At 64.8% G+C, this 85,031-nt stretch carries 74 protein-coding genes, 2 tRNA genes and 1 riboswitch (1 of these 77 only partly in view); of the genes, 26 read left to right on the top strand and 50 right to left on the bottom strand.

Annotated elements, in window-relative coordinates; genetic code table 11:
• The 3 genes from urtE to N5C28_RS14870 all read left to right on the top strand — a co-directional run.
• Nucleotides 1-684 (top strand): urea ABC transporter ATP-binding subunit UrtE (gene urtE, locus N5C28_RS14880; protein ID WP_279823425.1); only part of this gene is annotated, 684 nt, incomplete at its 5' end.
• Nucleotides 685-947: 263 nt separating this feature from the next.
• Nucleotides 948-1,709 (top strand): SDR family NAD(P)-dependent oxidoreductase, encoded by a 762-nt coding sequence (locus tag N5C28_RS14875; RefSeq protein ID WP_279823424.1) that lies wholly within the window; start codon nucleotides 948-950, stop codon nucleotides 1,707-1,709.
• A 59-nt stretch (nucleotides 1,710-1,768) separates the two neighbouring features.
• Complete coding sequence (locus N5C28_RS14870; RefSeq protein ID WP_279823423.1) at nucleotides 1,769-2,269, top strand: GNAT family N-acetyltransferase; 501 nt, start codon at nucleotides 1,769-1,771, stop codon at nucleotides 2,267-2,269.
• 51 nt (nucleotides 2,270-2,320) lie between these two features.
• Here N5C28_RS14870 and N5C28_RS14865 read toward each other — a convergent pair whose 3' ends face one another.
• From N5C28_RS14865 to N5C28_RS14845, 5 genes are all read right to left on the bottom strand, one after another.
• On the bottom strand, nucleotides 2,321-2,767 hold the full coding sequence (locus tag N5C28_RS14865; RefSeq protein ID WP_279823422.1) for a hemerythrin domain-containing protein: 447 nt from the start codon (nucleotides 2,765-2,767) through the stop codon (nucleotides 2,321-2,323).
• 109 nt (nucleotides 2,768-2,876) lie between these two features.
• A complete protein-coding gene (locus N5C28_RS14860) occupies nucleotides 2,877-3,143 on the bottom strand; it encodes a DksA/TraR family C4-type zinc finger protein (RefSeq protein ID WP_279823420.1) in 267 nt (88 codons plus the stop codon).
• A gap of 82 nt (nucleotides 3,144-3,225) precedes the next feature.
• On the bottom strand, nucleotides 3,226-4,089 hold the full coding sequence (locus N5C28_RS14855; RefSeq protein ID WP_279823438.1) for an oxaloacetate decarboxylase: 864 nt from the start codon (nucleotides 4,087-4,089) through the stop codon (nucleotides 3,226-3,228).
• Between the two features lie 168 nt (nucleotides 4,090-4,257).
• Nucleotides 4,258-5,016 (bottom strand): ABC transporter substrate-binding protein, encoded by a 759-nt coding sequence (locus tag N5C28_RS14850; protein ID WP_279823419.1) that lies wholly within the window; start codon nucleotides 5,014-5,016, stop codon nucleotides 4,258-4,260.
• Between the two features lie 64 nt (nucleotides 5,017-5,080).
• Complete coding sequence (locus N5C28_RS14845; RefSeq protein WP_279823417.1) at nucleotides 5,081-5,986, bottom strand: substrate-binding domain-containing protein; 906 nt, start codon at nucleotides 5,984-5,986, stop codon at nucleotides 5,081-5,083.
• A 288-nt stretch (nucleotides 5,987-6,274) separates the two neighbouring features.
• Between N5C28_RS14845 and N5C28_RS14840 the strand changes: the two genes are divergently transcribed.
• The 4 genes from N5C28_RS14840 to N5C28_RS14825 all read left to right on the top strand — a co-directional run bounded on the left by N5C28_RS14840 (nucleotide 6,275) and on the right by N5C28_RS14825 (nucleotide 9,967).
• Nucleotides 6,275-7,003: a VC0807 family protein gene (locus N5C28_RS14840; RefSeq protein ID WP_279823416.1), complete on the top strand. Its 729-nt coding sequence runs from the start codon at nucleotides 6,275-6,277 to the stop codon at nucleotides 7,001-7,003.
• Nucleotides 7,004-7,029: 26 nt separating this feature from the next.
• Complete coding sequence (locus N5C28_RS14835) at nucleotides 7,030-7,467, top strand: DedA family protein (RefSeq protein WP_279823415.1); 438 nt, start codon at nucleotides 7,030-7,032, stop codon at nucleotides 7,465-7,467.
• Between the two features lie 195 nt (nucleotides 7,468-7,662).
• Nucleotides 7,663-8,613 (top strand): YbhN family protein, encoded by a 951-nt coding sequence (locus N5C28_RS14830; protein ID WP_279823414.1) that lies wholly within the window; start codon nucleotides 7,663-7,665, stop codon nucleotides 8,611-8,613.
• 88 nt (nucleotides 8,614-8,701) lie between these two features.
• Entirely contained in the window at nucleotides 8,702-9,967 is a 1,266-nt protein-coding gene (locus tag N5C28_RS14825; RefSeq protein WP_279823411.1) for an Hsp70 family protein, read from the top strand.
• A gap of 64 nt (nucleotides 9,968-10,031) precedes the next feature.
• On the opposite strand, the gene N5C28_RS14820 is transcribed toward N5C28_RS14825, so the two are convergent.
• Complete coding sequence (locus N5C28_RS14820) at nucleotides 10,032-12,353, bottom strand: YgiQ family radical SAM protein (protein ID WP_279823410.1); 2,322 nt, start codon at nucleotides 12,351-12,353, stop codon at nucleotides 10,032-10,034.
• Nucleotides 12,354-12,699: 346 nt separating this feature from the next.
• Here N5C28_RS14820 and N5C28_RS14815 point away from each other — a divergent pair, with 346 nt between their 5' ends.
• Together N5C28_RS14815 and N5C28_RS14810 are read left to right on the top strand one after the other, a co-directional pair.
• Nucleotides 12,700-14,580: a diguanylate cyclase gene (locus N5C28_RS14815; RefSeq protein WP_279823436.1), complete on the top strand. Its 1,881-nt coding sequence runs from the start codon at nucleotides 12,700-12,702 to the stop codon at nucleotides 14,578-14,580.
• Between the two features lie 124 nt (nucleotides 14,581-14,704).
• Entirely contained in the window at nucleotides 14,705-16,615 is a 1,911-nt protein-coding gene (locus N5C28_RS14810; RefSeq protein WP_279823409.1) for a sensor domain-containing diguanylate cyclase, read from the top strand.
• A 7-nt stretch (nucleotides 16,616-16,622) separates the two neighbouring features.
• On the opposite strand, the gene alr is transcribed toward N5C28_RS14810, so the two are convergent.
• The 8 genes from alr to rnr all read right to left on the bottom strand — a co-directional run bounded on the left by alr (nucleotide 16,623) and on the right by rnr (nucleotide 24,990).
• Nucleotides 16,623-17,702 (bottom strand): alanine racemase, encoded by a 1,080-nt coding sequence (gene alr, locus N5C28_RS14805; RefSeq protein WP_279823408.1) that lies wholly within the window; start codon nucleotides 17,700-17,702, stop codon nucleotides 16,623-16,625.
• Between the two features lie 118 nt (nucleotides 17,703-17,820).
• Complete coding sequence (gene dnaB, locus N5C28_RS14800) at nucleotides 17,821-19,215, bottom strand: replicative DNA helicase (RefSeq protein WP_279823407.1); 1,395 nt, start codon at nucleotides 19,213-19,215, stop codon at nucleotides 17,821-17,823.
• Nucleotides 19,216-19,388: 173 nt separating this feature from the next.
• Nucleotides 19,389-19,835 carry a 50S ribosomal protein L9 gene (gene rplI / locus N5C28_RS14795; RefSeq protein ID WP_279823406.1) on the bottom strand — a complete coding sequence of 149 codons (447 nt, stop codon included), beginning with the start codon at nucleotides 19,833-19,835 and terminating at the stop codon, nucleotides 19,389-19,391.
• 21 nt (nucleotides 19,836-19,856) lie between these two features.
• Nucleotides 19,857-20,750, bottom strand: coding sequence for a hypothetical protein (locus tag N5C28_RS14790; protein ID WP_279823405.1), 894 nt, complete (start codon nucleotides 20,748-20,750; stop codon nucleotides 19,857-19,859).
• Between the two features lie 36 nt (nucleotides 20,751-20,786).
• Complete coding sequence (gene rpsR / locus N5C28_RS14785; RefSeq protein ID WP_003246847.1) at nucleotides 20,787-21,017, bottom strand: 30S ribosomal protein S18; 231 nt, start codon at nucleotides 21,015-21,017, stop codon at nucleotides 20,787-20,789.
• A gap of 28 nt (nucleotides 21,018-21,045) precedes the next feature.
• A complete protein-coding gene (gene rpsF, locus N5C28_RS14780; RefSeq protein WP_279823404.1) occupies nucleotides 21,046-21,468 on the bottom strand; it encodes a 30S ribosomal protein S6 in 423 nt (140 codons plus the stop codon).
• A gap of 229 nt (nucleotides 21,469-21,697) precedes the next feature.
• A complete protein-coding gene (gene rlmB, locus N5C28_RS14775) occupies nucleotides 21,698-22,450 on the bottom strand; it encodes a 23S rRNA (guanosine(2251)-2'-O)-methyltransferase RlmB (protein WP_279823403.1) in 753 nt (250 codons plus the stop codon).
• Nucleotides 22,447-24,990 carry a ribonuclease R gene (rnr, locus tag N5C28_RS14770; RefSeq protein WP_279823402.1) on the bottom strand — a complete coding sequence of 848 codons (2,544 nt, stop codon included), beginning with the start codon at nucleotides 24,988-24,990 and terminating at the stop codon, nucleotides 22,447-22,449. Before rnr ends, rlmB begins: the two co-directional genes overlap by 4 nt.
• A gap of 202 nt (nucleotides 24,991-25,192) precedes the next feature.
• Here rnr and N5C28_RS14765 point away from each other — a divergent pair.
• Both N5C28_RS14765 and N5C28_RS14760 read left to right on the top strand, forming a co-directional pair.
• Nucleotides 25,193-25,279: transfer RNA gene (locus N5C28_RS14765), tRNA-Leu, on the top strand.
• Nucleotides 25,280-25,361: 82 nt separating this feature from the next.
• Nucleotides 25,362-25,448: transfer RNA gene (locus N5C28_RS14760), tRNA-Leu, on the top strand.
• A gap of 97 nt (nucleotides 25,449-25,545) precedes the next feature.
• On the opposite strand, the gene N5C28_RS14755 is transcribed toward N5C28_RS14760, so the two are convergent.
• The 13 genes from N5C28_RS14755 to N5C28_RS14695 form a co-directional block, all read right to left on the bottom strand.
• Nucleotides 25,546-27,480 (bottom strand): methyl-accepting chemotaxis protein, encoded by a 1,935-nt coding sequence (locus N5C28_RS14755; RefSeq protein ID WP_279823400.1) that lies wholly within the window; start codon nucleotides 27,478-27,480, stop codon nucleotides 25,546-25,548.
• A gap of 137 nt (nucleotides 27,481-27,617) precedes the next feature.
• Entirely contained in the window at nucleotides 27,618-28,913 is a 1,296-nt protein-coding gene (locus N5C28_RS14750) for an adenylosuccinate synthase (RefSeq protein WP_279823398.1), read from the bottom strand.
• A gap of 55 nt (nucleotides 28,914-28,968) precedes the next feature.
• Entirely contained in the window at nucleotides 28,969-30,156 is a 1,188-nt protein-coding gene (locus N5C28_RS14745; protein WP_279823396.1) for an ATP phosphoribosyltransferase regulatory subunit, read from the bottom strand.
• A 37-nt stretch (nucleotides 30,157-30,193) separates the two neighbouring features.
• A complete protein-coding gene (locus tag N5C28_RS14740; protein ID WP_279823394.1) occupies nucleotides 30,194-30,379 on the bottom strand; it encodes a DUF2065 domain-containing protein in 186 nt (61 codons plus the stop codon).
• Between the two features lie 107 nt (nucleotides 30,380-30,486).
• Nucleotides 30,487-31,353 (bottom strand): protease modulator HflC, encoded by an 867-nt coding sequence (gene hflC, locus N5C28_RS14735; RefSeq protein WP_279823393.1) that lies wholly within the window; start codon nucleotides 31,351-31,353, stop codon nucleotides 30,487-30,489.
• A complete protein-coding gene (gene hflK, locus N5C28_RS14730; RefSeq protein ID WP_279823391.1) occupies nucleotides 31,353-32,528 on the bottom strand; it encodes an FtsH protease activity modulator HflK in 1,176 nt (391 codons plus the stop codon). The genes hflC and hflK overlap by 1 nt, the downstream gene beginning before the upstream one ends.
• A gap of 97 nt (nucleotides 32,529-32,625) precedes the next feature.
• A complete protein-coding gene (gene hflX / locus N5C28_RS14725; protein ID WP_279823388.1) occupies nucleotides 32,626-33,927 on the bottom strand; it encodes a ribosome rescue GTPase HflX in 1,302 nt (433 codons plus the stop codon).
• Nucleotides 33,928-33,941: 14 nt separating this feature from the next.
• Nucleotides 33,942-34,202 (bottom strand): RNA chaperone Hfq, encoded by a 261-nt coding sequence (gene hfq, locus N5C28_RS14720; RefSeq protein ID WP_279823385.1) that lies wholly within the window; start codon nucleotides 34,200-34,202, stop codon nucleotides 33,942-33,944.
• Nucleotides 34,203-34,304: 102 nt separating this feature from the next.
• Nucleotides 34,305-35,279 carry a tRNA (adenosine(37)-N6)-dimethylallyltransferase MiaA gene (gene miaA, locus N5C28_RS14715; protein ID WP_279823383.1) on the bottom strand — a complete coding sequence of 325 codons (975 nt, stop codon included), beginning with the start codon at nucleotides 35,277-35,279 and terminating at the stop codon, nucleotides 34,305-34,307.
• Between the two features lie 35 nt (nucleotides 35,280-35,314).
• Nucleotides 35,315-37,204, bottom strand: coding sequence for a DNA mismatch repair endonuclease MutL (gene mutL, locus N5C28_RS14710; RefSeq protein ID WP_279823382.1), 1,890 nt, complete (start codon nucleotides 37,202-37,204; stop codon nucleotides 35,315-35,317).
• Entirely contained in the window at nucleotides 37,201-38,619 is a 1,419-nt protein-coding gene (locus N5C28_RS14705; RefSeq protein WP_279823380.1) for an N-acetylmuramoyl-L-alanine amidase, read from the bottom strand. Before N5C28_RS14705 ends, mutL begins: the two co-directional genes overlap by 4 nt.
• Nucleotides 38,620-38,730: 111 nt before the next feature.
• A complete protein-coding gene (gene tsaE / locus N5C28_RS14700; RefSeq protein ID WP_279823379.1) occupies nucleotides 38,731-39,195 on the bottom strand; it encodes a tRNA (adenosine(37)-N6)-threonylcarbamoyltransferase complex ATPase subunit type 1 TsaE in 465 nt (154 codons plus the stop codon).
• Nucleotides 39,192-40,682: an NAD(P)H-hydrate dehydratase gene (locus tag N5C28_RS14695; protein ID WP_279823377.1), complete on the bottom strand. Its 1,491-nt coding sequence runs from the start codon at nucleotides 40,680-40,682 to the stop codon at nucleotides 39,192-39,194. The genes tsaE and N5C28_RS14695 overlap by 4 nt, the downstream gene beginning before the upstream one ends.
• Before the next feature lie 60 nt (nucleotides 40,683-40,742).
• On the opposite strand from N5C28_RS14695, the gene queG reads away from it, so the two are divergent.
• Nucleotides 40,743-41,813 carry a tRNA epoxyqueuosine(34) reductase QueG gene (queG, locus tag N5C28_RS14690; RefSeq protein WP_279823375.1) on the top strand — a complete coding sequence of 357 codons (1,071 nt, stop codon included), beginning with the start codon at nucleotides 40,743-40,745 and terminating at the stop codon, nucleotides 41,811-41,813.
• Nucleotides 41,814-41,859: 46 nt separating this feature from the next.
• Here queG and orn read toward each other — a convergent pair whose 3' ends face one another.
• Complete coding sequence (gene orn, locus N5C28_RS14685; protein ID WP_279823373.1) at nucleotides 41,860-42,402, bottom strand: oligoribonuclease; 543 nt, start codon at nucleotides 42,400-42,402, stop codon at nucleotides 41,860-41,862.
• Between the two features lie 41 nt (nucleotides 42,403-42,443).
• Entirely contained in the window at nucleotides 42,444-43,208 is a 765-nt protein-coding gene (locus N5C28_RS14680; RefSeq protein WP_279823372.1) for a class I SAM-dependent methyltransferase, read from the bottom strand.
• Between the two features lie 134 nt (nucleotides 43,209-43,342).
• Here N5C28_RS14680 and rsgA point away from each other — a divergent pair, with 134 nt between their 5' ends.
• Nucleotides 43,343-44,374 (top strand): small ribosomal subunit biogenesis GTPase RsgA, encoded by a 1,032-nt coding sequence (gene rsgA / locus N5C28_RS14675; protein WP_279823371.1) that lies wholly within the window; start codon nucleotides 43,343-43,345, stop codon nucleotides 44,372-44,374.
• Between the two features lie 50 nt (nucleotides 44,375-44,424).
• On the opposite strand, the gene motB is transcribed toward rsgA, so the two are convergent.
• Both motB and motA read right to left on the bottom strand, forming a co-directional pair.
• Nucleotides 44,425-45,423, bottom strand: a complete 999-nt coding sequence (gene motB / locus N5C28_RS14670; protein ID WP_279823370.1) for a flagellar motor protein MotB — start codon at nucleotides 45,421-45,423, stop codon at nucleotides 44,425-44,427.
• A gap of 10 nt (nucleotides 45,424-45,433) precedes the next feature.
• On the bottom strand, nucleotides 45,434-46,285 hold the full coding sequence (gene motA, locus N5C28_RS14665; RefSeq protein WP_279823369.1) for a flagellar motor stator protein MotA: 852 nt from the start codon (nucleotides 46,283-46,285) through the stop codon (nucleotides 45,434-45,436).
• 118 nt (nucleotides 46,286-46,403) lie between these two features.
• Between motA and N5C28_RS14660 the strand changes: the two genes are divergently transcribed.
• The 5 genes from N5C28_RS14660 (at nucleotide 46,404) to N5C28_RS14640 (ending at nucleotide 53,871) form a co-directional block, all read left to right on the top strand.
• Nucleotides 46,404-47,924, top strand: coding sequence for an HDOD domain-containing protein (locus tag N5C28_RS14660; RefSeq protein WP_279823367.1), 1,521 nt, complete (start codon nucleotides 46,404-46,406; stop codon nucleotides 47,922-47,924).
• Nucleotides 47,925-48,005: 81 nt separating this feature from the next.
• Nucleotides 48,006-48,821 carry a rhodanese-like domain-containing protein gene (locus N5C28_RS14655; RefSeq protein WP_279823366.1) on the top strand — a complete coding sequence of 272 codons (816 nt, stop codon included), beginning with the start codon at nucleotides 48,006-48,008 and terminating at the stop codon, nucleotides 48,819-48,821.
• 29 nt (nucleotides 48,822-48,850) lie between these two features.
• Nucleotides 48,851-49,723 carry an archaetidylserine decarboxylase gene (asd, locus tag N5C28_RS14650; RefSeq protein ID WP_279823435.1) on the top strand — a complete coding sequence of 291 codons (873 nt, stop codon included), beginning with the start codon at nucleotides 48,851-48,853 and terminating at the stop codon, nucleotides 49,721-49,723.
• Nucleotides 49,724-49,929: 206 nt separating this feature from the next.
• A complete protein-coding gene (locus N5C28_RS14645) occupies nucleotides 49,930-51,738 on the top strand; it encodes a molecular chaperone (RefSeq protein WP_279823365.1) in 1,809 nt (602 codons plus the stop codon).
• A 63-nt stretch (nucleotides 51,739-51,801) separates the two neighbouring features.
• Complete coding sequence (locus tag N5C28_RS14640) at nucleotides 51,802-53,871, top strand: EAL domain-containing protein (protein WP_279823364.1); 2,070 nt, start codon at nucleotides 51,802-51,804, stop codon at nucleotides 53,869-53,871.
• A 57-nt stretch (nucleotides 53,872-53,928) separates the two neighbouring features.
• On the opposite strand, the gene serB is transcribed toward N5C28_RS14640, so the two are convergent.
• Complete coding sequence (gene serB / locus N5C28_RS14635) at nucleotides 53,929-55,143, bottom strand: phosphoserine phosphatase SerB (RefSeq protein ID WP_279823362.1); 1,215 nt, start codon at nucleotides 55,141-55,143, stop codon at nucleotides 53,929-53,931.
• A gap of 178 nt (nucleotides 55,144-55,321) precedes the next feature.
• Between serB and N5C28_RS14630 the strand changes: the two genes are divergently transcribed.
• Nucleotides 55,322-56,875 carry an AhpA/YtjB family protein gene (locus N5C28_RS14630; protein WP_279823360.1) on the top strand — a complete coding sequence of 518 codons (1,554 nt, stop codon included), beginning with the start codon at nucleotides 55,322-55,324 and terminating at the stop codon, nucleotides 56,873-56,875.
• Nucleotides 56,876-56,935: 60 nt separating this feature from the next.
• Here the strand turns inward: N5C28_RS14630 and N5C28_RS14625 are convergent, their stop codons facing one another.
• The 10 genes from N5C28_RS14625 to thiC form a co-directional block, all read right to left on the bottom strand.
• Nucleotides 56,936-57,643, bottom strand: a complete 708-nt coding sequence (locus tag N5C28_RS14625) for an ABC-type transport auxiliary lipoprotein family protein (protein ID WP_279823359.1) — start codon at nucleotides 57,641-57,643, stop codon at nucleotides 56,936-56,938.
• 148 nt (nucleotides 57,644-57,791) lie between these two features.
• Nucleotides 57,792-60,050 (bottom strand): DNA topoisomerase IV subunit A, encoded by a 2,259-nt coding sequence (gene parC, locus N5C28_RS14620; protein WP_279823358.1) that lies wholly within the window; start codon nucleotides 60,048-60,050, stop codon nucleotides 57,792-57,794.
• Between the two features lie 7 nt (nucleotides 60,051-60,057).
• On the bottom strand, nucleotides 60,058-60,582 hold the full coding sequence (locus N5C28_RS14615) for a TIGR02281 family clan AA aspartic protease (protein WP_279823357.1): 525 nt from the start codon (nucleotides 60,580-60,582) through the stop codon (nucleotides 60,058-60,060).
• A complete protein-coding gene (locus N5C28_RS14610) occupies nucleotides 60,579-61,562 on the bottom strand; it encodes an esterase-like activity of phytase family protein (protein ID WP_279823355.1) in 984 nt (327 codons plus the stop codon). The genes N5C28_RS14615 and N5C28_RS14610 overlap by 4 nt, the downstream gene beginning before the upstream one ends.
• On the bottom strand, nucleotides 61,562-63,460 hold the full coding sequence (gene parE / locus N5C28_RS14605; protein WP_279823354.1) for a DNA topoisomerase IV subunit B: 1,899 nt from the start codon (nucleotides 63,458-63,460) through the stop codon (nucleotides 61,562-61,564). Before parE ends, N5C28_RS14610 begins: the two co-directional genes overlap by 1 nt.
• 14 nt (nucleotides 63,461-63,474) lie before the next feature.
• The gene (locus N5C28_RS14600; RefSeq protein WP_279823353.1) at nucleotides 63,475-64,086 is read right to left on the bottom strand and encodes a YqiA/YcfP family alpha/beta fold hydrolase; all 612 of its coding nucleotides are present in this window, start codon (nucleotides 64,084-64,086) and stop codon (nucleotides 63,475-63,477) included.
• 47 nt (nucleotides 64,087-64,133) lie between these two features.
• Nucleotides 64,134-64,949: a 3',5'-cyclic-AMP phosphodiesterase gene (gene cpdA / locus N5C28_RS14595; RefSeq protein WP_279823352.1), complete on the bottom strand. Its 816-nt coding sequence runs from the start codon at nucleotides 64,947-64,949 to the stop codon at nucleotides 64,134-64,136.
• Between the two features lie 121 nt (nucleotides 64,950-65,070).
• Nucleotides 65,071-65,523, bottom strand: a complete 453-nt coding sequence (locus N5C28_RS14590) for a DUF1249 domain-containing protein (protein WP_279823351.1) — start codon at nucleotides 65,521-65,523, stop codon at nucleotides 65,071-65,073.
• Nucleotides 65,514-66,131 carry an NUDIX domain-containing protein gene (locus N5C28_RS14585; RefSeq protein WP_279823349.1) on the bottom strand — a complete coding sequence of 206 codons (618 nt, stop codon included), beginning with the start codon at nucleotides 66,129-66,131 and terminating at the stop codon, nucleotides 65,514-65,516. Before N5C28_RS14585 ends, N5C28_RS14590 begins: the two co-directional genes overlap by 10 nt.
• A 237-nt stretch (nucleotides 66,132-66,368) precedes the next feature.
• Nucleotides 66,369-68,252, bottom strand: coding sequence for a phosphomethylpyrimidine synthase ThiC (gene thiC, locus N5C28_RS14580; protein ID WP_279823348.1), 1,884 nt, complete (start codon nucleotides 68,250-68,252; stop codon nucleotides 66,369-66,371).
• Between the two features lie 104 nt (nucleotides 68,253-68,356).
• Nucleotides 68,357-68,463: riboswitch (TPP riboswitch) on the bottom strand.
• A 219-nt stretch (nucleotides 68,464-68,682) separates the two neighbouring features.
• Between thiC and N5C28_RS14575 the strand changes: the two genes are divergently transcribed.
• The gene (locus N5C28_RS14575) at nucleotides 68,683-70,125 is read left to right on the top strand and encodes a TolC family outer membrane protein (RefSeq protein ID WP_279823347.1); all 1,443 of its coding nucleotides are present in this window, start codon (nucleotides 68,683-68,685) and stop codon (nucleotides 70,123-70,125) included.
• A 54-nt stretch (nucleotides 70,126-70,179) separates the two neighbouring features.
• On the opposite strand, the gene waaA is transcribed toward N5C28_RS14575, so the two are convergent.
• Nucleotides 70,180-71,466, bottom strand: a complete 1,287-nt coding sequence (gene waaA, locus N5C28_RS14570) for a lipid IV(A) 3-deoxy-D-manno-octulosonic acid transferase (protein WP_279823345.1) — start codon at nucleotides 71,464-71,466, stop codon at nucleotides 70,180-70,182.
• 33 nt (nucleotides 71,467-71,499) lie between these two features.
• Nucleotides 71,500-72,384, bottom strand: a complete 885-nt coding sequence (locus N5C28_RS14565; RefSeq protein WP_279823343.1) for a LysR family transcriptional regulator — start codon at nucleotides 72,382-72,384, stop codon at nucleotides 71,500-71,502.
• Between the two features lie 85 nt (nucleotides 72,385-72,469).
• Between N5C28_RS14565 and N5C28_RS14560 the strand changes: the two genes are divergently transcribed.
• From N5C28_RS14560 to N5C28_RS14545, 4 genes are all read left to right on the top strand, one after another.
• Nucleotides 72,470-72,802, top strand: a complete 333-nt coding sequence (locus tag N5C28_RS14560; protein ID WP_279823342.1) for an SMR family transporter — start codon at nucleotides 72,470-72,472, stop codon at nucleotides 72,800-72,802.
• Between the two features lie 70 nt (nucleotides 72,803-72,872).
• Nucleotides 72,873-74,045 (top strand): FAD-dependent oxidoreductase, encoded by a 1,173-nt coding sequence (locus tag N5C28_RS14555; RefSeq protein WP_279823340.1) that lies wholly within the window; start codon nucleotides 72,873-72,875, stop codon nucleotides 74,043-74,045.
• Nucleotides 74,042-74,854: an aldo/keto reductase gene (locus N5C28_RS14550; protein ID WP_279823433.1), complete on the top strand. Its 813-nt coding sequence runs from the start codon at nucleotides 74,042-74,044 to the stop codon at nucleotides 74,852-74,854. The genes N5C28_RS14555 and N5C28_RS14550 overlap by 4 nt, the downstream gene beginning before the upstream one ends.
• Nucleotides 74,855-74,932: 78 nt before the next feature.
• Nucleotides 74,933-75,889 (top strand): metal ABC transporter ATPase, encoded by a 957-nt coding sequence (locus tag N5C28_RS14545; RefSeq protein WP_279823338.1) that lies wholly within the window; start codon nucleotides 74,933-74,935, stop codon nucleotides 75,887-75,889.
• A gap of 15 nt (nucleotides 75,890-75,904) precedes the next feature.
• Here N5C28_RS14545 and N5C28_RS14540 read toward each other — a convergent pair whose 3' ends face one another.
• The 4 genes from N5C28_RS14540 to msbA all read right to left on the bottom strand — a co-directional run bounded on the left by N5C28_RS14540 (nucleotide 75,905) and on the right by msbA (nucleotide 81,837).
• Nucleotides 75,905-77,113, bottom strand: a complete 1,209-nt coding sequence (locus N5C28_RS14540; RefSeq protein WP_279823336.1) for an acyl-CoA dehydrogenase family protein — start codon at nucleotides 77,111-77,113, stop codon at nucleotides 75,905-75,907.
• Nucleotides 77,114-77,168: 55 nt separating this feature from the next.
• Nucleotides 77,169-78,455: an acyl-CoA dehydrogenase family protein gene (locus N5C28_RS14535; RefSeq protein ID WP_279823335.1), complete on the bottom strand. Its 1,287-nt coding sequence runs from the start codon at nucleotides 78,453-78,455 to the stop codon at nucleotides 77,169-77,171.
• Between the two features lie 116 nt (nucleotides 78,456-78,571).
• Complete coding sequence (hldE, locus tag N5C28_RS14530) at nucleotides 78,572-79,993, bottom strand: bifunctional D-glycero-beta-D-manno-heptose-7-phosphate kinase/D-glycero-beta-D-manno-heptose 1-phosphate adenylyltransferase HldE (RefSeq protein WP_279823333.1); 1,422 nt, start codon at nucleotides 79,991-79,993, stop codon at nucleotides 78,572-78,574.
• Nucleotides 79,994-80,034: 41 nt separating this feature from the next.
• Nucleotides 80,035-81,837 (bottom strand): lipid A export permease/ATP-binding protein MsbA, encoded by a 1,803-nt coding sequence (msbA, locus tag N5C28_RS14525; RefSeq protein ID WP_279823332.1) that lies wholly within the window; start codon nucleotides 81,835-81,837, stop codon nucleotides 80,035-80,037.
• A gap of 109 nt (nucleotides 81,838-81,946) precedes the next feature.
• Between msbA and N5C28_RS14520 the strand changes: the two genes are divergently transcribed.
• Both N5C28_RS14520 and N5C28_RS14515 read left to right on the top strand, forming a co-directional pair.
• Nucleotides 81,947-82,636, top strand: coding sequence for a lipopolysaccharide kinase InaA family protein (locus N5C28_RS14520; protein WP_279823331.1), 690 nt, complete (start codon nucleotides 81,947-81,949; stop codon nucleotides 82,634-82,636).
• The gene (locus N5C28_RS14515; protein WP_279823329.1) at nucleotides 82,633-83,610 is read left to right on the top strand and encodes a glycosyltransferase; all 978 of its coding nucleotides are present in this window, start codon (nucleotides 82,633-82,635) and stop codon (nucleotides 83,608-83,610) included. The genes N5C28_RS14520 and N5C28_RS14515 overlap by 4 nt, the downstream gene beginning before the upstream one ends.
• On the opposite strand, the gene N5C28_RS14510 is transcribed toward N5C28_RS14515, so the two are convergent.
• Together N5C28_RS14510 and N5C28_RS14505 are read right to left on the bottom strand one after the other, a co-directional pair.
• Nucleotides 83,569-84,735 carry an O-antigen ligase family protein gene (locus N5C28_RS14510; RefSeq protein ID WP_279823328.1) on the bottom strand — a complete coding sequence of 389 codons (1,167 nt, stop codon included), beginning with the start codon at nucleotides 84,733-84,735 and terminating at the stop codon, nucleotides 83,569-83,571. The genes N5C28_RS14515 and N5C28_RS14510 overlap by 42 nt on opposite strands.
• Nucleotides 84,728-85,031, bottom strand: the 3' end of a protein-coding gene (locus N5C28_RS14505) for a glycosyltransferase (RefSeq protein ID WP_279823326.1). The gene runs 839 nt beyond the window's last position; the window shows 304 of its 1,143 coding nt (coding positions 840-1,143); its start codon lies beyond the right edge, outside the window; the stop codon is at nucleotides 84,728-84,730. The genes N5C28_RS14510 and N5C28_RS14505 overlap by 8 nt, the downstream gene beginning before the upstream one ends.

Below are 85,031 nucleotides of genomic sequence, written 5' to 3'. Positions count from 1 at the left end.
CAGCTGCACCAGTACTACGGCGGCAGCCACATCCTGCGAGGGCTGTCGTTCGACGTGAAGGTCGGTGAAGTCACCTGCCTGCTCGGCCGCAACGGCGTCGGCAAGACCACCCTGCTCAAGTGCCTGATGGGCCTGATCCCATCCAAGGAAGGCGCCGTGCAGTGGGAAGGCCAGGCCATCACCGGCTACAAGCCGCACCAGCGGGTGCACGCCGGCATCGCCTACGTGCCCCAGGGCCGGGAGATCTTCGGCCGCCTGACGGTGGAGGAAAACCTGCTGATGGGCCTGTCGCGCTTCCCCGGCTCCCAGGCCAAGGAGGTCCCGCCCTTCATCTACGAGCTGTTCCCGGTCCTGCAGGAAATGAAACAGCGCCGGGGCGGCGACCTCTCCGGCGGCCAGCAGCAACAGCTGGCCATCGGCCGCGCCCTGGCCAGCCAGCCGCGCCTGCTGATCCTCGACGAACCCACCGAAGGCATCCAGCCGTCGGTGATCAAAGAGATCGGCGTGGTCATCAAGAAACTCGCCGCCCGCGGCGACATGGCCATCCTGCTGGTGGAGCAGTTCTACGACTTCGCCGCCGAGCTGGCCGACCAGTACCTGGTGATGAGCCGTGGCGAAATCATCCAGCAGGGCCGCGGCGAGACCATGGAAGCCGACGGCGTGCGCGGGCTGGTGGCGATCTGAGCCACCCTTGAACACTGCCACCAGGCGAGCGGGGCCGCGCTAGCGGCCCGGAAAAGGTCGTCACTGTATCTACGCGCCTCCGGCAAGGGCGGTTATCCTTGGCGCTCGTCATCGGCCCTCGAGCGCCTCGGGACAACCCGCCGGCCAGCCCTGACGATGATCCGCGTCGACGAGCCTACCTCGGCACTCGATCGGGAGCCGGCTCTGCGTGGTACGCCACGTCGGCTCAGCGATTCTCACTGACGACAGACAAGAGGCAGAACATGACCAAGGTAGTTTTCATCACCGGTGCCACCTCCGGTTTCGGCCGCGCCACCGCTCGCCGCTTCGCCGAAGCCGGCTGGGGCCTGGTCCTCAGCGGCCGTCGCCTGGAACGCCTGGAAGCACTCAAGGCCGAGCTCGATGGCAAGGTCCCGGTGTACATCGCCACCCTCGACGTGCGTGACGCCACCGCCGTGCAGGCCCTGGTCGATGGCCTGCCGGCGCCGTTCGACAAGATCCACGCGCTGATCAACAACGCCGGCCTGGCCCTGGCCCCGGAGGCGGCGCAGAAGGTGGCCCTGCAGGATTGGCACACCATGATCGACACCAACATCACCGGCCTGGTCAACGTCACCCACGCCGTGCTGCCCAAGCTGCTGGAAACCGGCAAGGGCGCCAGCATCATCAACATCGGCTCGGTGGCCGGCGAATGGCCCTACCCGGGCGGCCACGTGTACGGCGCCAGCAAGGCGTTCGTCAAACAGTTCAGCTTCAACCTGCGCTGCGACCTGGTGTCCACCGGCGTGCGCGTCACCGACATCGCCCCGGGCATGGCCGAGACCGAGTTCACCCTGGTCCGCACCAAGGGCAACCAGGCTGCCTCCGACGCGCTGTACAGCACCACCACGCCGCTGAGCGCCGAGGACATCGCCGAGCAGATTTTCTACGTCGCCACCCTGCCGGACCACATCAACATCAACCGCCTGGAAATCATGCCGAGCCGCCAGGCCTGGGGCCCCTTCGCCGTAGACCGCGACAAGTAAGCCCTACCGGGCCGTGCCCCTGGGCCGGCCCACTCAATCACCCCACCGACAGCCGAACCATGACCTACGCCATCGCCGACGCCACCCCTGCCGACCTGCCCGGCATCCTCGCCATCTACAACGATGCCGTGCTCAACACCACGGCGATCTGGAACGAAACCGAGGTCGACCTGGCCAACCGCCAGGGCTGGCTGAACGACCGCGAGGCCGCCGGCTTTCCGGTGCTGGTGGCGCGTACGCCGGAGGGTGAGGTGCTGGGGTATGCCAGCTACGGGACCTGGCGCAGCATCGAAGGCTTCCGCCACACCGTGGAGCATTCGGTGTACGTGCGCAGCGACCAGCGCGGCCAGGGCCTCGGCCCGGCGTTGATGCAGGCGCTCGTGGCACGCGCCAGGCACGCGGGCCTGCACGTGATGGTGGCGGCCATCGAGGCGGAAAACCAGGCGTCGATTCGGCTGCATGAACGCCTGGGCTTCGTCACCACCGGGCAGATGCCGCAGGTCGGGCGCAAGTTCGGCCGCTGGCTCGACCTGACCTTCATGCAGCTGATCCTGGAATGATCCGCCGAGCCCGACCCGTCGGGCTCAGCGCACAGCGATAAGGGCGCCGTCTCAGGCGGCTTCGCCCTTCTGCTCGTCGAAGGTACTGAGGTAATCCCGGGACAGCGCCTTTTTCTGCGTCTCGCTCAGCAGCTTGCCCGCCATCTGGAAGAATTTCTGCTCTTCCTCCTCCAGGTGATGGTGCACCTTCTCCGACAACGCCTTGGCCTGGGCCAGCCAGCTGGGGCTGCTGGGGTCGGTGTCTTCCAGGTCTTCGATCATCTCGTCCATTTCGTGGTGCTCGGCGATGGCATGGCGCGACAGGTCGACGCCGGCATCCTGCTGCATCAGCGGAATGTAGAAATGCCGTTCCTCGGCCACCGAATGCGCCGCCAGCTCCTGTTTGAGTTCGGCGAACAGTTGCTTGCGCTCGGGGGTATCGCCGTGGGTGGCGACGAGTTGCTCGGACAGTTCGCGCTGGCGGTCATGGCTGAGTCGCAGGGCTTCGAAAATCGTCATGGGCAGGGTCCTTTTGCGGCAATGGCTTGCAAGAGGTCTGACCCCAGCGAAGCGCTGGAGTGCCATCAGCGAAGGAAGCATGCGCCGGAAGACGCAGCGAAACGGGTGCTCAGCGCAGTTGGCTGTCCTTGCTGCCGCGGCGGTTGTAGCCGCTGAACTTCGCCTGCTCCTTGTCGTGCTCCGACTGGCAGGCCACGCACAGACGCACCCCGGGAATGGCCTTGCGCCGTGCCTCGGGAATGGGTGCATCGCATTCTTCGCAATGGTGCAGGCTGTCACCGCTCGGCAGCTGGCGACGAGCACGCTGGACGGCGTCCTCGATGCTGCTGTCGATCTGGTCCTGCACGGCTCCGTCACTTGCCCAACCACCTGCCATGACGCCCTCCTGTCCGGTCGTTGCCTACCAGATATGAGCGCCTCGGCGGTTTTTTACAAGTGCAGGTGATCGGTGGTGCGGGCTATTCCTTGACGTCCATGAATTCTTCGGCCCACACCAGGTACTCCTCGGGCAGGGTGTACTTGTGGGCCAGTTCGGAGGCGCTCAGGTCGCTGGCGTCCACGCCACGCTGCTCGCGCAGGCAGTCGTAGGTCGCCTTGATCGCGGCGAAGTAGGCGGCATGGCCATTGACCACGATGCGCACGCCGAGCTTGGCCAGGCGGGCGTTGTCACGCAGTTTCGGGTTGCCGTAGGTCACCAGCATCAGCGGTACGCTCAGGTGGCTGGCGATCTGCTCCAGGTGCTCGAAGTCCTCGATGCCGACCATGCAGATGCCGTCGGCGCCTGCGGCCTGGTAGGCCTTGGTACGGCGAATCACTTCGTCGACGTTGAGCACGCCGGCGTTGGTGCGGGCGATGATGGCCAGGTCCGGGTCGACACGCGCCTCCAGGGCCGCGCGGATCTTGCCCACGCCTTCGCTCACGGAAATCAGGTCGGTGGACTTGCGGCCGAATTGCGCCGGCAGCAGCGTGTCTTCGATGGTCAGCGCGGCGATGCCCGCACGCTCCAGTTCGACCACGGTGCGCATCACGTTCAGGGCGTTGCCGTAGCCGTGGTCGGCGTCGGCGATCACCGGCAGGCGGCTGACACGGCCGATGCGGGTGGCCTGCTCGACGAACTCGCTGAGGGTGATCAGGGCGAAGTCCGGCGCGGCCAGGACCTGCAGGGAGGCGACGGAACCGCCGAGGATGCCGACCTCGAAACCCAGGTCGGCCGAGATGCGCGCGGACATCGGGTCGAACACCGAGGCCGTGTGGTAGCAGTTGTCGGAGGCGAGCAGGGCGCGAAACGCACTGCGCAACTCATGGTGGGAAGCTCGTTGCATGATCGGCATAAAGGGTTTTCCAGAACATCAGATAAATCGATAGTGGCCGGCTCTATAACCCTGGAGGAGCGGGAACACGGCGGCGCGATACGGGAATGGACGCGCCCCGGCGTGTTGCGGACACCTGGGCCCGGGATAGCCAATCGTTCAGCAAATTTCCCGCCAACTCTAGGGAATGGCCGTGGCAGGCCCTGCCTGCGGCAGCCAATGGCGAATTATCGCCTCATAACTGCCGTCCTGGCGCATTTCCGCCAACGTTTGTCGCCAGGTCTCCACCACCGAGGGGTCGGTCTGCTGGGAAAAGGCGATGTAATACGCGGTCTGCATGAACGGCAGGTGCGCCCTCACCTGCTCCCGGCTCAGGTCGTCGGTGGCCAGCACCGCATCGAGCGTCATGTCGTCGGTGGCGATCAGTTGCACGCGCCCGCGCTTGAGCATGGTGACCATGTGCCGGGCGGTCGGCACCCCGTACAGGTTGTCGAACCCCTGCGTCTTCAGCACTTCGTAGCTGTACCACTGCTTGGGCAGCGCCAGCGGCCCGCTGGCGGCGGCCTGCTGCAGGGTATCGATCTGCACGTTGCGCGCTTTCAGCGAGTAGAACCGGGCAGAGCCTTCGAGAATCGGCCCGACCCACTGGAAGCGGTCTTCGCGCTCCGGCGTGCGGACCGTGGAAAAGATGGCGGTGTCGGCGTCGCGCTGGGCCAAGTGATAGGCACGGGTCCAGGGCAGGATGCGAATCTGCGCGTCGTGCCCCGTCCGGTCGATCAGCATGCGCACGATGTCGATGGACATGCCGTGCAGTTCATCGTCCCGGGTAAACGCCATCGGCGGCGCCTCTTCGGTGAACAGTTGCAGCTGGGCCACGGCCTGCGGGGCCAGCAGCACCATCAACAGCATGATCCACGGATTTTGTCGCAACACGCCCATCAGGCACTCACTCTTGTCATTCGTCGGCCCTGGCATGGGACTGTGCAGGACATGGCGCAACTGTTCAAGGCCTCAGGGGCAATGCCAGCAACGCCTTGATGTCGGAACGCTCCAGGTTGTCCCGGGTGACCAGCACCGCCTGCAGCTCCACCTGTCGCCGCTGCGGTTCGATTCGCTTGCCAGCCAGTGCCCGCAGGGCCAGGCGAACGCTCTGGTAGCCCATGGCGTACGCCTGCTGGATCATCAGCGCACTGATATGGCCGGCCTTGAGCGCGTCGAACAGTTGCTGGCTGGTGTCGAAGCCCACGTGCGTCAGCTCGTGGGTCGCGTTCAGGCGCAGCAGCGCCGCATAGGTGGCACGGGTCGCGACGCCATTGGAGGTGAACAGGCCGTCCAGCGTCGGCAACTGCTGGCGCAACGCGTTGAAGGTGGCTTCGGGGTCCTCGCCCAGGGCCTGGTCGAACACCACGCTCAAGCCTGCTGCCCTGGCCGCCTGGAGAAAGCCGCGCTGCCGCTCGCTGGTCGAGGCGATCGCCGGGCTCACACGGATGACGCCGACCCGCCCCTGGCCGCCCAGCACCTGGGCCAGATAGCGCCCGGCCTCCTGCCCGGCCAGGTAATTGTCGGTGGCGACCACGGCCTGGACGTCGATGCCGCCGACATCGCGGTCGATGTAGAAGGTCTGCACGCCTTCGGCCTTGAGCGTCCCTACGCGGTCGCCAATCTCCGGGCCGCTGGGGGCGATGATCAGCGCCTTGCAGCCGTGCTCCATGACCTTTTCGATCAGTTGCAGCTGCGTTTCCACCTGGCCTTCCCGACTGGGGCCGCGCACATAGAGGTCGACATCGGTTTCCCGGGCCGCCTCACGCGCGCCCGCCTCCACCTGGAGCCAGAACGGATGGCCACTGGCGGGCACCAGGCCGATACAGGCCGCCACGGCGGCACCGGGCAACAGGGCGCATCCGAGCACAAGCCCGGCTCCCCAACGAAACAGCACGTATGGCGACATCACAACACCCCTGCGGCCGGCAGACCGCTACAACTGTGCAATATCATTTTAGCATCAGATGATTGGCGATCCCGACCGGAAAGGACGACGAACAAGCCAATTTACCGCCGACCCCGACGCCAGAGCGGCCTGCGCGCCCTGTCCAGCGCGTGCGGCGGCACAACTTTGTCACAGTCCAACCGACGGTCGGACTAGCCGCCGGGCCTCAGGCAGGCGATCATCGGCACTCTTCCCTGCGTACTGAATGACATGACCGACACCACGCACAACACCGTTGCCACGCACAAGCCGCGCCCGATGATCGATCTGCTGATCAGCATCCTGATTCCATCGCTGATCCTGATGAAGCTCAGCGGCGAGGCCAACCTGGGGGCTGACGGTGCCCTGCTGCTGGCCCTGGCGTTCCCCCTGGGCTGGGGTGCGTTCGAGCTGATCAAGTACCGCAAATTCAACTTCATCGCCCTGCTCGGCCTGGTGAGCGTGATCCTCACCGGCGGCATCGGTCTGCTGCACCTGGACAACCAGTGGCTGGCCATCAAGGAAGCCGCGATCCCCGGCCTGATCGGCATCGCCGTGCTGGTCTCGACCCGCACCCGCTACCCGCTGATCCGCACCCTGCTGTTCAACAAGTCGGTGCTCAACGTCGACAAGATCCACGAGCGTCTGGAAGAAGGCGGCAACACCCGGCATTTCGAAACGCGCCTGATGAAGGCCACCTACTGGCTCAGCGGCACCTTCTTCTTTTCCTCGGTGATGAACTACGTGCTGGCCAAGTGGATCGTCACCAGCCCCGCCGGGAGTGAAGCCTTCAACGCCGAACTGGGCCAGATGACCCTGCTCAGCTACCCGATGATCGCCATCCCTTCGATGATCATGCTGATGGCGATCTTCTACTACCTGTGGCGCACCATTCATGGTCTGACCGGTCTGAAGCTGGAAGAGATCATGGCCAACGCCGAACAGGAACAGAAACCCTGAGCACCGCCACGGGCTGAGGCCCCGGCATGCTGAGTCTGTCCGCCTACCTGGGGTTGTTCCTGTCGGCCTTCGGTGCCGCCACCCTGCTGCCCCTGCAATCCGAAGCCCTGCTGGTGCTGCTGATGCTCAACGGCCAGCACGCGCTGTGGGCACTTCTGCTCGTGGCCAGTGTCGGTAACATCATGGGCTCGGTGGTCAACTGGCTGCTCGGCCGCTACCTGGAGCGTTACCGCGACGCCCGCTGGTTCCCGGCCAGCGAGCATCGCCTGCAGCAGGCGCAACGGGGTTATGCCCGCTACGGGCGCTGGTCGCTGCTGCTCAGTTGGCTGCCGGTGGTGGGCGATCCGCTGACGCTGGTGGCGGGCGTGATGCGTGAACCACTGTGGCGTTTCCTGATCCTCGTCACCCTGGCAAAGAGCGGACGCTATATAGTGCTCGCCTTCATCACCCTGCACTGGCCGTGATTGCGACATACTCGGTAACGCCGCCAGCGATGCAGAAGGTTGAGCACAACGCTGGCCTCCGGGATACTTCGCAGCCGGCGATGCGGCAAAACGCCGTATCACCGTGCAGAATCACCCGTTCGGCATTGCCAGGCATGCGCGCTCAACAGGCCTAGAGAGGATTTACCGTTGTCAGGAGCAGGAGCCAAACCCGTCATGAAACGCAGCGACCTGATCTGGACACTGATCGGTCTGTGCGCCGTGGTGCTGTCGTGCTTCCTGCTCTACCACGAGTTACGCAACATCTCCCTCGACGAAATCGCCGACAGCCTGCGGGCGATTTCCACGCACAACTGGCTGATGGCTGCCCTGGCCACCTTCGGCGCCTACTGCGCCCTGGCCTGGTACGACCGCATCGCCATCGCCCACCTTGGCAAGAAGATTCCCTGGCGTTTCATCACCCTGTGCTCCTTCACCACCTACGCCCTGGCCCACAACATCGGCGCCTCGGTGTTCTCCGGCGCGGTGGTGCGCTACCGGGCCTACCGCACCAAGGGCCTGACGCCCCATGAGATCGGCATTCTCATCGTCTTCTGCTCGTTCACCTTCGCCCTCGGCACCATCCTGGCCGGCGGTTGCGTCCTGGTGCTGCAGCCCGACCTGATCCACCGAGTCATGGATGTCACACCGCTGCTGTCCACCCTCATCGGCTCGGCCCTGTTGCTGCTGGTCGGCCTCTACGTGCTGGGCTCGTGGCGCCACTTCAAGCCTTGGACCTGGGGCAAACTGCACGTCGAATACCCGCGCCTTGGCATCGTCGGCCGGCAGTTGCTGGCCGGCCCGCTGGAGCTGGCGTGCGCCGCAGCGATCATCTACTTCGCCCTGCCGAGCGAGAGCAACCCGGGCTACCTGGTGGTGCTGGGTGTGTTCCTGGCGTCGTTCTCCCTGGCCCTGCTGTCCCATGCCCCCGGCGGGCTGGGCGTACTGGAAGTGACCTTCCTGGCCGCGCTGCCGGAAATCCCCGCCTCAGACGTGCTGGCCGCCCTGATCGTCTTCCGTGGCTTCTACCTGCTGCTGCCGTTCGCCCTGTCGCTGCTGGTGGTGATCGGCTTCGAATGGAGCCAGTGGAAGCTCAAGCGCGAAGAAAGCAGCCCGCCACTGCCCTGACAGTGCCCCGGCGGCAGACCGCCGGGAGCAGCATTCTTGTTCGCACTCGCATAGAATGCGCGGCCGTTTTTCAGGAACAGCGCGCAGCATGCCTTTCTCCACTCCCGCCCGCGCCTGCGGCATCGACTTCGGCACCTCCAACTCGACCGTCGGCTGGCTGCGTCCCAGCAGCGACACCCTGATCGAACTGGAGGACGGCAAGATCACCCTGCCGTCGGTGGTGTTCTTCAACCTGGAAGAGCGCCGCCCGGTCTACGGCCGCCTGGCCCTGCACGAATACCTCGAAGGCTACGAAGGGCGCCTGATGCGCTCGCTCAAGAGCCTGCTCGGTTCCAAGCTGCTGAAAAGCGAAACCACCGTGCTCGGCAGCGCGCTGCCCTTCAAGGACCTGCTCGGCTTCTTCATCGGCGAGCTGAAAAAGCGCGCCGAAGCCGCCGCAGAGCGCAGCTTCGACGAAGTGGTGCTGGGCCGCCCGGTGTTCTTCGTCGACGACGACCCGGTGGCGGACCAGGAAGCCGAGAACACCCTGGTCGCGGTGGCCCACAAGCTGGGCTTCAAGGACGTGTCGTTCCAGTACGAACCGATCGCCGCCGCCTTCGACTACGAGTCGGGCATCGAGCGCGAGGAACTGGTGCTGATCGTCGACATCGGTGGCGGTACGTCCGACTTCTCGCTGGTCCGCCTGTCGCCGGAGCGCCGCACCGTGGCCGACCGCCACAGCGATATCCTCGCCACCGGTGGCGTGCACATCGGCGGCACCGACTTCGACAAGCAGCTCAGCCTGCACGGTGTGATGCCGCTGTTCGGCTACGGCAGCCGGATGAAGAGCGACGCGCTGATGCCGACCAGCTACCACCTGAACCTGGCGACCTGGCACACCATCAACGCGGTGTATGCGCAGAAGTCCCAGCTGGCGCTGCAGAACATGCGCTACGACATCGTCGACCCGACTGGCATCGATCGCCTGTTCAAGCTGATCGAACAGCGAGCCGGGCACTGGCTGGCGATGCAGGTGGAAGAAAGCAAGATCGACCTGACCGAGCAGGACAGCCGCCCCATTGATCTCGCGCGCGTCGAGCCCGGCCTGGTCGCCGAGCTGACCCGCGAGCTGTTCGACAGCGCCATCGATCCGCTGCTGACGCGCATTCGCGCCAGCGTCAGTCAGTTGCTGAGTGAGGCGGGCGTCGGCGTGGAACAGGTCGACACGGTGTTCTTCACCGGCGGCTCCAGCAGCATCCCGGCCCTGCGCCAAAGCGTGGCGGCCATGCTGCCGAACGCGCGCCACGTGGAAGGCAACAACTTCGGCAGCATTGGCAGCGGCCTGGCGATCGAAGCGAAGAAACGCTACGGCTGATCAGTCGCCTGCCCGATAAAAGAACGCCCCTCTGCAGAGAGGGGCGTTGCTGTCAGCGACCGGCTTAGCGCGGCGCCACTGGACGCTTGGCCGGCTTCTTGCCTTTGCCCTTGCCACCGGCACCCGCCCGCTCCTTCGCTGCCTGCTGGTTGCGCGCCTGGGCAGCGGCCTTGGCCTGCTCGCGCTTGTCCCAGGGGTTGCCACCGTCACTGCCCCGCGGCGGCAGGCCAGTGTGCTGGGTCAGAATCCGCGTCGAGCCATTGCCCGCGTCCTTGCCGAGCTTTTTGCTGCCGGCCGGCGTCGAGTTCTTGCGACGCGCGCTCTGGTAGCTGTCGGTCTGCGGCTGGTGGGTCGGGATCAACTGATGCTTGCCGTTGCCGATCAGGTCGGCACGCCCCATGCGCTCCAGGGCCTCGCGCAGCATCGGCCAGCCCTTCGGGTCGTGGTAGCGCAGGAAGGCCTTGTGCAGTCGGCGCTGCTGGTCGCTCTTGACGATCTGCACGCTGTCGCTCTTGTAGGTGACCTTGCGCAAAGGGTTCTTGCCCGAGTGGTACATGGCGGTGGCGGTGGCCATCGGCGAGGGGTAGAACGCCTGCACCTGGTCCGCGCGGAAACCGTTGCGCTTGAGCCACAGGGCGAGGTTCATCATGTCTTCGTCGGTGGTGCCCGGGTGCGCCGCGATGAAGTACGGGATCAGGTACTGCTCCTTGCCCGCTTCCTTCGAGAACTTCTCGAACATCTGCTTGAAGCGGTCGTAGCTGCCAATCCCCGGCTTCATCATCTTGTCCAGCGGCCCGCGCTCGGTGTGCTCCGGCGCGATCTTCAGGTAGCCACCGACGTGGTGGGTCACCAGCTCGCGAACATACTCCGGCGACTCCACGGCCAGGTCGTAGCGCAGGCCCGAGGCGATCAGGATCTTCTTCACCCCCGGCAGCGCCCGCGCCTTGCGGTACAGCTCGATCAGCGAGCTGTGGTCGGTGTTGAGGTTTTCGCAGATGCCCGGGAACACGCACGACGGCTTGCGGCAGTGCTTCTCGATTTCCGGGTCCTTGCAGGCAATGCGGTACATGTTGGCGGTCGGCCCGCCGAGGTCGGAGACCACGCCGGTGAAGCCCGGCACTTTGTCACGCATCTCCTCGATCTCGCGGATGATCGAGTCGTGGGAACGGTTCTGGATGATCCGGCCCTCGTGCTCGGTGATCGAGCAGAAGGTGCAGCCGCCGAAGCAGCCGCGCATGATGTTCACCGAGAAGCGGATCATCTCGTAGGCCGGAATCTTCTCCTTGCCATAGGCCGGATGTGGCACGCGGGCATAGGGCATGCCGAACACGTAGTCCATTTCCTCGGTGGTCATCGGGATGGGTGGTGGGTTGAACCACACGTCCACGTCGCCATGTTTCTGCACCAGGGCGCGGGCGTTGCCCGGGTTGGTCTCCAGGTGCAGCACGCGGTTGGCGTGGGCATAGAGCACCGGGTCGTTGCGCACTTTCTCGAAGGACGGCAGGCGGATCACCGTCTTGTCACGCTCCAGGCGCGGGTGCGACAGCAGTTGCACGACCTTGGCCTCGTTCGGGTCTTCGGCCGCGGCCGCGCCCTTTTCCTGCTCGATGGCGCAGGCGGCAGTGTCCTGGGTGTTCACGTAGGGGTTGATGATCTTGTCCACCCGACCCGGACGGTCGATGCGCGTGGAGTCGAGTTCGAACCAGCCCTGGGGCGTGTCACGGCGAATGAACGCGGTGCCCCGAATGTCCGAGATGTCCTCGATCTTCTGGCCGTAGGCCAGGCGCTGGGCGATCTCGACCACGGCACGCTCGGCGTTGCCGTACAGCAGGATGTCGGCACAGGCGTCGATCAGGATCGAATGACGCACCTTGTCCTGCCAGTAATCGTAGTGGGCGATGCGGCGCAGCGAGGCCTCGATGCCGCCGAGGACGATCGGTACGTGCTTGTAGGCTTCCTTGCAGCGCTGGCTGTAGACCAGGCTGGCGCGGTCCGGACGCTTGCCCGCCAGGCCACCCGGGGTGTAGGCGTCATCCGAGCGGATTTTCTTGTCCGCAGTGTAGCGGTTGATCATCGAGTCCATGTTGCCGGCGGCGACGCCGAAGAACAGGTTCGGCTCGCCCAGCTTCATGAAATCGTCTTTGGACTGCCAGTTCGGCTGGGCAATGATGCCCACGCGGAAACCCTGGGCTTCCAGCAGGCGGCCGATGATCGCCATGCCGAACGACGGATGGTCGACGTAGGCATCGCCGGTCACGATGATGATGTCGCAGGAATCCCAGCCGAGCTGATCCATCTCTTCCCGGCTCATCGGCAGGAAAGGGGCTGGACCGAAGCACTCGGCCCAGTATTTTGGATAGTCGAACAACGGCTTGGCTGCTTGCATGACGGGTGACCGGATCAGGAATTTCAACGGGCGCGGAATATAGCACAAAAATTAACCAAATCCGACGATAACGCTGGGTTTAACGGGGATCGCACCCAGTGCCCCGAAACACGTCTCCCTGGCCGCCCACACTGTTTTCTCAAGGGGCTCGGAACCGCGCCCGACAAACAACCCCACGATGCCGCCGATTCGGCAGCGCGCCCTAGAGCGCCGGCGCCCTGGAAGACTTGACGGGGCAGCGATCAGCGTCTGTGATCTGTCACTGACTTGTGCCTATACTCGCGAAAAAACGTCTCTCGACAGCAGGAAGTCCGTGGTGCCGCGCTTAACTTCTTACATCACGCTGTTGTTGAGCCTGTGCACGGGCCTGGCCTTCGCTGCTCCGGTGACGTTGACCCCGACCAGCAGCGGCCTGTCGATCAACCAGCAGATCGAACTGCTGGAAGACGTCGGCGGCCGCCTCAGCATCGCAGACATGGCCGACCCGGCCGTCCAGGAACGTTTCCAGCCCGCCAACGGCCGAGCCAGTGTCGGCCAGAGCCGCAACCCCTGGTGGGTCAAGATCGAGCTGCAGCCCGGCGAAGACAGCCTGCGGCACTGGTGGCTCGAAGTCGGCGCGGTCACGCTGCTCGACCTGCAAGTGTTTCTTCCGGATGCCCAGAACGGCTGGCAGACGCGCCAGGCCGGCGAAGTGGTGGGGTTCTCCGAAGGACGCGACCACCCCTACCGGCGCGCCGTGTTCCAGCTTCCCGCCCTGGACCAGCCCCTGACCCTCTACCTGCGCACCTATGACCCCGCCGGCAATTCCTTCCCCCTGCGGCTCTGGCAACGCGAAGACATCGACATGCTGGCCACCCAGGAAAACCTGGGTCTGGGGCTGATCTACGGGGTGATCCTCGCCCTGCTGCTGTACAACCTGTTCATCCTGTTCAGCCTTCGCGACAGCGCCTACTTCTGGTATGTGCTGACCACCGCCTTCGCCCTGGTGTTCATCATGAGCATGACCGGGCATGGCTTCCAATACCTCTGGCCCGGCGGCGCCGTGCCGTTCTGGCTGGATCGCATCACCCTGCCGTCGCTCTGGGGATTGTGCGCCTCGCGCTTCACCCAGACCCTGCTGCAGACCCGCCGCCATGTTCGCTGGGCGCACCACCTGCTAACCATGGCCTGCGTGGTGTACCTGATCGCCATCGCCCTGGATGCCTTCGGGCAGCGCCACCTGGCCGCCTGGACCATCGCCGCGCTGTCGCTGACCAGTATTCCCGCCGCCCTGGGCAGTGCCCTGATCCGCTGGCGCCAGGGGTTCTTCCCCGCGCTGCTGTACCTCTGCGGCTACGGCCTGGTGCTCGGCAGCATCGGCGTGCTGCTGCTGCGCACCACCGGCGCCCTGCAGCCTTCGGCGCTGAACGCGTACGTATTCCCCATCGCCGTGGCTGCCGAATCGATCCTGTTTTCCTTCGCCCTGGCCTACCGCATCCAGACGCTCAAACAGGAGAAATCCGCCGCGCTGGAACAGGTGGACCGCGAGAAAACCGCGCGCCTGGCCCAGGCCCAGGCCAACGCCCTGGAACTGCAGCAATCGGTCACCCTGCGCACCGCCGAGCTGGCAGCGACCAACGAGCGCCTGCGCCAGCGCGAACGAGAGCTGGAACACGCCGCCTTTCACGACCCGCTGACCGACCTGCCCAACCGCCGCTACCTGATCGAGCGCTGCGAGGCGGCCCTGGCGGATGCCAAACGGCATGGGCAGTCCATTGCCCTGCTGCTGATCGACCTCGATCACTTCAAACCGATCAATGACCGCTATGGCCATCAGGCCGGCGACCAGATGCTGCAGACCCTGGCCCAGCGCCTGCGCCACCAGGTGCGCGCCGGCGATACCGTGGCACGCCTGGGAGGTGACGAGTTCGCCGTACTGATCGGCGGCCCGGATGCCGAGCCCCATGCCCGGGAGATCGCCGGCCGGCTGCTCGCGGAGCTGGCGCAACCGGTGTGCTACGGCGCCGAACGCCTGACCGTCACCATCAGCATCGGCGTAGCACTCTATCCCCAGCACGCGGCCACCTTCAGCACCCTGTACAAGGCGGCCGACGAGATGCTCTACAAGGTCAAGGCGCGCGGCCGCTCAGGCTCGGCGATCTGCGGCGAGGACGGCGGGCTGAGCAGCGCCAAGCGCCTCGATCTGGACGTCCTGAACGTGCCCAGCGGGCTCCTTTCCCAGGACTAGCCCCTTCACGGCTGGCGCCCCGGCCAGCCGCCCTCCTCCCTGTGCGACACCGATCCGCTCGCCGGTAGTTGGTTATTTGCACGAAAGTGCACAATACTTCCCCCTCTGCCTCGAGTCTTACAGGATGTATGCGGTGCAGCGTCTCGTTCCGTCCCTCTTTCTGCTGCTGAGCCTGCTGTGCCTCACCGGCCAGTCCCACGCCCTCGTCCTGACCGCCGACAGTAGCGGCCAGGTGCTGAACGCTGACATCGAACTGCTGGAAGACACCGGTGGTCAGCTGAACATCGCCGACCTGAACGCCCCGGACGTGCAGGCGCGCTTCCAGCCCGCGGCCGGGCGTACCAGCGTCGGCCAGAGCCCGAACCCCTGGTGGATCAAGGTCACGTTGCAGCGCAGCGCCGACGCCCCGCCGGAATGGTGGCTTGAAGTGGGCTCGGTCACCCTGCTCGACCTGCAGGTCTTCCTCCCCGCTGAACAGGGCCAGTGGCTGGCCCGCCAGGCCGGTGAACGCGTGCCCTATGCCGAGGGGCGCGACCACGACTACCGACGCGCCGTGTTTCGCCTGCCCGAACTGGGCGAGCAGCCCCTGACCGTCTACCTGCGCACCTTCGACCCGGCCGGAAACTCCTTCCCCCTGCGCGCCTGGCAGCTGCATGACCTGGAGCACCAGGCCAAACACGAGCACCTGATCCTGGGCATGATCTACGGGATGATCCTCGCCCTGCTGCTGTACAACCTGTTCATTCTGATCGCCCTGCGGCAACCGGCGTACTTCTGGTACGTGCTGACCATGGCGGCTTCCCTGGTGTTCATCGCCAGCATGAGCGGACACGGCGCCCAGTACCTGTGGCCGGGCAGCCCGGTGCCGGTCTGGCTGGACCGCATCAGCCTGCCGATCCTCGTCAGCCTGGGTATGTTGCGGTTCGCTCAGGAACTGCTCTACACCCGCCACAGCCTGCGCATCCCCCACCAGATCCTCAACGGCTGCTGTGCGCTGTACCTGGTCGCGCTGGCCATGAACCTGGCCGGCTACCGCAGCGCCAGTGGCATGGTGATCGGCCTGATTCCCATCGTCACGGTGCCCACCCTGCTGCTCTGCGCCATCATCCGCTGGCGCCAGGGTTTCACCCCGGCGCTGTTCTACCTGCTGGGCTACGGCACCGTGCTGCTGAGCTTCGTGGTGCTGTTGCTGCGCGCCGCCGGCGTGATTCAGCCGGGCGAGTCCACCGCCTACCTGTTCCCCCTGGCCATTGCCGCCGAGGCCATCCTCTTCTCGTTCGCCCTGGCCTACCGCATCCAGATGCTCAAGCAGGAAAAATCCGCCGCCATGGAGCAGGCCGACCGCGAGAAGAGTGCGCGCCTGAGCCAGATGCAGGCCAGTGCCGATGAACTGCAGAACGCCGTGGCACAGCGGACCGCCGAGCTGGCCAGTGCCAATGCCCGCCTGTCCCTGCGCGAGCAGGCGCTCGAGCACGCGGCCTTTCACGACCCGCTGACGGAGCTGCCGAACCGGCGCTACCTGATCGAACGGTGCGAATCGGCCCTGGCCAACGCCGAGCGGCACGCCCAGTCCGTGGCCTTGCTGCTGATCGATCTGGACCATTTCAAACCGATCAACGACCGCTATGGCCATGACGCCGGCGACCTGATGCTGCAGGTGATCGCCAAGCGCCTGCGCGAGCATGTGCGCGGCGGCGACGCCGTTGCCCGCCTGGGCGGTGACGAATTCGCGGTGCTGATCTGCGGTGACGACGCGGAATCCCACGCCCGGGAAATCGCCGCCCGCCTGCTGCAGGCCCTGTCGCAGCCCGTGCTCTACGGGGCCGAGCGCCTGACCGTGACCATCAGCATCGGCGCCGCGCTCTACCCCGAGCACGCCCGGCACTTCAACAGCCTCTACAAGGCGGCCGACGAAGCCCTGTACAAGGTCAAGGCCCGTGGTCGATCGGGCTCGGCGGTGTGCGGCGAAGACGGCGAGCTGAGCACCAGCGAACGCCTGCGCCTGGACGTGATCAAGGTGAACAGCGGCCTCTGACAGGACGTCAGCCGTTGTAGTAGCGCCGGGGTACGCGGGCGGTGACCTGGGTCAGCAGCTCGTAGCCGATGGTGCCGGCCGCCTGGGCCACTTCGTCCACCGGCAATTGCTCGCCCCACAGTTCCACCGCATCCCCCACCCGGGCGTCGGGCAGGTCGGTGAGATCGACCGCCAGCATGTCCATCGACACCCGGCCAACCAGGGGCACGCGCTGACCGTTGATCACCACCGGCGTGCCGGAGGGCGCGTGCCGGGGATAACCGTCGGCGTAACCGCAGCTCACGGTGCCAATACGCGCATCGCGCTCGGCGACCCAGGTGGCGCCATAGCCCACGCTCTCGCCGGCAGCCACATCGCGAATCGCGATCAGCGCGGCGTTCAGGCGCATCACCGGCTTCAGGCCCAGGTCAGCGGCACTGCGGTCGGCGAAAGGGCTGGCGCCATAGAGCATGATGCCCGGCCGAACCCAATCCATATGGGCGGCGGGAATCATCAGAATCGCCGCCGAATTGGCCAGCGTGCGCTGGTCGAAATCCAGGTCGAGCAGATCGAGAAAGCCCTCCAGCTGCGCCTCGGTCAGGCTGTGGCCCTGCTCGTCGGCACAGGCGAAGTGGCTGATCAGGTTGAGCTCGGCCACCTGCTGCGCGCCCGCCAACCGGGCATGCCAGTCACGCAATGACGCGGCCTCGAACCCCAGGCGGTGCATGCCGCTGTCGAACTTGAGCCAGACATTCAACGGCTGCGCCAACGCGGCCGACACCAGTTGCTGCGCCTGCTGTTCGCCCTGGACCACGACATCCAGCTTCATCTGCGCCGCCAACGGGTACTCGGCGGCCTCGAAACACCCTACCAGCAACAGGATTCTCGCGTCGGCGTGCAGCGCCCGCACCGCGGCGGCTTCCTCCAGGCTGGCGACCGCGAAGCCGTCGGCCTCGTCATGCAGCGCCGTCACCACTTCCCGCACGCCATGGCCATAGGCATTGGCCTTGACCACGGCGAAGGCCTGGCGGCCCGGCGCACAGCGCTTGGCCAGCGCATAGTTGTCGCGGATGGCGGTGAGATCGATGGTGGCGACGAGCGGGCGCATGACAGAACGTCCTGAAACGAAACGGGCGCCCAGTGTACCCACTGGACGCCCGTTTTCATTGATCTGAGCCAGGCAATCCTGCCTGAAAAGACGCCGCGCGCATCAGCCTGTCGCGGGGTTACTCGTCTTCGAACTGGTAGCTGCCCGGCGCCAGGTTCTCGAAGCGCGAGTATTTGCCGAGGAAGGCCAGGCGCGCGGTACCCAGCGGACCGTTACGCTGCTTGCCGATAATGATCTCGGCCACGCCCTTGTACTCGGTCTCGGGGTGATACACCTCGTCGCGGTACACGAACATGATGATGTCGGCGTCCTGCTCGATCGCTCCGGATTCACGCAAGTCGGAGTTGATCGGGCGTTTGTTGGGGCGCTGCTCCAGGCCCCGGTTGAGCTGGGACAGGGCAATGACCGGGCAGTTGAATTCCTTGGCCAGGGCCTTGAGCGAGCGCGAGATTTCGGAAATCTCGTTGACCCGGTTGTCACCGCTGGACCCCGGGATCTGCATGAGCTGCAGGTAGTCGACCATGATCAGGCCGATTTCGCCGTGCTCGCGGGCCAGGCGTCGCGTACGCGCGCGCATTTCCGACGGCGAGATACCGGCGGTGTCGTCGATGAACAGCTTGCGGTCATTGAGCAGGTTGACCGCCGAGGTCAGTCGCGGCCAATCGTCGTCGTCCAGGCGACCGGAACGCACCTTGGTCTGGTCGATGCGGCCCAGCGAGGCGAGCATACGAATCACGATGGATTCCGAGGGCATCTCCAGCGAGTAGACCAGGATCGACTTGTCGCTGCGCATCAGGGCGTTTTCCACCAGGTTCATGGCGAACGTGGTCTTACCCATGGAAGGACGGCCGGCGACGATGATCATGTCCGCCGGCTGCAGGCCGCTGGTCAGGTCATCCAGGTCGGAGAAGCCGGTGGACAGACCGGTGATGGCATCCCCCGCGTTGAACAGCGAGTCGATGCGGTCGATGGCCTTGACCAGGATGTCGTTGATCCCCACCGGGCCACCGGTCTTCGGCCGCGCTTCGGCGATCTGGAAGATCAGCCGCTCGGCCTCATCGAGGATTTCTTCGCCGGTACGGCCCTGGGGGGCGTAGGCGCTGTCGGCGATCTCGGTGCTGATGCCGATCAGCTGGCGCAGGGTGGCGCGCTCACGAATGATCTGCGCATAGGCCTTGATGTTGGCCACCGAGGGCGTGTTCTTGGCCAGCTCGCCGAGGTACGCCATGCCGCCCACCTGGGACAGCAGGCCTTCCTTGTCCAACTGCTCGGACAGGGTCACCACGTCGAACGGGTGGTTGCGCTCGGCCAGTTTGAAAATGGCGCGGAAAATCAGGCGGTGGTCATGCCGGTAGAAGTCCCCATCGGACACCTGATCCAGCACGCGCTCCCAGGCATTGTTGTCGAGCATCAAGCCCCCCAGCACCGCCTGCTCGGCCTCGATCGAGTGCGGCGGCACCTTCAGGGCGGAGGTTTGCAGGTCGTACTGCTCTGGAATGCTGATGTCGTTCATAAGGCTCTGGGTAAAAATCGGGGGCATTGAAAAACAAAGGGCACGGCATCGCTTGCGCAATGCCGTGCCCGATTGTCAGCAGCCTAGCACCTAAGTGCAAGCGTGCTGGTCGGATCGCTCAGGGTCTGTTCATGATCTCGCGAGGCAGAGCCCAGCCGATCATGGACGGGCTCTTAGGCAGCGACCACAACCACCTTGACGGTAGCTTCAACGTCGGTGTGCAGGTGCAGTGCGACGTCGTATTCGCCAACCTGGCGAATGGTGCCGTTCGGCAGACGAACTTCAGCCTTGGCCACTTCAACGCCGGAGGCGGTCAGGGCGTCAGCGATGTCGTGGGTACCGATCGAACCGAACAGTTTGCCTTCATCGCCCGCGGTAGCGGTGATGGTGACTTCCAGTTCAGCCAGCTGAGCAGCGCGGGATTCGGCCGAAGCCTTCTTCTCGGCAGCCAGTTTTTCCAGCTCGGCGCGACGTGCTTCGAACGCAGCGATGTTCGCAGCGGTAGCAGCAGTGGCCTTGCCTTGCGGCAGCAGGAAGTTACGGCCGTAACCAGCCTTGACGTTCACTTTGTCGCCCAGGTTGCCCAGATTGGCGATTTTTTCCAGCAGGATGACTTCCATTTGGGTCTTACCTCTTAACTTTTAACCTTCACCGTTCGCGGGACCCGAGCCGTTCTTGCGCTCGAAGCGACCACGAAAATCAAACAGACTGTCGACCATGGCCAAGACCACCAGTAACGGATAAGTCAGCTGCATGAATATCAGCAGCGTGATGTACATCCCGACCAGCCAAAACTTCGCCAGCCTTCCTTGCGCCACCAGCCCGTGCAACAGGGCGATCGCAGCAAACACCAGCGGCACGCTGCACAGCGGGGTCAGCATCGCCATCTGCGGCCCGAGGTTGGGCCCCAACAGCATGCCGACCAGCAGCAACATCGCCAGCGACGGAGGCAGTCGCAGCGCACGAAACTCGTGCCCGAAACCACCCGGGTTGTACAACGCGGCCTGCCAATAACGCCCAAGAATCAGGCTGAGCAAGCTGACGGTCTGCAACAAAGCTGCCAGCAATCCGGTCAGCACCGGTGCAATCAGGCTCTCCATGCGCGCTCGCTCGTCCACCGACATCTGCTGGTGAACCCCATCGAACATCTGTGGCAGGAGCTTGCTCAGCTCACTGGCCATCGCTTCGATGGGTTCGCGGAAAACCGCCCCAAGGATCAAGCCATACACCAGGCCCAGTGCCACGCTGCAAAGCAGCACACGGTTCCAGGACATGCTGGCGCGCAACAACAACGCCAGCCCCAGCGCCCCCAGCAACACCAGCAAGGTGCGCGGTTCGCCGAAATACCACCAGGCAATTGCCGGCAGCAGAGCCCATGCGAGGATGCCCAGGGCATCGCTCATCCCGCGCCGCAGAAGCACCAGGCTTCCCGCGGCAGCACTCAACCAGAACAACAGCGGCAACGCCGCAGAACCCACCACCACGAGGGTGGCCTGCATACGGCCGCGCATAATGAATTCAGCTAAGGCGCGCATGCGTTTTATCCCTTACTACTTGTCGAGCGTCCGATCTCAGCGGCCGTGGCTGTCGGTGTAGGGCAGCAGGGCCAGGAAGCGGGCGCGCTTGATAGCGGTAGCCAGCTGACGCTGATAACGAGCCTTGGTACCGGTGATACGGCTAGGAACGATTTTGCCGGTTTCCGAGATGTAGGCTTTCAGGGTGTTGAGATCTTTGAAATCGATCTCTTTCACGTCTTCAGCGGTGAAACGGCAGAATTTACGACGACGGAAGAAACGTGCCATGTGATTGGCTCCTCAATAGATCCGTGGATTACTCGTCAGCGTTGTCGCTGTCGTTGCTGTCGCTGTCATCGCCATCGTTGGATTCGGCGTTTTCAGGACGGTCACGACGCTCACGGCGCTCACTGCGGTTTTCTTCGGCCTTGAGCATCTCGGACTGGCCAGTGACGGCTTCGTCGCGACGGATGACCAGGTTACGGATCACGGCATCGTTGTAACGGAAGTTGTCTTCCAGCTCAGCCAGGGCTTTGCCGGTGCACTCAACGTTGAGCATCACGTAGTGAGCTTTGTGGACGTTGTTGATGGCGTAAGCCAGCTGACGACGGCCCCAATCTTCCAGGCGGTGGATTTTGCCGCCGTCTTCTTCGATCAGCTTGGTGTAACGCTCAACCATGCCGCCGACTTGCTCGCTCTGGTCCGGGTGAACCAGAAAGATGATTTCGTAATGACGCATAAATGCTCCTTACGGGTTGTAGCCTGCCACGAAATGCGGTCAGGCAAGGAGTGAATGACACTGTTGGTCTTGCCGAAGAGAAGGCGCACATACGCCTGCCGTTGCGGCAAGGGGCGACATTCTAGAGAAGCCCCCCGGCGCACGCAAGGTGAACTGGTGATTATTTGAGCAGCCGCCCGGCCATCCTGTGAGGTAGGTGGCCGACGGCGCTACGACGAGCACTGATGGCTCAGGGCTTTTTCTTGGCGCCGCGCTGACGCAGGGCTTCGAACAGGCAGACGCCAGTGGCGACCGACACGTTGAGGCTGCTGACGCTACCGGCCATCGGCAGTTTGACCAGGTAATCGCAGTGCTCGCGGGTGAGGCGGCGCATGCCTTTGCCTTCGGCCCCCATGACCAGCACGGTCGGCCCGGTCAGGTCGTGGTCGTACAGCTCCTGCTCGGCTTCGCCCGCCGTCCCGACGACCCACAGGCCACGCTGTTGCAGCTTTTCCAGGCTGCGGGCCAGGTTGGTGACCGCCACCAGCGGAATGACTTCGGCCGCGCCACAGGCCACCTTGCGCACGGTGGCGTTGAGGGTGGCCGACTTGTCCTTGGTCACGATCACCGCCAGCGCACCGGCCGCATCGGCCGTACGCAGGCAGGCGCCGAGGTTGTGCGGGTCGGTCACGCCATCGAGCACCAGCAACAGGGGCGGTGTTTCCGCCCGGTCGAGCAGTTCTTCGAGCATGGCTTCACCCCAGACCTGGCTGGGGCTGACATCCGCGACCACGCCCTGGTGAACGCCTTCGACCCAGGCGTCCATTTCGCGACGCTCGCACTGGCCAATAGCGACCCGGGCCTGAGTCGCCAGCTCGATCAGCGGCTGCACGCGAGGATCGCTGCGCCCCTCTGCCAGCCACACCTGCTTAACGCGCTTGGGGTGGTGGCGCAACATGGCTTCCACAGCGTGCACGCCGAAGATCTTTTCCAGCTGACTCATGACTTCGCCTTAGGCTTGCGAGGGGCTCCGGCGCCCGCCTTGGGCGGGCCCTTGCGGTGCTTGCCGGACGACGCCGGCTTCGCCGCACCGGACTTGTCGGAACGCCCCTTGCCGGGCGCCTTGCCCGACTTGGATTTGGACTCGGCCATCAGCGCCTGTTTGATTTCGCGGCTTTTCTGCACATTGCTGTTGCCGGCCGGCGCACGATCGGCCTTGCCACCGCGCCCACCTTTACCGCCATCATCCGCACCGCGACGCTTGCGCGTACCCGCTGGATCGACTGCGTCCTGGGCGATCTCGAAGTCGATCTTGCGCTCGTCCAGGTCGACCCGCATGACCTTGACCGCCACGCTGTCGCCCAGGCGGAAGTTGCGCCCACTGCGCTCCCCGGCCAGGCGATGGTGAACCGGGTCGAAGTGGTAGTAGTCCGCCGGCAGCGCGGTGACGTGCACAAGCCCCTCGACATAGATGTCGGTGAGCTCGACGAACAGGCCGAACCCCGTGACCGCAGTGATCACACCCGGGAAGGTCTCGCCAACGCGGTCCTTCATGAACTCGCACTTGAGCCAGTTCACCACGTCACGGGTGGCCTCGTCGGCACGTCGCTCGGACATCGAGCACTGCTCGCCGAGCTGCTCCAGGGCCGCTTCGTCGTACGGATAGATACGCGCCTTCGGCACGCTCATGGCACCGGCACGCTTGACGTGCGGGGTGTCGAGCTTGGAACGGATGACGCTGCGAATGGCGCGATGGATCAGCAGGTCCGGGTAACGACGAATCGGCGACGTGAAGTGCGCGTACGCGTCGTAGTTGAGACCGAAGTGCCCCTGGTTGTCCGCGCTGTAGACCGCCTGGCTCAGCGAACGCAGCATCACGGTCTGGATCAGGTGGTAGTCCGGGCGTTCACGCACGGCCTCCAGCAGCGCCTGGTAATCCTTGGGCGACGGACCGTCCTTGGACTTGCCGCGGTGCAGCGACAGGCCCAGCTCGGTCAGGAACGCCTTGAGCTTCTCCAGGCGCTCCGGCGGCGGACCATCGTGCACGCGGTACAGCGCCGGGATTTCATGCTTCTGCATGAACGCCGCGGTGGCCACGTTGGCCGCCAGCATGCACTCCTCGATCAGCTTGTGCGCATCGTTGCGCTGGGTCGGGCGGATCTCCGCGATCTTGCGCCCGGCGCCGAAGATGATGCGGGTTTCCTGAGTCTCGAAGTCGATGGCGCCGCGCTCATGACGGGCAGCCAGCAGCACCTGGTACAGCGAATACAGCTGATTGAGGTGCGGCAGCAGCTCCTTGTACTCGCTGCGCAGGGCCTTGCCCTCGGTGCTCTTGGGCTGTTCCAGGATGCTGCTTACCTTGTTGTAGGTCAGGCGCGCATGGGAGTGGATCACCGCCTCGTAGAACTGGTAGTCGGTCATCTTGCCGGTCTTGGAGATGCTGATCTCGCAGACCATGGCCAGGCGATCGACGTGCGGATTGAGCGAGCACAGGCCGTTGGACAGCTCTTCCGGCAGCATCGGGATGACGCGCTCCGGGAAGTACACCGAGTTGCCGCGCACCTGGGCTTCGGCATCCAGCGCCGAGTCGACCTTGACGTAGTGCGACACGTCGGCGATGGCGACGTAGAGCTTCCAGCCACCGGAGAACAGGCGCCAGTTGCTGCCATTCTTCTCGCAATAGACCGCATCGTCGAAGTCGCGGGCGTCTTCACCGTCGATGGTCACGAACGGCAGGTGGCGCAGGTCGATGCGCTTCTCCTTGTCCTTTTCCTCGACTTCCGGCTTGAGCTTGCGGGCTTCCTTGATCACGGCCTCTGGCCAGACGTGAGGAATATCGTAGCTGCGTAGCGCCACGTCGATTTCCATGCCCGGGGCCATGTAGTTACCGACCACTTCGATCACATCGCCCTGGGGCTGGAAGCGTGGCGTCGGCCAGTGGGTGATCTTCACCTCGACGAACTGCCCCTGCTTGGCACCGGCGTTACGACCGGGCGTGACCAGGACTTCCTGCTGGATCTTCGGGTTGTCGGCAACCACGAAACCGATGCCGCTCTCTTCGTAATAGCGGCCGACGATGGTCTCGTGGGCACGGGAGATGACTTCGACGATGGCGCCTTCGCGACGACCACGACGGTCCAGGCCGGACACCCGAGCCAGGGCACGGTCGCCATCGAACACCAGGCGCATCTGCGCCGGGCTGAGGAACAGGTCGTCGCTGCCGTCGTCCGGCACCAGGAAGCCGAAGCCGTCACGGTGGCCGCTGATGCGCCCGAGGATCAGGTCCAGCTTGTCCACCGGTGCGTAGGTGCCGCGGCGGGTGTAGATCAGTTGACCGTCACGTTCCATGGCGCGCAGACGGCGGCGCAGGGCCTCGACTTCTTCGTCCGTGTCGAGACCGAATTCTTCCAGCAGCTGTTCACGGTTCGCCGGCGAGCCACGCTCGGCGAGGTGCTGCAGGATCAGCTCACGGCTGGGAATGGGGTTGTCGTATTTTTCCGCTTCACGAGCGGCCTCAGGATCGAGGGATTGCCAATCGGCCATTAGAGAGTGTTCGCCTTTTCTATATAGAGTCGGTTTGCCATATGCCTATTGAAGCGCGAAAAAGCCCTCTGGGTCAGCTTTCCTGCCACAATAATTTTTCGCCGCCAGGGGTTTACAAGGCAAAAGAGCGACCGTATAGTTCGCGCCCACAGCGTCGAGCAGACGTTGTAACACGGAACAGATGAGCAATCATCGTTTCAGTGCCCAGGTGGCGGAATTGGTAGACGCGCTGGTTTCAGGTATCAGTGATCGCAAGATCGTGGAAGTTCGAGTCTTCTCCTGGGCACCAAATTCGTGAAGTAGCTTGATAACCTACTTTGCAGATAACGGACGTAATGATCCGTGCCGGTAACGGCGAACATTACTGCAGTGCCCAGGTGGCGGAATTGGTAGACGCGCTGGTTTCAGGTATCAGTGATCGCAAGATCGTGGAAGTTCGAGTCTTCTCCTGGGCACCAAATTCAAAAAAACCGAGCCAAGTGCTCGGTTTTTTATTGCCTGCGATTCAGGCTGCCCGCCTGGCGAGGGCCGAACATCCGGCCCTCGTACTCCCCACTAGACCCGAAACTGACCGAGACTGGCCTTCAGCTGCATGGCCAGGTCATCCAGCACCCGACCGCTCTGCGCGGTAGCCGCCACCGCCTCCGCAGCACGCCGTGCCTCGTCATGGATCACTTCGACGCGACCACGCACCGCATCGGCGCCTTGCGCCTGATGGACCGCCACCTGGGTCGCCGAATGGATGGCGCCGTGAACCTCATCCACCGCGTGCTGGATCGATTGCTGCACCTGCGCACTCTCGCGCAGGGCAGCCAGGCCCTGATCCGCCTGCTGACCGGCCTGGGCAATGGCACCCACCGCTTCGCGCGCGCCCTGTTGCAGGGCACCGATGTGCGACTGGATGTCCCCGGTCGACTGCTGGGTCTTGCTGGCCAGCGCACGCACCTCATCCGCCACCACGGCGAAGCCCCGCCCGCTTTCTCCCGCACGGGCCGCTTCGATGGCGGCATTGAGGGCCAGCAGGTTGGTCTGCTCGGCAATCGACTGGATCACCGTCAGCACCACCTCGATCTGTTCGCTCTGCTTGGCCAGCCGCTCGATGACGGCAGCGCCGGTATCGACCCGTTGCACCAACTCTTCGATCGAACCGCCGACACGGGCCGCGATCGCCGCGTTGTCCTGGGTCGCCTGACGAATGGACGCCACCCGCTGCAGCGCATCCTGCATGGAACGGCTCTCGGATTGCGCCTCGTCCACCATGTGCGCCAGCGCCTGCAGACTGCCCGCCACCTCGTCACGCTGACGCTCGGCCGACGCCTCCGCCGACGCGCTGCGTGACGCCAGGTTGCCGATCTCCTGACCGGTGCGTACGGCAATATCCCCCGCCTGGCGCACGATGGGCTGAAGCTTGGCCACGAAACGGTTGACCGCCGCCGCCATGTCGCCGATTTCATCCTGACTGCCCAGCTCGACACGCCGGGTCAGGTCACCCTCACCGGCCGCCCAGTCGTTGAGCACCGCGATCAGCGTGTGCAACTTGCTGACGACCCGACGCCCGAGGACCACCGCCAGCACCAGCAAAATACCCAGCCCGATCAGCGCCAGGCCGAGGCTGATGTTCCAGCGCAACTCGTCGGCCGCCCGCTCGATCGCCTGGCGGCTGTTCTCGGTCATGCCGGCGGCCGTTTGCCGTGCGCTGTCCAGCCGCGCAGCCAGGGTCGCCCCACTGTCCGTAGCGGCACGACTGAGGCCCTCGGACACCAACTGGCCGCTGCTGCCGATCAGGGATGCGAAACGCTGGTCCAGGGCCGCCAGCTCATTGCCCACTTCAGCCGTCGACACCCCCAGCAACACCTTGCCGATTTCCGCCCCCATGGGATTGATCGACGCCTCGGTGATGTACACACCGGGATCATTGGCGGCGGCATTCAGCAGCTTGCCCAGGGCACCACGGCCCTCGCCTTTCTCCAGCAGGGCCTTGACCCGCGGGTCCTGACGGTTGACGTGGCGAGTCAGGCGCTCACCCTGGGCATCCAGGTAGACGGCGAACAGCACCCCGGGATTGCGGTGCGCCATGCGCGCCAGCTCGGTCAGGGCCGGCACGTCGTTATCCCAGATGGCCTTGGGCGCCACCGCCCCCAGCAGTTGGGCCAGATCATCAGCCGACTGTTTGAGATTGCGTTCCAGGACCTCGCGCAGCTGCCCCTGCTCCGCACTCAGGCGCTCGTTCAGCCCCTGGGTCAGGCTCGTCTGCATGCTGGCCGAAAGACCGTTCAGCCCACCCTGAACCTCACGCCCGGCCTCTTCGAGGTCGACCGACAGGCGCTGCGTGTCGTCACCCAACCGCTGCGTCAGGTCGTCGACCAGCGCCGTCACGGTCGTCCGGGTCAGCACCACCGCAACCAGCACCTGCACCAGCAGGGCGATACCCAACGCAATGAACACGGGGCGCAGCAAGCGACTGCGCAACAACGAAACGATGGCGGACACAGACCTGACTCCTCAACAGCCGTACGCACTGTAACGGCGAACTCCGGGATTTATTGAGCCCAAGCAAGCGTCATGCCCATGCCCCAGAAACGACAAAGGGCCGCACGAGGCGACCCTTTGTTGACAGCGCTTGCCGATCAGGCGAACGGATGACGCAGCACGATGGTTTCGTTGCGGTCCGGACCGGTGGAGATGATGTCGATCGGCGCGCCGACCAGCTCTTCCACACGCTTGATGTACGCACGGGCGGCTGCCGGCAGCTCGTCCAGGCTCTTGGCGCCCAGGGTGGATTCGCTCCAGCCCGGCATTTCCTCATAGACCGGCTGCAGGCCGATGTAGCTGTCTGCATCGGTCGGCGCATCGACCAGGACGTCACCGTTCTGGTCCTTGTAACCGACACAGATCTGGATGGTTTCCAGGCCGTCCAGCACGTCCAGTTTGGTCAGGCACAGGCCGGAAATGCTGTTGATCTCGATGGCGCGACGCAGGATCACAGCATCGAACCAGCCGCAACGGCGCGCACGGCCGGTGGTGGAACCGAACTCATGACCACGCTTGGCCAGGAACGCACCGGTTTCGTCGAACAGCTCGGTCGGGAACGGGCCCGAACCCACGCGGGTGGTGTAGGCCTTGGTGATACCCAGGATGTAGTCCAGGTACATCGGACCGAAACCAGAACCGGTGGCGATACCGCCAGCAGTGGTGTTGGAGCTGGTGACATAGGGGTAGGTGCCGTGGTCGATGTCCAGCAGCGAGCCTTGTGCGCCCTCGAACATGATGTCCTTGGCTTCGCGGCGCATGTCATGCAGCACGGCGGTGACGTCGGTCATCATCGGCTTCAGCAGCTCGGCGTATTCCATGCACTCATCCAGGGTCTTCTGGAAGTCGATGGCCGGCTCTTTGTAATAGTTCTGCAGCACGAAGTTGTGGTAGTCCAGCAGCTCACCGAGCTTGGCCGCGAAACGCTCGCGATGGAACAGGTCGCCAATGCGCAGGCCGCGACGTGCCACCTTGTCTTCGTAGGCCGGGCCGATGCCGCGGCCGGTGGTGCCGATCTTGGCGTCGCCACGGGCCTTTTCACGGGCTTGGTCCAGGGCGACGTGGTACGGCAGGATCAGCGGGCAGGACGGGCTGATACGCAGGCGCTCGCGCACCGGCACGCCTTTCTCTTCCAGCTTGGTGATCTCGCGCATCAGCGCATCGGGAGCGACCACCACGCCGTTGCCGATCAGGCACTGCACGTTTTCGCGCAGGATGCCCGAAGGAATCAGGTGCAGAACGGTCTTTTCACCATTGATCACCAGGGTGTGGCCCGCATTGTGGCCGCCCTGGTAACGCACAACGGCTGCAGCCTGTTCGGTCAGCAGGTCGACGATCTTGCCTTTGCCCTCATCACCCCACTGGGTGCCCAGGACGACGACATTCTTACCCATAACACTTGTCCTCATTCGCGCAAGCTTGATGCCGGCCGCAGCCGACGGAAACAATTCAGGGCGCCAGCGGCGCTACCTGCCAACGACCGTCGCGCAACAGCAACTGACGATCACAGCCAGCCTCATGCGCATCAGTCAGAACCTGCCCGGGCAACGCCTGCACCACCCGCGCGCCTTCGCCGCGCAGCTGACGCACCGCCTGCCACAGGTACACATCATGGTTATCCGGCGCCCAGATGCCCGCCGGCACTTCGCCGAGCTGCATCTGACCCAGGGTGACCAGGGTCTTGAGGTCCGTGGAGAACCCGGTGGCCGGACGCGCACGGCCGAAATCGGCACCGATGTCATCGTAGCGGCCGCCCTGGGCGATCGACTGACCAACGCCCGGCACGAATGCCGCAAACACCACGCCGGTGTGGTAGTGGTAGCCGCGCAGCTCACCCAGGTCGAAATACAGCGGCAACTCGGGGTAACGCAGGCTCAGGGCATCGGCGATGGCCACCAGGTCATCCAGGGCCGCATGCACGTCATCCGGCGCCTCGACCAGGCACGCCTGCGCCAGGTCCAGCACTTCGCGGCTGCCACACAGCTCGCCGAGAGCACGCAGCATCTTGCCCAGGGATTCCGGCAACCCTTCGGTCAGGGCGTCGATCTCGTCCATGGCCTTGCGCTGCAGGGCATCGAACAGCTGCTGCTCGGTCTCGCCGGACAGCCCGGCCGCACGGGCCAGGCCGCGGTAGATTCCTACGTGCCCGAGGTCCATGTGGACATCCGGCACCTCGGCCAGTTCGAGGGTGTCGACCAGCAGGCTGATGACTTCCACGTCGCTGGCAGGGCTGGCATCGCCATACAGCTCGGCGCCCAGTTGAATCGGGCTGCGCGACGTGGTCAGCGCACGCGGCTGTGCATGCAGCACGCTGCCGGCGTAGCACAGGCGGCTCGGACCCTCACGGCGCAGGGTATGCGCATCGATACGCGCGACCTGCGGGGTGATGTCGGCACGGAAACCCATCTGCCGACCGGACAGCGGGTCGGTCACCTTGAACGTACGCAGGTCGAGGTCCTGGCCGGCGCCGGTCAGCAGCGATTCCAGGTATTCGATATGCGGCGTCACCACGAATTCATAGCCCCAGCGCTGGAACAGATCCAGCACCTGGCGACGCGCGACTTCGATGCGCGCCGCTTCTGGCGGCAGTACTTCTTCGATGCCATCTGGCAGCAGCCAGCGGTCTACCGTTGCCATTTCGCCATTCCCCTCTTGATCCGGGCGGCACAAGCCTTCAGTGAAGCAGATAAAGGAGAGCCGTTCCCAGCAGCATGCTGGCCAGCCCCATAAGACGCAGTCGTTGATCCGACAGCCGTATCAGTTGCGCGATCGTTCCACGCCATTGACGCGGATAGAGGAAGGGCAGGATGCCTTCCAGCACCAGCACGAGACACAACGCAATGCCGAATTCCTGCCACATGATTCCCACAGACGCAAAAAAGCCGGGATTTTCCCGGCTGCCGCATCATACCACGTTTTCTACAGCGGTCACCCCGACGGACCGATAGTCCGCCGGGGCGAGGCTTTTTACTTGGACTTTTCCAGGTAGCGGAAGAAGTCGCTGCTCGGGTCCAGCACCAGCACGTCGCGCTTGTCGGCGAAGCTCTCGCGGTAGGCGCGCAAGCTGCGGTAGAACGCATAGAACTCCTGGTCCTGACCGTAAGCCTTGGCGTAGATCGCCGCGGCTTCCGCATCCCCGTCACCGCGCAGCTCTTCAGCCTGGCGGTAGGCTTCTGCCAGCAGCACGCGGCGCTGACGATCGGCATCCGCACGAATACCTTCAGCCAGCTCCTTACCCTTGGCACGGTGCTCGCGAGCCTCACGCTCACGCTCGGAGCTCATGCGGTCGAACACGCTGCGGTTCACTTCCTTCGGCAGGTCGATGGCCTTGACGCGAACGTCGATGACCTCGATCCCCAGCTCGCGCTGGGCCGCACGGTTCAGCGAAGCCGTCACGTCTGCCATCAGCGCATCGCGCTCACCGGACACCGATTCGTGCAGGGTGCGCTTACCGAACTGGTCACGCAGCGATGCTTCCAGACGACGCGCCAGACGCTCGTCGGCGATCTGCTTCATGCCCGAGGTCGCGGTGTAGTAACGCTCGGCATCGAGCACGCGCCATTTGGCGAACGCATCGACCATCAGCGCTTTCTTTTCCAGGGTCAGGAAACGCGAACTGGTGGAATCCAGGGTCAGCAGACGCGCGTCGAACTTGCGCACCTGGTTGACGTACGGAATCTTCACATGCAGGCCAGGCTGTACATCCGGCTGAACGATACGACCGAATTGCAGCAGCACCGCACGCTCGGTCTGAGCCACGATGTAGAAGCTGTTCCATGCGACCAGTGCCAGGACGACACCCGCAATCAGGACAACCAGCGATTTATTGCTCATCAGCGGCTCTCCCGTGTACGCAGCTCCGGCTGCCGCATGTCGTTGCTGATACGCGCGCCGAGATCACCGGCGGCACTGTTCGAAACACTGCCCGGTACGGAAGACGAGCCACGGCCGCTCTCGATCATCTTGTCCAGCGGCAGGTACAGCAGGTTGTTCTGCCCCTTGTCGCCAGTGACCAGTACCTTGCTGGTGTTGCTCATCAGTTCCTGCATGGTGTCGAGGTACAGACGCTCACGCGTCACTTCAGGCGCCTTGCGGTACTCGGCAACCAGCGCCGTGAAGCGATCCGCCTCACCCTGGGCGCGCGAGACGACTTCGTCTCGGTAACCGCTGGCGTCTTCGATCAGGCGCTGAGCCTGACCACGGGCTTCTGGTACTACGCCGTTGGCGTAGGTTTCAGCCTGGTTCTTCTCACGCTGCTCGTCTTCACGGGCGCGGATCACGTCATCGAACGCCTCCTGAACCTCACGCGGCGCCGCGGCGCTCTGCAGGTTCACCTGGGTCACGACGATGCCGGTGCGGTAGGTGTCGAGGAAACGCTGCAGGCGGTCCTTGACCTCGCTGGCCATCTGCTCACGACCCTCGGTCAGCACCTGGTCCATCTCGGTGGAACCGACCACGTGACGAACGGCACTGTCGGTGGCGTGCTGCAGGCTGGTTTCAGGCTGATCGACGTTCAGCACGAAGTCCTGCAGGTTGCTGATCTTGTACTGAACGGTCAGCGGCACTTCGATGATGTTCTCGTCTTCGGTCAACATCTGCCCCTGCTTGCTGTAGGCACGCTCGCGGGTGACGTTTTCCTGGTACTTGCGATCGATCGGCGGGAAATAGATGTTCAGGCCCGGACCGACGGTTTCATAGTACTTGCCGAAACGCAGGACAACGGCCTGCTCCTGCTCATCGACTACATAAATCGCGCTGTACAGCCAGACGGCAGCGAGCACGGCCAGACCAGCGAACAGCAGGCCGAAGCCGCCACCCTTGCTGAAACCACCGTCGTCACTGCCACGTTTCTTGTTGCCGCCAAAAAGCCCGTTCAGGCTCTCCTGCAGCTTGCGGAAGGCCTCATCGAGATCCGGTGGCCCTTTGCGGTCACCACCGCCACCACCACCCTTGCGTCCACCCCAAGGATCCTGATTATTCGAGTTGCCACCCGGCTCATTCCAAGCCATAGCGCTCTCCATACTGATAAAGCAAAGACGCGCCCACGGCACGCCCACCAATGCTACCGAATGCCCGCTACCAGCGGCAAAATCACTGCTGCAGGCTTTATTGCAAAGTGTGTTGTTCGAGGAACTCTAGCGGAATAAGACCTTCGCGACTCACCAATCGGTTCAACTCGACGCGCGGCAAGCGCACCGACAACAGGCTGCTGCCATCTTCGGCATGCCCTTCGCTCTGCACCGCCCCCAACGAGAAGAACTGCGCACGCAAACGACCGAGACGCTGTGGCAGCTGCAGAGTACCGACAAACAGGTCATCCCCCAACAGCTCCGCCACCGCCTGTTCGAGCAGCTCCAGCCCCCTTCCATCGCGCGCCGACAGCCAGACACGCTGCGGCTTGCCGTCGGCGTCCCGCTGAATCTGCGGATCGACACCTTCCAGGAGGTCCAGTTTGTTATACACCTCGAGGATCGGCAATTCCTGCGCACCGATCTCGTCGAGCACCGCCAGCACCTGCTCGATCTGCGCCATGCGCTCGGGCTCATGGGCGTCGATCACGTGCAGCAGCAGGTCGGAGTTGCTCGACTCTTCCAGGGTTGCCCGGAAGGCCTCGACCAGCTTGTGCGGCAGGTGGCGTATGAAACCCACGGTGTCGGCCAGCACGATCGGCCCCAGGTCATCCAGCTCGAGGCGCCGGAGCGTAGGGTCGAGGGTGGCGAACAACTGGTCGGCCGCGTAGACCTCGGAGGTGGTCAGGGCATTGAACAGGGTGGACTTCCCAGCATTGGTGTAACCCACCAGGGATACCGATGGAATATCCGCACGCTTGCGGCCACGCCGCGCCTGCTCGCGCTGGCTGCGCACCTTGTCGAGCTTCTGTTTGATCTGGCGAATGCGTACACGCAGCAGGCGCCGGTCGGTTTCCAGCTGGGTTTCACCCGGTCCGCGCAGGCCGATACCGCCCTTTTGCCGTTCGAGGTGAGTCCAGCCGCGCACCAGGCGCGTGCTCATGTGTTCCAGCTGGGCGAGCTCGACCTGCAACTTGCCCTCGTGGGTACGGGCACGCTGCGCGAAAATATCGAGAATCAGGCCCGTACGATCAAGAACGCGGCACTCGAACACGCGCTCGAGGTTACGCTCCTGGCTCGGGGTGAGGATGTGGTTGAAGATGACCAGGTCGGCTTCATGAAACTTGACCTGGTCACGCAACTCTTCAACCTTGCCGCTGCCAATCAGGTACTTGGCAGTCAGCCGGTTGGCGGGAACGCTGAGGAAGGCAACAGTATCAGCCCCTGCCGAATGGGCCAGTTCCTGAAACTCTTGCGGATCTTCGCGCGCCTCGGAGTCTTGGCCTTCCAGATGAACCAGGATGGCCCGTTCACCCCCTTCATGGCGCTCGAAGAACAATGCAGCCCCCTAAATCAGGCGTTACCCGGTTCGGCGTCGGCCTGCTCGGACTCGCCAGCGCTCGGCAGACGAACCGGACGGCTCGGTACAACGGTAGAAATGGCGTGCTTGTAGACCATCTGGCTGACAGTGTTCTTCAGCAAAATCACGAACTGGTCGAAAGATTCGATCTGGCCCTGCAGCTTGATGCCGTTGACCAGATAGATGGAAACCGGGACGCGTTCCTTACGCAGGGTATTGAGGTAAGGGTCTTGTAGCGAATGCCCTTTTGACATGTGCCGCACTCCTTTAAGGATCAATAATTCAGTATTTTTAGTAAACCAACGAACGGCTTTAAGACGTCTTACCCCCAAGGATAGACGGCCAACGGCAAGGTCTCAGTTCAATATGGAGACCGATGCCAGGTATTTCAAGGCGCGTGGCAGATTGTCGCAGGAAAGGCTATCGAACCACTGGAGATCGGACCAACTTCGCAACCAGGTGAACTGACGCTTGGCCAGCTGGCGGGTGGCGATGATGCCGCGCTCGCGCATCGCTTGCGCGTCGAGGTTGCCCTCGAGGTAATCCCACACTTGCCGATAACCCACCGCACGTATAGACGGCAATCCCACGTGCAAGTCACTTCTCTGTCGCAGGCGTTCGACCTCTTCGACAAAGCCCTGTTCCAACATCATCGCAAATCGTTGCGCAATCCGTTCGTGCAACACCTGACGCTGCGCCGGCGCAATCGCCAACTGAGCGACAGTATAGGGGAATTGCCCGGTGCCAGGCGTGCCGCCGTCAGAATTTTGTGCAGCCTGACGCAGACGGTGTGCGGTCATCGTCAAACCACTGACGTGATAAACCTCCAGGGCCCGCGTCAGCCGCTGCGGATCGTTGGGATGAATGCGCGCGGCAGACTCCGGATCGATCGCGGCCAGCTCCCGGTGCAGCGCCTCCCACCCTTCGCGAGCGGCACGCGCCTCGATATCGACACGGACCTGCGGGTCCGCACTCGGCATGTCGGCCAGGCCTTCGAGCAGCGCCTTGAAATAAAGCATCGTGCCGCCCACCAACAGTGGGATACGGCCACGGGCAGTGATCTCGGCCATATGCGCCAGTGCATCCGCGCGGAATTCGGCGGCGGAATAGCTCTGCGCCGGGTCGCGGATATCGATCAGCGCATGGGGATAGGCCGCCAACGTCGCCTTGTCCGGCTTGGCCGTGCCGATGTCCATGTCCCGGTAGATCAGCGCCGAGTCGACGCTGATCAGCTCGCAGGGCAACACCCGCGCCAGCTCCAGGGCCAGGTCGGTTTTCCCGGCAGCAGTCGGGCCCATCAGGAAAATCGCCGGGGGCAGGCGCTCAGGCATCGTTACATCGTCTCTATTATCGGGCGGACCGCTGCTCAGCGGCCGCGCAGGAACAGCTTGTCCAGGTCATCCATACCCAGTTGCGTCCAGGTAGGACGCCCATGGTTGCACTGGCCGCTGCGCTCGGTGTGCTCCATGTCGCGCAGCAGGCCGTTCATCTCCGGCAGGGTCAGGCGCCGGTTGGCCCGCACCGCACCGTGGCAGGCCATGGTGCCGAGCAGCTCGTTGAGGTGGGCCTGGATACGGTCACTGGTGCCGTACTCCAGCAGGTCCGCCAGGACATCGCGCACCAGTTGCGTGGCCTCGGCCTGCTTGAGCAACGCCGGGATCTGTCGGATGGCCAGGCTTTCCGGGCCCAGGCGCTGCAACTCGAAGCCCAGGCGCTGGAACCAGGTGCCGTGCTCTTCGGCGCAATCGGCTTCACGCTGGCTGACGGCGATGGATTCCGGCACCAGCAGTGGCTGGCTGCGCAGGCCTTCGTTGGCCATGGCGATCTTCAGGCGCTCGTAGGTGATGCGTTCATGGGCGGCGTGCATGTCCACCAACACCAGGCCCTGAACGTTCTCGGCCAGGATGTACACGCCCTTCAACTGAGCGATCGCATACCCCAGCGGCGGCACATCACCTTGCGCCTCGGGCAGGCTCGGCGCCACCGCACCGGCGGCAGCCGTCGGCAGCGGGGCGAAGAACTCGCGATAGGCGCCCTGGGCTTCCGCGCTGGGCAACATGCTCTCGGAGCGCGACTGCCCCTGGTAGCCCGCCCCTGGGGAGCGCCATACCGACTCGTTTGGCGAGCGTTCGAGCACACTGGCCGACAGGCCGATCTCGCCCTGCGGACCGAATTCACCGGCGGCCGGACCGGTCGGCCGAACCATGGCGCCGACGGCAGCCGACGCCGCCAACTGGTCCTCCGGCCTCACTTCCCCGAGGGAACGGTGCAAGGTGCCATAGAGGAAGTCATGCACCATGCGCCCGTCACGGAAGCGCACTTCGTGTTTGGTCGGGTGCACGTTGACGTCGACCACCGACGGGTCGATCTCGAAAAACAGCACGAAGGTCGGATGGCGGCCATTGAACAGCACGTCGCGGTACGCCTGGCGCACCGCGTGGGCGACCAGCTTGTCGCGCACCATGCGGCCGTTGACGTAGAAATACTGCAGGTCGGCCTGGCTGCGCGAGAATGTCGGCAAACCGACCCAGCCCCACAGGTGCAACCCGTTGCGCTCGATCTCGATCGGCAGCGCCTGCTCGAGAAACGCCGGGCCGCAGACGGAGGCGACACGACGCGCACGGCTGGCGGCATCCGGCGCTTCGTGCAGCGACAGGATGGTCTTGCCGTTGTGGCGCAGGTGGAAGGCCACGTCGAAACGCGCCAGCGCCAGGCGCTTGATGACTTCCTGTAGGTGGTCGAATTCGGTTTTCTCGGTCTTGAGAAACTTGCGCCGGGCCGGGGTGTTGAAGAACAGGTCCCGCACTTCCACCGAGGTGCCGACCGGGTGCGCCGCCGGCTGGACCCGGGGCTGCATGTCCCGCCCTTCGGTCTCGACCTGCCAGGCCTGCTCGGCATCGGCCGTGCGCGAGGTCAAGGTCAAGCGTGCCACCGAGCTGATCGATGCCAGGGCTTCACCGCGGAAACCCAGGCTCATGACCTGTTCCAGGTCTTCCAGCTCGCGAATCTTGCTCGTGGCATGCCGCGCCAGGGCCAGGGGCAGGTCATCCGGCGGAATGCCGCTGCCGTCATCCCGTACGCGCAGCAGCTTGATGCCACCCTGCTCGACGTCGACATCGATGCGCTTGGCGCCGGAGTCGAGGCTGTTCTCCAGCAGTTCCTTGATCACCGAGGCAGGACGTTCGACCACCTCACCGGCGGCAATCTGGTTCGCCAGCCGCGGGCTGAGCAGCTGGATGCGCGCCGCGCCACTCATGGCTGAGCCGCCAGCGAGGTCGCAGGAACCTTGAGGGTCTGGCCGACCTTGATCACGTCGGAGCGTAGGGAGTTGGCACTGCGCAGGGACGCCAGGCTGACCTGGTAGCGCTGCGCGATCAGCGCCAGGCTTTCCCCGGACGTAACCACGTGCTCACGAGGCCCCTGGGGCAGCTTGCCGCTGTCACGCAGCCAGGCAATGTAGGTGCCCGGCGGTGGGTTCTGCTGGAAGAACTGCTTCACGCCGGTCACGATGGCGCGCGACAGCGCCTGCTGATGAGAGGACGTGTGCAACTTGCGCGCTTCGTTCGGATTGGAGATAAACCCGGTTTCCACGAGGATCGACGGAATATCCGGCGACTTCAGCACCATGAAGCCCGCCTGCTCGACGCGGCGCTTGTGCAGCGGGGTGATGCTGCCCATGTTGCTCAGCACCTTCTGCCCCACGTTCAGGCTGGAAGACAGCGAGGCCGTCATCGACAGGTCCAGCAGCACGCCCGCCAGCATCCGGTCCTTGTCGTCCAGGCTCACATTGCCCGCACCGCCAATCAGGTCCGACTGGTTTTCCGCATCCGCCAGCCAACGCGCCGTTTCCGACGTGGCCCCGCGGTCCGACAAGGCATAGACCGAGGCACCGAAGGCCGCCGCCCGCGGCGCAGCGTCGGCGTGAATGGAGACGAACAGGTCCGCGCCCTTCTTGCGGGCGATCTCGGTGCGTTTGCGCAGCGGAATGAAATAGTCGCCCGTGCGCACCAGTTCGCCACGGAAGCCCTTCTCGGCATTGATCTGCCGCTGCAGCTCCTTGGAAATGGCCAGGGTCACGTTCTTTTCGAACTGCCCTTTGACAGGTGACAGCGCACCCGGGTCTTCCCCACCGTGGCCGGCGTCGATGGCGATCACGATGTCGCGCTTGCCGTTGGGCACCGGCGTCAGCTTGGGAGGCGCCTGGGTCGGGGTCACCGGCACGGGAGGCGAACTGGTCGCCGGCGAGGTTGGCAGGCTGGGGGCGGTGTCGGCGCCCTGGTCGAACAGGTCGACCACCAGGCGATGGCCATACTGCTGGTTGGGGGCCAGCGTGAAGCTCTTCGGCGTCACGGTGGCCGAGAGGTCGATGACCACCCGCAGCTCCTCCGGGGTGCGCTGCGCGGAGCGAACGCCAGTGATCGGCGTATTGCTGAGGGCCAGCTTGTCCAGCGAGGTGGTCAGCTTGGCACCCGAGACATCGATGACGATCCGGTTGGGGGCGCTGAGCGTGAACACGTTGTGCTGCACCGGACCGGACAGGTCGAAGACCAGGCGCGTGTTGTCCGGTGCCCGCCACAGCCGCACGCTACGTACATCCGAAGCAGCAAATACTTCGGCGGCGAAGACCGCCATGATCACGCCTGCTGCGATGAAACGTGCGCCTATGCGCATAGCCAACCCCATTGTTCTGATCATGCTCCGATGGCCGGCAGGCCGTGAAAAACTGCTGCGGATGACGCTACGGCGCAGCCGTTCGGCAATCGCCACGAACGGTCGCCGCGCTCAAGCCGTGGCCAGAGAAGCCGCCCATGCCTGGCCGCGAGCAGTGTGCGCCTGAATATGCAGCAAACGCCCGGCTTTATGCGGGCTAATGGTAATGTCCATGTCCGCCTTTGGCAAAACACCGGCGCCACGCTGCGGCCACTCGACCAGGCACAGGGCATCGCCTTCGAAGTAGTCACGGATGCCGAGAAATTCCAGTTCCTCGGGATCGACCAGGCGGTACAGATCGAAATGGTAGGCGCGTACCGTGCCGATTTCGTAGGGTTCGACCAGGGTGAAGGTCGGGCTTTTCACCGCGCCGGAGTGCCCCAGGCCACGAATGATCCCGCGCGACAGGGTGGTTTTCCCGGCCCCGAGATCGCCGTGCAGGTAGATGACCCCGCGACCGGCAGTGACCTGGGCAATCTGCGCCCCCAGCACCAGCATGGCGTCTTCGTCGGCGGCAAAACGTTCTACTTCAGTCACTCGACCTGCTCCTGCAATACCTGACGGATAGACGCGCACAAGTCGCTGGCGGCCACCCCACACCCCAATTCGGCCTGCCGCTCGCCTGCCACGGCATGCACCCAGACACCCAGGCAGGCCGCCGCACGGGCGGACAGTCCCTGGGCACGCAACGCACCGATCAGCCCCGCCAGGACATCCCCCAGCCCCGCGCCGGCCATCGCCGGATGCCCGCGGTCACACAGCCACAGCGAACCCTCCGGGTCGGCCACCAGCGTGCCCGCGCCCTTCAGCACGCACACCGCCTGGTAGCGCCGGGCCAGCGCCCGTGCGGCCGCCGGGCGATCGGCCTGGACCTCGGCCGTGGACATCCCCAGCAAGCGCGCGGCCTCACCGGGATGCGGCGTGAGTACCGTCCCGGCCGGCACGCTGACGGCCTGGTCTGCCAGCAGATTCAACGCATCGGCATCCCAGACCTGAGCCGCCGTGCTGGACAGCGCGGCCGACCACAGGCTGCGCCCCCAGGCGGCCTGCCCCAGCCCTGGCCCCACCACCCAGACCGATGCCGCCTTGCCCAGGTGCAGCAACTGATTGGCGGAAGCCACCGCTACGCTCATCACTTCCGGCAACCGCGCCTGGGCCGCGGCCAGGTTTTCGCCTCGAGTAGCCAGGGATACCAGGCCAGCCCCGCTGCGCAAGGCGCTCTGGGCGGACAGCAAGGTCGCGCCGCCAAATCCATGATCACCGCCCACCACCAGCACATGCCCCAGCTGACCCTTGTGCACGGAAAACGGTCGTAACGGCAGACGGGGCACGCTGTCGCTCGACAGACGCTGTGCCGTCCAGGCCTGCTCGGCCACCGGTCCCGGCTCCGCCTGGAGGTCGTCGAACGCCAGTGCGCCGACCCATTCAGGCGCCACGCCGGTGAACAACCCGATCTTGAGGCCGATCAGCGTCACCGTCTGCTGCGCCCGCACAGCCACACCCAGGACCTGCCCAGTGTCGCTGCACAGCCCCGACGGGATATCCACCGCCAGAACCGGCAGACCGCTGGCGTTCACACTGCGGATCGCCTGGGCATACGGCTCACGCACCATGCCTCGGATGCCAGTACCCAACAGGGCATCCAGCACGACTCCATCCAGCGCCGCACACTCGCTCCAGGGCCGTATCGGCACGCCAGCTGCCACGGCTTCGTCATACGCCCGCCGGGCATCGCCGCTCGGAGCAGCACTGTCGCCCACGGCCAGCACCTGAACCTGCCAGCCTGCTTTCAGGGCCAGCGCAGCCACCAGGTAACCATCACCGGCGTTGTTGCCACGCCCGGCCAGTACCGTGAGCCGCTCCACGTCGGGCCAGCGACGGCGCAGCACGCGCCAGATGGCATGGGCGGCACGGGTCATCAGCTCGAATCCCGGCGTACCCCTCGCGATCAGGCGGGCGTCCAGCGCACGCACCTGGTCGGCGCTGTAGAGGGCAAGGGGAAGATTGTCAGGCGAATGCGGCATGCGTGGGCTCCGATGTCTGGCAGAATTATACGCACCTGAGCCCCGGTTAACCGTTTCCGTATGAGCAGCACCTCCCTCGACCTCGACGCCCTCGCCCAGTCCATCAAGGACTGGGGCCGTGAGCTGGGCTTCCAGCAGGTCGGCATCACCGGCGTGGTCCTGGGCGAGCACGAAGCGCACCTGCAGCGCTGGCTGGATGCCGGCTATCAGGGGGAAATGGACTACATGGCGGCCCACGGCAGCAAGCGCTCCCACCCTGACGAACTGGTACCGGGCACCCTGAGCGTGGTGTCGCTGCGCATGGATTACCTGCCGGGCGACACCCAGATGGCGCAACGCCTGGGCGAGCCGGAAAAGGCCTATGTGTCGCGCTACGCCTTGGGCCGCGACTACCACAAGCTGATCCGCAAGCGCCTGCAGCAACTGGCCGAGCGCATCCAGCAGCAGATCGGCCCTTTCGGCTACCGGGCCTTCGTCGACAGCGCGCCGGTGCTGGAAAAGGCCATCGCCGAACAGGCCGGCCTGGGCTGGATCGGCAAGAACACCCTGGTGCTGAACCGCAAGGCAGGCAGCTATTTCTTCCTCGGTGAGCTGTTCGTCGACCTGGCCCTGCCGGTGGACCCCGCCCACGGCACCGAACACTGCGGCCGCTGCACGGCGTGCATGGACATCTGCCCCACCGCCGCCTTCGTCGGCCCCTATGTGCTCGATGCGCGGCGCTGCATTTCCTACCTGACCATCGAGCTCAAGGGCTCGATCCCCGAAGACCTGCGCGCGCCCATCGGCAACCGGGTGTTCGGCTGTGACGACTGCCAGATGGTCTGCCCGTGGAACCGCTTCGCCCGCCCCACCGAACAGAGCGACTTCCAGCCCCGTCACCAGTTGGACAATGCCGAACTGGCCACGCTGTTCGGCTGGAGCGAAGACGAATTCCTCAGCCGCACCGAGGGTTCGCCACTGCGGCGCGCCGGTTACGAACGCTGGCTGCGCAACCTGGCGGTCGGCCTGGGCAATGCGCCGTCGAGCATTCCGGTACTGGAAGCCCTGCGGGCGCGGCGGGACCACCCGTCCGACCTGGTGCGCGAGCACGTCGAATGGGCGCTGGCCCAGCACGAAAAGCGTCGGGGATGAACAGCAGACGACACAGGGGCGAGCGCCCCTGTGTCCTTGAAACACCTCAGACCTTGAGGAAGTGCTCGCGGTAGTACGCCAGCTCGGCGATGGATTCGCGGATGTCGTCCAGCGCCTGGTGCGTGCCCTGCTTCTGGAACCCATCCTTGACCTGGGGCGCCCACAGGCCGGCGAGGATCTTCAGGGTCGAGACGTCCAGGTAGCGGTAGTGGAAGTATGCTTCCAGGGTCGGCATGTAGCGATAGAGGAAGCGGCGGTCCTGGCCGATGCTGTTGCCGCAGATCGGCGACTTGCCCTTCGGCACCCACTGTTCCAGGAAGGCAATGGTCTGCGCCTCGGCAGCGGCCTGGTCGATGGTGCTTTCGCGCACGCGCTGGGTCAGCCCGCTCTCGCCATGGGTGCGTGTGTTCCACTCGTCCATGCCCGCGAGCAGTTCATCGCTCTGGTGAACCGCGATCACCGGGCCTTCGGCCAGGATGTTCAGGTCACTATCGGTGACGATGGTGGCCATCTCGATGATGACGTCTTTCTCGGGGTCCAGACCGGTCATTTCCAGGTCGATCCAGATCAGGTTCTGTGGGTTCTGCATGCTGCACTCCTAAGCGTGAACCGCCAGTTTAGCGAAATAAATCACTCCGGGATGCGCCAGAGCAGCAAGCGCGAGCGCCGCCAGTCGTCCAGCGCCACCACCTCATCGGGCGGTACGTCGGGCACCTCGAAGGTATTGCTGATCAGCCAGCCACCCGGCGGCAGTTGCGTGCGCGCCTTGTCCCAGATGCCCGCCATCGGCGCAGGCGAAAGAAAGGCATAGGCCACATCGAACGCTGAAAGGTCGCTGCGCCAGAGGTTCTGGTAGCGGATCCGGCAATTGCGCCGCGACAGACTGCGCAGCCAGGCCAGGGCGAACGGCAGCGGTGCGGTTTCCACGCCGACGAACTGCGACTCGGGGAATCGCCGTGACAGCCACAGCAGGGTGCCCGCCGGCCCGCAGCCCAGGTCGATAAAGCGGAACGGCACGGGACGCCGCTCCAGCAACACGGCCAGCTCGCGCCGGCCCCGCGCACCGGTGAGGTACAGCGGCACGCGCTCGCCGATGCTGTTCCAGTTGAGCAGCAGCACCAGCACGAAGCCCACCAGGAACACCCAGGACGGCAGGGCCGCACCATTGGCCAGCAGCAGGGCCGGCACGAACGCCAGGTTCAGCCAGTACCACCAGCGCGACAACCCGAGCCAGGAACCGATACCGGCGGCCAATGCCCCCTGCAGCAGCCCGGCCGCCAGCCAGCTCAGGCGCCAGCTGGACAGCTGCGCCATGACCACCACGAACAGCCCGATCGCCAGCGTCGCGAGGGCCTGCGCCAGCAGTGCCCCCACTACCGGGTATCGTTCGAACACGCGTACCTGCGTCACCCCTTTCGCCCCTCGCTTCGCTGAAGATTTCGCGCAGTGTAGCGGCTGGCGCAGGCGGCAGATGTTGCGCGTGCTAGACTCGCGACCGATTTACACCGCAACCGGACAGCAGAACCCCCATGGCCAAACGCCAACTCAGTCGCCGCCAAAGCTGGCGCATCGAAAAGATCCAGGGCGAACGTGCCGCCCGGGCCGCCAAACGCGAGTCCCAGGCCGTGCAGACGCTCGAGGGTGGCGACCTGGGTCCGGAACAGATCGGCCTGGTCATCGCCCACTTTGGCGTTCAGGTCGAGGTCGAGGCCCAGGAAGGCGACGAGGCCGGCCAGGTATTCCGCTGTCACCTGCGCGCCAACCTGCCGACCATGGTCACCGGTGACCGGGTGGTGTGGCGTGCCGGCAACCAGGGCATCGGCGTGATCGTCGCGCAACTGCCGCGCAGCACTGAACTCTGCCGCCCCGACACCCGCGGCCAATTGAAGCCGGTGGCGGCCAACGTCGATCTGATCGTCATTGTCTTCGCCCCCCTGCCGGAGCCGCATGCCAACCTGATCGACCGCTACCTGGTGGCCGCCGAGCACGCGGGCATCCGCCCGTTACTGCTGCTCAACAAGGCCGACCTGATCGACGCGCAGAACGAAGGGCCGCTCAATGCCCTGCTCGGCGTCTACCGCCAGCTCGGCTACCCGCTGCTGGAGGTCTCGGCTCACGAGGGCGACGGCATGGAGCAGCTCAAGCAGCGCCTGGACGGTCACGTCAGCGTGTTCGTCGGCCAGTCGGGTGTGGGCAAGTCATCGCTGGTCAACAGCCTGCTCCCGGGCGTCGACACGCGGGTCGGGGCGCTGTCCGAACTGACCGGCAAGGGCACCCACACCACCACCACCGCGCGCCTGTTCCACTTCCCCGGCGGTGGTGAGCTGATCGACTCCCCCGGTATCCGTGAATTCGGCCTGGTGCACGTCAGCCGCGATGACGTCGAAGCCGGTTTCATCGAATTCAACGAACTACTCGGCCAATGCCGCTTCCGCGACTGCAAGCACGACCGCGAACCCGGCTGCGCGCTGCTCAAGGCCCTGGAAGACGGGCGTATCCAGCCACAACGCATGGCCAGCTACCGCCACATCCTCGCCAGCCTGCCGGAAGACGACTACTGAAACGACAAGGCCGCGACTGATCGCGGCCTTGTTCTGTTCTGGCTTGGGGGCTATTCCCGGGGCTGGTCGAACTGCAGCACCCCTTCCTCGAAGATGTTCAGTCGCTCACGCACCTGATCCGCCGGCAGCGGCGAATCGCCTCCCGACGAGCCCCCGGGCGCCGCCGGCTCTGCCGGTGCATCCGTTGATTCACCGCCGCCCTGCTCGCCCTCGATGGCACGCTGGGCCTTTCTGGTCAGCACGGTGATGTCGATGCGCCGGTTGACCGGGTTGAGCGGGTCGTTGCGGTCGAACAATGCCGACGAGGCGTAGCCGACCACGCGAGCCACTTGGTCCTCTTCATAGCCTCCAGCGACCAGCACGCGGCGCGCCGCGTTGGCGCGGTTGGCCGACAGTTCCCAGTTGCCGAAGTCGCCCGTGCCGGCGAACGGCTTGGCGTCGGTATGGCCGCTGATGCTGATCTTGTTGGGCACGGCCTTGATGGTGTCCACCATGGCCAGCAGGATGTCCTCGAAATACGGCTGCAGGCGGGCGCTGCCGAGGTCGAACATCGGGCGGTTCTCGGCGTCCATGATCTGGATGCGCAGGCCGTCCTGGGTGATCTCGAACAGGATCTGGTCCTTGAAGCGCTGCAGCTGCGGGTCTTCCTCGACCTTGTTCTGCAACTCCTGCAGCAGCAGCTCGAGGCGCTCGCGCTCCAGCTCCTCGGCCATTTCCTCGACCTTGTCCGCCTCGATGTTTTCCTCTTTCTCGCTGACCGACGGATCCTGCGCTTCCGGATTGAGCGTGCGCTCCGGCGACGGCGTAGGCGAGCCGCCCAGGTCGATCACATAGGGACTGGCACTCTCGGAAAAACCGATCGGGTCCTTGAAGTAGCCGGAAATCAGCTTTTTCTGCTCGGGCGTGGCCGAGGACATCAGCCACATCACCAGAAAGAAGGCCATCATCGCGGTGGCGAAGTCGGCGAAGGCGATTTTCCAGGCACCCCCGTGGTGGCCACCTGCAACCTTCTTGACCCGCTTGACGATGATCGGCTGGTTATTCTCCATGATTCAGACGTCAGCTCCCGCGCATCGCCTGTTCAAGCTCGATGAAGCTCGGGCGGTGTGCCGGGTACAGCACCTTGCGGGCGAACTCCACCGCCAGGGACGGCGGCATGCCGGAGGCGGAGGCCACCAGGCCGGCCTTGATGGCTTCGTAGACGTTCAGCTCTTCCTTGGCGTCGTGCTCCAGCGCACCGGACAGCGGGCCGAAGAAACCATAGGACGCGAGAATCCCGAGGAAGGTACCCACCAGGGCGGTACCGACCTTTTCACCGATTTCGGCGTTGTCCGCCTCGGCGAGAATCGACATGGTGATCACGATCCCCAGTACCGCCGCCACGATCCCCATCGCGGGCATGCCGTCAGCCACCTTCGCCACGGCATGGGCCGGGTGCTCCAGCTCTTCCTTGAGGCTGGCCAGTTCCATGTCGAACAGGCCTTCGAGCTCGTGGGGCGCCATGTTGCCCGAGGACATGATGCGCAGGTAATCGCAGATGAACGCGGTCATGCGCTCATCCTTGAGGATCGCCGGGTACTTGCTGAAGATCGGGCTGGCGGCCGGGTCTTCGAGGTCCGCCTCGATGGCCATCATCCCTTCACGCCGGCTCTTGTTGAGAATCTCGTAGAGCAGGCGCAGCACTTCCAGGTAATAGGTGTGGGTGAAACGCGAACTGAACATCTTCAAGGATTTCTTGAAGACCTGCATGAACATGCTGCCCGGGTTGGCCTGCAGAAAGGCACCCAGCGCCGCGCCGCCGATGATCATGACCTCGAACGGGTGAACCAGCGCCATGAACTGGCCGCCAGACAGAATGAACCCGCCGAGCACGCTGGCGAATACAACAATGATGCCGATGATTTTTGCCATAAAAGGAAACTTGCCAGAGCCAGTAGTAAGGGTTTTGCAAAACAACCCTTCTATTTATCGGAAGTTGTGCGCGAGACTATAGCCAGTTAAGGCTAAAAGCCAGCTTGGCTCAACACACATGCCCACAACAGTATCGTCGACACCCCGCAGCATAGACGCCTGGCTCAAGTTCCTGGACAGCCAGCTATTGCCGGTTCCCGCCGACAGCCACCTGCGGGTGCGCCGAGCGCTGGGCGACGATCGCCGTTCGTTACGTGACATTGCCGAGCTGATGCAGGACTGCCCGGCCCTGGCGCTGAGCGTGATGCGCGAGGCCAACCGCAAGGGCAACGAGCTCACCGAGCCGGCGGAAAGTCTCGAGAACGCCCTCACCCGGCTCGGCCTGAAACGAGCCGAGGCACTGCTGGAGCGCCAGCCCGCCTTGCCCCTGGAAGAGATCCCGCTGCCGCTGCGGCAGATCCAGTTGATCAGCCAGCACGCGACCCAACAGGCCAACGGCCTGTTCGCCGGGCGCCTGGCGCGCCTGTGGCAGGAAATCCACTGGAGCAGCCTGCTGTTCCTCGCGCCGCTCTGGTCGCTGCTGGCCGCGCGCCCGGAGCTGTTCGCCATCTGGGAACAACGGGTGCTGGTCAAGGGTGAGCCGACGCTGAAGGTCGAGCGCGAGGTGCTCGGGGTGCCCCTGCTGAAGCTGTGCCTGGCGCTGGCCGAGCGCTGGCGCCTGCCGGAATGGATCACTCAAGGCTACCGGCTGCTGGCCCACGACCGCCGTCTGCTGATCAAGGCGCTGCACATTGCCCACCTCAACGATCACCCGTTGCAGCAGCAACAAAGCCTGGATGCCGATCCCAACCTGCGGCGCTGGCTGACCCAACCCGCCAACAGCATTCTCCTGGCCAATTGCCTGGCGCTGTCGGCCCATCAGTCCTGGGACGGTCCCCATAGCCTGCGCTGGCAACGCCTCACCGGCCTTTACCTGCAAATGCCCCTGGCGGACCTGCAGCAGCAGATTCACCAGCACGCCGCCCAGAGCGCCCGCCTGCAGCCCACCCTGGGCCTCTGGCACCCGGCCGAAGCCCTGCTCTGGCCCTGGGATGCGAGCCACCTGCAACAGGTACAACCCGTTCCGGAGAAGAGCGTCGAAGTCGATGAATGGCGGCAGGCCTGCGGGCAGTTGCTGGCCCAGCCCAGTGCGTTCAGCAACGTGGTGCAGCTCAGCAGTTGCGCCCTCCAGGCCATCCAGGCCTGCGGCATGCAACGGGTACTGGTGCTGCTGGCCGATCGCAACCACACCCGCCTGCTGGTCCAGCAGCATGCCGGCCTTGATCCCGCGCCGACCGGGCTGACCCTCGACCCGCAGAACAGCCAGGTACTGCGCCGCCTGCTGCAGGCGTCTGCGCAGTTGAAGCTGACTCCGGCCAACATCGCCCAGTTCTCCGCCATGTTGCCGGGCTCGCTGAAAGCCCTGTTTCCCACCGAGCACCTGCTGATCCGCTCCGTGGCGGCCAACGGCCGGGTGGTGATGATAGTACTGGCCGACCAGGCCGGCGTCCCGATTGGCGACGCCAGCCTGCAGGCATTCGGCAAAACCGCCCAATGCATCGAGCGCGCCCTGGGCACCTTCGCCAACCGCGGGCGCTGAAACGCCCCGCCACGATCCGGCATCAACAGCCTTCGGCCTTTCCGCTACACTTGGCCCTTTTTCACGGGCGTGAGATCGCGCATGACTGCTTTCACCGACTTGCCTCTGGTCATCGAGCCGGCCGACCTGGCCGCGCACCTGAACGCACCGCAGCTGATCCTGGTGGACCTGACCAGCACCGCCCGCTACGCGGCCGGGCACATTCCCGGTGCGCGCTTCGTCGACCCCAAGCGCACGCAACTGGGCCAGCCGCCCGCTCCCGGCCTGCTGCCGGAAAAGGCGCAGCTGGAACAACTGTTCGCCGAGCTCGGCCACCGCGACGATGCGGTCTACGTGGTGTATGACGATGAGGGCGGCGGCTGGGCCGGACGCTTCATCTGGCTGCTGGATGTGATCGGTCACCACCGTTATCACTACCTCGATGGCGGCCTGCATGCCTGGCTCGCGGAAGAACGCGAGCTGAGCACCGAACAACCCGCCGCCGTCGGTGGCACCGTCGCACTGACGCTGCATGAAGCCCCTACCGCCACCCGTGAGTACCTGACGAGCCGCCTGGGCGCCGCCGACCTGGCGATCTGGGACGCCCGCGGCCCTACCGAGTACAGTGGCGAGAAAGCCCTGGCCGCCAAGGCCGGCCACATCCCGGCCGCGATCAACTTCGAATGGACCGCCGGCATGGACCAGGCGCGCCAGCTGCGGATTCGCCGTGACATGCCGACCATCCTCCAGGACCTCGGCATCACCCCGGACAAAGAAGTGATTACCCACTGCCAGACCCACCACCGGTCCGGCTTCACCTACCTGGTCGCCAAGGCGCTCGGTTACCCTCGCGTCAAGGCCTATGCAGGCTCCTGGGGCGAATGGGGCAACCACCCCGACACACCGGTCGATCGCTGATCGACCCGCGCCCTGCCGACAACCAAGGAATACCGATGAAAGACCGCTTGTTTATCCTCAGCCAGTACCTGCTGCCTCACCACCTGCTGTCGCGCCTGATCGGCTTCGCGGCCGAATGCCGGGTCACCTGGTTCAAGAACCGGCTGATCGCCCTGTTCGCCGGGCACTACAAGGTGGAAATGAAAGAGGCGCAGATCGAAGACCTGACCGCCTTCGAAAACTTCAACGCCTTCTTCACCCGTGCGCTGAAACCCGATGCTCGCCCGCTCGATGCCACGCCGGATGCCATCCTCTGCCCGGCCGACGGCACCGTGAGCCAGCTCGGCAAGATCGAACACGGCCGCATCTTCCAGGCCAAGGGCCACAGCTACAGCGTGGTGGAACTGCTGGGGGGTGATACCGCGGTCGCCGCTCCCTTCATGGGCGGCGAGTTCGCCACCGTCTACCTGTCCCCGCGCGACTACCACCGCGTGCACATGCCGCTGGCCGGCACCCTGCGCGAAATGGTCTATGTGCCGGGCCGCCTGTTCTCGGTCAACCAGCTCACTGCGGAAAACGTGCCGGAGCTGTTCGCCCGCAACGAACGCGTGGTCTGCCTGTTCGACACCGAGCGCGGTCCGATGGCTGTGGTCCTGGTCGGCGCGATGATCGTGGCGTCCGTGGAAACCGTCTGGGCCGGTCTGGTAACCCCGCCTCGACGCACTTTGAAAACTATTCGTTACGACGAGGCCGCACGTACGCCGATCCACCTGGAGAAAGGTGCCGAGCTGGGCCGCTTCAAGCTGGGTTCCACCGCCATCGTGCTGTTCGGACCGGAGCAGGTCACCTGGGCCGAAAACCTCGGCGCCTGCAGCGGCGTGCGCATGGGCCAGCGCCTGGGCAGCGCCCACGCCGCTCAATAAAAGCGCCACGACCGGAGCGGGATCACCTCGCTCCGGTTGAACGGACAGTTCCCCCTATCGGTCAGATATTCAGTGAACGGTGTGCCTCGACCCCATGGCAAACCCATCCTAGAGAGGGCTGCGGCCCTGGTCAGATGCTGCTAGAGTTCGAGGCACTATGACTAGAATGAATTGCCTGACCGTTGGCGTTGGAGTATCCGAGTTAGATGGATAAACAGAGTTCTCACCTGCTACTCCGCGTTCCGGCTCCCAGTAAGCAGAGCCTGTCATTCTGCGATGCCACCCCGCGCGACCTGAAGCGCTGGATCAGTGCCCTGCCGAAAGCCAACATCGGCGAAACAGCCCGTCAGCTGTACCAGGCTCTGGTCGAGCTCAACCAGCTGGTGACCCCATCGGAAAACCGCCTGCAGATGCTCGAGCTGCTGCGGCCTGAGGTGTACTTCGTCTGCAAGCACCTGGAACGCCACTTCCTCAATCAGGCCATCGTGCTCGACGAGCGCCCGCGCAAGGTCGCCAACCTGTGCCAGGCCCTGCAGAACCACCTGGCTGTCGGCTACAAACTCATCATCGCCCGTCTCTCCGCCCAGGAAAGTCGCGAGCGCAACCAACTGCTGGCCGTGGCCCTGCAACGCGCCACCCACAGCCTGTGCAGCCCACTGATTCGCGCCAGCCAGCTCTATTGCCCCGTGCCGGAAGGCTTGTGGCTGGAGCTGCACCAGATCTACCAGATCGCTCGCAAGCGCGCGCTGCACAAGGTGATCATCCGCGATCCGCTGGCCCGTCACACCGACGGCCTGAGCACCGAACAAAGTTACCTGGTGGCCCTGCTACTGGGCTGCGCACGCTGCAACCAGATGCGCCAGAACAGCATCGCGCGCCTGGCCGAGGTACTGGAACCCTGGAGCGCGCTGATCAACCTGCAGGCCGGCGACGCGGCCAACAGCCTGTTCGCCGTGGCCCCGCAGCTGGACGGCCCGCCCCGCTACACCTCGCTGTTCCAGGAAAGCGAGCTGCACCACACCCTCGGCATCGACCCGCAACCGCTGGTCGACGCGATCAAGGAACACCTGCTGCTGCCGGCGGAAAGCCAGGCGCAGTCGCGCCTGTTCGTGCCGGATGGTTTCAGCCTGGATATGCTGCAGCACCTCGGCGCAGCCTGGGGCGACATCTCCGAGCGCACCTTCCAGCGCACCCAGGGCCAGGGCAACCTGACCCTGTGCATCGGCATGACCGCCCTGCATTTCTTCCTGGCCAACAAGCGCCCCTTCAACGAAGTGCTCAAGCTGCCCGTGGAAATCGGCGCCGCCGTGTTCAAGCCGGATACCGGTGCCCCGGACATCTGGTCGAACGCCTTCGATGCCCAGAAGGCCAACAACTGGGAAAATGGCATGCCGTTCGAGGAAATCGAATACAGCAAGCCGGTCGTGGAAGCAGACGGTCTGCAGACTGCCGCGCCCGGTGAAAGCTACCCGACCTTCTCCCTGCCGATCGTCAACCACAGCCCGGGCGGCTACTGCCTGTCCTGGCCGAAGGAAGTCCCCAGCCAGCTGCAGGCCGGCGAATTGCTGGGCATCCAGGACAGCCCGGAACAGGGCTGGAGCGTCGCGGTGGTCCGCTGGATCCGTCAGGTCCGGGGTGGCGGCACCCAGATGGGTATCGAGCTGATCGCCCCCCATGCCCAATCCTGCGGCCTGCAACTGGTGCGCAAGGCCGAGCAGAGCAGCCAGTTCCTGCGTGCCTTGCTGCTGCCGGAAATCAGCGCCATTTCCCGCCCGGCCAGTCTGATCACCCCGCGCCTGCCGTTCCAGGAAGGCAACAAGGTGATGATCAACATCAATGGCACGGAGCGCCGTGCGGTACTCAGTCGCCGGCAGACCAGCACCGGCAGTTTCAGCCAGTTCGAGTACCGCAGCGTGGAGCAGAAACCGGCCGATCACGGGACACCTGTCACAGCCCCGGGAACCCGCGCGCCAAGTGGGGAGGAAGACTTTGACTCACTCTGGAAGTCTCTGTAGATTGCCGACACATCTCCTTTTGTCGCCTTTTCGCGCCCGTTCGGCGCCGATCTGACTTCCGCCATGGCCATCGAAAAAAAAACCATCCGGCTCCTGATTCTCGAAGACTCGCAGAACGAGGCTGAACGCCTCGTCAGCCTGTTCCGTAACGCCGGTAACGCGACCCGGGTGCATCGCCTGACCTCCAGCGATGACCTGAGCGAAGCCCTGCAGCAGAGCTGGGACCTGTTGATCGCCGCACCGAGCAGCGAGCAACTGGACCCGAGCGAAGCCGTCGGCGCGATTCGCCGCCAGGCCAAGGACATCCCCGTCATTCAACTGCTCGCCGACAACGAGTCCGAGAGCATCACCGAAGCCCTGATGCTGGGCGCCAAGGACGCGCTGCCACAAGGCGACGACGAGCGCCTGGTGCTGGTGGCCAAGCGCGAACTGGCCAACCTCGAAGAGCGCCGTGCGCGCCGGGCCGCCGAAGTGGCGCTGCGCGAGGCGGAAAAACGCTGCCAGCTGCTGCTCGATAGCTCGGTGGATGCGATCACCTACGTGCATGACGGCATGCACATCTATGCCAACCGCGCTTACCTCGAACTGTTCGACTACGAAGACGCCGACGAGCTGGAAGGCATGCCGATGATCGACCTGATCGCTGGCGCCGACCAGGGCAACTTCAAGGACTTCCTGAAGAACTACCAGAGCGCCGAAGGCCATGCCGAGCTGGCCTGCACCGGGGTCAAGGCCGATGGCCAGACCTTCCAGGCACGCATGAACTTCTCCCCGGCGACCTACGATGGCGAACCCTGCATCCAGGTGGTCATCCGCGCGGAAACCGGCAACGCCGAACTGGAAGAAAAGCTGCGCGAAATCAGCAGCCAGGACCTGGTCACCGGCCTGTACAACCGCAATTACTTCCTCGAGCTGATGGACGCCGCCGCCGAGCGCGCGGTCAACGCCGGGCAACCCGCCAGCGTGGCCTACATCCGCATCGACCGTTACGCCCCGCTGCTGGCGGAAGTCGGCCTGGCCGGCATCGACCTGCTGCTGACCGACCTGGCCAATTTGCTGCGCGCGCATTTCGCTGGCGAAGCCCAACTGGCACGCTTCGGCGATGACGTGTTCACCGTCCTGCAGCCCGGCCAGACGCCGGAGCAGGCCACTGCGCACCTGAGCAGCCTGCTGAAGAAGATCGAAGGCCACCTGTTCGACGTCAGCGGCCGCACCGCCCAGACCACCCTGTCCATCGGCATCGCCGGCCTCAACGAGACCACGCCGAAAGCCCAGGAAGTGGTCGACCGCGCCCACCGCTGCGCGGACGAACTGAGCGACGGCAACGCCTTGAAGGTATTCAACCCGGCAGACGAGCTGGCCGCCGCCGCCAACCGCGGCAACGTCATCGCCATGGTTCAGCAGGCCCTGGAGAACAACAGCTTCCGCCTGCTGTTCCAGCCGATCATCAGCCTGCGTGGCGACAGCCACGAGCACTACGAAGTGCTGCTGCGCCTGCTCAGCCCGCAAGGCGAGGAAGTGCCGCCCCTGGAATTCCTCAACGCCGCGAAGGAAGCCGGACTGGGCGAGAAGATCGACCGCTGGGTGATCCTCAACTCGGTCAAGCTGCTCGCCGACCACCGCAGCAAGGGCCACAACACCCGCCTGTTCGTGCACCTGTCGAGCGCCAGCCTGCAGGACCAGACGCTGCTGCCGTGGCTCAGCGTTGCCCTGAAAGCGGCCCGCCTGCCATCGGACTCCCTGGTGTTCCAGTTCAGCGAACCCGATGCCATCGCCTACCTGAAACAGGCCAAAGCCCTGACCCAGGGCCTGAACGAACTGCACTGCAAGGTTGCCCTGAGCCAGTTCGGCTGCGCGCTGAACCCGTTCAACACCCTCAAGCACTTGCACATCGACTTCGTGAAGGTCGACGGCTCGTTCTCCCAGGACCTGAGTAAGGCAGAGAACCAGGAAGCCCTGAAAACCCTGCTGGCCAGCCTGCACGCCCAGGCCAAGCTGACCATCGTGCCATTCGTCGAGAGCGCCAGCGTACTGGCGACCCTCTGGCAGGCCGGCGTCAACTACATCCAGGGTTACTACCTGCAGGGCCCGAGCCAGTCGATGAACTACGACTTCTCGGCCGGCGACGAGTAACGATCGTTTCCCCCACAAAAAAGCCGCCCGAGGGCGGCTTTTTTGTGGGCACTGGTTTTACTCCACACCGTCGCGGTCGCGGTAGCCGAGCAGGTAGAGGATGCCGTCCAGGCCCAGGGTCGAGATGGCCTGCTTGGCCGACTGCTTGACCAGCGGTTTGGCGCGGAACGCCACGCCCAGGCCGGCGATGGCCAGCATGGGCAGGTCGTTGGCACCGTCGCCCACGGCAATCGTCTGCTCCAGGCGCAGCCCTTCCTTATGTGCCAGTTCGCGCAGCAGGTCCGCCTTGCGCTGGGCGTCGACGATGGGCTCGACCGCCACACCGGTCACCAGGCCATCGACGATCTGCAGTTCGTTGGCGAACACGTAGTCGATGCCCAGCTTGGCCTGCAACTGCTTGGCGAAGTAGGTGAAGCCACCCGAAAGGATCGCCGTCTTGTAGCCCAGGCGGCGCAGCTCGGTGAACAGGGTTTCCGCCCCCTCGGTCAGGCGCAGCGATGCACCGATGTCGGCCAGCACCGTTTCCGGCAGTCCCTTGAGCAGCGCCAGGCGCTCCTTGAAGCTGGCGGCGAAATCCAGCTCGCCGCGCATCGCGCGCTCGGTGATTTCCGAAACCTGCTCACCGACGCCGGCGGCCTTGGCCAGCTCGTCGATCACCTCGGCCTCGATCAGGGTCGAGTCCATGTCGAACACCGCCAGGCGGCGGTTGCGACGGAACAGCGAATCCCGCTGGAAGGCGATGTCGACGTTCAGCTCCTGGGCCACGCTGAGGAACTCGGCACGCAGCGCCACCGGATCGGCCGGCTCGCCACGCACGGAGAACTCGATGCAGCCCTTGCCCTGCTCGGCCGGCATGTCCAGCGGCATGCGCCCCGACAGGCGGTCGATGTGGTCGATGTTGAGGGCGTACTTGGCGGTGATCGCGCTGACGCGCTGCAGCTGCTCGGCGGTGACCTTGCGGGTCAGCAGGGTAACGATGTGGCGGGCCTTGCCCTGCCCGGCCACCCAATGCTGGTAGTCCGCCTCGGACACCGGGGTGAAACGCACCTGCTGGTCGAGTTTGTAGGCGGTGAACAGCACATCCTTGAGCACAGACGACGCCTGCTCGGTGTGCGGGATCTCGACCAGGATGCCGAAGGACAGCGTGTCATGGATGACGGCCTGGCCGATGTCGAGGATGTTCACCCCGCCCTGGGCCAGGACACCGGTGATGGCGGCCGTCAGCCCGGGACGGTCTTCGCCGGTGATGTTGATCAGGACGATTTCGCGCAAGGCGTACGCTCCAAGGCTCGATGGGTTGTCTGGCACTCCGCCGCCCAGGGCGGCAGGGCCGGAGAAAAGGCGCACATTCTAACCACTTTCGCGGCCATGCGGGCACGCGCGGCGCTTTGCCCTGTGCGGGGTGCTCGCTATACTGCGCGGCAACTCCAGTCGACGAGAGCCGAGCTCTGTGAACCGGCCCGCCCCCGTAAAACCCGATAATTTCTTCCTGCTGCTGTTCAACGCACTGCGCCAGCGTCGCGTGCCGCTGGCCTTGCGCATCGCCAGCCACAGCCTGCTTCTCGTTGCCATGGCCCTGGTGATCTACGCCTGGGTGATCGGCATGCAGTTCAAGCACGCCATGCAGCAGCAGGCCGAAGCCCTGGGCAGCAGCCTGATCACCCAGACCGCCTCCTCCGCCACCGAGCTGCTGGTGTCCAACGACATCCTCAGCCTCAACGTGCTGCTGAACAACCTGGTGAAGAACCCGCTGGTGGCCCATGCGGCGATCTACAGCGTGGACAACCGCATCCTCGCCGAGGCCGGCTCGCGCCCCAGCAAAAGCATGCTGGGCGAGACCGAAGGGCTGTATTCCACGCCTATCACCTTCCAGGAAGTCATCGCCGGCCAGCTGCGCATCAGCCTGGACATGCGCCAGTTCCAGCAACCGATGACCATCAGCCTGCAGAGCATGGGCATTCTCAGCCTGATCCTGCTGGCCCTGGCTCTGTCGCTCAGCCTGCGCCTGGGCCGGCATATTTCCACGCCTTTGTTGCAATTGCGTGTCTGGCTGCGCGATCCGGATGATCCGGCCCCCGGTGCCGGCCGGCAGGACGAGATCGGCGACCTCGCCCGCCAGCTGCAGGCGCGCCTGGTGCCCGAAAAGCCGGAGCCTGAACCGGAGCCGGATGACCTGTACGACGACCTGCACGAAGACGAGCACGACGATACGCCGGAAAACGCCGCCTACCGCGACGAGGCCGATGACGAGCCGTCGTTCGAGGTCCGCGACCTGCATGACGACCGTTTCGACGACCTGCAGGACGACACGCCCGAGCCGGCCTACCGCGCCACCACGGACGAGCACGACCCGTTCGCCGACCTGCGCGACATCGGCGACGAGGACGAACAACCGGTCACCGCACCAACACCAGCGGCAACCCGTGAACCGCAGCAGAGCGCAGTACTGGCCATCCAGCTTGGTGCCCAGGAGCAACTGCGCCGCCTGCCGCGGGCGCGCCTGCTCGACCTGCTGCAGCGCTACCGCGACTGCCTGAACCAGGCCGCGTCGCTCTACCAGGCCGAGCTGCACACCTTGAGCGACGGCAGCAGCCTGATGCTGTTCCACCGCCAGGAGATCGGCGAGGACTACCTGACCCACGCCATCTGCTGCGGCGAACTGATGCGCGCCCTCGGCCATGCCCTGCAGATCGAAGTCGCCGACAGCGGCATCACCCTGCAGCTGCAACTGGGCCTGACCGAAGGCGAGGAGCTCGACGAGCTGAGCCAGGGCGACCTGCTGCTCAGCGAAACGGCGCAGGATGCCCTGGCCCTGTCGCAGCACAGCCGCAACCTGCTGTTGCTGGAGCGCCGTGTCGGCGACGACGCCCTGGTGCGCCAACGCGCCCGGATTCGCGCCATCGCCAGCCCGGAAGGTGCCTGCTGCGTCGAACGCCTGCTCGAGCCCTACCCGTCGCTGCTGGAGCGTCAGCTAGCGCGCATGCACGAAAGCCGTCCACACTGAACGCGTTTGCAACAGACATGAAAAAGCCCGCATCAAGCGGGCTTTTTCATGTCTGGGTGCTTAGAAGCGGAACACTTCAGCGTCGATCCGCAGCGGCTCCGCCACCGGAATCTTCGGCCCTTCCGGCTTCGCGGCCGGTACCACCGGCGCTTTCTTCGGCGGCTGCTCGGCGACAGCCGGAGCCGGCTTGCCGTGGACTTTCACCGCTTCCGCCAACTCGCCCACCAGTTTCTGCATGACCACGCTCTGCGCCCGCACCTGATCGGCGATCGGGCCCTGGTGCGGCTCTTCCAGGCGAACCAGCTCGCCGTCGAGCAGCTCACCGTCCTTGCCCAGCAGGCGCCACTGCGCTTCCAGCACGGCCGGGCGCTGCGGGCCCGAGTCCAGACGGGTAATGGTCAACAAGACCTGAACCTGCGGGGTGAAGCCCGGCGTAGCCGGTGCCAGCACCAGGCGCTGGCTGTTCAGGCGCGCGGACAACTGGCGCAGCAGCTGCTGATCGATATCAGTGGCCAGGCTGCCAGCCCAACGGGCATCGGTCGCCGCAGTCAGGCTGCCATCAGCCTGGCGCTGCAGCAGCGCCTCACGTTGCAGGTAGTCGGCAATCGATACCGGCCCCAGCAGAACGGCCGGGCCGTCCTTCTCCGTCTCAGTCGCGACAGTCCCGCTGTCCAGCTGATACAGGGGTACGGGCTGGTACCGCGTACAGCCGGCGAGGCCGAGCACGCCAGTCAGCATCAGTACCAGGGGAAGACGAACTGCAGTCATCATTCTCATCCAACCGGTGCGAAAAAAACCGGCAATAAAAACAGGGAAAGCCCGCACATCGGCAAAACCGATGAACGGGCAGTCGCGTATCATCCTTCAAAGTGCAGCCTGACTCCAGCGTTGCGCGACGGAAAAAGCGCTCCAGGCCTTATGCCATCACCTCTACAACGAGGCTGTCAACGCGCTGGAAGCCGCGCGGCAGTTTGTTGCCACGGCGCCCGCGCTCACCCTTGTAGTGCTCCAGATCGTCCGCCCGCAGCGACAGGGTACGCTTGCCAGCCTGCAAGACCAGCGTTGCGCCCACAGGCAGCACCGCCAGGTCGGTCAGGTATTCCTCTCGACTGGCAACCCGCTCGCCCGGGATGCCAATGATCTTGTTGCCCTTACCTTTACCCAATTGCGGCAGATCGGCAACCTTGAACAGCAGCAGGCGACCTTCGGTCGTCACCGCGGCCAGCCAGTCTTCCTCACGATTGGCCAGCGGCTTGGGTGTGACCACCCGTGCGCCGGACGGCAAGCTGAGCAGCGCCTTGCCCGCCTTGTTCTTGGCCTGCAGGTCCTCGCCCTTGACCACGAAGCCATACCCGGCATCGGAGGCGATCACGTAGAGCGCGTCATCGTCCGGCAGCATCACGCACTCGAAGGTCGCGCCCGGCGGTGGCGTCAGACGGCCGGTCAGCGGCTCGCCCTGACCCCGTGCCGATGGCAACGAGTGAGCGGCGAGCGAGTAGCTGCGCCCGGTGGAGTCGATGAACACCGCGTACTGGTTCGAACGGCCCGGGGCCGCCGCCTTGAAGCCGTCGCCGGCCTTGTAGGAAAGCCCGGTGGCGTCGATATCGTGGCCCTTGGCGCAGCGCACCCAGCCCTTCTCCGAAATCACCACGGTGACCGGCTCGGTCGGCATCAGCTCGGTTTCCGACAGCGCCTTGGCCTCGGCCCGGGCGACGATAGGCGAACGGCGGTCATCGCCGTACTTCTCGGCGTCTTCGAGGATTTCCTTGCGCACCAGCTTCTTCAGCTTGGCTTCGCTGCCGAGCAGGGCCAGCAGCTTGTCGCGCTCTTTGAGCAACTCGTCCTGCTCGCCGCGGATCTTCATTTCTTCCAGGCGGGCCAGTTGGCGCAGGCGGGTGTCGAGGATGTAGTCGGCCTGGATCTCGGTCAGCTGGAAGCGTTCGATCAGGCGCGCCTTGGGGTGATCCTCAGTGCGGATGATGTGGATGACTTCATCCAGGTTGAGGAAGGCGACCAGCAAACCTTCCAACAGGTGCAGGCGCTTCTCCACCTTGTCCAGGCGGAACTGCAGGCGGCGGCGCACGGTGAGCAGACGGTATTCCAGCCACTCGCGCAGCATCTGGCGCAGGTTCTTCACCTGCGGCCGGCCGTCCAGGCCGATCACGTTGGTGTTGACCCGGTAGCTGGACTCCAGGTCGGTGGTGGCGAACAGGTGGGTCATCAGCTCATCGGCATCGACCCGGTTGGAGCGCGGGATGATCACGATGCGGCAGGGGTTTTCGTGGTCCGACTCGTCGCGCAGGTCGGCGACCATCGGCAGCTTCTTGGCCTGCATCTGCCCGGCGATCTGCTCCAGCACCTTGGCCCCGGAGACCTGGTGCGGCAGCGCGGTGACGACGATGTCGCCGTCTTCGACGCGGTACACCGCGCGCATGCGCACGGAGCCACGGCCGGTTTCGTAGATTTTCAGCAGGTCGGCACGCGGGGTGATGACCTCCGCCTCGGTCGGATAATCCGGGCCGAGAACGTGTTCGCAGAGCTGCTCGACCGTGGCATCCGGCTGATCGATCAGGCGCACGCAGGCCGCGGCGACTTCGCGCAGGTTGTGCGGCGGCACGTCGGTGGCCATGCCCACGGCGATGCCGGTGGTGCCGTTGAGCAGCAGGTTGGGCAGGCGCGCCGGCAGCGTCGCCGGCTCGTTCAGGGTGCCGTCGAAGTTCGGCACCCAGTCCACGGTGCCCTGGCCCAGCTCGGTGAGCAGCACTTCCGAGTAGCGCGACAGGCGCGCCTCGGTGTAGCGCATGGCGGCGAAGGATTTCGGATCATCCGGCGCACCCCAGTTGCCCTGACCGTCGACCAGGGTGTAGCGGTAGCTGAACGGCTGGGCCATCAGAACCATGGCCTCGTAGCACGCCGAGTCGCCATGGGGGTGGAACTTGCCGAGCACGTCACCCACGGTACGGGCGGACTTCTTGTGCTTGGAATCCGCGTCCAGGCCCAGTTCGCTCATGGCGTAGATGATGCGGCGCTGCACCGGCTTGAGACCGTCGCCGATATGCGGCAAGGCACGGTCCATGATCACGTACATGGAGTAGTTCAGGTACGCCTGCTCGGTAAAGTCGGCAAGGGAACGACGTTCGACGCCGTCCAGGCTCAAATCGAGGGATTCGCTCATGCGGGCCTCATTGCAAGGTTGATTGGCGCAGCAACAGGGTGCCGTCGCGCTGGGTAAATTCGAGTTGTTTCAGGGCACTCATGCCCAGCAGCACTTCATCGCCGTCCATGCCGGGGGCGATCAGGGCTGCCACGTCGTGCAGGACGATATCGCCGAATTGCAGCGTATCGAGCCGGGTCCGGTGTGCGGTGGCGCGGCCATTGGCGGTGCTGATGACCATCGGCGCGCCGGCTTGCAGGCTTAGCCGCGACGCCACGGCGGTGGGCACCGCCACCTGGGTGGCGCCGGTATCCAGCAGGAAGGTCACCGGTGCGCCATTGATCTGCCCGTCGACCAGGTAGTGGCCCTGGCGGCTGCTGGCCAGGCGCACTTCCACATACCCACTGCCGTGCACCGACACCGGCTCACGGTTGGGATTGCGCTGCCCTTCCTCCCAGTCACCGAAGAAGCGGGTCGCCAGCAGCAGCCCCGCCCCCCAGGCCAGCACCAGCATCACGCGACCGGCACGCCGGCCGGGCGTCTGTTGGGTCACTTGGTGCTACCCCAGCCGCCCTTGGGCGCGGCAAAGCGCCAGACCAGCGGGCGCGACTCGCCATCGGCACGGGTCAGGGAGCCATTATCCAGGCCGATCCAGGCCCCTTCGGCGTCGATCCACAGGGCTTCGGCCACGCCGTAGGACACCGGGTAGCGGCGTTCGTCGGTCAGCGCCTCGGCGGCGAACGACCAGCAGCGCTCGGCTTCGCCATTGCTCAGGGTGCGCCGGCAGATCTGGTGCGCCTGGCGCTCCAGGGTGAAGAGTTTTTCGTTGTGGTAGGCCAGCCCGGAGAAGTCGCGCGGCTCAGGCCTGCTGGCCAGTGCTGCCGGCCCCGGCTCGCTGCCGCCTTCGCTGAACAGCACGCAGCCACCGGTGCAACGCCAGGACGAACGCTGCTTGTGCAGCACCACCAGGCCACGGCGCGTACGTTCGGCCGCCAGCCACAGGCGCTCGCCCGCCGGGTCGACCGCGACGCCTTCGAACAGGGAATTGAAGTGCAGCAACATGCCGCTGGCCCGGGCCTGGCGCACCATGCTTTCCGGCAGCGCCAGCCACTGGGCCTCGGCCGCCGGCGGCACCATCAGCACTGAGGCGTGGGCCTCGCTGACCAGGTAACGGTTACCCAGCGCATCGCAGGACAGCCCTTCGAAATCCAGGTGGCCACCGCGCACCAGGCCGGCCAGCCAATTGCGCGTGCGCAGCCCCCAGGGCAGCGGCACGTCTGGCGCAGGTGGCGCCACGAAGGTCTCGGCGACGGCCTGCCAGTTGCTCTCGCCCGGCTCCAGACGATACAGGCGGTCGTCCTCACGGTCCGACACCGCCCATAGCGCATCACCGCACCAGGCCAGCCCGGAGAGGTTGCCATTGGCCATGCCGTCCACCGGGTGCTCGCTGACCAGGGTCAGTTCTTCCGGTACCGGCAGAGTGGCGAACGCCGGGGTGACAACCAGCAGCAACGCGGCCCACAGATGCCGCATCAGACCAGCACCTCGGCCAGATCACCCTTGGATTCCAGCCAGGACTTGCGGTCGCTGGCGCGCTTCTTGGCCAGCAGCATGTCCATGACTTCCTGGGTGCCCGGGTAGTCTTCCAGGGTCAGTTGCACCAGGCGCCGGGTGTTCGGGTCCATGGTGGTTTCACGCAGTTGCGGCGGGTTCATCTCACCCAGCCCCTTGAAGCGGGTGACCTGCGGCTTGCCGCGGCGCTTCTCGGCCACCAGGCGGTCGAGGATGCCATCACGCTCGGCATCGTCCAGGGCATAGAAGATGTCCTTGCCCAGGTCGATGCGGTACAGCGGCGGCATGGCCACGAAGATATGCCCGGCATCCACCAGCGGGCGGAAGTGACGGACGAACAGCGCGCACAGCAGCGTGGCGATGTGCAGGCCATCGGAGTCGGCGTCCGCGAGGATGCAGATCTTGCCGTAGCGCAGCTGGCTCAGGTCGTTGGAGCCAGGATCGATGCCGATGGCCACGGCGATGTCATGCACTTCCTGCGAAGCCAGGACTTCACCACCGTCGACTTCCCAGGTGTTCAGGATCTTGCCGCGCAGCGGCATGATCGCCTGGAATTCCTTGTCCCGGGCCTGCTTGGCGCTGCCGCCCGCGGAATCCCCTTCCACTAGGAACAGCTCGGAACGCATCGGGTCCTGACCCGCGCAGTCGGCCAGTTTGCCCGGCAGGGCCGGGCCCTGGGTGATTTTCTTGCGCTCGACCTTCTTGCCTGCCTTGAGGCGGCGGTTGGCGTTGCTGATGGCCAGCTCCGCCAGCTGCTGCCCGACATCCGGGTGGGCGTTGAGCCACAGGCTGAAAGCGTCCTTCACCACGCCCGAGACGAATGCCGAGGCCTCGCGGGACGACAGGCGTTCCTTGGTCTGGCCGGAGAACTGGGCGTCCTGCATCTTCATCGACAGGACGAAGGCGATGCGCTCCCAGATGTCTTCCGGGGCCAGCTTCACGCCGCGGGGCAGCAGGTTGCGGAACTCGCAGAACTCGCGCATCGCGTCCAACAGGCCCTGGCGCAGGCCGTTGACGTGGGTACCGCCCTGGGCAGTGGGAATCAGGTTGACGTAGCTTTCCTGCACCGCGTCGCCGCCCTCCGGCAGCCACAGCAGCGCCCAGTCGACCGCTTCCTTGTTGCCGCTGAGGCTGCCGCAGAACGGCTCCTCGGGCAGGCGCTGGTATTCGCTCACGGCGTCGACCAGGTAGGAGCGCAGGCCATCCTCGTAATGCCATTCGACCTTCTCGCCGGTGGCCCGGTCCTCGAAGGTGACGCTCAGGCCCGGGCACAGCACGGCCTTGGCCTTGAGCACGTGCTTGAGGCGGCTGACGGAGAACTTGTGCGAATCGAAGTACTTGGCGTCCGGCCAGAAATGCACGCTGGTACCGGTGTTGCGCTTGCCGACGCTGCCGATCACTTCCAAGTCGCTGGCCTTGAAACCGTCGGCGAAGGTCATGCGGTACTCGTTGCCGTCGCGCTTGACCCGCACTTCGACCTGGGTCGACAGGGCGTTCACTACCGAGATCCCCACGCCGTGCAGGCCGCCGGAGAACTGGTAGTTCTTGTTGGAGAACTTGCCGCCGGCGTGCAGCTTGGTGAGGATCAGCTCGACACCGGGCACGCCCTCTTCGGGGTGGATGTCCACCGGCATGCCACGGCCGTCGTCCAGCACCTCCAGAGAGTTGTCCTCATGGAGGATCACCTGGATCGATTTGGCGTGCCCGGCCAGCGCTTCGTCGACGCTGTTGTCGATGACTTCCTGGGCCAGGTGGTTGGGCCGGCTGGTGTCGGTGTACATGCCCGGGCGCTTGCGCACCGGGTCCAGGCCGGAGAGGACTTCGATGGCGTCTGCGTTATAGGCGTTCTGCTGGGCCATGGGGTCTCGTGTCGTCAGGTCAATTCAGAAAAGTCGGTATCCTGCCACAGCGGGCGGGCGATACCGGCGAAAGCGAAAAGCATGGGCAGCCGTTCGGCGAACCCTTTGAAACCATGGTCGCCACCGGCCTGGATATGCAGCGCGCACGCCCGGTAATACTGCTCGGCGTGGCGATAATCGAGGGTTTCATCGGCGGTCTGCAACCACACCTGATAGCGCGCAGGCTGCTGCGGTTCCGGGACGTAGAGCTCGGCCAGGGCGGCCACGTGGTCCGTGGTCAGCTCCCAGGTCTCGTCGCTGTAATAGTTCTTTTGCGGCCCCAGGTACCCGTCGAAGCGCTCGTGCGGGCGTACCGCAGGGTTTATCAGCAGGGCCTTCAGGCCATGCCGCTCCGCCAGGTGGGTGGCATAGTAGCCGCCCAGGGAGCTGCCGACCAGCACGGGCTGGCCGAGCTCGGCGATCAATGTTTCGAGTTGTGCGATGGCCTGCCGGGGATGGTGGTGCAGCGCCGGTACGCGCAGGTTCCCGGCCAGGCCGAGGTGCGTCATGGCGCGCAGCAGCTGACTGGCTTTCAGGGAAGCCGGAGAGCTGTTGAGGCCGTGGATATAAAGAATGCTGGGAGTCATGGGGCAGGAGGCTACTAGCTGCCAGTAGTCTGCTGCAAGCAGCGCACTCAGTAGCCTTTGACGCTGTAGTCCACGTCGAAGGTGATGCCGGTGACCCGCGACACGCCGGTCTCCAGACGACCGTCGGCGTGCAGGCGCAACCAGCGGTAACCCGGCGCGGTGGTGTCCACCTGGAACTCCTCGCTACCCGGCGCGAACTGCACGCAGGTCGAGGGCGATGCCAGCAGGCGAACGCCTTTGCGCACCTGGTCGAATTCCTGGTGGATGTGTCCCCAGAGCACGGCCCGGACCTGGCTGAAGCGCTCGATGACGGCGAACAGGGCATCGGGGTTGCGCACGCCGATGGGGTCCATCCAGCGGCAACCGATCGGCACCGGGTGGTGGTGCAGGCAGATCAGGTGATGGCGTTCCGGGGCTTCGCTCAGGGCGCGCTCCAGCAGGGCCAGTTGCTGCTCGCTGATATAGCCGGGTACCGCGCCGGGGATCGACGAGTCGAGCAGGATGATGCGCCAGTTGCCGATGTCGGTCACCGGCTCCAGCAGGTCACTGCCCACGCAGGCGGCGCGCATGGCCGGCAGTTCGTCGTGATTGCCGGGAAACCAGCGGGAAACCGCAGGGATCGCTGCGGTCATCTCGCGAAAGCGCGTGTAGGACGCCTCGCTGCCATCCTGGGACAGGTCGCCCGAGGCGAGCACCAGGTCGATGGCCGGTTGCTCGTCCAGCACCCGTTCGATGACCCGCTGCAGGCTGTCGCAGGTCTCCATGCCCAGCAGCTTTCCGGTCGCGTCGGCAAATAGATGACTGTCGGACAGCTGCACCAGCAGGACCGATGATTCATCAATTGGGGGGCGCGCGCTCGGCAAGGCCGTCTCCTCGGGCGGAATGAGGTGAATTATGGTGGGTAGGTGAACTCACGGTAAACCCGAGAATCGGGCATACATCACAGAAATTTCAGCGACAATCGCTCTCGCTGACGGAAAAAGCTCAGCGAACCCGTTCCAGTTCGTGGCCGCAGGCCAGGCAATGGCTCAGCCATTCGCCGAGAAACAGGTTGAGCTGGGTCTTCTCGTCGGGCTGGTGCATCGCTTCATTGGGATAGGGATAAATGCTGCGAAAGCGCCGGGCGCTCTGGGCGCCGACCACTTCGGCCATGCGCGCGTCGTGGTAGACCCGCACTTCCAGCTTCGGCACCGGCAGCCACGGCAGGCTGTCTTCCTGGCGCACCTGGATGGTCGAGGTGTAGGGACAGGTTTCCAGCACTTCCAGCGCCAGCACCCCGAGCAGCCGCTCGCCCTGGCTCAGCGCCACGCGCCGCGCACTGGTCACGTCGCGCATGCCGGGCAGCAGGCGCATCAGGCGCGCGTAGTTGGCCTCGCACGCCGCCTGCAGCTCGACCAGGTCGACCCGGTAGCGCTCGCGCACCAGGCTCACGACCACATCCCCCGGACCTCGGCGCGGTTCAGCGCCAGCCACTGCAGGGCGATGATGCTCGCCGCGTTGTTGATACGCCCGTCGCGCACCGCGGCCAGGGCATCCTCCAGCGGCCAGACATGCACGCGAATGTCCTCGCCTTCCTCGGGCAGGCCATGCACGCCACCCGCGCCTGCGCTGCTGCAGCGGCCGACATACAGGTACACCTGTTCGTCGCTGCCGCCCGGCGACGGGAAGTACCGGGTGATCGGCCACAGCGCGCGGAACACCAGACCGGCCTCTTCCATCGCCTCGCGGTGCGCCACTTCCTCGGGCTGTTCGTCGGTATCGATGAGGCCGGCAACCAGCTCCAGCAGCCAAGGGTTGGCGCTTTTGCCCATGGCGCCCACACGGAATTGCTCGATCAGCACCACCTCGTCGCGCTGCGGGTCGTAGGGCAACACGCAGACGGCGTCATGGCGCACAAACAGTTCGCGGGTGATCGGCTTGCCCATCTCGCCGGAAAACAACTGGTGGCGCAGGTGCAGGCGATCGAGGCGGTAGAAGCCACGAAAACAGGCTTCCCGCTCGATCACCTCGACGGCATCCGCGTCAGGCTTGAAGGTGTCGCTCATTGTGTTCCCCCACTGCCGGCACGCTGAATGCGGGCCTAACCACATCCTAGCGTGCTTGCAGCGGGGAAACAGCCCCCGATCAGCGTCCCGACTCGATCCGGGTCTCCCCACCGGAGCGGATAGCCGCGGCATTGCTGGCTTTCTGGCTGCCGCCGATGACCGAGGCCGCCGACGAACCGCCACCGCTCTCCTCGCCGTCCTTGGCCAACTGACCGAAGACCCGCTTCAGACGGACCGTCAGACCTGGCGGTAGATCACCGCACCTTCATCCTTGAAACGCTCGGACTGCTCGGCGAAACCGGCCTCGATGGCCTTCTGTTCGTCGGTCAGGCCGTTTTCCTTGGCGTAGTCACGGACTTCCTGGGTGATCTTCATCGAGCAGAACTTCGGCCCGCACATGGAGCAGAAGTGCGCCACCTTGGCCGAGTCCTTGGGCAGGGTCTCGTCGTGGTAGCTGCGGGCGGTGTCCGGGTCCAGGCCCAGGTTGAACTGGTCTTCCCAGCGGAACTCGAAGCGCGCCTTGGACAAGGCGTTGTCGCGGATCTGCGCACCCGGATGGCCCTTGGCAAGGTCCGCGGCATGCGCGGCGATCTTGTAGGTGATGATCCCGGTCTTCACGTCATCCTTGTTCGGCAGGCCCAGGTGTTCCTTGGGCGTGACGTAGCAGAGCATGGCGCAGCCGAACCAGCCGATCATCGCCGCGCCGATGCCCGAGGTGATGTGGTCGTAGCCCGGCGCGATGTCGGTGGTCAGCGGGCCGAGGGTGTAGAACGGCGCCTCGTCGCAGCACTCCAGCTGCTTGTCCATGTTCTCCTTGATCAGCTGCATCGGTACGTGACCGGGGCCTTCGATCATGCACTGCACGTCGTGCTTCCAGGCGATCTTGGTCAGCTCGCCGAGGGTTTCCAGCTCGCCGAACTGCGCGGCGTCGTTGGCGTCGGCAATGGAGCCCGGACGCAGGCCGTCGCCCAGCGAGAAGCTGACGTCGTAGGCCTTCATGATTTCGCAGATTTCCTCGAAGTGGGTATAGAGGAAGTTCTCCTGGTGGTGTGCCAGGCACCACTTGGCCATGATCGAGCCGCCACGCGAGACGATGCCAGTGACGCGCTTGGCGGTCAGTGGCACGTAACGCAGCAGCACGCCGGCGTGGATGGTGAAGTAGTCCACGCCCTGCTCCGCCTGCTCGATCAGGGTGTCGCGGAACAGCTCCCAGGTCAGGTCTTCGGCCACGCCGTTGACCTTTTCCAGGGCCTGGTAGATCGGCACGGTACCGATCGGCACCGGCGAGTTGCGGATGATCCATTCGCGGGTTTCATGGATGTGCTTGCCGGTGGACAGGTCCATCACGGTGTCCGAGCCCCAGCGGATGCCCCAGGTCAGCTTGGCCACTTCTTCCTCGATGGAGGAACCCAGGGCCGAGTTGCCGATGTTGCCGTTGATCTTCACCAGGAAGTTGCGGCCGATGATCATCGGCTCCAGCTCCACGTGGTTGATATTGGCCGGGATGATGGCGCGACCGCGGGCGACTTCCTCGCGCACGAACTCGGGGGTGATTTCCTTCGGAATGCTCGCGCCGAAGCTCTGGCCGCCGTGCTGTTCCTTGAGCAGGCCGGCTTCGCGGGCCTCGGTCAGCTTCATGTTTTCGCGGATGGCGACGTATTCCATCTCCGGGGTGATGATGCCCTGGCGCGCGTAGTGCATCTGGCTGACGTTCTTGCCGGCCTTGGCCCGGCGCGGGTTGCGCACGTGGGCGAAGCGCATCTTGGTCAGCTCGGCGTCGTTCAGGCGGCGCTGGCCGAACTCGGAGGACAGGCCCGGCAGGCGCTCGGTGTCACCACGGTCTTCGATCCAGGCGCTACGCACATCTGCCAGGCCCTTGCGCACGTCGATGGTGACGCTGGGATCGGTGTAGGGGCCGGAGGTGTCATAGACGGTGACCGGGGCGTTGATCTCACCACCGAAGGCGGTCGGCGTGACGTCCAGGCTGATCTCGCGCATCGGCACGCGGATGTCCGGGCGCGAACCCTGCACATAGACTTTCTGCGAACGCGGGAAAGGCTGGACGGATTGCTGGTCGACCTGAGCGGATTCGCTCAAGAATTTTTGTTGTTGTGTGCTCATCGGCTGGATTCTCCTGGCTGGATGTCGGAGGAGAACCTGGGCGGACGAAGGGCGTTAGGCACACCATGGCTGGTGTGAGAGGACTCGCGCACGAATGGCGGCTGTGGCGAGGACATCTTGTTCCCTACGCAGGCCTTAACCTGATCAGGTTCAACGGGATCCGGCAGCTGCCAATCTCAGCCCCGCATATGGGGCACCCCGACAAGAACCCGGCCAGTCTAATCAACTGCCGGAAATAAAACCAACCGGCGGGTCAAATAAACCCGACCCACGCGTCGGAAAATGACGACCCACCGCCTCGCCAAGTAGATTGTTGCGCGCAGGCAACATAGCTTGTTGCAAACTACACTCACGCCGATATGAGCGCACTTGACCCCCCAAGCGACGCCGCTTAGCCTTGCCGATCACCGCCAATCTAGGGACACCCCGAATGCTGCGCAGACTCTCTTTGGCTCTTGCCGTGGCCTCCGCTTCCGTGGGAACGGTCTGGGCTGAAACCGCCCCGCTGTCGACCAAGACGGACCTGATTTCCGTCTACCAGGAAGCCGCTAACAACAATGCCGATCTGGCGGCCGCCCGCGCCGACTACAAGGCGCGTCGCGAAGTGGTGCCCCAGGCGCGAGCGGGCCTGCTGCCGAATCTGTCCGCCGGGGCCAACCTGAGCGACACCCGCACCGAAATCGATTCCCCAGCCGCCACCGTGTCGCGCAGCGGTACCGTGTACCAGGCCAACCTCAGCCAGCCACTGTTCCGCGCCGACCGCTGGTTCCAGCTGCAGGCCGCCGAGGCCACCGACGAGCAGGCCGCGCTGGAACTGTCGGCCACCGAACAGAACCTGATCCTGCAGAGCGCCGAAAGCTACTTCGCGGTGCTGCGCGCCCAGGACAACCTGGCGTCCACCAAGGCCGAGGAAGCCGCGTTCAAACGCCAGCTCGACCAGGCCAACGAGCGCTTCGATGTCGGCCTCTCCGACAAGACCGACGTGCTGGAAGCCCAGGCCGGTTTCGACACCGCCCGGGCCAACCGGATCATCGCCGAGCGCCAGGTGGACGACGCCTTCCAGGCCCTGATCACCCTGACCAACCGCGACTACAGCTCCATCGAGGGTATTCAGCACACCCTGCCGATCCTCGCGCCGACGCCGAACGACGCCAAGGCCTGGGTCGACACCGCCGGTGCGCAGAACCTCAACCTGCTGGCCAGCAACTTCGCCGTCGAGGCCGCCCAGGAAACCTTGCGCCAGCGCAAGGCCGGCCACGCGCCGACCCTGGACGCGGTCGCCAGCTACCAGAAAGGCGACAACGACGCCCTGGGCTTCACCAACTCGGGGATTCCCGGCACCGCGCGCTACAGCGGCGATGTGGAGCAGCGTTCGATCGGCCTGCAACTGAACATCCCGATCTACAGCGGCGGCCTGACCAGCTCCCAGGTGCGCGAGTCCTATGAGCGCCTGAACCAGACCGAACAGCTGCGCGAAAGCCTGCGCCGCCAGGTGGTGCAGGACACCCGCAACCTGCACCGCGCGGTGAACACCGACGTGGAAACCGTGCAGGCCCGCCGCCAGTCGATCATCTCCAACCAGAGCGCCCTGGAAGCCACCGAGATCGGCTACCAGGTCGGTACGCGCAACATCGTCGACGTGCTCGATGCACAGCGCCAGCTCTACAGCTCGGTGCGCAACTACAACGACGCGCGCTACGACTACATCCTCAACAACCTGCGCCTCAAACAGGCTGCCGGCACCCTCAGCCCGGCCGACCTGGAAGCGCTGGGCACCTACCTCAAGCCGGACTACAACCCGGACAAGGACTTCCTGCCGCCGGACCTGGCCCGCGCCGCCGAGGCCCGACTGCAAAGCGACGAGCAATACTGAGTCGCCACAAAAAAGCCCGACGGAAGTCGGGCTTTTTCATGTCCGCTGAGCGCTTTATGCCGTGAGCAACCGGCCCAGGCCGTCCAGCAGACGGTTCAACGCCCCCTGATTGGCCTGTATCACAGCCAGGCCGGTGTCACGCATGCGCGCGCTCTGCTCGGGCGCTGCCCACAGGGCGGCGATCTGCGCAGCCAGCGCCTGGGCATCGTCCACTTCGACCAGCGCACCGGCCTCGCGTAACTGCGCGGCGATCTCCTGGAAGTTGAACAGGTGCGGTCCGCTGAGCACGGGCTTGCCCAGGGCAGCCGGTTCCAGCAGGTTGTGCCCGCCATTGGGCACCAGGCTGCCGCCGACGAAGGCGGTGTCGGCCAGGGCATAAAGAAACAGCAGCTCGCCCATGGTGTCGCCGAGCAGCACCTGGTCGCCGGCCTGCACCGCCTCGCCCGTGGAACGACGGCGCGTGGCGAAACCCTGGCGCTGGCACAGCTCGAACACCCCGTTGAAACGCTCGGGGTGGCGTGGCACCAGGATGAGCAGCGCATCAGGCTCACGCGCCAGCAGCTCGCGGTGCGCCGCCAGGATAATCTCGTCTTCCCCGGCGTGGGTGCTCGCGGCGATCCACACCCGGCGCCCGCTCGCGCCCCACTGCTCGCGCAATGCGGCGGCTCGCAGCGGCAGCTCGGCGTCGATGGTCAGGTCGAACTTGATGGAGCCCGTCACCTCGACGCACTCGCTACGTGCACCGAGGCCTCGGAAACGCTCCGCTTCGGTGGCGGTCTGCACGGCGATCAGATCCAATTCAGCCAGCATTGGCGCGGTCAGTCGGGCGAAGCGCGCATAGCCCCGGGCCGAGCGGGCCGACAGGCGCGCATTGGCCAGTGCCACCGGAATGCCACGGCGGGCGCACTGATGAATGTGGTTGGGCCACAATTCGGTTTCCATGATCACCGCCAGGCGCGGCCGGGCTCGATCCAGGAAACGCGCCGCCGCCCAGGGCAGGTCGTAGGGCAGGTAGCAGTGCTGCACCCGGTCGGCGTACTCCGGTGCGCCGAACATCGCCTGGATGCGCTCCGAACCGGTCGGCGTCATGCAGGTGATGGTGATCGGCAACTCCGGGTAGCGCGCAAGCAAAGCCTTCACCAGCGGAGCGGCGGCGATGCTCTCCCCCACCGAGACGGCGTGCAGCCAGATGCCGCCGGGCTTCAGCGGCGGCAGGCCGAGGGCGAAACGCTCACCGATGCGCTGGGCATAGGCCGGCGCGCGCCAGGCACGCCAGGCAAGACGGCCCGCCACGATCGGCAGACCCAGGTGGAACAACAGGCTGTAGAGGGCTCTATTCATGGGCGCGCAGCTTAGCAGAGAGACCGCCGGCGATCAGCCGGCAGCCTGCAGGTGTCGGGCGAAGGTGTCCGCCAGCCACAGCGCGGCCGGCCCCAAGGCCTCGTCACGCCGGCAAACCAATTCGACCACCAGCGGTGGCGGTGTCCAGTCGCAGGCCAGCTCGACGATCTGCCCCTGGTAGGTCGGGTACTGCGCCACGTGGCGCGGCAGCCAAGCCCAACCGAGGTTGCGCATCAGCAACTCGGCCATGGCGTAGAAGCTGTCGGCCCGCCAGACCGTCGGGCTGATCTGCTCGGTGCCGGGGTACTGGCTGTCCTGGGGCGCCATCAGCAACTGCCGGTGCCTGGCCAGCACCCGGCGATCCACCGCACCGGCCTGCGCCAGCGGGTGACCGGCCCCGCACACGGTGACCAGGTCGATGGTGCCCAGGCGCTGACGCTCCAGGGCCTCGGGCATCTGCTCGTGGTGAAACAGCAAGCCCAAGTCGGCGCGCCGCTCAAGCACCTTGCGCGCCACATCGCCCTGGGCGCCGCTGGCCATCTGTACCTCGAGCAGCGGGAAGGCATGGGCCAGCGCCTCCAGGCTGTCCAGCACCGGCTGATAGGGCATCGCCTCGTCCTGGGCCAGGCGCAGGCACACCTCCTCCCCACGCACCAACCCCAGGGCACGGCTCTCCAGGCGCTCGCACTGGCGCAGCACTTCCCGCGCTTCGGCCAGCAGGGCCAGGCCGGCCTCGGTCAGACTGGGCTGGCGGCCACTGCTACGGTCGAACAGCACCACCCCGAGGTCGGTTTCCAGCAACGCGATGGCTGTGCTCACCGCCGATTGCGCGCGGTTCATGCGCCGCGCCACGGCGGAGAACGAGCGGCCTTCAGCCACGCTGACGAACAGGCGAATCTGCTCCAGGTTCCACTCCACAACCCATCTCCGATACAGATAGGTAATTACTTTATCCCATCACCCAGAGGACTAGAATCCCCGTCATTCTTCCTGGAGGTTCATCATGACCGGCTATATCTACCTCGCCATCGCCATTGCCGCCGAAGTGATCGCCACCACCTCGATGAAAGCCGTCGATGGCCTGAACAAACCCTTGCCGTTGCTGCTGGTGATCGGCGGCTACGCCATCGCCTTCACCATGCTGATCCTGGTGGTGCGCACGATTCCGGTGGGCATTGCCTACGCCATCTGGGCGGGCCTGGGCATCGTACTGGTCAGCATCGCGGCGATGTTCATCTACGATCAGCGCCTCGATCTGCCCGCCGTGCTGGGCATGGGCCTGATCGTCAGCGGCGTGGTGGTCATCCAGTTGTTCTCGCGCTCGACCGGGCACTGATTGCCGCCGGTCAGGCAGGGGCGTTCGGGCGGGTTATACTGCGCGCCTGTTTATCTGCCGAGACCTGCCCATGTCCCACCCCCTCAGCACCGATGTCCTGATTGTCGGCGGCGGCATCGCCGGGCTCTGGCTCAACGCACGCCTGCGTAGTCAGGGCTTCTCCACCGTGCTGGTGGAGCGCGACAGCCTGGGTGGCGGGCAGAGCGTGAAGTCCCAGGGCATCATCCATGGCGGTGCCAAGTACGCGCTGCACGGGGCGCTGACCGGCGCCTCGGAAGCGATCGCCGACATGCCCCGCCGCTGGCGCGAAGCGCTGGCCGGCACCGGCGAACTCGACCTGAGCGGCGTCCGCCTGCTGTCCGACGCCCACTACCTGTGGTCCCCGGGCAGCCTGGCGGGCAACATCACCAGCTTCTTCGCCAGCAAGGCCGTACGCGGCCGGGTCGACCAGGTGAAAGGCGAGCAACTGCCCCCGGCGCTGCAACACCCGAAATTCAAGGGCAAGGTCTACCGCCTGGCCGAACTGGTGCTGGATGTGCCGAGTCTGATCAAGCGCCTGGCCGACCTGGCGGGCGACAGCCTGCTGGCCGGCCGGGACATCGTGCCCCTGCGCGAGCAGAACGAGCTGACGGGCCTGATCGTCGATGGCCGCGAAATCCGCGCCCAGCGCATCGTGCTCAGCGCCGGCCGTGGCAATGCCGCGCTGCTGGCAAGTCTGGACATCGAGCAGCCCGCCCAACAATTGCGCCCGCTGCACATGGTGCTGGCCAAGGGGCCGGCGCTGAAACCGCTGTACGCCCATTGCCTGGGTGGCGGCCCCAAGCCCCGCATCACCGTGACCACCCACCCGGCCGCCGACGGCGAATGGGTCTGGTACCTGGGCGGCGACCTGGCCGAAGCCGATGGCGTGGCCCGGGACGAGGCGGCACAGCTCCGCGCGGCCCAGCAGGAAGTCGCTGACCTGCTGCCCTGGGTCGATCAATCCGCCACCCGCTGGGCGACCCTGCGGGTCGACCGGGCCGAGCCGGCGCAATCCGGCCTGGTGCGCCCGGACAACGCCTTCCTCGCCAAGCAGGATCGCCTGCTGGTGGGCTGGCCGACCAAGCTGGCCCTGGCCCCCGACTTCGCCGACCGCGTGCTGGCCACGCTCCAGCGGGACGGCGTGAAGCCGGCCGAGCATGCCCCGCTGCCCGAATTGCCGCGCCCTGCCGTGGCCCGCCCCGCCTGGGAGGAACTGTTCTGATGCACACCCTGCACAACCTGCACCGCCCCCTGGGCAGCACCGACCTGCTGGTGTCGCCCATCGGCCTGGGTACCGTCAAGCTGGGCCGCGACCAGGGCGTGAAGTACCCCAACGGCTTCACCATTCCCGACGACGCCGCCGCGCGCAACCTGCTGGCCCAGGCCCGCGACCTGGGCATCAACCTGATCGACACGGCGCCGGCCTACGGCACCAGCGAAACCCGCCTCGGCCCCCTGCTGCAGGGCCAGCGCCACGACTGGGTGATCGTCAGCAAGGTCGGCGAAGAATTCGAGAACGGCCACTCGCACTTCGATTTTTCCCCTGCCCACACCCGCTTCTCCGTGGAGCGCAGCCTGCAGCGCCTGCAGACCGACGTCATCGACCTGCTGCTGGTGCATTCCGACGGCAACGACGTCGCCATCTTGCGCGACAGCGGCATCTACGAAACCCTCGCCGAGCTCAAGCGCGAGGGCAAGATCCGTGGCTTCGGCCTGTCCGGCAAGACCGTCGACGGCGGCCTGCTGGCGCTGGAGCAAGGTGATTGCGCGATGGTCACCTACAACCTCAACGAACAGGGCGAACTGCCGGTTCTGGACTACGCTGAGCACCACGGCAAAGGGATTCTCATCAAGAAGGCCCTGGCCAGCGGCCATGCCTGCCTGGCACCGGGTGAAGACCCGATCCGCGCCAGTTTTGAGCTGATCTTCGCCCATCCGGCGGTGAACAGCGCCATCATTGGCACCATCACCCCCCAGCATCTGGCCCACAACGTCGCCACCGCTGCGGCTGTGATTCAGGATATTGCGTAAGCACACACGAACCGATCGGGTATGCGAAGCTCGCCGGTGTGTTCCACGGCCAGTTGATGCCACAGCGAAGGAGCCGAGATGCCACGCACGCTCATCCGCAAGGACCCCAGTACCTTCAAGACCCTGCCGTTGTTCGTCGAGGCGACGCCGGACGGCCTCTCCTACCAGAGCCTCGGCAGGCCGCTGAATTTCCGCGAGATGCTCGAGCGGCGTGCGCCCATCGAGGTTGCCGACAGTCAGCGCTTCGCCGCGGAACTGGCCAACCTCGGCGTCTCGGTGCGCCTGACCCTGAGCTGGCAAGGCCGTGAATACTGGATTCTGGTACGGCAACGGCGCCTGGACCGCGGCGACGTGGTGCTCAAGCTGATTTCCGGCTACGTGCCGGCCCATGAATTGAACCTGCCCCTGCTCACCGCCATCCAGGAAGTGGCCGAGGAATGCCTGCTGGAGACACCCGAAGGCTGGCTGAGCGGCCGCTTCGGCGACACCTGGCTGCCGGCGCCGTACCAGGGGCCGCTGCGTTATCGCGAAGCGACCCATTTCCGCCTCAGCCCGCTGTCGGGCGCAGCCCGCCCCGTGCAATGCGGCAACCTGACCTTGATGGAACGGCCACGGGCCTACGTGCACCTGCCGACCTCGTCGCTGCAACTGGTCTATGACCTGCACCTGGAGCTGCCCAAGGAGAGCAAGCAGCTCAGCCTGTTCCACGTCGACGAACGCCTGGAAGACGGGCAACTGGTGGCTCGACTCGATCGTACGCGGCCCGACCTGTACCTGATTCCCCTGGATCAGGGCCGGCCCACGGCCGAGCTGTTGACCCTGCACAAGGGCCAACTGAGACCGGCGAGCACCCGCGGCCTGTGGCTGGCCGAGAGCTTCGCGGCGCAAGATGGCTGGCTGGTACGGGACGAGCGCATTCGCTGGAAAGACTGGCTGACCCAGCAGAAACTCAGCGCCCCGGCGCCGCGCAGCAGCACCCGCAGCAAGCCGCCGGCCGCTCCGCTGGCCGAAAAACGCCTGGCGCAGCAGGGCTGACGCCAGGCGGCGACCTCACTTCAGCTCGCTGGAGCTCTTGCCCAGCAGGCGACGCGCGACGATCAGCAACTGGATCTGCTGGGTGCCTTCGAAGATGTCGAGAATCTTCGAATCCCGCGCCCACTTTTCCAGCAGCTCGTCCTCGCCGTAACCCACAGCCCCCGCCAGCTCGACGCACTTCAAAGTCACCTCGTTGGCGACCCGCCCCGCCTTGGCCTTGGCGATCGACGCCTCCTTGGAGTTGGGCAGCTTGTTGTCGGCCATCCAGGCCGCCTTGAGGGTCAGCAGACGCGCCGCCTCCCACTCGGCCTCCAGCCGGTACAGGGTCGCCTCGGCATGGCTGACAGCCAGCAGCGGTCGGCGGTAGTCCAGGGTGCAGACCCGTTTGAGCAACGCGCGCGTGCGGTCCAGCGACGCCTTCGCTACGCCCACGGCCATGCCGGCCACCAGGGGCCGCGTATTGTCGAAAGTCTCCATGACCCCGGCGAACCCCTTCTGCACATCGACTTCCGGGTTGCCCAGCAGGTTGGCGGCGGGTATCCGGCAGTCGCTGAAGCTGATCGACGCCGTGTCCGAGGCCTTGATCCCGAGCTTCTTTTCCAGGCGAGTAACGGCCATGCCGGGCGTGCCCCGCTCGACCACGAACGACTTGATCGCCGCGCGCCCGAGACTCTTGTCCAGGGTTGCCCAGACCACCACCGCATCGGCCCGTTCGCCGGAGGTGACGAAGATCTTTTCGCCATTGAGCACATAGTGATCGCCGTCTTTCACGGCAGTGGTACGAATGGCTGCAGAATCCGATCCGCAGCCGGGCTCGGTGATGGCCATCGACGTCCAAGTTCCGCCGAACCGCTGCAGCTGCTCGTCATTGGCTACCGCTGCGATGGCCGCATTGCCCAACCCCTGGCGCGGCATGGCCAGCAGCAGGCCGACATCGCCCCAGCACAGCTCCATCACGCCCAGCAGGGCCGCCATGTTGCCGCCGTTGCGCACACCCTCCTCCTGCTCGCGGGCAGCGCCGCGCTTGCTGGCTGAGCTGGCACCGATGGCATCGGGCGAGCCGGCGTTCATGCCGTCGAGCAGGGCCGCGAGCAGGTCCAGCTCCTTGGGGTAAGCGTGTTCGGACTTGTCGTACTTGCGCGAGATGGGCCGGAAGTAGTTCTCGGCCACCTGATGGGCCTGCTTGACCAGGCCACGGAATTTCTTCGGGGTTTCCAGGTTCATGCGTCCTCCGGGCGGGGCGTTGAGCCAGTGCCGCGTTCGTGGGGTATCCACCGGGTCATAGCTGCAGGCCGCCGGTCATCACTGCCAGGGCACGCAGGTCGCGGTACCAGCGTTCGGCCGGGTGCTCCTTGGTGAACCCATGGCCGCCAAGCAACTGCACGGCATCGGTGCCGATCTTCATGGACTTCTCCGCGCACAATAGCCGCGCCAGGTAGGCCTCCCGACGAAACGGCAGGCCCTGCTCGGCCCGCGCACAGGCACGCCAGACCAGCAGACGCATGGCGTCCAGCTCCACAGCCATGTCCGCCACCATGAACGCCACCCCCTGGCGGTGGCTGATCGGCTCACCGAATGCCACCCGCTCATTGCAATAGGTGCTGACGTACTCCAGCGCCGCCTGCCCGGTGCCCACTGCCAGCGCACACCAGGCCAATGCCGCGAGGTCGATAAAAGCCTGGTAGTCGAACGACGCGCCGCTCAGGCGCGACTCCAGCGGCACCTTGACCTGGCGCAGCACCACCCGCGCCGTGCCACAGGCCTTCAGCCCCATGGCCGGCGCAGGGTGGCGCCGCACGCCGTTGGCCCCCACGTCGACCACGAACAGGCCAGCACCGTCGTCGGCCTGGGCGGCAACGATCAGGTGGCTGGCATCCAGCCCCCGCACCACCAGGCATTTCTCACCGCTCAGCAGGTAATGCTTGCCTCGACGCCTGGCCCGTGTGGTCAGTCGATGGGGATCAAACAAAGGCGCTGCCTCACCCACGGCGACGGCCATCAGCGGCGCCCGCGCCTCGCCAACGAACCTCGGCAGCCACTGCGCCTGTTGCTCCGGCGAACCCCAGCGGCGAATGCAGTTGGCCGCCGACAGGGGCACTAGGAGCGCAGCAGCCAGGGACAGGTCGCCCTTGGCCAGGGCCTCGGCCATCAAGGCATTGGTCAGCACGGTGCGCTCCCCGGCCATTCCGCCGAGGGCCTCGCTCACCCCATAGTGAGCCAGTCCCAGCTCCTCGGCCTGGTTGAGCAGGGAGGCCGGCAAGGCAGCATTGGCATCGGCGTCATGGGCCAAGGGGCGCAGCACATCGGCGGCAAAGCCTTCCAGCATGTCCACCAGCATCTGCTGCTCGTCCGACAGCGACAGGTCGAACAGCTCGTCAGCGCGTGATTCCCGGGGCTTTCCGGAAGGCGGATTGCCCGCGCGCTGGGTGATCAGGCGAAACCCCGCACGGCTACCGGTGTAGACGAGTTTTTCAAAGGGTTTTCGCAGATTCAGACGGTCCGGCCAGTCAGCCTGGGCAACCCGGTTCAGCATGGCCAGGGCGCGACCCTGTGCATCGGTGGTCATGGCAACTCGCTCCAGACAGGATGAGATGCCAGAAATGATGCGCGTGGCGGCGGCGCTCGCCTATGACCACGCCGACAGCGGCGACTGGCAGCTTGGCCAGTCGCTGCAGCCGATCATCACTTGTTGCGGATTTTTTCGACGATGGCCGTGGTGGAGCTGTTCTCCACCAGACCGAGTACGCGGACCTCACCGCCGTAGGCGGTCACGATGTCGGCACCCACCACCTGGTCGATGCCGTAGTCGCCGCCCTTGACCAGCACATCCGGCTGAACCTGCTTGAGCAGGCGCTCCGGCGTGTCTTCGGCAAAGCTCACCACCCAGTCCACCGCACCCAACCCGGCCAGCACCGCCATGCGGCGGTCCACCGAATTGATCGGACGGCCCGGGCCCTTGAGGCGGCTTACAGAGGCATCGTCGTTGACGGCCAGCACCAGACGATCGCCCTGGGCACGTGCCTGCTCCAGGTACGTCACGTGGCCAGCGTGGAGGATGTCGAAGCAGCCGTTGGTGAACACGATCTTCTCACCGTGGGCACGGGCATCCTCGATCGCCACCAGCAGTTGCTCGAGGCTCAGGACACCGCGCTCGGAACCTTCTTCACGCTGCACGGCGCGGCGCAACTCGGGCGCACTGATGGCCGCGGTCCCCAGCTTGCCGACCACGATACCGGCCGCCAGGTTGGCCAGGGCCACGGCCTGCGGCAGCTCCTCGCCCGCCGCAATCGCCGCGGCCAGGGTGGAAATCACCGTATCGCCAGCCCCAGTGACGTCGAACACTTCACGGGCGCGGGCCGGCAGGTGCAACGGTGCATGGGACGGACGCAGCAGGGTCATGCCATGCTCGCCACGAGTGACCAGCAGCGCGCCCAACTCCAGCTCGCGCATGAGGGCGGCGCCCTTGGCGACCAGCTCGGCCTCGTCGGCACAACGGCCCACGATGGTTTCGAACTCGCTGAGGTTCGGCGTGATCAGGCTGGCGCCCCGGTAGATGGAGAAGTCCTTGCCCTTCGGATCGGCCAGTACCGGGATGCCGCGCTTGCGGGCAGCCTGCACCAGCACCTGATGGTTCTGCAGCGCGCCCTTGCCATAGTCCGACAGTACCAGCACCTTGACGCCAGACAGCAAGCCTTCGACCTCACGGGCCAGGGCATCCGCGTCGGTGCGGAACGGCTCTTCGAAGTCCATGCGCAGCAGTTGCTGGTGACGGCTCATGACCCGCAGCTTGACGATGGTCGGCTGGTCATCGATGCGCTGAAAACAGGTTTTGACGCCAACGGCGGCCAGGCTGTCGGCCAGACTTTCCGCCGCCTCGTCGTCACCGGTCACGCCCACCAGGATCGCTGGCGCACCCAGGGCGGCGATGTTCAAGGCCACGTTGGCGGCGCCGCCCGGGCGGTCCTCGATCTGGTCGACCTTGACCACCGGCACCGGCGCTTCGGGGGAAATCCGCGACGTGCCGCCATGCCAATAACGGTCGAGCATGACATCACCCACCACCAGAACGGGGGCTTGGTCGAAACGGGGCATGGACAACTTCATGTGAACTCCGGGGCCTTATGACGTGGCGGGCGCGTAGTTTATCAGGCGATATCCAATGGTGCGCCTTCATCGAGCCCCATGGCATGCAGGCGCGCGTAGAAACCGTTCAGGGCCAGCAGCTCGCCGTGGGTGCCGCGCTCGACGATACGCCCCTGGTCCATCACCAGGATCATGTCGGCCTTTTCGATGGTCGACAGACGGTGTGCGATGACCAGGGTGGTGCGGCCCTTCATGACCCGGTCCAGCGCCGCCTGGATGTGCCGCTCGGATTCGGTGTCGAGGGCCGAGGTGGCTTCGTCCAGCACCAGGATCGGCGCATCCTTGAGCAACGCCCGGGCAATCGCCAGGCGCTGGCGTTGACCGCCGGACAGCAGCACGCCGTTTTCACCGACCTCGGTGTCCAGGCCCTGGGGCAGCTTGTCGATGAACTCCTTGGCGTATGCCGCTTCGACGGCCTGTTCGATCGCCGTACGCGGCGCATCGGCGAGATCGCCATAAGCGATGTTGTTGGCCACGCTGTCGTTGAACAGGGTGACCTGCTGGGTCACCAGGGCGATGTGGCGCCGCAGGTTGCGCAGCTTGTACTGCTCGACATCCACCCCATCCAGCAGGATCTGCCCGGTTTCATGGTGGTAGAAACGCGGGATCAGGTTGGCCAGCGTCGACTTGCCGCTGCCGGAACGCCCCACCAGCGCGATCATCTGCCCGGGCTCGGCGGTAAAGCTGATATCACTGAGCACCGGTTTTTCTGTGTTCGGGTACTGGAAGCTCAGGTTGCGCACTTCCAAGCGGCCGCTGATGCGCTCACGCTCCACGGTGCCCTGGTCGACTTCCGGCGTTTCATCCAGTTGCTCGAAGATGCTCTCGGCGCCCGCCACACCCTTCTGGATGGTCGAGCTGACCTCGGACAACTGGCGGATCGGCTTGGGCAGCAAGCCCGCTGCCGTGATGTACGCCACCATGTCGCCCGCCGTGGCCTCGCCCCGCAGCAACAGCACCAGGAACATCAGTGCGGCCATCGCGCTGTAGATCACCAGTTGCAGCATCGGCGTGTACACCGCGCCGGTCTTGGTCATGCGCAGTTGCTTCTCGGTGTTGTCCTGGCTGGCGGCACTGAAGCGCTTGGATTCATATGGCTCACCACCGAAGCTGCGCACCACACGGTAGCCCTGGATGGTTTCCGAGGCGACATGGGTGACATCGCCCATGGCCACCTGGATTTTCTTGCTCTGTTTGCGGAATTTCTTGCTCGCGCTGCTCACCATCACCGCGATCAGCGGCAGGATAGCGACCATCACCAGGGTCAGCTTCCAGTTCATCCACAGCAGGTAGGCGAACAGGAAGATGATGGTCAGGCCCTCGCGAATCACCACCTTGATGGCATCGGTCGCCGCCCCGGTGACCATGGTGACGTTGAAGGTGATGCGGGAAATCAGGTGGCCGGAGTTGTGGCTGTCGAAATAGCGGTTCGGCAGTACCATCAGGCTGTTGAACAGAGCGATGCGCAAGTCATGCACCAGCCCCAGCGAGACCTTGGCCAGGAAATAGTTGCCCAGGAACGAACCGACTCCCTGCCAGGCAGCGATCAGGACGATGAGCAGCGGCACGGTCTGCAGCAACTGCAGGTCGCGAAGATAAGGCACCGAGGGAAACAGCACAGCCTCGGGATTGGACAGGCCATCCACGAAATACTTGAGGATGCCCGCCAGCATCGGCTGGGTGGAGGCGAAAATGATGTAGCCCAGGATACTGATCAGGAACATGCCGATGTACGGCCGAACGTACCCCAGCAGGCGAAGGTAGATTTTCAGACTGGATGTACGCCCAGGCTCTGTTGTGTTCATGCAGTGCTGCTCACGATTCGATAAGGGCCGAAGCTTAACATAGCCACCTGACCTGCTAACGACCAATCGGGTAGACTGCGGCCTCCCCGTTTTAGATCAGAACCCGGTCATGACCCCTATCTCCAATGAGCAGTTCCTGTCACTTCGCCAGCACGCCGAGTTGATTGAAGCCGATCATCATGGAGAGAAAGTCCTGAAATTGTCTGATGGCAGTTTTCTCAAACTCTTTCGCCGCAAACGCTTAATTTCTTCAGAACTGTATCGGCCCTACGCCGTGCGTTTCGCGCTGAATGCCGAAAGTCTGCAAACGCTGCAGGTCCCTTGCCCAACAATCATCGCCACGTATGCCATCGCGAGCATAGAGCGGACTGCCGTCCATTATTGGCCGTTGCCTGGGGCGACGCTCCGGCAAGTATTCAAAGAGACGGGCGAACGCCATGCCGAGCTGACCACCGCACTCGGTACGTTCATCGCCAGGCTTCATCATTCCGGCGTGTACTTCCGCTCTCTGCACCTCGGCAACATCGTGAAAACCCCGGAAAGCCCGCTTGGATTAATTGATATTGCCGACATGAAAGTTCTGCGAAACCCCATCGGCAATCAAAAAAGAAAACGCAACTTCCGCCACCTGTTCCGGTACAGCGCAGATGTTGCGATGCTGGATGCCCATCGCGATAAGTTCATTGCGGCCTATTGTGAACACCTGAACCCCAAGGAAAGGAATGAATTCTCCGAGTTTCTGAAAAACTTGTTCATGGCACCGAACATTCAGAGCGCCAAGCCAGAGAACAAGCCATGAGCAGCTTGAGCGTCCTGCTGCCTGTCTACAACGCTGAGCCCTACCTGAGCGAAACACTCGATTCGCTACTCGGGCAAACCCGGCCAGCCGATCAGATCGTCATCGTCAACGACGGCTCCACCGACCGCTCTTTTGAAATCCTTGAGCGGTATGCGAGAACAGAAAGCCGCATCCGGCTCCTGTCGCAGGAAAATGCTGGTGTGTCGTCAGCCAGGAACCTCGGCCTTGCGCAGTGCGAAGGCGATTACATTGCGCTAATGGACGCCGACGACATCTGCCAGCCAACTCGATTCGAGGCCCAGCTGAACGCCATGCGTCAAGGCGGCCTGGATCTCTGCGGAAGCTGGATCAAGACCTTTGGCAGTAAAGAGAGAGAAGTCAGGTACCCCACATCCGATGCAGAGCTCAGGTTCAACTACCTGTTCCTGGGTAGAACCATTGCGAACCCGAGCGCCATGATTCGGCGCGGCGCGATCGGAGCGCTGCGCTACGACGAACGGCTGGTCTTTGCGGAGGACTTTGGGTTCTTCCTCTCGCTGATGCTGTCCAATCCAGACCTGCGAATGGCCAACATCCCGCACGCCCTGCTGCACTACCGTACCCATGCACAGCAGGCCTCTCAGCAGCATGCAGAACGAAACGAAGCCAGTCTGAAACTCTTGCTGAGCGAACAATTCAATGAACGTGGTTTCGCCGCCACGGAACTGCAGGTTGATACCCATTACCAGCTGTGGAAAAACAGCTCCCCAGTTTCGCTCGAACAACTGGAAGTCTATCTGCCGCTTATGCATGAGCTGGTGAAATGGCTTGAACAGGCGCCCGGCACACAGCGCCTGTCGAAAACCTACTGGAGCAAACTCCTGCGCCAGCAATCGCACCTTGGCAGAGACGGGGCAGCCTGCATCAGCGCATTCGCTGGCGAAGCACCGACGCTATGGAGCAGGCTCCTCGGCCTTTTTGCCCATACGCCATAGCGCCAATGCAAGGCCTACGGGAATCCAGGTGGTGAACCAGATGTCACGGGGCTTATCCCAGACATAAAAGCCGTCTGACAGCAGAGCAACCGAGGCGAACACCCACACACCAAGGACCACGGACGCCAGCGGCAGCGTGCGCCGCTGCCAGGCACCGACAGCGATGCTGCCCCACATCAGGCACCACAGTACGAACCCGACTGCCCCGACCTGAAGCAGTATGCCCAGGTACAAATTGTGAGGATGATCGTAGGACGCTGCGATAGAACTCAGGTGCAATGAATACTCCTGCCCCAGCCCCAGCCCCAGCACTACATTTCCGCTCAAGAACAGCTGCACGCCCTGAACAATCAGCTCCGGCCGGTAGGACAATCCACGCTGAGTCACGACGTCAGGCGAAATGACAAAGAACAGACCAACCGCCAACAGGCACGCACCGGCAATGTATTTATAGATACGCTCAGGGCGCCACAACGGTGTAAGCAACACAGAGGCAAACAAGGCAATCCAGACGCCCTTGCTCTGAGCGAACAGCAGATAGGCCCCGCACAGCGACAACAGGAAGAACCAGCCGAGGCTTTCAACGGGCTTTTTCGGCCTCAAGTTGTAAAGCGCCATCGTGAAAAAACCGAAGACATGCGCCGCGAGGATCGAGTGATCCAGTTGCCAGCCTGCGGAAATCTGATAACGCCAGGGCATCCCCTCCAGCAGGTAGGTCTTGAACCAGGCATAACCGGCAACCAGCGCTGCCAGGGCCGCCGAGTACCCCACCACCGTGAGCAGAACCCGCTCAGGCACTCTCCCCAGCAACATGAACATCCACAGCGTTATGACGATGAACAGTAGGTATTTCGCGTCTTGAGAGGCGTCCTCGGCGGGCGACCAGGTAACGCTCAGTAACGACCACAGCAGAAAAGCCGACACGCAATACATCAGAAAACAATGGGCGAAGTGCTTGAGCTCTCGCCGATGCACCCACAGCAATACCAAGCCTGGCACCCAGAGCAGCAAAATCAATGCTTGATGGTAAAGCTTGCTGGCTGGCAGAAAGATGCCCATCAACAAGCAGGCGATGCCTGGGATAACCAACCGTGCGCCTTGCAAGTAATCCCAGAGATTACGCACCGTTTCTGTCTCCCAGCTCAAACGATTCAATGATGTTTATGTATTCGCCGCGGAACGTGTCTATCGCATGCTCACGGCACAGGTACTGGTAAGCCCGTTCACCTTCTTCACGTCGTGCCGACTCATCCAGCCCAGCCAGTGTACGCAGGTGTTGCGCAAGGGCTGGAGCGTTGCCGACCGGAAAGATGCGCCCGCCGCAGTCTTCAAGAATGGGCTTCAGACTGTCGATGTCCGAACCGATCACCGGCAGGCGCCCGCTCATACCCTCCAACAACGCAAGCGGCAGGCCCTCACTC

Origin of the sequence: Pseudomonas sp. GD03944 (assembly GCF_029839275.1) — a bacterium.
Taxonomy (GTDB): domain Bacteria; phylum Pseudomonadota; class Gammaproteobacteria; order Pseudomonadales; family Pseudomonadaceae; genus Aquipseudomonas.
The sequence above is the reverse complement of the archived record's forward strand: the minus strand, read 5'-3'. Positions and strand labels throughout refer to the sequence as shown.

Excerpts from the sequence above, each read along its gene's own strand:
- N5C28_RS14875 (WP_279823424.1), top strand. The coding sequence starts at position 948 with ATGACCAAGGTAGTTTTCATCACCGGTGCCACCTCCGGTTTCGGCCGC.
- N5C28_RS14870 (WP_279823423.1), top strand. The coding sequence starts at position 1,769 with ATGACCTACGCCATCGCCGACGCCACCCCTGCCGACCTGCCCGGCATC.
- N5C28_RS14865 (WP_279823422.1), bottom strand. The coding sequence starts at position 2,767 with ATGACGATTTTCGAAGCCCTGCGACTCAGCCATGACCGCCAGCGCGAA.
- N5C28_RS14860 (WP_279823420.1), bottom strand. The coding sequence starts at position 3,143 with ATGGCAGGTGGTTGGGCAAGTGACGGAGCCGTGCAGGACCAGATCGAC.
- N5C28_RS14855 (WP_279823438.1), bottom strand. The coding sequence starts at position 4,089 with ATGCAACGAGCTTCCCACCATGAGTTGCGCAGTGCGTTTCGCGCCCTG.
- N5C28_RS14850 (WP_279823419.1), bottom strand. The coding sequence starts at position 5,016 with ATGGGCGTGTTGCGACAAAATCCGTGGATCATGCTGTTGATGGTGCTG.
- N5C28_RS14840 (WP_279823416.1), top strand. The coding sequence starts at position 6,275 with ATGACCGACACCACGCACAACACCGTTGCCACGCACAAGCCGCGCCCG.
- N5C28_RS14835 (WP_279823415.1), top strand. The coding sequence starts at position 7,030 with ATGCTGAGTCTGTCCGCCTACCTGGGGTTGTTCCTGTCGGCCTTCGGT.
- N5C28_RS14830 (WP_279823414.1), top strand. The coding sequence starts at position 7,663 with ATGAAACGCAGCGACCTGATCTGGACACTGATCGGTCTGTGCGCCGTG.
- N5C28_RS14825 (WP_279823411.1), top strand. The coding sequence starts at position 8,702 with ATGCCTTTCTCCACTCCCGCCCGCGCCTGCGGCATCGACTTCGGCACC.
- N5C28_RS14820 (WP_279823410.1), bottom strand. The coding sequence starts at position 12,353 with ATGCAAGCAGCCAAGCCGTTGTTCGACTATCCAAAATACTGGGCCGAG.
- N5C28_RS14810 (WP_279823409.1), top strand. The coding sequence starts at position 14,705 with ATGTATGCGGTGCAGCGTCTCGTTCCGTCCCTCTTTCTGCTGCTGAGC.
- alr (WP_279823408.1), bottom strand. The coding sequence starts at position 17,702 with ATGCGCCCGCTCGTCGCCACCATCGATCTCACCGCCATCCGCGACAAC.
- dnaB (WP_279823407.1), bottom strand. The coding sequence starts at position 19,215 with ATGAACGACATCAGCATTCCAGAGCAGTACGACCTGCAAACCTCCGCC.
- rplI (WP_279823406.1), bottom strand. The coding sequence starts at position 19,835 with ATGGAAGTCATCCTGCTGGAAAAAATCGCCAATCTGGGCAACCTGGGC.
- N5C28_RS14790 (WP_279823405.1), bottom strand. The coding sequence starts at position 20,750 with ATGCGCGCCTTAGCTGAATTCATTATGCGCGGCCGTATGCAGGCCACC.
- rpsR (WP_003246847.1), bottom strand. The coding sequence starts at position 21,017 with ATGGCACGTTTCTTCCGTCGTCGTAAATTCTGCCGTTTCACCGCTGAA.
- rpsF (WP_279823404.1), bottom strand. The coding sequence starts at position 21,468 with ATGCGTCATTACGAAATCATCTTTCTGGTTCACCCGGACCAGAGCGAG.
- rlmB (WP_279823403.1), bottom strand. The coding sequence starts at position 22,450 with ATGAGTCAGCTGGAAAAGATCTTCGGCGTGCACGCTGTGGAAGCCATG.
- rnr (WP_279823402.1), bottom strand. The coding sequence starts at position 24,990 with ATGGCCGATTGGCAATCCCTCGATCCTGAGGCCGCTCGTGAAGCGGAA.
- N5C28_RS14750 (WP_279823398.1), bottom strand. The coding sequence starts at position 28,913 with ATGGGTAAGAATGTCGTCGTCCTGGGCACCCAGTGGGGTGATGAGGGC.
- N5C28_RS14745 (WP_279823396.1), bottom strand. The coding sequence starts at position 30,156 with ATGGCAACGGTAGACCGCTGGCTGCTGCCAGATGGCATCGAAGAAGTA.
- N5C28_RS14740 (WP_279823394.1), bottom strand. The coding sequence starts at position 30,379 with ATGTGGCAGGAATTCGGCATTGCGTTGTGTCTCGTGCTGGTGCTGGAA.
- hflC (WP_279823393.1), bottom strand. The coding sequence starts at position 31,353 with ATGAGCAATAAATCGCTGGTTGTCCTGATTGCGGGTGTCGTCCTGGCA.
- hflK (WP_279823391.1), bottom strand. The coding sequence starts at position 32,528 with ATGGCTTGGAATGAGCCGGGTGGCAACTCGAATAATCAGGATCCTTGG.
- hfq (WP_279823385.1), bottom strand. The coding sequence starts at position 34,202 with ATGTCAAAAGGGCATTCGCTACAAGACCCTTACCTCAATACCCTGCGT.
- miaA (WP_279823383.1), bottom strand. The coding sequence starts at position 35,279 with ATGCCTGAGCGCCTGCCCCCGGCGATTTTCCTGATGGGCCCGACTGCT.
- mutL (WP_279823382.1), bottom strand. The coding sequence starts at position 37,204 with ATGAGTGGCGCGGCGCGCATCCAGCTGCTCAGCCCGCGGCTGGCGAAC.
- N5C28_RS14705 (WP_279823380.1), bottom strand. The coding sequence starts at position 38,619 with ATGCGCATAGGCGCACGTTTCATCGCAGCAGGCGTGATCATGGCGGTC.
- N5C28_RS14695 (WP_279823377.1), bottom strand. The coding sequence starts at position 40,682 with ATGCCGCATTCGCCTGACAATCTTCCCCTTGCCCTCTACAGCGCCGAC.
- queG (WP_279823375.1), top strand. The coding sequence starts at position 40,743 with ATGAGCAGCACCTCCCTCGACCTCGACGCCCTCGCCCAGTCCATCAAG.
- orn (WP_279823373.1), bottom strand. The coding sequence starts at position 42,402 with ATGCAGAACCCACAGAACCTGATCTGGATCGACCTGGAAATGACCGGT.
- rsgA (WP_279823371.1), top strand. The coding sequence starts at position 43,343 with ATGGCCAAACGCCAACTCAGTCGCCGCCAAAGCTGGCGCATCGAAAAG.
- motB (WP_279823370.1), bottom strand. The coding sequence starts at position 45,423 with ATGGAGAATAACCAGCCGATCATCGTCAAGCGGGTCAAGAAGGTTGCA.
- motA (WP_279823369.1), bottom strand. The coding sequence starts at position 46,285 with ATGGCAAAAATCATCGGCATCATTGTTGTATTCGCCAGCGTGCTCGGC.
- N5C28_RS14660 (WP_279823367.1), top strand. The coding sequence starts at position 46,404 with ATGCCCACAACAGTATCGTCGACACCCCGCAGCATAGACGCCTGGCTC.
- N5C28_RS14655 (WP_279823366.1), top strand. The coding sequence starts at position 48,006 with ATGACTGCTTTCACCGACTTGCCTCTGGTCATCGAGCCGGCCGACCTG.
- N5C28_RS14645 (WP_279823365.1), top strand. The coding sequence starts at position 49,930 with ATGGATAAACAGAGTTCTCACCTGCTACTCCGCGTTCCGGCTCCCAGT.
- N5C28_RS14640 (WP_279823364.1), top strand. The coding sequence starts at position 51,802 with ATGGCCATCGAAAAAAAAACCATCCGGCTCCTGATTCTCGAAGACTCG.
- N5C28_RS14625 (WP_279823359.1), bottom strand. The coding sequence starts at position 57,643 with ATGACTGCAGTTCGTCTTCCCCTGGTACTGATGCTGACTGGCGTGCTC.
- parC (WP_279823358.1), bottom strand. The coding sequence starts at position 60,050 with ATGAGCGAATCCCTCGATTTGAGCCTGGACGGCGTCGAACGTCGTTCC.
- N5C28_RS14610 (WP_279823355.1), bottom strand. The coding sequence starts at position 61,562 with ATGCGGCATCTGTGGGCCGCGTTGCTGCTGGTTGTCACCCCGGCGTTC.
- parE (WP_279823354.1), bottom strand. The coding sequence starts at position 63,460 with ATGGCCCAGCAGAACGCCTATAACGCAGACGCCATCGAAGTCCTCTCC.
- N5C28_RS14600 (WP_279823353.1), bottom strand. The coding sequence starts at position 64,086 with ATGACTCCCAGCATTCTTTATATCCACGGCCTCAACAGCTCTCCGGCT.
- N5C28_RS14585 (WP_279823349.1), bottom strand. The coding sequence starts at position 66,131 with ATGAGCGACACCTTCAAGCCTGACGCGGATGCCGTCGAGGTGATCGAG.
- thiC (WP_279823348.1), bottom strand. The coding sequence starts at position 68,252 with ATGAGCACACAACAACAAAAATTCTTGAGCGAATCCGCTCAGGTCGAC.
- N5C28_RS14575 (WP_279823347.1), top strand. The coding sequence starts at position 68,683 with ATGCTGCGCAGACTCTCTTTGGCTCTTGCCGTGGCCTCCGCTTCCGTG.
- waaA (WP_279823345.1), bottom strand. The coding sequence starts at position 71,466 with ATGAATAGAGCCCTCTACAGCCTGTTGTTCCACCTGGGTCTGCCGATC.
- N5C28_RS14560 (WP_279823342.1), top strand. The coding sequence starts at position 72,470 with ATGACCGGCTATATCTACCTCGCCATCGCCATTGCCGCCGAAGTGATC.
- N5C28_RS14555 (WP_279823340.1), top strand. The coding sequence starts at position 72,873 with ATGTCCCACCCCCTCAGCACCGATGTCCTGATTGTCGGCGGCGGCATC.
- N5C28_RS14545 (WP_279823338.1), top strand. The coding sequence starts at position 74,933 with ATGCCACGCACGCTCATCCGCAAGGACCCCAGTACCTTCAAGACCCTG.
- N5C28_RS14540 (WP_279823336.1), bottom strand. The coding sequence starts at position 77,113 with ATGAACCTGGAAACCCCGAAGAAATTCCGTGGCCTGGTCAAGCAGGCC.
- N5C28_RS14535 (WP_279823335.1), bottom strand. The coding sequence starts at position 78,455 with ATGACCACCGATGCACAGGGTCGCGCCCTGGCCATGCTGAACCGGGTT.
- hldE (WP_279823333.1), bottom strand. The coding sequence starts at position 79,993 with ATGAAGTTGTCCATGCCCCGTTTCGACCAAGCCCCCGTTCTGGTGGTG.
- msbA (WP_279823332.1), bottom strand. The coding sequence starts at position 81,837 with ATGAACACAACAGAGCCTGGGCGTACATCCAGTCTGAAAATCTACCTT.
- N5C28_RS14520 (WP_279823331.1), top strand. The coding sequence starts at position 81,947 with ATGACCCCTATCTCCAATGAGCAGTTCCTGTCACTTCGCCAGCACGCC.
- N5C28_RS14515 (WP_279823329.1), top strand. The coding sequence starts at position 82,633 with ATGAGCAGCTTGAGCGTCCTGCTGCCTGTCTACAACGCTGAGCCCTAC.